Here is a 112,401-nt window from a genome sequence, read left to right on the forward strand (position 1 = left end):
AGGGCAGGTGGCTGGCCTGCAGGCCTTGTTCGCCATGGGTGACGAGTACGGCCAGGCGCGTCTGCTCGATCTGCTGCTGCAGATGATCGAGGTCGGTTTCCTTGAAGCTCGAAGCTGTGTACATGCGGATTGTCCTTGGCGAATGGTTCAATCCTAGGCAGGCTATTGGTCTATGGTAAGAGCCATTTCCAGCTAATTTCATAGGTCCATTGTCATGAGCGAGCGTCCATTCAGCCTACCGTTCGACCCTACGGGCATTGTGCTTGACCGGCGCCAGGGGCTGAGCCGCCAGCTGTACCAGGCGCTGCGCCAGCGTGTGCTGGATGGCCGCCTGAGCAGCGGCACGCGCCTGCCGGCTACGCGTGACATGGCGAGCGCACTGGCGCTTTCGCGCAACAGTGTGGTGCGCGCCTATGACCAGTTGTATGCCGAGGGCTTTATCGAGAGCCGGGTGGGTGATGGGACCTACGTCAGTCAGCTGCCAAAACTATCCACAAAAATATCCACAGGGTTATCCCTGGGTTTTTCCACAGGGTTATCCACAAAAATACCCGAAAGCACTGAGCATTTGTCCAGTAAAGTTATCCACAGCGGGCCTTTGGAGCGGCTGGAAAACAACCATTTACCCGCACCCAAAAGCGGCCCGCCAAGGGCATTCCGCGTCGGTTTACCGGCGCTTGATCTGTTCCCATTCGACGTCTGGGCCAAGCTGCAGGCGGGATTCTGGCGCAATCCGGATCCGGCGGCGCTCGGGTACGGCGATCCGGCGGGGGAGCTGCAACTCCGTGAGCTGATTGCGACCTACCTGCGTCGATCGCGAGGGCTTTCCTGCGTGGCTGAACAAATTGTGATCACCAGTGGTGCGCAGCAAGCCATCAGCCTTTGTGCACAGCTGTTGCTGGAAGCTGGCGATGTGGTAGCTGTGGAAAACCCGGGCTATCGCGCGGCGGGTAATGCCTTTGCCCTGACCGGTGCGCAGGTACGCGGAATCGCAGTGGATAACGAGGGGCTGGATTGCGCAGCGCTGTACGACCTGCCGCACTGTCGCCTCAGCTACGTGACGCCCTCACATCAATACCCTACCGGGGTCACCATGAGCCTGGCCCGGCGCCTGGAACTGCTGGACTGGGCGCAGCGCAAGGACGGCTGGATCATTGAAGACGACTACGACGGCGAGTACCGCTACAGCGGGGCGCCCTTGGCGCCACTGGCAGCCCTGGACCGCAGTGGCCGGGTTTTGTATGTCGGCACGTTCGGCAAGATTGCCTTTCCCGCCTTGCGTCTGGGCTATCTGGTGCTGCCGCAACAGTTGGTACAGGCCTTTTCCCGGTGCCGGGCGCTGGCGGTCAGGCATTCGGAGGTGGGCACGCAGGCGGTGATGGCGCAGTTCATGGCGCAAGGGCACTTCCAACGGCACATTCGCCGTGTACGCCGCGCCGCGTTGAACCGTCGCAATGCCCTGCAAGCCGGATGGCCTGTGGATATTCCCGGCCTCGGGCCGCTGCCCGAAGTCGCTGCGGGGCTGCATGTAAAAATTGATGTGAACAGTTACGCACGTGAGCAGGCGCTGATTGCCCAGGCTGCTGCAGCAGGCGTTGAGCTCAATGCCTTGAGCGACTACTGGCTACCCGACTCGATTATCCCTGTGGATAACCGCGCCGGGCTGGTGCTTGGCTTCGCCGCTGTGGACGAATCGAGGATTGCTGACGCGCTGGCACGCCTGCGGCGTGCCTGGCGCGATTGACGGTCAGGTTCCGGCCTTGATCTTGGTCCAGGCACGGGTGCGTGCACGTTCCGCGTCACGGGCCAAAGGTTGCAGGGTATACAGCTTGGCCATGGCCGCTTCGGTCGGGTAGAGGTTGGGGTTGTTGCGAATGGCCGGCGTTACCAGTTCGGTGGCGTCCTTGTTCGGGTTCGGGTACCCGACAAAGTCACTGATCGGCGCAATCACTTCAGGTTGCAGCAAGTAGTTGATGAAGGTGTAGGCATCTTCCGGGTTGGCGGCACCTTTAGGGATGGCCAGCATATCGAACCAGATCGGCGCGCCTTCCTTGGGCAGACGCATGTCCACGACTACACCGTTTTTAGCCTCAAGCGCACGGTTGGCCGCCTGCGAGAAGCTCCCCGAATAGCCCACTGCCACGCAGATATCGCCATTGGCGATGTCGGCCATGTATTTGGAGGAGTGGAAGTAGGTGATGTAAGGGCGGATCTTGAGCATCAGCGCCTCGGCCTGCTTGTAGTCGGCGGGCTTGTCGCTGTTGGGTGGCAGGCCCAGGTGCTGCAGGGCCAGGGGCAGAATCTCGGACGGGGAGTCGAGCAGCGCCACGCCACATTGCTTGAGCTTGGCGATGTTTTCTTCCTTGAAGATCAGGTCCCAGCTGTCCACCGGCGCATTGTCACCGAGCACGGCCTTGACCTTGGCCGGGTTGAAGCCAATCAATACGGTGCCGTACATGTAGGGCACGGCGTATTTGTTACCGGGGTCATTGGCCTCGATCAGCTTCATCAGCTTGGGGTCGAGGTGTTGCCAGTTCGGCAGCTTGCTGCGGTCCAGGGGCTGGAACACCCCGGCCTCGATCTGCTTGGCCAGGAATACGTTGGATGGCACCACCACGTCGTAGCCGGAATTGCCGGTCAGCAACTTGGCTTCGAGAGCCTCGTTGGTGTCGAAGATGTCGTAGATCAGCTTGACCTGGCTGTCCTTCTGGAAGTCCACCAGCGTCTGCGGGGTAATGTAGTCGAACCAGTTGTAGACCCGCAGCGTGCGCTGCTCGGCGGCCTCGAGGCTGCCGGCGAGCAAGGCGCTGCAGAGCAGGGGCGCGAGCAGGCGCTTGGCGCGGTTCATGGCCGGGCGCCTTGCTGGCTGCGCTCGAAGCCTTCGAGAACGTTGACCGCATTGATACCGATTTCTTCGACGGCATAACCGCCTTCCATGACGAACAGGGTTGGTTTGCCAAGGCGGGCAATGCGTTCGCCCATCTTCAGGTAGTCGGGGCTGTCGAGCTTGAACTGGGAGATCGGGTCGTCCTTGAAGGTATCGACGCCGAGCGACACCACGACGACGTCGGGTGCATAAGCGGCAATCCGCTCGCAGGCCTGGTCCAGGGCGTTGCCCCAGGCCGCCCAGTCGCTGCCGGCTGGTAGTGGGTAGTTGACGTTGTAGCCCAGGCCTTCGCCTTCGCCTTCTTCGTCGGCATAACCAAGGAAGAACGGAAATTCGGCTTGCGGGTCGCCATGAATCGAGGCGAAGAGCACATCGCTGCGCTGGTAGAAAATCTCCTGGGTACCGTTGCCGTGGTGGTAATCCACATCGAGGATGGCCACTTTGTGATGACCCTGGTCGAGAAAGGCCTGCGCGGCAATGGCGGCGTTGTTCAAGTAGCAGTAGCCACCCATCACATCGCTGGCAGCGTGGTGTCCTGGTGGTCGGCACAGGGCAAATGCGCTGTGGGCGCCGGCCTGGATGGCTGCTTGAGCCGTCAGGGCGACCTGGGCTGCGCTGTAGGCGGCCTGCCAGGTGCCGGCGGTGATCGGCGCACCGGCATCGAAGCTGTAATAACCCAGCTCGCCATGCAGGCCCTTGGGTTTGACGCTGCGCAAGGTGCGTGCAGGCCAGGTGAACGGCAGCAGGTCGCCGTCGTGACCCAGTTCGGCCCAGCGTTGCCAGGCACCTTCAAAGAAGTTCAGGTAGTCAGCACTGTGCACGCGCAGCAGCGGGGCACGGCCAAAGTCCGCAGGACCTTGCACCGGGCCCAACTCACGGGTTTTGACGCGGTCCAGCACATGGTCAGCGCGCGAAGGCATTTCGAAGCAGGGCATCAATTGCCCGTCGATCAGCTCGCAGCGGCCGTGGTGAAGGTGATGGTCATCAGAATAGATAGTCAGCATTTGTTGTTCTCCGAAGTCACTGGCGTGGCGCCATTGTTCATGGAGCCGCTTCGGTTCAGAACGACGCAAACGGCCAAAAGGGGATCAATATGGCCAACCTGCGTGTCCGGATTTCGCCCCTCGACGGTGCGACGTGCGCCGATCAGGCGCGGAAATGGCTTGGGGCCACGCCGCTCCAGCGTAAAAACGCATGGCGGAAACTGGCGGTTTCGCTAAAGCCCAGCGCTTCGGCAATCTGGTAGATCGGCAACTGGTCTTCGGCGAGCAACTGTTTGGCCCGCTCGAAGCGTAGCTCATCAAGCAATTGTTGATAGCTGCTGCCCAACTCCTGCAGGTGGCGGCGCAGGGTGCGCGATGAGCAGTTCATCTGCCGCGCCAGGCCTTCGAGCCCGGGTGCGGCGTTCAGTTGTTCGAGCAGCAACTGACGGATGCGCCCCAGCCAGGCCTGACGGCCGGTGAATTCCAGGTTCTGGCGGCGGCAGCGTTCACTCATGGCCCGATGGGTGATCTGGTCGGCCAGTGGTAACGGCTTTTCCAGCCAGCGACGCTCGAAGGCGAAGGCGTTATCACTGGCATCGAAGTGCAGCGGGCAATCAAACGTCTGCGTGTACAGCGCCTGATAATCCGGGGCAGTGTGCACAAAACGGGCGGCCAGCAAGGGCAGCGGCTGCCCGAGCAAGTCATCGCAGATGACCTTCAACGAGGTCAGGCAGAACTCGGCGTTGAACGCGGCCAGGTGCGGTTCTTCCCGATAATTGCTGGCGCTGAACCAGATGCGATCGCCGTCTTCGATCAGGCGCAGCTGGAAAAGTGTTCCCAGAAGCGCCGGGTACTGCATGGCCAGGCGTAACGCGTCACCTAAGGTGGCACTGGAGAGCAAGGCGTAACCGAGCATGCCGTAGCAGGAAACATGCATGCGCCGACCCAGCTCCAGGCCCACTTCGCGGCGCTGGGCCACGGCGTTGGCGCACACCAGCATCTCCTGGCGCGTGGTGATGCGCGAGTCTGCACGACCCAGGTCGGCAGGGCTGATGCCGCTGCCGTCAAGCAGCGCCGCCGGGTCTACGTCGTCGTTCTGGAAGGCCTGGAGCACCAGAGAAACGGCGTTGAGGGTCGTGAGGTGTGAGTGGAGCATGGTTGTTTCCTGCTGAAGGGCTACCGGCATGCGAGCAATATGCGTGCCTTGCCGCCGTTAGCGCAGCTCCCCGCAGAGGTCTTGTTCGATCAGGCGTCTGATCGCTTCGCACGGCAAGCCCGCGCCGAGCAACAGCTGCAACTTGCCGAAGGCGGCTTCCCGGGTCATGCCACCACCGGACAGTACGCCGACCTGACGCAGACGGCTGCCGGCCTCATAGACATCCAGCTCTACACCGCCTTCATGGCACTGGGTGATTGCCACCACCACCACGCCTCTGGTCTGGGCCTGGGCGAGGGCGGCAAGGAAGTCCGGATTATCGGCAGGGCCGGTGCCGCTGCCGAAGCACTCCAGAATCAGACCCTGGGCGCCGCTGTCGAGTACCGCGTGCAGCAGGCGGGCGTTAAATCCCGGCACCAGCGGCAACACCGCAACGTTGGCCAGTTGTTTCGCCTGGCGGTAATCGAGTTGCGTTGGCACAGGAGCAGCAGGCTTCGCACCGCCGAATCGCTTGAGCGTGACGAAGGGATGGCGACCAAAACTGCGTACTTTGGCCGTGCGCAGGGGGTTGAGCAGTTCACCATGAAAGTAAAGCTGTACGCCCGTTGGCAGGCCGCTGGCCAGCGCCTGCATGGCACCGGCAAGGTTTTCTCCGGCATCGCTGTCGGCAACGCCGGCCGGCAGCATGGAGCCGGTGAACAGCACCGGCGCACCAAGCCCGAGCAACTGGAAGCACATGGCCGCAGCACTGTAGGCCAGGGTATCGGTGCCATGCAGGATCAGCACCGCATCGCAGCCCTGGCCATCGACGGCATCAATGATGGCTTCGCGCAGGTGTTGCCAGTAGTGCGGTGTCATGTTGGCGCTGTCGATCAGCGGCTGCATTTCGCGAAATTGCCAAAGCGGGATACCCGCAAGCCCGGCCAGCTGTTCGCGCATCCGCTGCTCGAAGCCCGAGGCCGGAGCAAGCCCGTTGGCGCCTGCCTGCATACCGATGGTCCCGCCGGTATACAGCACCATGATCTTGCGGGCGGGGTGTACGGTTGCCATGGCACGGTCTCCGGGGGCAGCTTGAAATGAGCTGGTTACACTACGCCATCCGTCGTTGTTGCGGGCATAAAAAAAGGGCCCGGGGACTGATCCCAGGGCCCTCAAAAGGTGAGAGGTGTCTAGTCCCTCGACCTGGTGAGCGGTGTTACAGCATCGGTTACGCTTTGAGCGGAACCAGACGCGGAGCAATCATGTTTTCCGGACGCAGGATGTCGGTGAGCATCTCTTCGTCCAGCAGGCCTTCCTCGCGGACCAGTTCCAGCACACCACGGCCACTTTCCAGGGCGATGGCAGCGATACGGGTGGCGTTTTCGTAGCCGATGTACGGGTTCAGGGCGGTGACCAGGCCGATCGAGTGTTCGACCAGTTCACGGCAGCGCTGTTCGTTGGCGGTGATGCCGACGATGCAGTGCTCGCGCAGCATGTCCATGGCGCGCTGCAGCAGGCGGATCGAATCGAAGATCTTGTAGGCGATCAGCGGTTCCATGACGTTCAGCTGCAACTGGCCGCCTTCGGCAGCGACAGTCAGGGCCAGGTCGTTGCCCATGATGGCGAAGGCCACCTGGTTAACGGCTTCCGGGATGACCGGGTTGACCTTGCCTGGCATGATCGAGCTGCCTGGCTGACGCGCTGGCAGGTTGATTTCGTTGATGCCGGTACGTGGGCCGCTAGACAGCAGGCGCAGGTCGTTGCAGATCTTCGACAGTTTGACTGCGGTACGCTTGAGCATGCCGGAGAACAGGACGAAGGCGCCCATGTCCGAGGTGGCTTCGATCAGGTCGGCAGCCGGTACCAGCGGCTGGCCGCTGATGGTTGCCAGGCGCTGTACGGCCAGGGCCTGGTAGCCAGGGTCGGCGTTGATGCCGGTGCCGATGGCGGTACCACCCAGGTTGATTTCAGTCAGCAGTTCCGGAGCCAGCGAGCGCAGGCGCTGCAGGTCTTCGGTCATGGTGGTGGCAAAGGCGCGGAATTCCTGGCCGAGGGTCATCGGCACAGCATCCTGCAACTGGGTACGGCCCATTTTCAGTACGTGGCTGAACTCTTCACCTTTGGCCGCGAAGGCCTGGATCAGGCTGTCGAGGCTGGCCAGCAGGGCGTCGTGACCGAGCAGCAGACCCAGGCGGATCGCGGTCGGGTAGGCGTCGTTGGTCGACTGCGCCATGTTCACATCGTTGTTCGGGTGCAGGTATTTGTACTCGCCTTTCTGGTGACCCATGGCCTCCAGTGCGATGTTGGCGATTACTTCGTTGGCGTTCATGTTGGTAGAGGTACCAGCACCGCCTTGAATCATGTCGACCACGAACTGCTCGTGGTAGTCACCGCGGATCAGACGGGCGCAAGCCTCGCTGATGGCGGCGTGTTTCGCATCGCTCAGGTGACCCAGCTCGCGGTTGGCGTCAGCAGCAGCCTGCTTGACCATGGCCAGTGCCACAACCAGTTTAGGGTAGTGCGACAGTGGAACACCGGAGAGGTGGAAGTTGTTGGCAGCGCGCAGGGTCTGGATGCCGTAGTAGGCATCAGCCGGGACTTCAAGGGTGCCAAGCAGATCTTTTTCGACGCGGAACGATGCAGCAGCGGACATGATAAATATCATCTCGAGTTTGACCCGGCACATGCCGGAATGGCGCTAATGCTAGGCCTGCGCCGATTTTGCGGCCAATGCTGTTGCACGCTAACCTATGCACAAACGGCATAATGGTTGATGTGACGCCAATCGACATTCGAGCGTGTTCCATTTTGGTGCGCGCCTGGAGAGCAGTAATGAACCTCGAAAGCAAATGGCTGGAAGACTTCAGCGCCCTGGCTGCAACCCGCAGTTTCTCTCAGGCGGCCGAGCGCCGATTCGTGACTCAGCCGGCCTTCAGCCGCCGCATTCGCAGCCTGGAGTCGGCCCTGGGCCTGACCCTGGTGAACCGCTCGCGAACGCCTATCGAGCTGACGGCGGCCGGCCAGCTGTTTCTGGTGACCGCGCGTACCGTTGTGGATCAGCTCGGTGAAGTGATGCGTCACTTGCATCATCTGGAAGGCGGGCAGGGTGAAGTGATCCAGGTGGCTGCCGCGCACTCGTTGGCGCTGGGCTTCTTCCCGCGCTGGATTGCCCAGTTGCGCAACGACGGTCTGAACATCGCTACCCGGCTGGTGGCGACCAACGTCGGCGATGCGGTACATGCCCTGCGCGAAGGCGGGTGTGATCTGATGCTGGCCTTCTACGACCCTGATGCGGCGTTGCAGATGGACCCCGAGATATTCCCGTCACTGCATATGGGACACACCGAGATGCTGCCTGTGTGCGCAGCTGACAAAGACGGCAGGCCGTTGTTTGACCTCGAAGGCGAAGGTAGCGTGCCGCTTCTGGCATACAGTGCCGGGGCGTTTCTCGGGCGCTCGGTCAATCTGCTGTTGCGCCAACGTAATCTGCGATTCACTACGGTTTACGAGACGGCGATGGCTGACAGTCTAAAGAGTATGGCCCTGGAGGGTTTGGGGATCGCATGGGTACCGAGGCTATCGGCGCGGGCGGAACTGGAGCGGGGTGAGCTGGTTATCTGTGGCGGCCCCCAATGGCATGTGCCACTGGAGATCCGCCTGTATCGCTGTGCATTGGTGCGTAAAGCCAATGTGCGATTGCTTTGGCGCAAGCTGGAGTCGGCAGCCGGTCAAGAGCCGGTCTGAAGTTCAACTGGAATAGTATTTTATGTAGTCCGCAATATTCTGGCGGTTCTGGTCGCTGTATCGATAGCAATTGGAACGCAGTGAGAGGCGAGTTTCAAAGGTGTAGGTTTCGCAAAACCAGCCATTGAAGTTGACCTCCGCGTCATCATGGGTGGCTGAAAACAAGTGCCCCAGTTCATGGGCTGGCGCTACAAAGGTTTCAAGCGAGGCTATGGCGGTAGTTTGTTTGACATACGCCAGGCCGACCAGTAAGCCCGGTTCACTTTGCTCATAGGGCTCCTTGGTGAGCAGGATGGACTTGTTCAGGTACGAAGGGGAGCGTTCTCTTTGATGATCTCTGTCTGATGATTCATTTGAGAACATTGCAAGGAGCGATGCAGCACTCATGCTTGAGTAATTGATGTCGGTGATGCCGGGCACGTTGCGTTCAAAGATGACTTCTATCGGGTGGTTAGTTATCAAGCGCATCTCGTCGATCCAGTGCTGAAAGTAATCCTTGTTCAGCTGAGCATCGCTGATGTCGGCGAGATCGTCGTGCGTATAGACCCAAACCACCAGGGATCTGGCAGCCGTGGCCGAAGGCAAGTGCAGGGTAAAGAGTAGTGCGAGCAGAATGCCCAAGGGTCTGAATGCAGTCATGGTGGCGTCCTCCATTGACGCTGTAGCGCTGGGAGGTCTAAAGCTAAAGTCGCTATTACAGGAGTGGCAGCAGGAAAAGCTGGCTGGAGTGATCAGGCGATCACCCCCTGTTTTGACTCGAAAGTCAGCCTGGCCCCCGAAAAATAAGGGCGGCAGTTGGTCTGCCAAGTGCATCAACGCTGCGCCTTTGCGATATACTGCGCGGCCTTCGGTCGGCTTCCCCCGGCCCTAATTCGCATAACAAGCCACGCCGGTTGTCCCGCGTGGCTTGTTGTTTTTTGACGCGCCTGCGGGCGCCCAAGAGAAGAGGCTCGACGATGAGTGCACTGGTTGGCGTGATCATGGGCTCCAAGTCCGATTGGTCCACCCTTAGCCACACCGCCGATATGCTGGAAAAACTCGGCATTCCCTACGAGGTCAAGGTGGTTTCTGCCCACCGCACCCCGGACCTGCTGTTCCAGTATGCCGAAGAGGCCGAAGGCCGTGGCATCGAGGTGATCATCGCCGGAGCCGGTGGCGCTGCCCACCTGCCTGGCATGTGTGCGGCCAAGACCCACCTGCCGGTGCTGGGCGTGCCGGTGCAGTCGTCGATGCTCTCCGGCGTCGATTCGCTGCTGTCGATCGTGCAGATGCCCGCCGGTATTCCGGTTGCCACCCTGGCCATCGGCAAGGCCGGTGCCATCAACGCCGCGCTGCTCTCGGCGAGCATCCTCGGTGCCAAGCACCCGCAGTTCCACAGTGTGCTGAAGCAGTTCCGCGCTGAGCAGACAGACAACGTTCTGGATAATCCAGATCCGCGCCAGGCCTGAGGTCAAAAGCATGAAAATCGGTGTAATCGGTGGCGGCCAGCTGGGTCGCATGTTGGCCTTGGCAGGTACGCCGCTGGGCATGAATTTCGCTTTCCTCGATCCGGCGCCAGATGCCTGCGCCGCGCCGCTGGGCGAGCACCTGCGTGCCGATTACGGCGACCAGGACCATCTGCGCCAGCTGGCTGACGAAGTAGACCTGGTCACGTTCGAGTTCGAAAGCGTACCGGCTGAAACCGTCGCATTCCTGTCGCAGTTCGTACCGGTCTACCCGAGTGCCGAATCGCTGCGTATCGCCCGCGATCGCTGGTTCGAAAAGAGCATGTTCAAGGACCTGGGCATTCCCACCCCGTCGTTCGCCGATATCCAGTCGCAAGCCGACCTGGATGCCGCCGTGGCCAGCATCGGCCTGCCGGCCGTGCTCAAGACCCGTACCCTGGGCTATGACGGAAAAGGTCAGAAAGTGCTGCGAACTGCCGAAGATGTTGTCGGTACTTTCGCCGAACTGGGCAGCGTGCCTTGCCTGCTGGAAGGCTTCGTGCCGTTCACCGGCGAAGTGTCGTTGATCGCCGTGCGTGCCCGCGATGGCGAAACCCGTTTCTACCCGTTGGTGCACAACACCCACGAGAACGGCATTCTGCGTCTGTCGGTCGCCAGTGAAGACCACATGCTGCAGGGTCTGGCTGAAGACTACGCCGGTCGCGTGCTCAAGCAGCTCGACTATGTCGGTGTGCTGGCGTTCGAGTTCTTCGAAGTCGACGGCGGCCTGAAGGCCAACGAGATCGCCCCGCGCGTGCACAACTCCGGGCACTGGACCATCGAAGGTGCCGAGTGCAGCCAGTTCGAAAACCACCTGCGCGCCGTTGCCGGCCTGCCGCTGGGTTCGACGGCCAAGGTCGGCGAAAGCGCCATGCTCAACTTCATTGGCGAAGTGCCGGCAGTCGACAAGGTAATCGCCATCGACGAGTGCCACCTGCATCACTACGGCAAGGCCTTCAAGGTCGGGCGCAAAGTGGGTCACGCCACCCTGCGTTGCGACGACATGGCGACCCTGGAACAGAAGATCCAGCAGGTCGAAGCCCTGATCCAGAGCTGAAGGGAACCTTCTCTCTTCGATGTCCCTCTGATGGCGGGATGCCAAAGCGCTGACTAGGCTTTAGCATGCGCCAACTCACTCAGAGGGATTGCCATGGGCATCATCGGAACCATCTTCATCGGCCTGATCGTCGGTTTGCTGGCACGTTTCATCAAGCCCGGCGACGACAGCATGGGCTGGATCATGACCATTCTCCTCGGCATTGCCGGGTCGCTTGCGGCGACCTACGGTGGCCAGGCGCTGGGCATCTACCAGGCCGGAGAAGGCGCGGGCTTCCTCGGCGCGCTGGTGGGTGCGGTCGTGCTGCTGGTGATCTACGGCATGGTCAAAAAGAGCTAGCGGCAGGCTAGAATGCTCGGCAATTTTATTGCCGAGCAATGCCATGCGCCGTGTATTACTGCTTTCACTGTTGCTCATCAGTAGCCTGGCGCGCGCCGAGCTGCCGGAAACCGACTGGCTGGAGCTCATGCCCAAGTCGGACCAGAAAGCGCTCGAGCAGATGCCTGAAATCGACCACGACTCGCCGGAGGCCAATGGCACCTTTACCGAAAAAGGTGGCATGAAACAGGCCAAGGGTCTGCCGGCGGTGATGTATTCGACCAAGACGGTGGCTGCCATGAATGGCAAGCAGATCCGCCTGGGTGGTTATCCGGTGCCACTGGAAACCGATGCCAAGGGCAACAGCACGCTGTTCTTCCTCGTCCCTTATCCAGGCGCCTGCATCCATGTGCCGCCACCGCCGCCGAACCAGCTGGTGCTGGTGCGCTACCTCAAGGGCCTGAAACTCGATGATATCTACACGCCGCTGTGGGTCAGTGGCGCCTTGAAGATCGAGAAGGTCAGCAACGACCTGGCCGATGCCGCCTATGCAATGGATGCGGCCAAGGTACGGGTGGTGGAAGACGCCGATCTGTAGGGTTAGCGTGGCTCGCTAACAAGCGTCAGACTCAGTGAATGACTGGCCCCAGGGGCCAAGGTCACTACGTCATCCCACACATTGGCGGTCTCGATGCACAGCATGCGCTGCCAACCATCATCGGCCATGTCTGGCAGCTCTGCGGCGCGATCAGTCCAGGGGTTCCAGATAACGGCCGAGCGCGAACCGCTGCTGGTCAGGCGAATGCGCCGGTTCCAGCCTGGATCGACAATGCTCAACTGTGCCGGGGCCTGCAGGTAGATGCGATCGGTTTCTCCGGCAAACCCCAGGTCGCCGTGCTGCGTGCGTTGTTCCCAGCCAGCCAGGGTCTCGATATAGCCCAGGCCATCAACCCCTTCAACCTGCACGTTGCGCACATCGCTGACCGCAAAGTAGCTGTGCAGCGCCTGGCTGATGGTGACTGGAACGTTGTCGAGGTTATAGCTGGAGAGGGTGATGCCCAGCTGTTCGCCCATGACGATGCTCAGCGTGAGCTCGACATTGTGTGGCCAGCCTGGGAGATCGCCCTGGGATTCAGGCAAGGTGAACTCGACCCGGACATTGTCGCCACTGCTGTCGATACCCTGCAATTGCCAGTCGCGACCGCGCACCAGGCCATGGGCCGGTCCGTCTTCGTCTCGATACATGGCCTGCACGGCTGCGGGATTGCGCTTGAGGTTGCCAAACCAGGGCCAGCACACCGGTACCCCGGCGCGCACCGATTTGCCCTGCTTGAAGATGGCCTGTTCGCTGAGCCACAGCAACGGCGGCTCGCCGAGCCGCTGATAACTCAAAACCTGAGCGCCTTGCTGGGCAATCAGCAGTTCAGCGCTGTTGCTGGTAATGCGCCAGCAATTGAGCTCGCCGTGCTTTTCGGATTCAACCTTGGGTGTGGACATGCGCGTTATCTCATTGATGTGCCGTACGGTTTTCGACCGCTTGCATACCGTTGAGTTTACCGCGCAGCCGTGTCAGCGACGAGGAGGAACCGAGCGGGTGCGGCCACTGCCATCAATGGCAACGAACACGAACACAGCCTCGGTTACTTTGCGCCATTCGCTGGACAGCGGATCGTCGCTCCACACCTCGACCATCATCTGGATCGAGCTACGGCCAATTTCCAGGGTCTGGGTATAGAAAGAAAGCTGTGCGCCGACTGCGACAGGGACCAGAAAGGCCATGCGGTCGATGGCCACGGTAGCCACGCGGCCACCTGCAACGCGACTGGCCATGGCCGTACCGGCAAGGTCCATCTGTGCGACCAGCCAGCCGCCGAAAATATCGCCAAAACCGTTGGTTTCACGCGGTAAAGCGGTGATCTGCAGGGCAAGGTCGCCTTGCGGGATAGGATCTTCTTGTTCGAGTTCAATCATGCCGGGGGTGCCTCTGACCCGTGACGCTTCGTTGGTTGGCGCTATGACAGACGCCTCGAAAAACGATTCAGCACAACTATTCTACGCTGCTTTCGCTTTGCCAGGCGGCGAAGGGAAACTCTGCGAAACCGACTAAGCCTGTCTAGCAACGTCTTCGCACAACATCCTTCAGAAGATTCCAACAACCTCCTACAGGCGGCCAGTATATAGAGCCGAATGCACAGCGACGACCATGTAGTCATGAATACTTGTATTGAATGTGTACTGCTATGTGCTTTTTCCGGCAATTTGATATCGTCACCGACTTATGTGGCCAAACATGCGCCACAGGCGGCCTGCCGTTCAAACAAGCGCTACCCAATAAGAGATAACTATGACCTCCGTGCCCGGCAGTATCGCGCAGCCTTCGAGGCCGCTGACCCGCAGTGACTACAAAACGCTCTCGCTGTCCGCCCTGGGCGGTGCGCTGGAGTTCTACGATTTCATCATTTTCGTGTTTTTCGCCACCGTGGTCGGCAAGCTGTTCTTCCCCGCCGACATGCCGGAATGGCTGCGCTTGATGCAGACCTTCGGGATCTTCGCGGCGGGATATCTGGCGCGGCCCCTGGGCGGTATCATCATGGCCCACTTCGGCGACCTGCTGGGGCGCAAGAAGATGTTCACCCTGAGCATCTTCATGATGGCTGTGCCGACCCTGATCATGGGCCTGCTGCCCACCTATGCGCAGATCGGCATGTGGGCGCCGATCCTGTTGCTGCTGATGCGCGTGATCCAGGGCGCGGCCATTGGTGGCGAGGTGCCCGGTGCCTGGGTGTTTGTCTCCGAGCATGTCCCTTCGCGCAATATCGGTTATGCCTGCGGCACGCTGACGGCGGGGCTGACCTCGGGGATTCTGCTCGGCTCGCTGGTGGCGACAGTGATCAACAGTATCTACAGCGCCGAAGAGGTGGCGGACTACGCCTGGCGTATCCCGTTCCTGCTGGGTGGCGTGTTCGGCCTGTTCGCGGTGTACCTGCGGCGGTGGTTGCACGAAACGCCAGTATTCGCCGAGATGCAGGCGCGCAAGGCGCTGGCTGAAGAAGTACCGCTCAAAGCGGTGCTGCGTGAACACCGCGGCTCCATCGTCCTGTCGATGCTGCTGACCTGGCTGCTGTCGGCCGGCATTGTCGTGGTCATTCTGATGACCCCGGCGCTGCTGCAGAGCCTGTACAAGGTCAGCCCGACCGACTCGCTGATGGCCAACAGCCTGGCCATCGTCCTGCTCAGCTTTGGCTGCATCGTGGCCGGCTCGCTGGCTGACCGTTTCGGTGCTGGCCGGGTGTTCGTGGTGGGCAGCCTGATGTTGCTGGCCAGTTCCTGGACCTTCTACCACACCTTGCCGACCCACCCTGAGTGGCTGTTCCCGATGTACGCCCTGACCGGCCTGTGCGTGGGTATCGTCGGTGCCGTGCCGTATGTGATGGTGCACGCCTTCCCGCCAGTGGTGCGCTTCAGTGGCCTGTCGTTCTCCTACAACATGGCCTACGCGATTTTCGGTGGCCTGACGCCGATGGTGGTGACCGCACTGCTCAAGTTCAGCCCGATGGCGCCGGCCTACTATGTGGCCGGGATCTGCACCATTGGTCTGCTGGTCGGCCTTTATCTGCTGGCGAAAAAACGCTGAAGCCGCGCTAGTCCTGCCCTCGCAACATTTTGAAAAGGCCATCCCGGTAATCCGGTGATGGCCTTTCATCTAATTGTCACATTGGGTTCATAGAGTAGTCATACGGCCTGCAGATACTTGGGCCCGATCCATCTCACCCCAATTCCTGCTAGGAGCAAGGCATGAAACTGAAGCGTTTGATGGCGGCCCTGACTTTCGTCGCCGCTGGCGTTGCCACCGCCAATGCGGTTGCCGCTGTTGACCCTGCTATTCCGACTTACGTCAAAACCACTGGCGTGTCGGGCAACCTCTCCAGCGTCGGTTCCGATACCCTGGCGAACCTGATGACTCTGTGGGCTGAGGCCTACAAGAAGGAATATCCGAACGTAAACATCCAGATTCAGGCTGCCGGCTCCTCCACTGCGCCACCCGCGCTGACTGAAGGCACCGCCAACCTCGGCCCGATGAGCCGCAAAATGAAGGACGTTGAACTGCAGGCCTTCGAGCAGAAGTACGGCTACAAGCCAACCGCCATCCCGGTAGCGGTCGACGCCCTGGCCGTATTCGTGCACAAGGACAACCCGATCAAGGGTCTGACCATGGCTCAGGTTGACGCGATTTTCTCGTCCACCCGCCTGTGCGGCGGCAAAGCCGACGTGAAAACCTGGGGTGACCTGGGCGTGACCGGCGACCTGGCCAACAAGCCGGTTCAACTGTTCGGCCGCAACTCGGTATCCGGCACCTACGGCTACTTCAAGGAAGAAGCCCTGTGCAAAGGTGACTTCAAGCCTAACGTCAACGAACAACCTGGCTCGGCTTCGGTCGTGCAGTCGATCAGCAGCTCGCTGAACGGCATCGGTTACTCGGGCATCGGCTACAAGACCGCTAGCGTGAAGACCGTGGCCCTGGCCAAGAAAGAAGGCGGGGAGTTCGTTGAAGACAACGAAGCCAACGCCCTGAACGGTACTTACCCGCTGTCGCGTTTCCTCTACGTCTACGTCAACAAAGCGCCGAACAAGCCTCTGGCTCCGCTGGAAGCCGAGTTCGTCAAGCTGGTGCTGTCGCAAGCTGGCCAGCAGGTTGTCGTGAAAGACGGTTACATCCCGCTGCCTGCGAAAGTAGCGGCCAAGGCCCTGGCTGATCTGGGCCTGGACCACGCCAAAGGCGTAGCGAAGAACTAAGTGTGAGCCTGGTGGGGTCTGGAAATGACCAGATCCCACCGCAAATTGCGAGTCCGCCGCCAGGTCCACTGAGCGGTGGGCTTTGTCGCGTCACTGCACTGTCATGTTTTTGTAATACGGGACCGCTAGGGTGTGCGCATGAATGATCTGGCCAACTCCACCATGACCCAAAATTCTCCCCCCGTGCGGATTGATTTCAATACGCCCGAACTGCAACGCAAGCGCCGTATGCGCGCGTTCAAGGATCGCCTGACCCGCTGGTATGTACTGGTGGGCGGGCTTGCCGTGCTGGCAGCGATCACCTTGATCTTTTTCTACCTGGCCTACGTGGTCGTGCCGCTGTTCCAGGGCGCCACCCTGACCAGCAAGAAAGCACTGGAGCCGACCTGGCTGAGCCAGGATGCCGGCAAGCCGCTGATGATTGCCCTGGAAGAGCAGAACCTGGTGGGCATGCGGGTTTCCGACAAGGGCCAGGCACTGTTTTTCGACACCAAGACCGGTGCCGAACTCAAGCGCGTCGACCTGCCCGTACCCGCAGGTACCCAGGTGACGTCCATCGGCAACGACCAGCCGGGTAACCCGCTGGTGGTGCTGGGCCTGTCCAACGGCAAGGCACTGGCGTTCAGCCACAGCTACAAGATCACCTATCCGGACAACAAGAAGACCATCACCCCGGCCGTCGACTACCCGTACGGCCAGGAACCGTTCACCCTGGATGAAGAAGGTCGTGCGCTGGAGCACGTCAGCCTCAACGTCAACGGTGACACGCTGGTGGTTGCCGGTTCCACCGGTGCGCACCTGCAGGTCGTTTCGCTGAGCCGCGAAGAAAACATGATGACCGGTGAGGTCACCAGCGAGCAGAACCGCATCGACCTGCCGCAAATGACCGAGCCGGTCAAAGCGATCTTCATCGACCCGCGCCAGCAGTGGCTGTACGTGATCAACGGTCGGGCCCAGGCGGATGTCTTCAGCCTGCGCGAGAAGAGCCTCAATGGCCGTTACAAGCTGCTCGAAAACGGCGATGCCGAAGTCACTGCCAGCACCCAGCTGGTCGGTGGTATCTCGCTGATCATCGGCGACTCCAAAGGTGGCCTGGCACAGTGGTTCATGGCCCGTGATCCGGATGGCGAGCAGCGCTTCAAGCGCATTCGCGAATTCCAGATGGGCACTGCACCGATCGTGCAGATCGATGCCGAAGAACGTCGCAAGGGCTTCGTAGCCCTGGATGCCAGCGGCAAACTTGGCGTGTTCCACAGCACCGCACACCGTACCCTGCTGGTCGAGCCGGTCGCCGAAGGCGCCGGCATCCTGGCGCTGTCGCCACGGGCCAACCGCATCATCGTCGAAGAAGGCGGCAAGCTGCTGCCGTTGACGCTGAAGAACCCGCACCCGGAAGTGTCCTGGAGCGCGTTGTGGAGCAAGGTCTGGTACGAGAACTATGACGAGCCGAAGTATGTCTGGCAGTCCACCGCCTCGAACACCGACTTCGAACCCAAGCTGAGCCTGTCGCCACTGACCTTCGGTACCCTGAAGGCGGCGTTCTACGCGATGATCCTGGCGGCACCGCTGGCGATTGCCGCCGCGATCTACACCGCCTACTTCATGGCCCCTGGCATGCGCCGCAAGGTCAAGCCGGTGATCGAGCTGATGGAGGCGATGCCGACGGTAATCCTGGGCTTCTTCGCCGGCCTGTTCCTGGCGCCTTACCTGGAAGGCCACTTGCCGGGTGTGTTCAGCCTGTTCCTGCTGATGCCGATCGGCATCCTGGTCGCCGGCTTCACCTGGAGCCGCCTGCCGGAGTCGATTCGCCTGCGGGTTCCGGATGGCTGGGAAGCGGCGATCCTGATCCCGGTGATCCTGCTGACCGGCTGGTTCGCGCTGTACATGAGCCCGTTGCTGGAAACCTGGTTCTTCGGCGGTGACATGCGCCTGTGGATCACCAATGACCTGGGCATCACCTACGACCAGCGCAACGCTCTGGTGGTTGGTATCGCCATGGGTTTCGCGGTGATTCCAAACATCTACTCGATTGCCGAAGACGCCGTGTTCAGCGTACCGCGCAGCCTGACCCTGGGCTCCCTGGCCCTGGGTGCAACGCCGTGGCAGACCCTGACCCGCGTGGTCATCCTGACCGCCAGCCCGGGGATTTTCTCGGCGCTGATGATCGGTATGGGCCGCGCTGTGGGCGAAACCATGATCGTGCTGATGGCCACCGGCAACACCCCGGTCATGGAGCTGAACCTGTTCGAAGGCATGCGTACCCTGGCCGCCAACGTGGCCGTGGAGATGCCTGAATCGGAAGTCGGTGGCAGTCACTACCGCGTCCTGTTCCTCGCCGCGCTGGTGTTGCTGATGTTCACCTTCGTGATGAACACCTTGGCCGAGCTGATTCGCCAGCGTCTGCGCAAGAAATACTCGTCGCTTTGATAGAAAGGTAGAGATCCGTGAAAAAGGATTCCCTCAAAAGCTGGTTCAAGAGCGGCGCCCCCGGCGTCTGGATCAGCGGTGGCGCGGTCGCCATCGCGGTGATCATGACCATCGGTCTGCTCTCTGTGATCGCTGTGCGCGGCCTCGGCCACTTCTGGCCGGCCGACCTGGTCCAGGCCACCTACAAGGTGCCTGGCCAGGCCGACCACGTCGTTGTTGGCGAAGTGGTACAGAAAGAAGAAGTGCCGCTGGCGCGTTTGAAAGGGGCCGGCCTGCCGGTGCCCGAGAACGGTCCGGAGTTCATGACCCGCGAGCTGATCAAGGTCGGTAACCGCGACCTCAACGGCAGCGACTTCACCTGGGTGGTCGGCGACTGGCTGACCGACATGCAGACGCCGGTCGACCTGATCGCCCTGGAGCGCCGCGAGTGGGGCAACTTCTACGGCTACCTGGTCAGCGTCAAGGAAAACGGCAAGGTTGTCGCCGAAGGTCAGGCCGCCTGGACCGAACTGCAGGCGCGCCTGAAGCGTGCCGACCAGTTGGCGGGCGAACTGCAAAAGCTTGAGAAGAAGGATATCGGTGCCATCAACTACGGCCTGGAGCGGCTGCGTCTGCATGCTCGCAAGCTGGAACTGGACGGTAAGCTGGATGCTGCTGCCCAGGCTGACATGGACGCCGAGCGTGCCGAACTGAACAACCGTTACAAGGCTATCGAAGACCGCCTGGGCAACCTGCATCAGGACTTCGGTCGCGACAGCCTGGTAGCCAAGGACGGTAACGGCCGTGAAGTCGAGATCAACCTGAGCAAGGTGGTTCACGCCTACCAGCCGAACGGCATGGGCTTCTTCACCAAGATGGGCGTGTATTTCGCCAAGGTCTGGGAGTTTCTTAGCGACGACCCACGTGAAGCCAACACCGAAGGCGGGATCTTTCCTGCAATCTTCGGCACCGTGATGATGACCCTGATCATGGCCGTGATCGTTACCCCGTTCGGCGTGCTGGCGGCGGTATACCTGCGTGAATATGCGCGCCAGGGCCCGGTGACCCGCCTGATCCGTATCGCGGTAAACAACCTCGCCGGTGTTCCGGCCATCGTTTACGGTGTGTTCGGCCTGGGCTTCTTCGTCTACGTGCTGGGTGGCTCGCTCGACCGCCTGTTCTTCCCTGAAGCGCTGCCGGCGCCAACCCTGGGTACACCGGGCCTGCTATGGGCATCGCTGACCCTGGCGCTGCTGGCGGTGCCGGTGGTGATCGTTGCCACCGAAGAAGGCCTGGCGCGAATTCCGCGTACTGTGCGAGAAGGTTCGCTGGCGCTCGGTGCAACCAAGGCCGAGACCCTGTGGAAGATCGTTTTGCCCATGGCCAGCCCGGCGATGATGACCGGCATGATCCTCGCCGTGGCCCGTGCCGCCGGCGAAGTGGCGCCGTTGATGCTGGTGGGTGTGGTGAAGCTGGCGCCGTCGCTGCCGGTGGACGGCAACTACCCGTACCTGCACCTGGACCAGAAGATCATGCACCTGGGCTTCCACATCTACGACGTCGGCTTCCAGAGCCCGAACGTCGAGGCCGCGCGGCCGCTGGTGTACGCCACGGCGTTGCTGCTGGTGCTGGTGATCGCCACGCTCAACCTGTCGGCAGTGTGGATTCGTAACCACCTGCGCGAGAAGTACAAGGCGCTGGACAGCTGATCGATACACCCTTTTTGCAAGTGCCGCCCGTGTGTTGTACCGGGCGGTTCGATGAAACGAAATTGATAGCGTATGGAGTCTGACCATGCAGCAAGAATCCCACGCCCACGGCATCGACATGTCGGCCCTGGGTCGTACCAAGCAGAGCCTGCAACTGGCTGATGAAACCGTGGCCATCGAAGTGCCTGGCCTGAGCCTGTACTACGGCGAGAAACAAGCCCTGTTCGACGTCAGCATGAACATCCCGAAACAGCGCGTGACCGCCTTCATCGGCCCGTCCGGCTGCGGTAAGTCGACCTTGCTGCGAACCTTCAACCGCATGAACGACCTGGTCGATGGTTGCCGTGTCGACGGTGCGATCAACCTGTACGGCAACAACATCTACCGCAAGGGCGAAGATGTCGCTGAACTGCGTCGCCGGGTCGGCATGGTGTTCCAGAAGCCGAACCCGTTCCCCAAGACCATCTACGAAAACGTGGTCTATGGCTTGCGCATCCAGGGTATCAACAAGAAGCGCGTGCTTGATGAAGCCGTGGAGTGGGCACTCAAGGGTGCCGCCCTGTGGGATGAGGTCAAGGACCGTCTGCACGAGTCGGCGCTGGGCCTGTCCGGTGGCCAGCAGCAGCGTCTGGTGATTGCCCGCACCATTGCCGTGGAGCCTGAGGTACTGCTGCTCGACGAACCGTGCTCGGCACTCGACCCGATCTCGACGCTGAAGGTCGAAGAGCTGATCTACGAGCTGAAGTCCAAGTACACCATCGTCATCGTGACCCACAACATGCAACAGGCGGCACGGGTTTCCGACTACACCGCCTTCATGTACATGGGCAAGCTGGTCGAGTTCGGTGACACTGACACGCTGTTCACCAATCCGGCGAAGAAGCAGACCGAAGACTACATCACCGGTCGGTATGGCTAGGATTCAACGACTGAACGCCGCCTGACAGCACTTACCGGACGCTCCAAGGATTTCTCATGATCAATAAAGACAGCCTTACCCACCACATCTCCCAGCAGTTCAACGCCGAACTCGAGGAGGTTCGCAGCCACCTCCTGGCGATGGGCGGTCTGGTCGAGAAGCAGGTCAATGACGCCGTTACTGCGCTGATCGAGGCCGACTCGGGCCTGGCCCAGCAAGTGCGTGAAGTCGACGAGCAGATCAACCAGATGGAGCGCAACATCGACGAAGAATGCGTGCGCATTCTCGCTCGTCGTCAGCCGGCCGCTTCCGACCTGCGTCTGATCATCAGCATTTCCAAGTCGGTGATCGACCTGGAGCGCATTGGTGACGAGTCGACCAAGATCGCCCGCCGGGCTATCCAGTTGTGTGAAGAGGGTGAGTCGCCGCGGGGTTACGTCGAGGTCCGCCACATCGGTGATCAGGTGCGCAACATGGTCCGTGATGCGCTGGACGCCTTTGCCCGTTTCGACGCCGACCTGGCACTGTCGGTCGCCCAGTACGACAAGACCATCGACCGCGAATACAAGACGGCGCTGCGCGAGCTGGTCACCTACATGATGGAAGACCCGCGCTCGATCTCGCGGGTACTCAGCGTCATCTGGGCCTTGCGTTCGCTGGAGCGTATCGGCGACCACGCGCGCAACATCTCTGAGCTGGTGATCTACCTGGTGCGCGGTACCGACGTGCGTCACCTGGGCCTCAAGCGCATGAAAGAAGAGGTCGAGGGTGGCAGCGAAAAGGCTAATGTTCCGGCTGAAGCTGACGATAAGTAAGACTGCCCCGAGAACGAACGCCCGGCCTTGGCCGGGCGTTTTCGTTTGCGGTCGAACACCTCAAGGCAGCCGCGAACGAATCGACGAGTCCCGGCGTGAGCCAATGTTTGGCAAATGGCCATCAGTCAGCGTTATGCTAGTCGGGATTCAATAGGAGTGGCGATGAGTAAAGTCAGTGTGTTGGTTGTGGATGATGCGCCGTTCATTCGCGACCTGGTGAAGAAGTGCCTGCGCAACCATTTTCCGGGCATCGTCATCGAAGACGCGGTCAATGGTCGCAAGGCCCAGGCACTGCTGGCCCGTGAAGCTTTTGACCTGGTCCTGTGCGACTGGGAAATGCCGGAAATGTCAGGCCTGGAGCTGCTGACCTGGTGCCGCCAGCAGGAATCGATGAAAGCCCTGCCTTTCATCATGGTGACCAGCCGTGGCGACAAGGAAAACGTGGTACAGGCGATTCAGGCCGGTGTCTCCGACTTTGTTGGCAAACCCTTCACCAATGAACAACTGCTGACCAAAGTGAAAAAGGCCCTGACCAAGGTCGGCAAGCTCGACACGCTGCTGGCCAGTGCGCCGACGCGCGCCAACTCAGCCTTTGCCAACGACTCGCTGAGCGCTCTGACCGGCGGGCGTGCCGAAACGGTGAAGCCAAGCGCTGCGCCAGCCGCCGCAGTTGCACCCGCCAAGCCGCTGATCAATGCGCCAAAACCGGCGGCAGCACCTGCTGGCCGTGGTCAGGGTCAACTGCGTCTGCCAAGTGGCGTGCAACCCTGTGTGATCAAGGCCCTGAGCCTCAAGGAGGCGCTGCTGGTCGTACGGCGTGGTGAGTCCCTGCCTCAAGTGCTGGAAGGCGCTGTGCTCGATCTGGAGCAGGGTGAGAGCGCAGAGGTTGCCCGGCTCAACGGTTACCTGCATGCGGTTGCAGCGCTGGAGCCCAAGCCTGACAGTGACTGGTTGCAGCTGACCTTCAAGTTTGTCGACCAGGATGCCCAGAAGCTGGATTATCTGTCGCGGCTGATTGCGCGCGGTACGGCGCAGAAGCATTTCGTGCCTGGGGCCTGATCAATAATTGATCAACAGCCACATACTTCGTGGCTGTAGGAGCGAAGCTTGCTCGCGAAGAGCGCTGCCACAGTGTCACAGATACACCGCGGCGCCTGCTTCGCCGGCAAGCCTGGCTCCTACAGGACCTGGCGGAGCCTGCGATCGAACGCACCGCTCGTCTCCTGGCAGACTGCTGAAACACTCCCCCCGTACCCCCGGCAAAATCTGCTGCTAGTCTTCGACAGATCTCAACTGTCAAAAAGCCATTACTCATGTCCGCTCGCTTGCTGCTGTTCTGCGCCGCGTTGCTGGCCGCTGGCCCGTCAACGGCCATGACCCTGTACAAAAGCACCGATGCTTATGGTGTGGTCTCGTATTCCGACCGGCCAATCCCCGGCGGCGAGCGCTTTGTGTTTCGCGACAGCATGGTCGAGCACTTGCAGGACCAGGTGAAGCTGCACGCGATCACGTCTGCGACCGGGGTGAGCTTCAGTGCCCGTAACGATACCTACGCGCCTGTGGAGGTGGAGCTGCGTCTGGACGGCCTGAGCAATGCCAAGGGCGGGGCGTCGCGGCTGGTTCGCCGCGTGGTGCCTGCGCGCGCTGCTGTGGTGCTGACGATCGTCAATGCGCAGCAACCGGGGCAGCCTGTGCGTTACCAGGAGAAGTTCCAGTACGCGCTGGGCAACCCGGGTCAGCGTTCGCAGGCATTCCGTTATCCGTTGCCATGGCGGGGCGGGCCGTTTCGTGTGACTCAGGGACCGAATGGTGGTTACAGTCATTTTGGCCCCAAAGGGCGCTACGCAATGGACATCGCCATGCCGGAAGGCACACCGATCATTGCTTCAAGGGCGGGCGTAGTGATCAAGGTCGAAAACAACCAGAGCGGGCGCGGCACGCACCCGGCGGGGAACTTCGTGAGGATCCTGCATGACGACGGCACCATGGGCGTCTACCTGCACCTGATGCGCGGTTCGGTGGTGGTTCGCGAAGGGCAGTCGGTGGTGTACGGCACGCCGCTGGCGAAGTCTGGCAACACCGGCAACAGCACTGGTCCGCACTTGCACTTTGTCGTGCAGCGCAACGTCGGGCTGGAGCTGGTCTCGATTCCTTACCAGTTCAACCAGCCCGTAGGCGGATTGCCAAACTTTACTGCCGGCAACCCCTGAGGGTACTCAATCGAGCTTGAGCACCTTGGCCAGGACAATTTTAGGGCCTTTCATCTTCTTGATGATGATGCGCAAGCCTTCGACTTCCAGCACCTCTTCTTCTTCCGGTACGCGCTTGAGGGTTTCGTACACCAGGCCAGCGAGGGTTTCTGCCTCGATGTGGTCCAGGTCTACGCCCAGCAGGCGTTCGACCTTGAACAGTGGTGTATCGCCACGTACCAGCAGTTTTCCAGGCTGGTAGGCGAGGATGCCGCGTTCAGCCTTGCGGTGTTCGTCCTGGATGTCGCCGACCAGTACTTCAAGCACGTCTTCCATGGTCAGGTAGCCAATGACTTTGCCGTCGGCTTCTTCGACCAGGGCAAAGTGCGCACCGCCCTTGCGGAACTGTTCGAGTAGCTGCGACAGCGGCATGTGGCGAGACACGCGCTCCAGCGGCCGGGTCAGCTCGGCGAGGTTGAAGGATTCGGGGAGATGGTCGAGGTCGGCCAGCTCCAGCAACAGGTCCTTGATGTGCAGCAGGCCGATGAACTCACCGCGCGCGGCATCGAGTACCGGGTAACGGCTGAACTTGTGCCGGCGGAACATCGCAAGGATGTCCTTGAGCGGCGCGTGGGCATCGAGGTAGACCATGTCTTCACGGGAGTTGGCCCAGTCGACCACTTCCAGTTCGCCCATTTCCACCGCCGACGCCAGTACCCGCATGCCTTGATCGCTGGGGTCCTGGCCACGGCTGGAGTGCAGGATCAGTTTCAGCTCGTCGCGGCTGTAATGATGCTCGTGGTGCGGGCCGGGCTCACCCTGGCCGGCAATGCGCAAAATGGCATTGGCGCTGGCGTTGAGCAGGTAGATCGCCGGGTACATCAGCCAGTAGAACAGGTACAACGGCACCGCCGTCCACAGCGACAGCAACTCGGGTTTGCGGATGGCCCACGACTTGGGCGCCAGTTCACCGACGACGATGTGCAGGTAGGAAATCACGAAGAAGGCACTGAAGAACGAAACCGCCTTGATGACTTCCGGCGACTCGACGCCGATCGCGGCCAGCAGCGGTTCGAGCAAATGCGCGAAGGCCGGCTCACCCACCCAGCCCAGGCCCAGGGAGGCGAGGGTAATACCCAGTTGGCAGGCTGAAAGGTAGGCATCCAGCTGGTTGTGTACGGTACGCAGGATTTGGCCGCGCCAGCCATTTTGCTCGGCGATTGACTCGACTTTGGTCGAGCGCAATTTCACCATGGCGAACTCGGCGGCAACGAAAAAGCCGTTGAGCAACACCAGCAGCAGAGCAAAAAGAATCATGCCGAAGTCGGCGAACAGTGAGGCGAGGCTAATACCAGGGGAAGGGTCCATGATGGGGTTTTACGGGGTCCGTCATTTGAAAAAAGAGAAAGGCCTGCCAGTACGAACTGGCACAAGTCCGCCAATGTAGCGGGTGGGGGCGCGATTGCCTAGGGGCGGGCCTTCAAGAGGCCACGCGCTGGGCAATCTGCACGGGAGCGAAATGGCAGGTAAAGGTGCTGCCGTGTCCGGGCACGCTGCTGATTTCCAGCCGCGCACGGTGACGCAACAGCACGTGCTTGACGATCGCCAGGCCCAGGCCGGTACCACCGGTGTTGGAGGCGCGGCTGGAGTCGACCCGGTAGAAGCGTTCGGTCAGGCGCGGCAGGTGCTTGGCGTCGATGCCGATCCCCGAGTCCTGAACGCTCAGGTGCGCACCTTGCTCGTCCACCCACCAGCGAATGCGGATCTGGCCTTCGTCCTGGGTGTATTTGACGGCATTGAATATCAGGTTGGAAAACGCACTGCGCAACTCGGCTTCGCTGCCCTTTAGGTATATCCCCGGGGTGGCTTCCAGGTTGATGCGCTGATTGCGCTGGCCAGACAACGCCAGGGCATCGCTCTTGATCGATTGCAGCAAGGCATCAACGGCGACCGGCTGATTGTCCGAGGGGTAGTCGGTCGCTTCCAGCTTGGCCAGCAGGAGCAAGTCATTGAGCAACGTTTGCATGCGCCCGCCCTGTTGCTGCATCTGCTGCAGCGCGCGAACCCAGCGTGGGTTAACGGCTTCGACGTTGTCGAGCAGGGTTTCCAGATAGCCGGCGATTACCGTCAGCGGCGTGCGCAGTTCATGGGACACGTTGGCGACGAAATCCTTGCGCATCTGTTCCAGCTGGTGGATGCGGGTGACGTCGCGCACCAGCATCAGGTGTTCGTTGTTGCCATAGCGGGTGATGTGCAACTGGATGCGCAAGCGGTCGTTGATTGGCGACGGGATCTCCAGCGGCTCGAGGTAGTTCTCCTGTTCGAAGTACTCCTTGAAGCGTGGATGGCGCACCAGGTTGGTGACCGGCTGGCCGCTGTCCTGTGGCGTCTTCAGGCCCAGCAGGGTTTCGGCAGCGCGGTTCCACCATTCCAGGTTGCCGTCGCTGTCGAGCATGATTACCGCGTCCCTGAGAGCGGCGGTGGACTCCTGAACCCGGTCGATCACCGCCTGCAGGCGGCCACGCACGCGCTGGTCGCGGCGTTGCAGGTGGTAAATGCTGTCGAACACCTCACCCCAGAGGCCATAGCCATCGGGGGGGGCTTCGTCGGGTTTGTGCAGGCGCAGCCACTCATGCAGGCGCAGCAACTGCTTGAGGGTCCAGCCCAGGTAAAGCGCCAGGCCCACGGCCAGGCTCCAGCCGTAATAGCCGCTGATCAGGCCGACCAGCAGGCAGGCGGTGATCAGCAGCAGCATGTGGCGAATCAGGGTGCCATGCCAGTTCTGGTTCAATTAACGAAGCGTCCTTTCCAATACCTTGGCCTGATGACCGGTTCAGCTCTTGGTCGAGAAGCGGTAGCCGGTGCCGCGTACGGTTTGTACCAGATTCTCATAGGCATCACCCAATGCCTTGCGCAGGCGGCGGATGTGCACATCGACCGTGCGCTCTTCGACGTAGACGTTGCCGCCCCAGACCTGGTCAAGCAGCTGACCGCGGGTGTAGGCCCGCTCCTGGTGGGTCATGAAGAACTGCAGCAGGCGGTATTCGGTAGGCCCCATCTCGGCCGGTTTGCCGTCAATGGTCACCCGGTGGCTGATGGGGTCGAGCAGCAGGCCGCCGACTTCGATCGGTGCTTCGCCATCGTTGGGCCCGGCCCGGCGCAGTACGGCCTTGAGGCGGGCGACCAGTTCGCGTGGCGAGAAGGGTTTGGTGATGTAGTCGTCAGCACCTACTTCAAGGCCCTGGATCTTGTTGTCTTCCTCGCCCTTGGCGGTGAGCATGATGATCGGAATGTCACCGGTCAGCTCATCGCGCTTCAGGCGTCGGGCCAGTTCGATGCCCGAGGTGCCCGGGAGCATCCAGTCCAGCAGGATCAGGTCCGGCTTGCGGTCAACGATGATGGCATGGGCCTGCTGGGAGTTCTCTGCCTCCAGGCAGTCATAGCCGGCCATTTCCAACGCAACGGCGATCATCTCGCGAATTGGCGCTTCGTCGTCAACGATCAGAATGTTTCTGCCAACCATGCTCAAACCTCTTCCCATTCAGGTGTCTTGGCCCGCATTAGATAACGGAATTATTGCAGTCGTGTGACAAGTCGTGGGGGTTTTAGCAACATTCGGTTACTGGGCTAGGCTTAAATTCCCTATCCCGAGAAACATGGTGGATCCAATGACACGACATACGCTGAACTGGATGGCGCTTTTCACCGCGGTGGCGCTGGCCTTGCCGGGGATTGCCTCGGCGGATCATCACGTCATGATGAAAGACGGTGTGATGGTCGACCATGCAGGGATGACGCTGTACACCTTCGACAAGGACTCAGGTGGCAAGTCCATGTGCAACGATGAGTGTGCCAAAAACTGGCCGCCGCTGATGGCCAAGCCCGGCGAAAAGGCCGAAGAGGGCTGGACCCAGATCAAGCGCGACGACGGTTCCATGCAGTGGGCGTACAAAGGCAAGCCGGTGTACACCTTCATCAAGGACAAGAAGGCCGGTGACATGACCGGTGACGGCATGAAAGACGTCTGGCACGTGATCAAGTAGCGTCCCGCCACTGCGCTGACTGCCTTGGCGGCGTCAGCGTAGTGCGTAGTCCAGCACAATGCTGATGAAAATCAGCAGCCCCGCCCAATGGTTGTGCAAAAAGGCTTTGAAGCACGACTCGCGGTCCAGCTTGCGGGTCGTCCAGAACTCCCAGACAAAGCACAGCAATGCCGCCACCAGCCCCAGGTGGAACCAGCCGCCCAGCCCGAAACGGTTACCGGCCATCAACAGGCAACCCAGCGACAGCACCTGCAAGGTCAGGATGATGACCCGGTCGGCTTCGCCGAACAGAATGGCAGTGGACTTGACCCCGATCTTCAGGTCATCGTCGCGGTCGACCATGGCGTAGTAGGTGTCGTAGCCCACCGTCCACAACAGGTTGGCGATGTACAGCAGCCAGGCAATCGCCGGCAACTCGCCAGTGGCGGCGGTGAAGGCCATGGGAATGCCCCAGGAATACGCCGCGCCCAGCACTACCTGCGGATAGTAGGTGTAGCGCTTCATGAAGGGGTAGCAAGCCGCCAGGGCTACGGCACCGAATGACAGCCATACCGTCTGCGCGTTGGTGCACAGCACCAGCAGAAAGCTCATGCCCACCAGCATGGCAAACAGCACCAGCGCCTCACGGGCATTGATCCGGCCAGCGGCCAGGGGGCGGTCGGCGGTGCGTTTGACGTGGCCGTCGACCTTGCGATCGGCGAAGTCGTTGATGGCACATCCGGCCGCGCGCATCAGCACCACGCCGAGGGTGAAGATCAACACATTGGCCAGGGTTGGCGTGCCTTTGGCTGCGATCCACACCGCCGACAGGGTGGGCCACAGCAGCAGGTAGATGCCGATGGGGCGGTCCATGCGGCTTAGCTGAATGAAGTCCCAGGCCCGTGGGTGCAGGCGATTGAGCGACTTGAGCAGCTGCAGGTACATCAGCGGATCTCCCCGGGAATCTCGGCGACTTGCCACAGTGATGGCAGGAAAACTTCGGCAACCAATATGCTCAATGCACCACGGTCAAAGCGCGAGCGGCGGCCCCAAAGCGCATCGCTGGCATTCAGGGTAGGCAACCAGGCCTGCGGATAATGGCAGACTTCGATCGCCCGGCGGGTAAAGGCCTGGTCGCAAAACAACAGTTCGCCCAGGGAGCGGCTGCCCAGTGCTTCCATGTCCAGCCCGCCGCTTTCCAGGGCACTTCGCGCAGCAACGCTGCGGGCGAACACCCAGGGTTGGCCGTGACCACGCAAATACACCTCGCGTACCCAGCCTTCGCTGCCTGCGGGCAGGTCCAGGGCCTGGCATTCGTCGTCACGCAACGGCTGCCAGCCTTCGCAAAGGGGTGTTACAGAAAAATGATCGGCGGATAATCGAGTCAGGCGACGGGTAAGCGAACCTTCATCGAACAACCAGTCAAGGAGGGCCGGTGCGGTGCTGTCTGCTACCTGTGTGTGCTGCAACCATTCTGCAGCAGGCGCTTGCGATGTTTCGTACGGCACGATGGTATGGATTAACAGGCCAAAGAGACCGCGAGCTTAGCATGATTGCCCAATCCGGCTTGCATGCTGGCACCTGGCTCCAGTACAAAGCCCCTCCCTGATGGCCGCCACTGTAACGATTCTGAGAGCGGCCACTCCAAAGCCTGTGTGAGTTGAGGACACGTGTAATGAAAAAGTGGCAGTGCATTGTTTGCGGCCTGATCTACGACGAAGCCGAAGGCTGGCCGGATGACGGCATCGCCCCAGGCACCCGTTGGGAAGATGTGCCGGAAGACTGGCTGTGCCCCGACTGTGGCGTGGGCAAGATCGATTTCGAAATGATCGCCATCGGCTGATCAATTTTTAACCTGATGGAAGGAAGGCGCGGCATGACGGCACCCGTAGTAATTGTCGGTACAGGATTGGCGGGCTACAACCTGGCCCGTGAATTTCGCAAACTGGACGGCGATACGCCGCTGTTGCTGATCACTGCCGACGATGGCCGCTCGTATTCCAAGCCGATGCTTTCCACAGGTTTTGCCAAGAACAAGGATGCCGATGGCCTGAGCATGGCCGAGCCTGGCGCCATGGCCGAGCAGCTGAAGGCCGAAGTGCGCACGCACACCCGTATCAGTGGCATCGACCCAGGCCACAAGCGCCTGTGGATTGGCGAGGAGCAGGTGGCTTACCGCGACCTGATCCTGGCCTGGGGTGCGCAAACGGTGCAGGTGCCGGTGGAAGGGGATGCCGAGGCGTCCATCTTCCCGATCAACGATCTGGAAGATTACGCCCGGTTTCGCGCGGCCGCGGTCGGCAAACAGCGGGTGCTGATCCTGGGGGCCGGGCTGATTGGCTGCGAGTTCGCCAACGACATGAGCCTGGGCGGTTACCAGGTCGACATGGTGGCGCCTTGTGAGCAGGTCATGCCGACCTTGCTGCACCCCGCCGCGGCGGGCGCCGTGCAGGCCGGCCTGGAAGGGCTCGGGGTGCGTTTTCATCTGGGGCCGGTGCTGACACGTCTGCAACGGGTTACCGAGGGCCTGGAGGCGCATCTGTCTGACGGCACGCTGATTCAATGCGACCTGGTAGTGTCAGCGGTGGGGTTGCGTCCGCGTACCGACCTGGCGGCCGCCGCCGGTTTGCAGACCAATCGCGGCGTTGTGGTCGACCGGCAGCTGCGCACCTCCCACGCCAACATCTACGCACTGGGCGATTGCGCCGAGGTCGATGGGCTCAACCTGCTCTACGTCATGCCGCTGATGAGCTGCGCGCGCGCATTGGCGCAAACCCTGGCGGGCACGCCGACGGCTGTCGCCTATGGGCCGATGCCGGTAACCGTCAAAACGCCGGCTTGTCCGCTGGTGGTTTCACCGCCGCCCCATGGCTGCGAAGGCAAATGGCAGGTCGAAGGCCAGGGCAGTGACCTCAAAGTGCTGTGCCATGATGCCGATGGCAACCTGCTGGGCTACGCCCTGACGGGCACCGCCGTCATGGAGAAGCTGGCTCTAAATCGGCAACTTCCGGCCCTCATGGCGTAAATAACCGGCGTTCTGTCCGATCTGCCATGTGATTGCCCCAACAATGGCCGCCCATAGACTGGCGCGGCCCCTGACGGCATGCCATCCTCACTCCCGTCTGCCGCAGTTTAGAGCCTGCGGTGCCTTGGGCGCTGTTCTCGAAGAGCAGCACGGCATAACAACAAAAATCCCGTCAAAGAGGCTTCACTATGCGCAAACCAGAACTCGCCGCAGCCATCGCTGAAAAAACCGACCTCACCAAAGAGCAAGCCAACCGCGTACTCAATGCCGTGCTCGAGTCGATCACCTCGGCGCTGCACAAAAAAGACAGCGTGACCCTGGTCGGTTTCGGTACCTTCGAACAACGTCACCGTGGCGCACGCACTGGCAAGAACCCGCAGACCGGTGAGCCAGTAAAAATCAAGGCGAGCAATACCGTTGCGTTCAAACCGGGCAAGGCCCTGAAGGAAAGCGTCAACTGAGTGATGCCGCGCCGCGATCAAACGCATTGAAAAAAACGGGCACCTGATACGGTGCCCGTTTTTTTTGCGCCTCTCGCTGCGATTGGGCACCGAATAACCTGGTAACAGAGCAAACGGTACTGATCTTCGCGAAAAGAGCGGTTAAGTATGGTGTTTTTGTAGCGAGACTATAAACTGCTCCGCCAGTCACTTTTTAGCCGAGGCGTGCACATGAAGTTTCGCTTTCTCCTTTGGGCCATGGGGTTGTTGATGGCCAAAGCCAGCCGCAACAACCCGGCGTTCCAGCAGCAACTGACCGACAAGGACCTGGTGTTTCAGTTGCAAACCCTGGATGGCAAGGTGGCGCGCCACTTCGTGGTCAAGGACCTGCGCATCAGCAGCCACTCAGGCACTCATGCGCAACCGGCGTTTGCCATCGCGTTCAAGGATGCAGCCTTCGGCTTTGCCACCCTGCAAGCAAAGAACAAGCAGTTGGCATTCATGCAGGGGATTCAGGACAAAAGCATCCAGATCAAGGGCAACCCGGCGCTGGTGATCTGGTTCCAGGGCTTGATGAAGTACCTCAAGCCCAAGAAAAAGGCCTGACCCGACGGGGCAGGCCGCTTGCTCAATGCTGGCCGAACTGAGAGGCCAGCTCGCGCAGCAGCGCTTCTGCCTCCAGCACTTTGCTCACGACATCTTCTGCTTTTTCGCGGGAGATGCTCAGGCGGTCCAGCAGCTCATCGGGAATCGGCTCGTCAGGCCCGGAGCCGATACCGCGGGCGCGCAGCAGGCGTACCGCCAGGCAGGCCAGGTTCGGGAAGGGAGCATGGTCGCCGTCGTAGTAAGGATCGTGCTGAAAGCGCAGTGCGGTCGCCAGCTCATCCGGCATGTCCCAGAAACGCATCAACCAGGCGCCGATCTGCTCGCGGCTGATACCCAGCAGGTGCTGCTCGACGTAACTGTGGCACAGGTGCGGGTTGACCTCCAGATGGCGGCAGATCAGCGAGAAGTGTGGCGGGAAGACATGCGCCAGCAGCAGGTAGCCAAAGTTGTGCAGCAGCCCGGCCAGGTAGGTCAGGCCTGCTTCAGGGCGCTCTGCACGCGGCATGGCACGGGTCAGGCCTTCGATCACGGCGGCGGTGTAGATCGACTGCTGCCAGTAGGGTGTGGCTTGCTGCGGGTGGTCCTTGGGCAGGCTCAGGGTCTTGCCCAACGCCAGGCCCAGGGCCAGATTGATCACCAGGTCGAAGCCCAGCACGCGCACGATGGCATCTTCCACCGAGCGGATTTTGCCCGGTGAGGCGTAGTAGGGCGAGGCCGCCCCGCGGACAACCGGGGCGGCCAGGGCCGGATCGGTTTCGACGACGCCGGTGATGTCATCGATGGTTGCGTTGGGATCGACGCGCAGCTTGATGATTTTTTGCGCGGTCTCGGCCAGCGGCGGGATCTCGATGGTGTTTTCCAGGCGCTGCTGGATACGCCGCGCCGTGAAAGCCTGGACGGCCTGGGAGATCTCTTCGCGGTCGTCGGTTGGCCGGTCGAGGTTCGGGCGAATGCGGCTCAACGGCTCGCCAAAGTTGCCAGCGCTGGCCTTGTTCAGCATTTTCTTGAAATCGTCGCGTTCTATTTCCAGCAGCAAGCCCGCCTCGCCGGAGTGAATCAACAGCTTTTCAGGCTTGAGCAGGCTCTCTTCATACAGGCAGGGCGAACTGGTCAGCGCCGGGATGCCTGGCAGCTGCTTGAGGCCATGCTTGTCGAGCATCTGCTTGAGACGCTCCAGTGGTACGGCGGCAAGCTTGCGCCCGGTCAGTTCGGTCAGGCGGTTAAGGTCGAGCAGTTGATTCTGCGGGAACAGCACCAACAGTGCGCCGACTTCATCATCGAGCAGCACCACCTGGGCTTTGCGTTCGGGCAACAGGTGGGGGTGGTCCAGCACTTCGCGATATGCGATGCCAAGCTTTTCCAGCAGCAGCCGGATTACAGACGGAGCGTGGGGGGTTGCGGTGTCCAGAGCAACTTCAGTCATGGTCTGTATCCAGAAATTTTATAATCGCAAGAGTATAACCAGCTTCAGCGACAAGCTGGATCCATTCTGGGACGGGCGTCACACCTGTCCATATTGCTGACCATGGCGCAGCCACCGGTCGAGCAACGGGCTGACATGATCCGGCCAGCGTGCCAGCAGGGCCTGGGCGGCATCGCGCACTGCTGGCAGCAGGTCGGCGTCGCGCATCAGGTCGGCAACCTTGAACTGCAACAGGCCGGTCTGGCGGGTGCCGAGCATTTCGCCGGGGCCTCGAAGTTCCAGGTCTTTTTCGGCGATGATGAAACCATCGTTGGTTTCGCGCATGATCCCCAGGCGTTCACGGCCGATCTGTGACAGCGGCGGGTGGTACAGCAGCACACAGTGGCTCGCTGCGCTGCCGCGACCGACCCGGCCGCGCAACTGGTGCAGCTGGGCCAGGCCCAGGCGTTCGGGGTTCTCGATGATCATCAGGCTGGCGTTGGGCACATCGACGCCAACCTCGATCACCGTGGTGGCCACCAGCAGTTGCAGCTCGCCTTGCTTGAACTGCGCCATGACGGCGGCCTTTTCAGCGGGCTTCATGCGCCCGTGGATCAGGCCGACACGCAGCTCGCCCAAGGCGCTGCCCAGTTCTTCGAAGGTGGTTTCTGCCGCTTGGCAGGTCAGCTCTTCGGACTCTTCGATCAGGGTGCACACCCAATAGGCCTGGCGGCCTTCGGCGCACGCGGCGCGAACCCGCTCGACCACTTCAAAGCGTCGGCTGTCAGCCACCAGCACAGTATTGACCGGCGTCCGTCCGGGCGGCAGTTCATCGAGGATCGAAGTGTCCAGGTCGGCGTAGGCGCTCATCGCCAGCGTGCGAGGAATGGGGGTCGCGGTCATGATCAGCTGGTGCGGGCAGAGTTGCCCGCCGACACCTTTCTGGCGCAGCGCCAGGCGCTGCTGCACACCGAAGCGGTGTTGCTCGTCGATGATCGCCAGGGCCAGGTTCTTGAACTTCACCTCGTCCTGGAACAACGCATGGGTACCCACCACCATTGGCGCACCCTGGGCGATTTGCTCCAGGGCGCTGGCCCGGGCCTTGCCTTTGAGCTTGCCGGCCAGCCACGCGACTTCGATACCCAGCGGCTCCAGCCAGCGCTTGAAGGTCGCAAAGTGCTGTTCGGCAAGAATCTCGGTAGGCGCCATCAGCGCGACCTGATAACCGGCCTCCAGTGCCTGCAGCGCGGCCAGTGCGGCGACCACTGTCTTGCCGGCGCCGACATCCCCCTGCACCAGGCGCAGCATCGGCTCCGACTGGCTGAGGTCATAGGCAATTTCGTTGCCTACCCGCTGCTGTGCGCCCGTCGGGGCAAAGCCCAGGTTGGCCAGGTACTGTTGCGGCAGGCGGTTCGCCTTGGGCAATGCTGGCGCCCGTTGTGCTCGCAGGCTTTCACGCAGGCGTTGCTGCGACAGCTGATGCGTCAGCAACTCTTCGAACGCCAGGCGGTGCTGGGCCCAATGCTGGCCTTCGGCAAGCTCGTCGACGTCGGCATCGGCGGGCGGGTGATGCAGGTAGCGGATGGCATCATCCAGCGGCGCCAGCTGGTAATCCCGGGCCAGCTCCAGCGGCAGCCAGTCGGGCAGGCTGCGTGGGCCAAGCATCGCCAGGCTCTGCTGGCTCAGCTGGCGCAGGCGCTGCTGGGTCAGGCCCTCGGTGGTCGGGTAGATCGGCGTCAGGGTCTGCTCCACCGGCGCAGGTTCATCGCCGGTGAGGGCGCGGTATTCCGGGTGGTAGATTTCCAGGCCCGAGGCACCGGGGCGAGCTTCGCCATAGCAGCGCAGGTGGGTGCCGCGCTTGAGGCCGTCCTTTTGCGCATTGCTGAAGTGGTAAAAACGCAGGCTCAACACACCGGTGCCGTCACCCAGGCGCACCAGCAGGCTGCGGCGCTTGCCCATGACCACGTCGGTACCGCTGACGACGCCCTCGATCACTGCATCCTGCCCGGGGCGCAGGGCCCCGATCGGGACCACACGGGTGCGGTCCTGGTAACGCAGGGGCAGGTGGAAGAGCACGTCCTGAAGGTTTTCCAGGCCGACCTTGGCGAGCTTCTCGGCCATGGCCTCGCCCACGCCCTTCAATGCAGTCACCGATACCTGGGACAACTCCGGCATGACAGTTCCTTACGCGCTCGCCGGTGGCTTGGCCACCGAGCACAGCCGGATGGAATCGGCGAGGATCTCGATTGCCTTGGGCCGCGGGAAGCTGGCGCGCCAGGCGATGGCCACGGTACGGAACGGCGCCGGTGGGCTCAACGGGCGAACTTCGATGACGCCGGGCGCATAGTGGTGGCTATGCACAGCGGACAGCGGCAGGATCGAAACGCCAAGGCCGGAGGCGACCATGTGGCGGATGGTTTCCAGCGAGCTGGACTCGACCGTGGTGTGCTTGGCGCCGTCGCTGCCCTTGGTCAGGGTCGGGCACGCTTCCAGCACCTGGTCACGGAAGCAGTGGCCCTCACCGAGCAGCAGCAGGCTCTTGTCGTTGAGCAGGCTGGCGTCGATGGTTTCCTTCTTGGTCCAGGGATGTTCGCTGGGCATCAATACATAGAAGGGCTCATCGTACAGCGGCAGGGTCAGGACATCGGCTTCATTGAACGGCAGGGCAATGATCACTGCGTCCAGTTCACCATTGCGCAGCTTGTCGCGCAGGATGTGTGTGAAGTTTTCTTCGATGTACAACGGCATCTGCGGTGCGACCCGGTGCAGTTGCGGAATCAGGTGCGGGAACAGGTAGGGGCCGACCGTGTAGATCGCACCGACTTTCAGCGGTGCAGTCAGCTGGTTTTTACCGGCCTGGGCCAGTTCGCGAATGCCTTGGGCCTGCTCAAGTACCTTCTGGGCCTGAGCGACAATGCCTTCACCCACCGGGGTCAGGCGTACGGCGCTTTTGCTGCGCTCGAAGATCAGTACACCCAGCTCGTCCTCAAGCTTTTTCACGCCCACCGACAGGGTCGGCTGGCTGACATGGCAGCGCTCGGCGGCATGGCCGAAGTGTTGCTCTTGGGCGAGGGTGACGATGTAGCGCAATTCTGTGAGTGTCATAACGTGCGTCCATGAAGTTGCGGCCCCAGCATAGCGGCTGCAATCGATAGACGCACGTTATCAGAGTTGCTTGTTTGTGACAGAAACAAAGCGTCAGCGCTTGTCCAGCGAGTAGACGAATGGTGCGATCACTTCGATGCTGCCGTTGTTAAGCAATTCCTTGGGCGGTGGTGGTACCGGCTGGGCACGACGGATCATCTCCAGGGTCGCCCGATCCAGTGCTGCACTGCCCGAACCGCCGGCCAGTGCGTACGAGAGAATCTTGCCTTCGCCATCCACCACGAAACGCAGCCGGTTGATGCCTTCCATGCGCATGCGCCGGGCGTTTTCCGGGTAGCGCTTGTACTTGGCCAGGTGGCGCAGCAGGTCGCTCTGCCAGGTCGGCAGGGCGTTGCTGTTGCTGGCAATGCTCGGTGCCGGTGCCGCGGACTTCTGCGCAGGCGCATTGCTCGGCGGTGTATCGACCACGTCTTCGTCAGCAGGCTTTTCCTGCGGCGGCTCAGGCTTTTTCTCTGGCTTGGGCGGCTGCGGTTTGGCTTTTGGCTTTACCGGTTTGGCAATGGCGATTTTCGGCTTCGGCGCCTCGACCAGTTTCGGCAGCGGCGGTTCTTCGACCGGTGCTGGCGGCTGTGGCGGGGTCACTACCTTGGGCGGTGGTGGAGGTGCCGGTTCCGGTATCGGCGCCATCTGGATCATCATCGCCGCGGGCGGCAACTCGATCGCCTGGGGCACCGACCAATTGAGCGTCAACAGGACGGCGATGGCATGGATACCCAGCACAATCGCCAGACTACCGCTGTAACGCGCCAGCTTATGCCGCGTCTTGATCATTTCTTGGCTGCCGTCTCAAGCCCGACCAGACCGACTTTCAGGTAACCGGCCGCGCGCAGCGTGTTCATCACTTCCATCAGATCGCCGTAATCCACGCCTTTATCGGCCTGGAAGAAGATCGTGGTGTCCTTGTCGCCCTTGGTCTTGGCGTCGAGCACGGCACCGAGCTGGTCGCGTTGAACCTGATCTTCGCCGACGTAAACGTTCTGGGCGGCTTTGACGCGGAGGAAGATCGGCTTTTCCGGCCTCGGTGCCGGTTTGGCAGTCGAGGCCGGCAGGTCGACTTTGATATCGACGGTTGCCAGGGGGGCTGCCACCATGAAGATGATCAGCAGGACCAACATCACGTCGATGAACGGCGTGACGTTGATTTCGTGGTTCTCGGCGAGGTCGTCGCCACCTTCGTTAAGATGCAGGCCCATGGATTACCCCACTTTCACCATGTGAGGTGCAGTGGCGCGGTCACCTGGCTGGTGGTCCAGGTCACGGCTGACCAGCAGCAGGACTTCGGCCGAGGCGTCGGACACCTGAGCCTTGTAACCGGCGATGGAGCGGGCGAAGACGTTGTAGATGACGACGGCCGGAATCGCTGCAACCAGGCCCAGGGCGGTGGCCAGCAGGGCCTCGGCGATGCCTGGGGCAACCACCGCAAGGTTGGTGGTCTGGGTTTTGGCGATGCCGATGAAGCTGTTCATGATGCCCCATACGGTACCGAACAGACCGACGAAGGGCGCGGTGGAGCCGATGGTGGCCAGCACGCCGGTGCCGCTGCTCATGTTACGACCGCTGGCCGCTACCAGGCGCTCGAGGCGGAAACTGACGCGCTCCTTGATGCCTTCTTTCTCGCGGGCATTGGTGGACAGGCGCATTTCGTCCAGGGCGTCGTGAACCAGGAGGTGGGCCAGGGTGCCTTCCTTGCTGGCGCCATCGCTGGCTTCCTTGAGGGTGGTGGCCTTTTTCAGTGCGGCGATTTCACCACGCAGGCGGCGTTTGGCGCCCAGCAGCTCGAAACCCTTGGCGATCCAGATGGTCCAGGTGATGATCGAAGCGATCGCCAGGCCGATCATGACGATCTTGACCACGATGTCGGCGTTTTTGTACATGCCCCATGGCGACAGGTCGTGGGCCATGCCCAGGCTGGTTTCTTCAACCAGGCCTTCTTCACCGGTATCTGGCACCTGGCCTTCTACTACGGGCGCAGGGGTGGCAGCCGGGTCAGCCGGGGTAGCGGCAGCTTCGGTGCCCGGTGCCGCAGGGGCAACGGCAGCAGCAGGGGCGGCGACGGGCGCTGTCGGCTCATCAGCCATCGCAGCCGGGGCCAGCACCAGGCTGAACATCAGCGCGGCAATGGCGCGCCATGCGCGCGGCGTGGTTGGCGAAGCGGAAGGTTGGATACGTGTCATGCTGGCCGGACCTGATGAAGAAGAAAGAGGGGTTGTCCTTCCAGGCCTCGATACAGGCCGAGAACAAAAATTCGGCCGCCATTATTGCAAGTAATTCTTGTTAGCAGAAGTAATAAAGTTACTTTTTTTCCATCATAGCTAGCCGCCTATCGATTTATTTGGATAGGCTGGGCCTTTGATTTGCGGAGTTTCGGGATGTCTGCGCCTTCTGTTTTGATTGTCGGATGTGGTGATGTCGGTAGTCGCCTCGCCAAGCAAATGCTGGCTTGCAACTGGCATGTGAGTGGCCTGCGTCGCAGCGTCGACCAGCTGCCGGCAGGGGTTACGGGTGTGGCCGCCGACCTGTTCGACGCGCAGTGCCCGGACACCTGGCCCGCCGTGTCGCCGGACTACCTGGTGTACTGCGCGGCGGCCAGCCAGCATGACGAGGCTGGCTATCGGGCGGCCTATGTCGATGGCCTGAAGCATGTTCTGAGCTGGCTGGCAGAGCGCGGCCAGGCACCAAAGCGCCTGCTGTTCGTCTCCAGCAGTGGTGTATATGCCCAGCAAGACGGCGAGTGGATCGACGAGGCATCGGTAACCGCGCCGAAGAACTACTCGGGCACTGTGATGCTCGAGGCAGAGCAGTTGGCGCTGGCCAGCGGCATACCCTGTACGGTGGTGCGCCTGACCGGTATTTATGGCCCGGGGCGCGAGTGGCTGTTGAGCCAGGTCCGTCAGGGTTATCGGGTTACCGAGGAACCGCCGCTGTATGCCAACCGGATCCATGCCGAGGACGCAGCCGGTCTGCTCGCCTTCCTGGTCAAAGCCGATGACCAAGGCCAGGCCTTGGACGACTGTTACATCGGTGTGGATGACGCGCCGGCGCCGTTGGCCGAAGTGGTGGCCTGGCTGCGACAGTACATGGGCGTCACCCAGTGGTCCGAGCAGGAGCGGGTGCGTCGTACCGGTAGCAAGCGCTGCAGCAACGCCCGGGCGCGGGCACTGGGCTGGGCGCCACAGTACCCGAGCTACCAGGAAGGCTATGCGGCCATCCTGGAGGGGCGTACCTGATACTGCGGTAGATCAGTCGCGCTCGAGCAACCATTGGCGAGCGCCAGGCTGTAGCTGCGGCTTTTCATCCGGTTGCGCGCTGTTGGTGGCACGCAGGATTTCCAGCTGGTCGCCGTCACGCTTGAAAATCCACGGCGCACCTTGCTTGTTGCGCTCCAGCCAGAGGCTGTCGTTGCCGCTGCTCATGTCGGCGCAGTCACCCGCCAGGCACAGCGCGTAGCGATCCAGGTTGGGCAGGCCATCAACGCTGCCGTTGTCACGAAAATGCACCTGGCCACCCTGGCCCGGGCCTTCGATGATCTTCCACTCGCCGCCGAGATAAGCGCTGTAGAGCGCCTGCTCAAACGTGGTGCCGGTGCGTGCGCCCATGGGTGCAGGGGTGCGGGCCTTCTCGAACTGCTGTTGTGGTGCCCACTCACTGGTGTTCTGCACCAGCTCGTCGCCATCCAGGGTCAGGGTTTCGACGTGGTTATCGCCGAATTCCACCTGATATTGCTTTTCACCGGCCTTGAGCTGGCCTTCGGCGATTTCGAAGCCGTTGTCGAAGCTGGCCTGTCCGGCAGCGACGTTGACCTTCCATTCGAAATTGGGACCGTTGTCCTGCAGGGCCTGGCGCAGGCTGACGCCTTTGGCGGCAGTATCGATGGCTTTCTGGTTGATCCAGATGCCGTTGTAGTCTTCAGGTTTGTGGCTGGCGCATCCGCTCAGCAGTGCGGCAGCCAGGGTCAGGGCGAGCGCGTGGCGCATGGCGGGGTCCTTTCCGGGGCAAAGCAGGGCGAGCCGGTCGGCTCGCCGCGCGGGGGTATTACTCGAGGACCAGGATCGCGTCCATTTCAACTTGCGAGCCACGTGGCAGGGCGGCGACGCCGATAGCGGCGCGCGCCGGGTACGGCTGCTCGAAGTACTTGCCCATGATCTCGTTGACCTTGGCGAAGTGGCTCAGGTCAGTCAGGAAGATGTTCAGCTTGACGATGTCTTTGAACGAGCCACCGGCGGCTTCAGCGACGGCCTTGAGGTTTTCGAACACCTGAACGGTCTGGGCTTCGAAACCTTCGACCAGTTCCATGGTTTTCGGGTCCAGCGGGATCTGGCCGGACATGTACACCGTGTTACCGGCCTTGATCGCCTGGGAGTAGGTACCGATGGCGGCTGGGGCCTTGTCACTGGTGATGACGGTCTTGGACATGATGACTCCTTGCTGTTTTAGGGCTACGTGCGCATGCGGGTGATGCGGATCACGCCTGTCAGTGCACGCAGTTTCTTGATCACGCGGGCCAGGTGCACGCGGTCGTGCACGCTGACCACCAGTTGGACCACGCTGATGCGACCATCGCGCTCGTCCATGCTGATTTTCTCGATGTTGCCGTCGGCGGCATTGACGCTGCTGGCCAGCAAGGCGATCAGGCCGCGTTGGTGTTCCAGTTCGACGCGCAGTTCGACGTTGAATTCGCCGGTGACATCCTTGGCCCAGGACAGCTGTACGCATTTTTCCGGGTTGTGGCGGATTTCACTGATGTTGCGGCAGTTCTCCAGGTGCACGACCATGCCTTTGCCGGCCGACAGGTGACCGACAATCGGGTCGCCCGGGATCGGCGTACAGCATTTGGCATAACTGAGCACCAGGCCTTCGGTGCCGCGAATCGCCAGCGGGCCTTCCGGTGTTGGCAGCTGTTCGCCCTCGCTGGACAGCAAGCGACGGGCGACGACATAGGCCATGCGGTTGCCCAGGCCAATGTCTTCGAGCATGTCCTCGATCTGCTCCAGGCGGTACTCGCTGAGCATGGCCTGGATGCGCTCCTGGGGAATCTTGTCCAGGGCGCTGTCGAAGCCGTTGAGGACCTTGTTCAGCAGGCGTTCGCCGAGGCTGATGGACTCGGAGCGGCGTTGCAGCTTGAGGGCATGGCGGATGTGCGTGCGGGCCTTGCCAGTGACCACGAAGTTGAGCCAGGCCGGATTCGGCCGGGCGCCCGGCGCGCTGACGATTTCGACCGTCGAACCGCTTTGCAGGGGCTCGGACAGCGGTGCCAGGCGACGGTTGATCCGGCAGGCGATGCAGCTGTTGCCAACGTCGGTGTGCACCGCGTAGGCAAAGTCGACCGCGGTGGAGCCTTTGGGCAGCTCCATGATGCGGCCCTTGGGCGTGAATACGTAGACCTCGTCCGGGAACAGGTCGATCTTCACGCTTTCGATGAATTCCAGCGAGTTGCCGGCACGCTGCTGCATTTCCAGCACGCCTTTGACCCATTGGCGGGCGCGGGCGTGGGTGCCTTTGGGTTGCTCGTCGTCACTGGACTTGTACAGCCAGTGCGCAGCGATGCCGTTGTTGGCCATTTCTTCCATTTCGCGGGTGCGAATCTGGATCTCGATGGGCACCCCGTGCATACCGAACAAGGTGGTGTGCAGCGACTGGTAGCCGTTGGCCTTGGGGATCGCGATGTAATCCTTGAAGCGGCCAGGCAGCGGCTTGTACAGGTTGTGCACGGCGCCGAGCACGCGGTAGCAGGTGTCTACCTTGTCGACGATGATGCGGAACGCGTAGACATCCATGATCTCGTTGAAGGCCCGGCGTTTGCCGCGCATCTTCTTGTAGATGCCATAGAGGTGCTTCTGGCGGCCGCTGACTTCGCCTTCGATACCGTCGACCGCCAGGCAGTGGGCCAGCGACTCTTCGATCTTGTTGACGATTTCCTTGCGGTTGCCGCGAGCGCGTTTGACGGCCTGGTAGATGCGCGCCGAGCGCATCGGGTGCATGGCCTTGAAACCCAGGTCTTCGAATTCCACGCGCACACTGTGCATCCCCAGGCGATTGGCGATGGGGGCGTAGATTTCCAGGGTTTCCTTGGCGATGCGTCGACGTTTTTCGCCGGACAGCACCTCGAGGGTGCGCATGTTGTGCAGGCGGTCCGCCAGCTTGACCAGGATCACGCGGATGTCCCGGGCCATGGCCATGGCCATTTTCTGGAAGTTTTCCGCCTGGGCTTCGGCCTTGGTTTCGAAGTTCATCTGGGTCAGCTTGCTGACCCCGTCGACCAGTTCGGCGACGGTTTCGCCAAATTGCGAGCAGAGGGCTTCTTTGGCGATGCCGGTGTCTTCGATCACGTCATGGAGCATGGCAGCCATCAGGCTCTGATGGTCCATGTGCATGTCGGCAAGGATGCTCGCCACTGCCAGCGGATGCGTGACGTAGGCTTCGCCGCTGCGACGGCGTTGGCCATCGTGGGCTTGTTCGGCGTAGAAGTACGCCCGGCGCACCAGGTTGACCTGGTCAGCGCCGAGGTAGGTCGACAGGCGATCGGCGAGGGCGTCTATGCTCGGCACAGGATTACCTCCTGCCGAGGAAAGGGGACCTGCGCCGTACTGCGTCGACCAGGCATAGGCTTAGACGGCCTCGTTGGCCTCTTCCTCGCTACCGAATGCAAAGGCAGGCTCGACTTCGACGATGGATTCGGCAGCGATGAATTCAGGGGTGCAGATGCCTTCAGCGATTTCACGCAGGGCAACGACGGTAGGTTTGTCGTTTTCCCATGCCACTTTTGGCTCTTTGCCGCCGGTGGCCAGCTGACGGGCACGCTTGGTAGAGAGCATGACCAGCTCAAAACGGTTATCCACGTGTTCTAGGCAGTCTTCAACGGTTACGCGGGCCATGGTCTTCCTCAAGTAGCAAATGCGGTGTTCAGCCCGAATGGGCGAGCGGACTCGATAGTTTAAAAAATCACCAGCCTTTAGGGAAGCGCTGATTTCATTTCGAGCCCGTAATACCGCTGACGATAACCACTTCCGGGGCTCTGGCACAACTGTTTGTGCAGTTGTCGGAATGCCAGTAACGGTTTCACTGGCGACCGAGGGCATCGCGCAGGCGCGGGGTCAACTCGTCAAACAGGGTCTGCACCGAGCGCAGGGCGCGGCAATCCGGGCGTGTCAGCAGCCACAGCTCGGTGTCGCAGCCGGGCAGCGCATCGCTCAAGGCCTCTACGTCCGGCAGCGTATGCGCCATGTAGTCGGGCAGGGCAGCTACGCCAAGACCGGCGGTCACCAACTGGGCGATGGAGGAAATGCTGCTGCAGCGGTAGCGTGGCATCACGCCCGGGAGGTGTTCGCTGCGCCAGACCACTGTGGAGTGGTCCTGCATGGTGTCGTCCGGTGCGATCCAGGGCAGGCTGGCAGGTGCCTCCTTGAGCTTGGCCCGGTACTCCTCGCGGCCACAGACCACATAAGAGGCCGAACCCAGGCAGCGACCCACCAGGTGTTCAGGCGGCGAGTTGGTCAGGCGCAAGGCGAGGTCGGCGTCGCGACGGCTCAGGTTGGCGAAGGTGTTGGAGGTGGCCAGTTCGAGCGACAAGGCCGGGTAGGCCGGCATGAACTCGGCCAGTGCCGGCAGCAACAAACTGTGCAGCACGGCGTCGGTGCAGGTCAGGCGCACCGTGCCGCTGACCACCTGTTCGCCGTGCTCGAGTGCCACCCGGGCGGCATCCAGCGCCTGCTCGGCGCGTTCGGCCTGCTCGGCCAGGGCCTGGGCGGTGCCCGTCGGGATGTAGCCTTTGCGACTTTTTACGAATAACGCGGTACCGAGGGCGGCTTCCATGCGCCGAATCGAGCGAAACACCGTCGAAACATCCACTTTCAGCAGCTCGGCGGCCTTGGCCAGCGAGCGTCCGCGTACCAGGGCGAGTACGAGGGAGAGGTCGGCGTGACTGATCTGATATTGCATGGGTGCACTCTTTACTTGCCTAAATGCCAATGTCTGTTGCGCTGGGGCCATTCTATAGTGAGGCAGCAGTCGTGAATCAACTCGCGACGTTGTCAAAATGTGGAACGAAAGTCCTATATGACAACGTTCTGCAGTTCCCCACGATGGGACTACTTAAAAGAACAAACGTAGCCATCGCCGCTCTTCGCAGCGCCGCAGTGCCTCCTCCATAGTCGTACGATAAAAAATCAAAGGTGCCAAGCCATGACGTCGGTCTCCCCGCGCGCCATCCCTCTCGATGAGATGGGTGAATTTCTCAAGGCCTACCCCGAGGTGCAATTTGTCGATCTGCTGATTGCAGACATGAACGGCGTGGTGCGTGGCAAGCGCATCGAACGGGCGAGCCTGGTCAAGGTCTACGAAAAAGGCATCAACCTGCCGGCTTCGCTGTTTGCCCTGGACATCAACGGATCGACCGTCGAAAGCACCGGCCTGGGCCTGGACATCGGCGATGCCGACCGTATCTGCTTCCCGATTCCCGGCACCCTGAGCTACGAGCCGTGGCAGAAACGCCCCACCGCTCAGTTGCTGATGACCATGCACGAACTGGACGGTGCGCCATTCTTCGCCGACCCGCGTGAAGTGCTGCGCAGTGTCGTGGAAAAATTCGACGCGTTGGGCCTGGATATCTGCGCGGCCTTCGAACTCGAGTTCTACCTGATCGATCAGGACAACCTCAACGGTCGCCCACAGCCGCCGCGTTCGCCGATTTCCGGCAAGCGTCCGCAGTCGACCCAGGTGTACCTGATCGATGACCTGGACGAGTACGTCGACTGCTTGCAGGACATGCTCGAAGCCGCCAAAGAGCAGGGCATCCCGGCAGACGCCATCGTCAAGGAAAGCGCCCCGGCGCAGTTCGAAGTCAACCTGCATCACGTTGCCGATGCGATCAAGGCCTGCGACTACGCGGTGTTGCTCAAACGCCTGATCAAGAACATTGCCTACGACCATGAGATGGATTCCACCTTCATGGCCAAGCCTTATCCGGGCCAGGCGGGTAACGGCCTGCACGTGCATATCTCGTTGCTCGACAAGAAAACCGGCAAGAACATCTTTACCAGTGACGACCCCGAGCAGAGCGAGACGCTGCGTCACGCCATCGGTGGCGTACTGGAAACCATGCCGGCGTCGATGGCGTTCCTCTGCCCGAACATCAACTCGTATCGCCGCTTCGGTGCCCAGTTCTACGTCCCGAACGCGCCAAGCTGGGGCCTGGACAACCGCACGGTGGCCGTTCGCGTGCCGACCGGCAGCAGCGATGCCGTGCGTATCGAGCACCGTGTGGCCGGTGCCGATGCCAACCCGTACCTGATGATGGCGGCGATCCTCGCCGGTATCCATCACGGCCTGACCAACCAGATCGAGCCGGGAGCGCCCATTGAAGGCAACTCCTACGAGCAGCTGGAACAGAGCCTGCCGAACAACCTGCGCGACGCGCTGCGTGAACTCGATGACAGCGAAGTACTGAACAAGTACATCAGCCCGGACTACATCGACATTTTTGTTGCCTGCAAGGAAAGCGAAATGGCCGAGTTCGAGGTGTCGATTTCCGACCTCGAATACAACTGGTACCTGCATACCGTGTGATGCCCGGAGTAAATAACAATGACAATTGCACCACGTGAACACTGGGAACAGCTGTTCCAGACCCTGACGATCGAAGGCCGCGCCTTTGTCGACGGGCAGTACTGCGCCAGTGTCTCTGGTGCAACGTTCGACTGTTCCAGCCCGGTCGATGGCCGTGCACTGGCGCAGATCGCCAGTTGCGACGACGCCGACGCCGACCGCGCCGTGGCTGCAGCCCGGCGCAGTTTTGACAGTGGTGTCTGGGCGGCGCAGGCGCCGGCCGAGCGCAAGCGCGTACTGATTGCCTTCGCCGACCTGCTGCTGGCCAATGCCCCGGAGCTGGCGCTGCTGGAAACGCTGGACATGGGCAAGCCCATTGCCGATTCGCTGAGCATCGATATCCCGGCGGCGGCCAATGCCATCCGCTGGCACGCCGAAGCCATCGACAAGATTTATGACGAAGTTGCTGCGACCCCGTCCGACCAGCTGGGTTTGGTCACCCGCTCGCCGGTCGGCGTGGTCGCGGCCATTGTTCCGTGGAACTTTCCACTGATGATGGCCTGCTGGAAACTTGGCCCGGCCCTGGCTACCGGTAACTCGGTAATCCTCAAGCCGTCCGAAAAATCACCACTGACCGCGATCCGCATCGCCCAGCTCGCCATTGAAGCCGGGATTCCGGCTGGCGTCCTGAACGTACTGCCGGGTTACGGTCACACCGTTGGCAAGGCCCTGGCCCTGCACATGGATGTCGATACCCTGGTGTTCACCGGTTCAACCCGCATTGCCAAGCAATTGATGGTCTATGCCGGTGAGTCGAACATGAAGCGTGTCTGGCTGGAAGCCGGTGGCAAAAGCCCGAACATCGTCTTCGCCGACGCCCCGGACCTGCAGGCGGCTGCCGATGCCGCCGCAGCGGCTATCGCTTTCAACCAGGGCGAAGTGTGCATTGCCGGTTCGCGGCTGCTGGTCGAGCGCAGCATCAAGGCGCGCTTCCTGCCGATGGTGGTAGAGGCCCTCAAAGCCTGGAAACCAGGCCACGCACTGGACCCGCAAACCCGCGTCGGCGCCCTGGTGGACAGTACCCAGCTCGATACCGTGCTGGGCTACGTCGCCGCCGGCAAGGCTGATGGCGCGACTCTGCTGACCGGTGGTGAGCGCGTTCTGGAAGACACCTGCGGCGTGTATGTGCAGCCGGCGATCTTCGATGGCGTGACCAACGCCATGCGCATTGCGCGCGAAGAAATTTTTGGGCCGGTGCTGTCGGTGATTACCTTCGACAGCGCTGAAGAGGCGGTGGCCATCGCCAACGACTCGCCCTTCGGTCTGGCCGCAGCGGTCTGGACCAGCGACATTTCCCGTGCCCACAACACCGCGCGCGCGCTGCGTGCCGGCAGCGTCTGGATCAACCAGTACGACGGCGGCGACATGACCGCACCGTTTGGCGGGTTCAAGCAGTCGGGCAATGGCCGCGACAAGTCGCTGCATGCTTTTGACAAGTACACCGAACTCAAGGCGACCTGGATCAAGCTGTAAGGGAGGGTGAACCCATGCAAACTACCAATGACCTGCCGCCTTTGATTGGCATCTCGGCGTGTCGCCAGCAGTTGGGGCACAACTCGTCGCACACCGTGGGCGACAAGTATGTCGAGGCGGCAGGCTTTGCCGGCATTCCGCTGATCCTTCCGGCGCGTGACGAGCCGGTCGACCCGCAGCGCGTGCTAGAGCGCCTCGACGGCATTCTTTTTACCGGTTCGCCTTCTAATATCGAGCCGCATCATTACAATGGCGCCCCCAGTGTGGAAGGCACGAAGCACGACGTGTTTCGTGACCGGCTGACCCTGCCTTTGTTGCAGGCCGCCATTGCCACCGGCGTGCCGGTGTTCTGCATTTGCCGCGGCTTTCAGGAGTTGAACGTTGCCTTGGGCGGCACGCTGCACCAGCGCGTGCACGAGCTGTCGGGTTTCCTCGATCACCGTGAGCCGCAGGATGCCCCGGTGGAAGTGCAATACGGCCCTCGCCACAGCGTGACCGTACAGCCCGGCGGGTTGTTCGAGCGCCTTGGCCTGGCGTCGAGCTTCATGGTCAATTCGCTGCACGGCCAGGGCATCGATCGCCTGGCTGACAGCCTGCGTGCCGAGGCACTGGCGCCGGATGGCTTGGTCGAGGCGGTGTCGTTGAAGACAGGCCCGGGCTTTGTTGTCGGTGTGCAGTGGCACCCGGAGTACCGCCTGGCGGACAACCCGGTATCGCTGCGCCTGTTCCAGGCGTTCCGTGAAGCCTGCCTGGCCCGTGCCAGGGGCGTGCGCCAGCAGGAGAGCGGCCTATGAGGTCATCCGGCTGAGCCGGAACAGACGTAGCAGGCAACAGGTTTCATTGAGTGCAAGCGGACGCGCTGCGGGGCGTCCTGAAAAACAATAGTAAAAGCGGCGACAATTACTCATGAGCGAATTCAAAGCAGGCCTTTCCCCGGGTTCGGGACAGGCTCGCACCCAGGCAACTGGTGCATCGGGAGCATCCAAAGGGCTGGCCAAGGGCCGGCTCGGACTGCTGGCGAGCATCGTGCTGGGTATCTCCACCATTGCACCGGTCTACACCCTCACTGGTGCGCTTGGTCCTACCGTACGCGAAGTCGGCGCCCATTTGCCGGCGGTGTTCATCGTGGGCTTCCTGCCGATGCTGTTGGTCGCACTGGGTTACCGTGAACTGAATGCGGCGGAACCGGACAGCGGCACCTCCTTTACCTGGTCGGCGCGGGCGTTTGGCCCGATGATCGGCTGGATCGGCGGCTGGGGCCTGGTGACAGCCACCACCATCGTGTTGTCAAACCTCGCCGGTGTGGCGGTGGACTTCTTCTACCTGTTCATCGGGCAGATACTCGGCAGCCACGAGGTGGCGGCGCTGGCCGATAACCTGTTGATCAACGTCGTCACCTGCTGCGTGTTCATCGCCATGGCGGTGTGGATTTGCTGTCGCGGCATCGCCACTACCATGACCGTGCAGTACGGCCTGGTGGCGTTGCAGGTGTTGGTGCTGGTGGGCTTTGCCATGGCAGCCTTCGGTGGCTCGGCCGAGACGCCGCCACTGGAGTTCGACCTGGACTGGTTCAACCCCTTTGGCGTCGAGTCGTTTTCAGCCTTTACCGCCGGCCTGTCGCTGTCGATCTTCATTTTCTGGGGCTGGGACGTGTGCCTGAGCATCAGCGAAGAGTCGGTAGGCAGCGGTGATACCCCTGGCCGTGCAGCGACCCTGACCGTGCTGCTGATTCTCGGCCTGTACCTGGTGACGGCGATTGCCACCCTGCAATTTGCCGGCATTGGCGATATCGGCCTGGGCCTGAACAACCCGCGCATCCAGGAAAACGTCTTTGCCCACCTGGCAGGCCCGGTGATGGGGCCGCTGGCAATCCTGATGTCGATTGCAGTGCTGGCCAGTACCGCAGCGTCCCTGCAGTCCACCTTCGTGTCGCCAGCGCGCACGTTGCTGGCCATGGGTTACTACGGTGCCGTGCCGGAACGCTTCGCCAACATCTGCCCGCGCTCGAAGACCCCGCGTTACGCGACGATCTGCGCCGGTGTGGCAGCCGCCGTGTTCTACGTCACCATGCGTACTCTGAGCGAAAACGTACTGGCCGATACCATCACTGCCCTGGGCATGATGATCTGCTTCTATTATTCGCTAACTGCATTTGCCTGCGTCTGGTACTTCCGCCACAGCCTGACCGACAGCCTGCGTCATTTCCTGATGCGTGGCGTTTGCCCGCTGCTGGGCGGCGGCATTCTCTCGGTGATTTTCGTGCAGACAGCCATCGACAGCGCTTCGCCGTCATTCGGCAGCGGGTCGCACGTGGGTGGGCTGGGCCTGGTGTTCGTGATCGCAATGATCATCACATTGCTGGGACTTGGGCTGATGCTGCTGTCGCGCTTGCGGGCGCCAGCGTTCTTCCTGGGCATGACCCTGCAACGCCACGCGACGGTCTCCAGCCGCCGTTAAGCGGCTGGAGCTAGTGGCTGCTCAGGCAAGCAATTGCTTGAGCAGCTGACCGTGACGCTGCTGCTGGTTGGCCTGCAGCAAGCGGTTGGCGCGGAACACCGCCTTGAGGTCTTCCAGGGCCGTGGCGAAGTCATCGTTGATGATGACGAACTCATACTCGTTGTAGTGGCTCATCTCGCTGACGGCTTCACGCATCCGCCCTTCGATAATCTCGTCACTGTCCTGGCCACGGTTGTTCAGGCGGTGGCGCAGTGCTTCCTGGGTCGGCGGCAGGATGAAGATCGAACGCGCTTCAGGCATCAGCTTGCGTACCTGCTGCGCACCCTGCCAGTCGATTTCCAGAATCAGGTCGTGACCCTGGTCCAGAGCCTGCTGCAGTGCGCTGCGCGAGGTTCCGTAGAAGTTGCCGAACACCTCTGCCTGCTCGAGGAAATCGCCTTGCTCGATCATCGATTTGAATTCGGTGTGCGCGACAAAGTGGTAGTTCACCCCGTGCACTTCGCCCGGGCGCATGGCCCGGGTGGTGTGCGAGACCGACACCTGAATGCTGTTGTCGGCGTCGATCAGGGCTTTGACCAGGCTGGTCTTGCCGGCGCCGGACGGGGCGGAAACGATATAAAGGGTGCCGCTGCTTTGATTCATGGTGGGTGTGGCCTTACTCAATGTTCTGTACTTGTTCACGCATCTGCTCGATCAGTACCTTGAGGTTGACCGCGGACTGGGTGCTGCGTGGGTCGAAGGCTTTGGAGCCCAGGGTGTTGGCTTCGCGATTGAGCTCCTGCATCAGGAAGTCCAGGCGCCGACCAGCGGCGCCGCCGGACTTGAGCACCCGGCGTACTTCGTTGATGTGGGTGCTCAGGCGGTCGAGCTCTTCAGCGACGTCGCTTTTTTGCGCGAGCAGGACCATTTCCTGCTCCAGGCGCTGCGGGTCGAGCTCGGCCTGCATGTCGGCAAAGCGGTCGAGAATCTTCTGGCGCTGGGCGGCGAGCATCTGCGGCACCAGGGCGCGCAGGGTGGTGACCTCGCTGGTCATGTTGTCCAGGCGCTCGTTGATCAGGCGGGCCAGCTCGGCACCTTCGCGGTTGCGGCCGTTCTTGAGTTCCTTGAGGGCGTCTTCGAACAGGCGCATCGCTTCGTTGTTCAGTGCCTGCGGGTCGCTGGCGTCAGCGACCAGCACGCCTGGCCAGGCCAGTACCTCAAGCGGGTTCAGCGGTGCTGGCTGCTTGATCAGGCTGGCCACGGTCTCGGCGGCGGCGACCAGTTGCGCGGCGCGCTCGCGGTCGACCTGCAAGGGCTTGCCGGCATTTTCTTCGTTGAAGCGCAGCGTGCATTCGACCTTGCCACGCGACAGCCCCTGGCGCAGGGCTTCACGCACGGCCCCTTCGAGGTCGCGCAGGGCTTCAGGCAGGCGCAGGTGCGGCTCCAGGTAGCGATGATTGACCGAGCGTAGTTCCCAGATCAGGGTGCCCTGGCTACCGGCGCGCTCGACACGAGCAAAAGCGGTCATGCTGTGCACCATGGGAAGTACCTCGCAAAAAAGGATCAAGGAAAAGCCAAGCGGCTGCAAAGGCGCAAGATTGTAGCGCAGTGCGGCGCTGGCTCCCAATCCACTGATGTTACAAACACCCGGACGGCGTCCGGAAAAACCCGACCAACGCCTCTGTGCCCTCTGTTCCGGGGGCTGCGACAATAGACGTGTCCTCAAGCCCCGGCGCGCTCTATAATGCTGGGCAGATTCAAACCCAGTACAGGTATCCCAAATGAAACGTCCAAGTGGTCGCGCTGCCGATCAGCTCCGCTCGATCCGCATCACCCGCAACTACACCAAACACGCCGAGGGATCAGTACTGGTCGAATTCGGTGACACCAAAGTCGTCTGCACCGTCAGCGTCGAGAACGGTGTACCCCGGTTCCTCAAAGGTCAGGGCCAAGGCTGGCTGACCGCAGAGTACGGCATGCTGCCGCGCTCCACCGGCGAGCGTAACCAGCGCGAAGCCGCCCGTGGCAAGCAGGGTGGCCGCACCCTGGAAATCCAGCGCCTGATCGGCCGCTCGCTGCGTGCCGCGCTGGACATGAGCAAGCTCGGCGACATCACCCTGTACGTCGACTGCGACGTGATCCAGGCCGATGGTGGTACCCGTACCGCGTCGATCACCGGTGCCATGGTTGCCCTGGTTGATGCCCTGCGCGTGGTCAAGAAGCGTGGCGGCCTGAAAGGCGGCGACCCGCTCAAGCACATGATTGCCGCAGTGTCGGTTGGCATGTACCAGGGCGAAGCGGTGCTTGACCTGGACTACCTGGAAGACTCGGCAGCCGAGACCGACCTGAACGTGGTCATGACCAGCCAGGGTGGTTTCATCGAAGTTCAGGGCACTGCCGAAGGCGCGCCGTTCCAGCCTGAAGAGCTCAATGCCATGCTGGCCTTGGCGCAGAAGGGCATGGTCGACCTGTTCGAGCTGCAGCAAGCCTCGCTGGCTGACTGATTTCGACAAGGCAAGGAGCAGAGCATGGACCAGCAGCCGTTACCGTTGCCCACCCCCAATGCCGAGATTCGGCAGTGGGCCATGTTCTGCCACCTGGCGGCCCTGGCGGGGTTGCTGTTCCCGCTTGGCAACCTGCTGGGGCCGTTGGTGATGTGGATCTGGAAGAAAGACCTCGATCCCTTCATCGACGCCCAGGGCAAGGAAGCGCTGAACTTTCAGATCACCGTATTCCTCGCCTCGATCATCTGCTTTGCGCTGATGTTCGTGCTGATCGGCCTGGTGCTGTTCGCCGGGCTCATGGTGGCGGTGCTGGTGCTGACCATCATCGCGGGGGTCAAGGCCAACGAAGGCCAGCCCTATCGCTACCCGCTGACCTGGCGGCCGATCAAATAATGATCAGCTGAAAGTGCCCAGAAAAAGGCGAGCCTGAGGCTCGCCTTTTTTATGCCTGCTGTTTAGCTGTCAGCCAATGGCCATTGGCATTCGTTGCCGCTGGAAGGCTTCAGGTCTGACTGCGAAGTCTGAGAGTGGCGTAGGACGTTTCTCTATCATCTTCGGCGGCGTTTTTGCCTGAAAAGGCCGTGCTAGGTTCCGGGCTCCACTTGCTCAGGGAATCAGTGCATGGTCTTTCGCATCAACATCAATGGTCGCGGCGCCGGGCAGCATGGCGACTCGACCACCACCGGCGCTGTGTGCCTCAGCAGTCAGACCTTTCACCGGCAGAACGATGTCCCCAGCCTGCGCCTGGGGGATTCCACCACGCCTTGTCCTGAGTGCGGTGAGGAGGGGCCATGGCGCGTTTCCAGGGCGAGATCGCCGGGTTGCTCAGTGGTGCCAGCCAGTCGATGGGGGTGGGCAGGACATGCTGAGCCAGGGGCTGAAGAATGTCGAAGGCAGTCTGCGTGCGCTTGAACAGCTGTACCAACGGACCTTCACCACCCATGGGCACCTAAAAAGTCCGGAGTTTTTCGCCTCACGCCAACAGCTATACCGCCAGCTGGATGGGCAATTAAAGGTGCAGGAGGCGTGTCGTGCCGGAGAAACAAAGGCGTGTAGAAAGGTCCGGTTTACTGAAGCAGGAAGCTTTTCAGGTGGCATAGGAGGTGGAATGGCCGGAGCCGCTTTGGGGGGATACGCGGCATATTTAACGTGTGGCGTTGCGGCAGCTTTTACCGGAGGGCTTGGTGGGGCTGTTTGTGGAATCGTCCTTGTCGGCGGAGGCTCGGTCGTCGGAGGAGTGGGTGGCAGCTCCAGCGGGGAGTTCATAGGGGAGGAACTCTACAACTGGACAGGACAATGAGTGCTGACTTCTATTCTTCCTGGCATCCGGGTCTACGGTTTGCCTTTTTGTTTGCGCCTTTCGTGATTTCGATGTCTGGGGTGGCAACTGCCTGTTTCATCGCTTGCAGTCGTGACTTCACCTCAATGCTTGTTGCCTTACCCAGGTGCCCATGGCTGCAACAGCAGATCCTCATCTGGGGAACGACTAGCTTTAAATCGCGTTACTACTTGGTCAATACAATGTGTGTTGCGATGCTTTGCCCGAGCATCGGAATTCGAGAGGGCTATTGGATGCTGACGAGTTACGTAATTTCCCGTTATCGCTTAAGCGTCGCATGATAGTTGCCGCCTGGTTGGTGATTATTGGCTCGGCGTGGCTCATCGTAGGCCTTGCATTGATCAAACTCTCCCCAACCCGCTGAAACGCCAGGCACAAAAAAACCGACATCACGTCGGTTTTTTTGTAGCTGAACGAATCAGATCGTCAGCGTCCAGTCGTAGTCCACGATCAGTGGCGCGTGCTGGGAGAAGCGTGGCTGACGCGGCAGGCGCGCGCTACGCACGAAGCGTCGCAGGCCCGGAGTCAGCAGCTGGTAGTCGAAACGCCAGCCCAGGTTGAGCATCTCGGCCTGCTCGTTGTCCGGCCACCAGCTGTACTGGTCGCCTTCACGGCTGACTTCACGCAGGGCGTCGACATACCCCATGTCTCCGACGACGGTGTCCATCCACGCACGTTCCGGCGCGAGGAAACCCGGCGACTGCTGGCCATCGCGCCAGTTCTTGACGTCGAGCTTCTGCTGCGCCACGTACAACGAGCCGCAATAGATGTACTCGCGACGCTTGCGACGCTGTTTGTCCAGGTACTTGGCGAAGTCGTCCATCAACTTGAATTTCTGGTTCAAGTCTTCGTCGCCGTTCATTCCCGAAGGCAGCAGCAATGTTGCGATGCTGACCTTGTCGAAATCGGCCTGCAGGTAACGTCCGTAGCGGTCGGCTGTCTCGAAGCCCAGGCCGCTGATGACTGCCTTGGGCTGCAACCGCGAATAAAGCGCCACGCCGCCTTGGGCGGGAACTTCTGCGTCGCAGGCATAAAGGAAGTAGCCATCAAGCTGGAAAGCTGGGTCGTCGAGTTCAAAGGCCGAGGCGCGGGTATCCTGTAGGCAGATGACGTCGGCATTCTGGGCTTGCAGCCAGCTGAGCAAACCACGCTCGACTGCAGCCTGAATGCCATTTACGTTCACACTGATGATCCGCATAAATGGCCCCAAAAATCTCGTGCGTGTATGATACCCGAGCTGTACTCATTTAGCTAAATCCGTGGTATCCGGGACTCTTCATGCAGCCGTATCAGCGCGACTTCATTCGTTTTGCCATCGACCGCGGGGTTCTGCGCTTCGGTGAATTCACCCTCAAATCCGGGCGCACCAGCCCGTATTTCTTCAATGCCGGCCTGTTCAACAGTGGTTCGGCCCTGGCTCAGCTCGGACGTTTCTATGCGGCGGCGATTGTCGACAGCAAGATTCCGTTCGACGTGCTGTTTGGCCCGGCCTACAAGGGTATCCCCCTGGCGGCGGCCACTGCAGTAGCCCTGGCCGAGCACCATGACCTCGACCTGCCCTGGTGCTTCAACCGCAAGGAAGCCAAGGCCCACGGCGAAGGTGGAAGCCTTGTTGGCGCGCCGCTGACCGGCGATGTACTGATCATCGACGACGTGATCACCGCAGGCACCGCGATCCGTGAAGTCATGCAGATCATTCAGGGTCAGCAGGCCAAGGCCGCTGGCGTACTGATCGCGCTGAACCGTCAGGAGCGTGGCAACGGTGAGCTGTCGGCGATCCAGGAAGTGGAGCGCGACTTCGGCATTCCGGTGGTCAGCATCGTTTCGCTGACCCAGGTGCTGGAGTTCCTCGCCGACGACCCGGCGCTCAAGCAGCATTTGCCGGCCGTCGAGGCTTATCGGGCCCAGTACGGGATCTGAAGCCGAAAAAAAGGCGACCTTCGGGTCGCCTTTTTTGTGTCTTAGCGCTGCTTGCTGTTGGTGATCAGGGTGCCGACACCGCTGTCGGTGAAGATCTCCAGCAGCACCGCGTTCGGGACGCGACCGTCGATGATGTGCGAGCTGTTGACGCCGCCTTGCACCGCTTCCAGCGCGCAGCGAATCTTCGGCAGCATGCCGCCGTAGATGGTGCCATCAGCAATCAGCTCGTTGACCTGCTCGGTGGTCAGGCCGGTGAGTACGGTGCCTTGCTTGTCCATCAGGCCGGCGATGTTGGTCAGCAGCATCAGCTTTTCAGCTTTCAGGGCTTCGGCCACCTTGCCCGCCACCAGGTCGGCGTTGATGTTGTACGACTCGCCATTGGCGCCCACGCCGATGGGCGCGATAACCGGGATGAAATCACCTTTGACCAGCATGTTCAGCAGGTCGGTGTTGACGCTGGTGACTTCGCCGACATGGCCGATGTCGATGATTTCCGGGGTGGTCATCTCTGGCGTCTGACGGGTAACGGTCAGTTTTTTCGCACGGATCAGCTGGGCGTCTTTACCGGTCAGGCCAATGGCGCTGCCGCCATGGCTGTTGATCAGGTTGACGATGTCCTTGTTCACCTGGCCGCCGAGGACCATCTCGACCACGTCCATGGTCTGCGCGTCGGTAACGCGCATGCCATCGATAAAGTGGCTTTCGATCGACAGGCGCTTGAGCAGATCACCGATCTGCGGGCCGCCACCGTGTACCACCACCGGGTTGATGCCGACGGCTTTCATCAGGACGATGTCGCGGGCAAAACCGGTTTTGAGCTCTTCGCTCTCCATCGCGTTGCCGCCGTACTTGATCACCAGGGTTTTGCCGACAAAGCGGCGAATGTAAGGCAGCGCTTCGGACAAAACCTGGGCGACATGGGTGGCGGCATCGCGATCGAGGGTCATGCAGGGCTCCAGTTGGAACAGTTAGTCGGTCAGAACTTGGGTTGCAGATCAGGAGCAACGCGCTTTAGCTGAGCGCGGAAGACTTCCTGGATACGCTGCAGTTCGGCGTCATTGTCGGCCTCGAAGCGCAGCACCAGCACCGGTGTGGTGTTGGAGGCGCGAACCAGGCCCCAGCCGTGGGGGTAGTCCACCCGCACACCATCGATGGTGGTCAGATTGGCATCGTTGCCCCAGTCGGCTTCGCGTTGCAGTGCATCAATGATGCTGAATTTACCTTCGTCGGTCACATCAATGTTGATTTCCGGCGTGCAAATATCGTTCGGGAACGCGGCAAACAGCTGTTCAGCATCGGTTTCTGCTTTGCTGAGGATCTCCAGCAGGCGCGCGGCACTGTAAATGCCGTCGTCAAAACCATACCAACGTTCCTTGATGAAGATGTGTCCGCTCATCTCGCCGGCCAGCAAGGCGCCGGTTTGCTTCATCTTCTTCTTGATCAACGAGTGACCGGTCTTCCACATTAGCGCGCGACCACCGTATTGCTCGATCAGCGGGGTCAGGCGGCGGGTACATTTGACGTCGAAGATGATCTCGGCGCCCGGGTTGCGCTCCAGTACATCCTGGGCGAACAGCATCAGCAAGCGATCCGGGTAGACGATGCTGCCGGTGTTGGTCACTACGCCCACGCGGTCGCCATCGCCGTCGAAGGCCAGGCCCAGGTCGGCACCGGTTTCCTTGACCTTGGCAATCAGGTCGACGAGGTTTTCAGGTTTGCCTGGATCCGGGTGGTGATTGGGGAAGTTACCGTCAACTTCGCAGAACAACGGGATCATTTCGCAGCCAAGGGCTTCGATCAGCTGGGGCGCAATCACGCCGGCAGCGCCGTTGCCGCAGTCGACCACGACCTTGAGTTTTTTCGCCAGCTTGATGTCGCCGATGATCTGCGTGAAGTAGCGGTCGAGGATTTCGACTTTCTCCACACGGCCTTCACCACGGCTCAGGTCGCTGGTTTTCAGGCGGGTCAACAGGGCCTGGATCTGCTCATTGGCCAGGGTGTCGCCGGCGATGACAATCTTGAAGCCGTTGTAGTTGGGCGGGTTGTGGCTGCCGGTGAGCATGACACCGGATTTGCCGGCCAGGACGTTGGCCGCGTAGTACAGGGCGGGCGTCGGTACCAGGCCGACATCACTGACCCGGCAACCGGCTTCGACCAGGCCTTTGATCAGTTGCTCGACCAGCATCGGGCCGGACAGGCGGCCGTCACGGCCGACGGAAATGTTCGGTTCGCCCTGGGCCAGGGTTTGTGCGCCGATGGCGCGACCGATCCAGTAGGCGGTTTCGGCCGTCAGGGTGTCACCGACCACGCCACGGATGTCGTAAGCGCGGAAAATACTTTCTGGAAGTACAGGTACCAGGTGTGCCATGTCGTTCATCTCTGGGGGAGCTCCATTTTCGAGGGCGTGCAGGGCAGGCTCAAACTGAACGCTTTGACGGTCTTTTCGCCAGAGAGTTCGCCATCCTTGGCGTACAGCAGGCAGTCGGGGGATCAATTGGTGCCGGAATGACCAAAGCCGCCAGCGCCACGCTGGCTCTCGTCGAAGGCTTCGACAACGTCGAAATGCGCCTGCACCACCGGGACCAGCACCAGTTGCGCGATACGCTCGCCGATGGCGATGGTGAACGGCGTCTGGCCGCGGTTCCAGCAGGAAACCATCAGCTCGCCCTGGTAGTCGGAGTCGATCAGGCCGACCAGGTTACCCAGGACAATACCGTGCTTGTGGCCCAGGCCCGAACGCGGAAGGATTAGCGCCGCCAGGCCCGGGTCGCCGATGTACACGGAAAGACCGGTAGGAATCAGCAGGGTCTGGCCTGGCTCCAGCACGGTGTCTTCCTTGAGCATGGCGCGCAGGTCGAGACCGGCCGAACCCGGTGTGGCGTACTGTGGCAGCGGGAATTCGCTGCCGATGCGTGGATCGAGAATCTTGGCTTGTAGAGCGTGCATGCAGAATTAAACCTGGTTGAGACGTTCAGCGATGAAGGCGACCAACTGGCGGGCGATCTTGCCCTTGCTGGTCTGTGCGAAGAGTGTTTCGTGAAGCTGGCGATCGATCACGCTGCAGGCGTTTTCCTCGCTGTTGAAGCCGATGCTGGGGTTGGCCACATCGTTGGCGACAATCAGGTCGAGGTTCTTGTCCTTGAGCTTGCGCGCAGCGTAATCGAGCAGGTGTTCGGTCTCGGCGGCAAAGCCGACGCTGAACGGGCGGTCAGGGCGCGTGGCGATGCTGGCGAGAATGTCCGGGTTGCGGACCATCTGCAGCAGCAGGCCGTCACCTGTCGTAGGGTCTTTCTTGAGTTTCTGTGTCGCGACCACCTCAGGGCGGTAGTCTGCAACCGCCGCCGAAGCGATGAAAATGTCGCAGGGCATCGCGGCTTCACAGGCGGCGAGCATGTCGCGGGCGCTGACCACGTCGATACGGTTGACCCGGTCAGGCGTTGGCAGGTGCACCGGGCCACTGATGAGCGTGACCTTGGCGCCCGCTTCCACGGCGGCTTCAGCCAGGGCAAAGCCCATTTTTCCGGAGCTGTGGTTGGTGATGTAGCGCACCGGGTCGATGTTTTCCTGGGTGGGGCCGGCGGTGATCACGACGTGTTTGCCGGTCAGCGATTCGCGCGTGAAGCTTTCGGCGGCACACCAGGCCAGATCAGTGGCCTCGAGCATGCGGCCGAGGCCGACGTCGCCACAGGCCTGGCTGCCGGACGCCGGGCCGAAGACCTTGATGTTGCGGCTTTGCAGCAGGTCGAGGTTGGCCTGGGTTGCAGGATCCCGCCACATCGCCTGGTTCATGGCGGGGGCGACGGCCACGGTGGCGTCGGTGGCCAGCACCAGGGTGGTCAGCAGGTCGTCGGCGACACCCTGGGCCATGCGCGCCAACAGGTCGGCGGTGGCCGGGGCGATCAACACCAGGTCAGCCCACTTGGCCAGTTCGATATGGCCCATCGCCGCTTCGGCAGCAGGGTCCAATAGGTCCATGTGCACCGGGTGGCCGGACAGTGCCTGCAGGGTCAGCGGGGTGATGAACTCAGCACCGCCGCGGGTCATCACGACACGCACTTGCGCACCGTGTTCCAGGAGTCGGCGAACCAGTTCGGCACTCTTGTAGGCGGCGATGCCGCCGCCGACGCCGAGAACGATGCGCTTACGATACAGCCGCTGCATAGGCTTGCCTTTTGCTCAGTGATTGCACGCGGCGACGACGCCTCCCCAGGCCGAATCGTCGCGTAAAAAAGTGCGGCTAATGTAGCACAGGGCTGAAACACAGGAGCAGTACCGATGGACAGGGAGGTGAGGATGAGTATTCGGGAATGGCCAGTGGCGGAGCGGCCACGGGAGAAATTGCTGGCGCGAGGAGCGGGCAGCCTGTCGGACGCCGAGTTGCTCGCGGTGTTTTTACGCACGGGTGTCGCGGGTATGAGCGCCGTTGACCTGGCCCGGCACTTGTTGAAGAAATTTGGTGGCCTGCGTCACTTGCTGGAGGCCGATCAAGCCACGTTTCAGCTGGAAATCGGGCTGGGGCCGGCGAAATACACCCAGCTGCAGGCGGTGATGGAGATCGGTCGGCGGCACCTGGAGCAAACCATGCAGCGCGACCCGGTACTGCAAAGCCCGAGCGCTGTACGTCGCTACCTGAAGGCCATGCTGCGCCATGAGCAGAGCGAAGTGTTCGGCTGTCTGTTTCTCGACACCAAGCACCGTCCGTTAGGGTTTGAAGTGCTGTTTCGCGGCTCGATCGACAGTGCCAGCGTCTATCCCCGGGAGGTCGTCAAGCGTGCTCTGGCCAACAACGCAGCGGCCTTGATCCTTTGCCATAACCATCCGTCGGGCGTGAGCGAGCCCAGTCACGCCGACCTGGTGCTGACCCAGCGCTTGAAAACCGCGTTGGGGCTGGTTGATGTCAGGGTGCTCGACCACCTCATTGTCGGCGATGGCGAGCCCCTGTCGATGGTCGAGGCCGGCTGGTTCAGCGCGTCGAACTGACCTTGGCGAAGTCCTGGCGGCCGAACGGGCTGACCCGATAGCCGTCGACCGTCTGGCGCACCAGTGCGGCGGCCGTCGGGTGTGCCAGTGGCAGCCACAACGCCTGCTGCTGAATCAACGCCTGGGCCTGCTGGTACAGGCGGCTGCGCACGCTCTGGTCGGTGGTGGTTTTGCCGGCGCTGATCAGCTGGTCCAGGCGTTGGTCGCAATAACGCGCAAAGTTGGTACCGGACTTCACTGCAGCGCAGGAAAACTGCGGGCTGAGGAAGTTGTCCGGGTCGCCGTTGTCGCCCGCCCAGCCCATGAACAGCAGGTCGTGCTCGCCGGCTTTGGCACGACGAATCAGCTCGCCCCACTCAATCACGCGGATCTCGGCCTTGATGCCGACCTTGGCCAGGTCTGCCTGCAGCAACTGCGCGCCCAGGCTCGGGTTGGGGTTGAGCAGGCTGCCCTGCGGGCGGGTCCAGATGGTGGTGCTGAAACCGTCCGCAAGGCCCGCCTTGGCAAGCAGCGCGCGGGCTTTGTCGGGGTCGCTGGTGTAGCCCGGCAGGTCCTTGGCAAAGCTCCAGGTATTGGGCGGGTAGGGGCCGTTTGCCGCCACTGCAGTGTCCTCGAACACCGCCTTGAGGTAGCTGGCCTTGTCGAACGCCAGGTTAATGGCCTGACGGACTTCAGGCTTGTCCAGCGGGGCATGCTGGCTGTTGATCGCGACGAACGCGGTCATGAAGGCTTCAGTCTTTTCCACCTTCAGCGCCGGGTCCTCGCTGGCGGCAGCAATATCCAGCGGCTTGGGCGACAGGGCGATCTGGCACTCATTGCGCTTGAGTTTTTGCAGGCGCACGTTGGCGTCCGGGGTGATGGCGAAGATCAGCGGGTCGACGTTCGGCTTGCCGTCAAAGTAGTCCGGGTTGGCCCGGTAACGGATCACGGCGTCCTTCTGGAAGCGGTTGAAGACGAAAGGTCCGGTGCCGATCGGCTGGCTGTTGAGTTTTTCCGGTGTGCCCGCCTTGAGCAACTGGTCGGCATATTCGGCGGAATAGATCGAAGCAAAGCCCATACTCAGGGTCGCCAGGAAGGTGGCGTCCGGGTGGTCGAGGGTAAAGCGCACAGTGAGGGGCTCGGGCGCCTCGATCTGCTTGATCAGGCTCGGCAGCTGTAGCGACTGGGCGTGCGGGTAGCCACTCTGGGCGATCTTGTGCCAGGAGTGGGCGGGGTAGAGCATCCGCTGGAAGCTGAACAATATGTCGTCGGCGTTCATCGTGCGGGACGGCTTGAAGTAGCCGGTGCTGTGGAACTTCACCTCGGGGCGCAGCTTGAATTCGTAGACCAGGCCATCAGGCGAAACCGTCCAGCTCTCGGCCAGGCTGGGCACTACCTTGCCGTTGGCGGCATCGAATTCGACCAGGCGGTTCATCAGCACGTCGGCCGAGGCATTGGTGGTGGTCAGCGAGTTGTACTGAACCACATCGAAGCCTTCGGGACTGGCTTCGGTGCAGACACTCAACGCGGCCGCCTGCGCGAGGGCAGGGCCAAGCAAGGTGGCGAACAACAGGGGTAGAGCGGCGGCACGCATGAGGAATCCTTGGCTGATCGATGGCCCATCTGCCAGTGCAGTCTGGAAAAGTCTTACCCTAGTGCGCCGGGCCGGAAATGACCATCACCTTTTTTGCCAATCGTGCGACGAGCGGTCGACAGCGCGCCGAACCAGTCGTTATGCTGCTCCGGCGTGTCGCTCAGCAATTCAAAGTGCATCTTCTGTTGTTGTGCTTTGGTCTTTCTGGTATAAAGCAGCGCTCTTTTCTAGGGGCTCGGCTTGTCGCATCTGCTGATCGAGTCGATAAGACCCTGAAGAAACACGGCGCCTAGCGCCAAAGACTGAGAGATTAAGCGGCCAACCCATGCCGGGTTGGGCATGTGGTTTTAGAGGGCTGAGGCATGTCGAGAGTCTGTCAAGTTACCGGTAAGGGTCCGGTAACCGGGAATAACATTTCCCACGCAAACAACAAAACCCGTCGTCGTTTCCTGCCGAACCTGCAGCATCATCGCTTCTGGGTCGAGTCCGAGAAGCGTTTCGTGCGTCTGCGCGTATCTGCCAAAGGCATGCGCATCATCGACAAGCGCGGCATCGATGCCGTTCTGGTCGACATTCGCCGTAACGGCGCTAAGGTCTAAGGGAGAGAATCATGCGTGAATTGATCCGTCTGGTGTCGACCGCTAATACCGGCCACTTCTACACCACCGACAAGAACAAGCGCACCACTCCGGACAAAATCGAAATCAAAAAATTCGATCCGGTTGTTCGCAAGCACGTGATCTACAAGGAAGCCAAGATCAAGTAATTGATCCGGCTGACGAAAAAAGGGCCCGTATCTCACGATACGGGCCCTTTTTTTATGCCGCTTTGTAATCAGCTGAAATGAAACGACTGGATGATGCCTTCGTCGCTAGCGATGACGTGGATACGGCTCGGGTCGTATTCGCGGGTGGAAAATTCCCCCGCACCGACCACGCGAGCGCGGCCGGTCAGCTCGCTGATGTAGGCCTTGGCGCCAGGTACATAGCGGGTGCCGATAAGGTGATTGATGTGTTGCAGGACTTCTTCGTTGGTCATGGCGCTGCTTCCTTCCATTGAGTGAATACCCGGTTGGGCAGCGCTATGCTCCGTCGGACAGATCCAGCCCGAGTGGTAGTTATTTATTTCTGCTCGAACATCACGTAGATCTTACGGCACGGCTCCAGCACTTCCCAGGTACCCTTGAAGCCCGCCGGGATCACGAAACGATCGCCCGCGCGCAGGGTTTTCGCGCCACCCTCTGCATCGCGCAGCACCGAAACGCCCTGGACGATTTCGCAGTACTCGTGTTCAGTGTAATTGACGGTCCACTGGCCGACTTCGCCTTCCCAGACGCCGGCTGCGAACTGCCCGCAAGGGCTGGAATAGTGGTTGTAAACGGCCTGATCCGGCTCACCCTTGAGGATCTTTTCCGCAGCGGGGCGGTAGCGTTCAGCTTCGGTCAGCACCTGGGCGAAGTCGATTATCTGATCAATGCGCATGGCGTTCTCTCTTGTTTGTTTAATAAAATGAACATCAGTAGGCTTTTGGCCTGATTATGTCAAATATATTGATAATTGGGTCCCCTGTGGTTTAGGGTGGCAGGTGCCTGTGCGCGTAGCTCGCCCAGCCAGAATTTTTGACAGTGCCCTGACCCCTCGTACGGCACTGCACCTTAACAAGAGGAGGAGTTTCGTATGACCACCCTGACTCGTGCGGATTGGGAACAGCGTGCCCAACAATTGAAGATCGAAGGCCGCGCTTTCATCAACGGTGAATACACCGCCGCCGTTTCCGGCGCGACCTTCGAATGCCTCAGCCCGGTCGACGGCCGCCTGCTGGCACAGATCGCCAGCTGCGATGACGCCGATGCCCAGCGTGCCGTAGACAATGCCCGCACCACCTTCGCCTCCGGCGTCTGGTCGCGTCTGGCCCCGGCCAAGCGCAAAGCCACCATGATCCGCTTTGCTGCGCTGCTCAAGCAGAACGTCGAGGAGCTGGCGCTGCTGGAAACCCTGGACATGGGCAAGCCGATCAATGACTCGCTGAACATCGACGTGCCGGGTGCCGCCCAGGCCCTGAGCTGGAACGGTGAAGCGATCGACAAGATCTACGACGAAGTCGCAGCGACCCCGCACGATCAGCTGGGTCTGGTGACCCGCGAGCCTGTGGGCGTAGTGGCCGCTATCGTACCGTGGAACTTCCCGCTGCTGATGGCTTGCTGGAAACTCGGCCCGGCCCTGGCTACCGGTAACTCGGTGGTACTCAAGCCGTCGGAAAAGTCGCCGCTGACCGCGATCCGTATTGCCCAACTGGCCATCGAAGCCGGTATTCCTGCAGGCGTTCTCAACGTGCTGCCAGGTTACGGCCACACCGTCGGCAAGGCCCTGGCCCTGCACATGGACGTCGACACCCTGGTGTTCACCGGTTCGACCAAGATCGCCAAGCAGTTGATGATCTACGCGGGCGAGTCGAACATGAAGCGTGTCTGGCTGGAAGCCGGTGGCAAGAGCCCGAACATCGTCTTCGCCGACGCTCCGGACTTGAACGCAGCTGCTGAAGCGGCCGCCAGCGCCATCGCTTTCAACCAGGGTGAAGTCTGCACCGCCGGCTCGCGCCTGCTGGTCGAGCGCTCGATCAAGGACAAGTTCCTGCCATTGGTTCTCGAGGCCCTCAAGGCCTGGAAGCCAGGCAACCCGCTGGACCCGGCCACCACCGTCGGTGCACTGGTCGATACCCAGCAGATGAACACCGTACTGTCGTACATCGAGGCCGGCCACAGTGACGGCGCCAAGTTGCTGGTGGGCGGCAAGCGTATCCTCGAAGAAACCGGTGGCACCTACGTCGAGCCGACCATTTTCGACGGCGTCAGCAATGCCATGCGCATCGCCCAGGAAGAAATCTTCGGCCCGGTGCTGTCGGTGATTACCTTCGACACCGTCGAAGAAGCGATCAACATCGCCAACGACACCCCGTACGGCCTGGCTGCCGGTGTGTGGACTGCGGACATTTCCAAAGCCCACCTGACCGCCAAAGCCCTGCGCGCCGGTAGCGTCTGGGTCAACCAGTACGACGGCGGCGACATGACCGCACCGTTTGGTGGCTTCAAGCAGTCGGGCAACGGCCGTGACAAGTCCCTGCACGCGCTGGACAAGTACACCGAGCTGAAGGCGACCTGGATCAAGCTGTAAGCAGTTAGCCACCGCCCAACCCGGGCATCCTCTGTGGGAGCCGGCGTTGCCGGCGATGCGGCCTGAGTGGTGCGCATCGCTGGCAACGCCAGCTCCCACAGTGGTTTGTGAACCCCGCAAAGGAGTGTGCGATGCGTTGGGGTACCTATTTCGCCGTGCTGAGCGCGGTGCTCAGTGTCGGCCTGGCGCTGGGTGTGAGCATGCCGCTGGTGTCCCTGCGCCTGGAAAGCTGGGGCTACGGCAGCTTCGCCATCGGGGTAATGGCGGCGATGCCGGCCATCGGCGTCTTGCTCGGGGCCAGCCTGTCCAGCCGGCTCGCCGCCCGCTTTGGCACGCCGGGGCTGATGCGTTTATGCCTGTGGGCCGGCGCACTGTCCATCGGGCTGCTGGCGTTGTTGCCCAGTTACCCGCTGTGGTTGGTGCTGCGCCTGCTGATTGGCATGATCCTGACCATTGTGTTCATCCTCGGCGAAAGCTGGATCAACCAGCTGGTAGTCGAGCAATGGCGTGGTCGGCTGGTGGCGTTGTACGGCAGCAGTTATGCCTTGAGCCAGCTGGCCGGGCCGTTGCTGCTGGGGGTGCTGGGCTCGGAAGATGACTTCGGCTTCTGGGTGGGCGCGGGCTTGTTGCTGCTGGCACCGCTGGTGCTGCTGGGGCGTGACGGCGCGCCCAGTGCAGAATCGTGCAGCGTTACTCTGTTCGACCTGATCGGCTTTTGCCGGCGCTTGCCGGTCATTGCCTGGGCGATTGCCCTGTTCGCCGCCTTCGAAGCGATGATTCTGACCCTGCTGCCGGTGTACTGCCTGCAGCAAGGGTTCACCACCGAGATTGCCTTGTTCATGGTCAGCACCGTGGTGGTGGGCGATGCGCTGTTGCAGCTGCCTATCGGTGCGTTGGCCGACCGCATGTCTCGGCGCACGTTGTTCACCGGTTGTGCGCTGACCTTGCTGGTGTCGAGCCTGGCGATTCCGCTGATGCTGCACACCTGGGCGATCTGGCCGTTGTGGGTGCTGTTCGGAGCCAGTGCCGGTGGGCTGTTCACCTTGTCGCTGGTACTGATCGGTGAGCGCTACCGGGATGACGCGCTGGTGCGTGCCAACGCCCACGTCGCTCAGCTCTGGGGCATAGGCTGCCTGATCGGGCCGCTGGTGGCGGGGGCTGGCAGCCAATGGATCAGCGGGCATGCCTTGCCGTTGCTGATGGCGGCCGGCGCTGCCGGGCTGGTGCTGTTGGCCCGACGACCCAACGCTTTCGAGCCAGCCGCCGCCTAGAGCATCCGCTCGAGGCCAACGGCCTTGCTGATCCAGGCATTGAAGCGGCGCCAGAGCCCGCCTGGCTCGGTGGTCAGGGTGTGCAGCTGGTGGTTGTCCTCGGTTACCCACACCAGCTTGCCGTCACTCAGCTGGGGCTGATAGCTCAGCGCCGGGGCCATGCCCTGGGCGGCCAGGTAGCGGGTGTATTCGGCCAGCTCCGGGCTGTCGACCAGCACGCCCACTTCGGTATTCCACAGTACCGAGCGCGGGTCGAAGTTGAACGAGCCGATAAACGTCTTGCGTCGATCGAGGATGATCGCCTTGCTGTGCAGGCTGGAATCGGAGCTGCCATGCAGGCTCAGCGTCCGCGGGCGGGGCGCGCCGGGCTGGCGGCGCAATTCGTAAAGCTGCACGCCGTGCTCCAGCAGCGCCTTGCGGTACGGCGCATAGCCACCATGCACGGCAGGTACGTCTGTGGCCTCCAGCGAGTTGGTCAGCAGCTTGACCGAGACACCGGCATCGGCCTGACTGGTCAGGTAGACCAGCCCGGTTTCACCGGGGACGAAATACGCCGATATCAGGATCAGCTCGTGCTGTACCGCATTCAGGTCCGGGAGCAGCTGGCGGGTCAGCAGCAGTTGCGGGTCGGGTTCGTCTCGGGCCAGGACCTTGCTCGGCGCATCCCAGACGGCCTGGTTGTGCGCCCAGATCAGCTCGTTGCGCCAGACGCCCAGGCGTGGGTTGGTCTGGTACGCCATCAGGCGGTCATACAGATCCTTGTGCTTGATCCGCGCCTCGACCAGCGACGCCTCCAGGCGCTGGCGGCTGGCCTGCAGGTCGTCGGCATCGGGTTTGCGCCAGAGGAAGTCTTCGATCGGTTGGCTCAGGGCGCTGTTCCAGTACTGGTCAAAGCTGTGGCCCAGCTGTTCGGCAACCGGGCCGACACCGAGCAGGTCGATGTCGGTGAAGTTCAGGTTGGGCTTGGCGTCAAAGTATTCGTCACCCAGGTTGCGACCGCCGACGATGGCCATGCTGTTATCCACCAGCCACAGCTTGTTGTGCATGCGCCGGTGCTGCAGCCTCAGGTTGAACAGCCGGCCGACCGCCCGGGTGACGCCGGTGCTGCGGCCCAGCTGCAGCGGGTTGAACACGCGGATGTGGATGTTGGGGTGGGCGTTGAGCGCGCCCATCTTGTCTTCAAGGTCATCGCTGTTGGTGTCGTCGAGCAGGATACGGATGCGTACGCCTCGGTCGGCTGCCTGCAACAGCTCATGAACCAGCGCACGGGTGCTCAGGCCGTCATGGACGATGTAGTACTGCAGGTCGATGCTCGACTGGGCATTGCGGATCAGCTCGGCGCGGGCGCGAAACGCTTCATTGCTGTTGGGCAGCAAGCGAAAGCCGGAGCGCCCCTCGTAGCTGGCGGCCTGGCGTTGCACCGAGCGGCCAAAGGCCGAGTCGCTGGCAGGCAAGGCCTGGGTGACTTCCCGAGGCTGGCTGATACTGGCGCATCCGCTGAGCACGAACAGCAGCGACAGTAGCAGGGGCAGCGTGCACGGGCTTCTCAAGGTGCAGGGTCCTTTACGACAGAGGTGGAGGGGCATCAACCGCGAGCGGCGGCGGCACGTTACGCGTCAGTGGCGGCCTCGGCCAGTAGACGAATGGCGGTCTCACCCACCTTGCGCACGGCAGCTTCGATTGCCTGTGTCGGGCGCGCGGCAAAATTCATCCGCAAGCAGTTACGGTACTTGCCCGAGGCGGAAAAAATGCTGCCCACGGCGATCTGCACACCCTGCCCAAGTAAAGCCCGGTTCAGGCGAAGGGTATCGAAACTTTCCGGCAATTCCACCCACAGCATGAAGCCACCCTGGGGGCGGCTGGCGCGGGTGCCGGGTGGAAAGTAGCGGGTCACCCAGTCACTCATCTGGTCGCGGCCACGCTGGTACTGGCTACGCATGCGCCGCAAGTGCGGCTGGTAGTGACCGCCTTCGATGAAGTCGGCAATTGCCAGTTGCGGCTGGGTGGCAGTGCAGCCGGTGCTGATGTACTTCATATGCAGCACCCGCTCCAGGTAGCGCCCCGGCGCGACCCAGCCGATGCGCAGGCCGGGGGCGAGGGTCTTGGAGAACGAACTGCAGAGCAGCACGCGGCCGTCTTCGTCGAACGACTTGATGGTGCGCGGGCGAGGGTAGGTGTAGGCCAGGTCGCCATACACGTCATCTTCGAGGATGGCCACGTCGAAGCGCTGGGCCAGGGTCAGCAGGGCCTTCTTGCGTGCCTCGGGCATGATGTAGCCAAGCGGGTTGTTGCAATTCGGGGTGATCTGGATGAGTTTGATCGGCCACTGTTCCAGCGCCAGCTCGAGGGCTTCCAGGCTGATGCCGGTGAGCGGGTCGGTGGGAATCTCCAGGGCCTTCATGCCCAGCCCCTTGAGGGTTTGCATGGCGCCATGAAAGCTCGGCGAGTCGACCGCAACGATATCGCCGGGTTGGCACACGGCGCGGATGCTCGCAGACAGGGCTTCGTGGCAGCCGGTGGTCACCACCAGGTCGGCCGGGTCGATACTGCAGCCGGAGTCGAGCATCAGCCGGGCGATTTGTTCGCGCAGTGCCAGGGTGCCGGAAATGGTGTCGTAATACAGCCCCGGCATGTCCTGGCGCCGGCTCAATTGCGCCAGGCTGCGCAACAGCGGCTTGAGTGTCGGGCTGTCGACATCCGGCATGCCGCGGCCCAGTTGCACGACGTCCTTGTTCGGTACGCTGCGTACCAGCTCGATGACCTGCTCCCACTGCGAGATCTCTACCGGGCGCTGTGCGGGCCGGCTGATGGCGGGCAGGGCGGGGAGGCTGCGATCGATCGGCACAAAGTAACCGGATTTCGGGCGCGGTGCGGCCAGGCCATTGTCTTCGAGCAGGCGATAGGCCTGTTGCACGGTGCTCAGGCTCACCCCGTGCTCCACGCTCAGGGCGCGCACCGAGGGCAAGCGATCGCCCGGCCGGTACAGGCCCTGTTCGATGCGGGCACCCAGCAGCTCGGCAAGGTTGACGTAAAGGCTCATGGCATACTCCAGCGCAGTCTTTCAGTCGCAAACCAGTACAGATACTGAAAATTTAGCGCATTCAGTCAGAAAATCAGCAATTCTGTATGGAAATAATACACCGCTTTTGAATCTGTAATGGTTTCTCTCTTTCGCGCATGCTTTTCCTACGGTTAGCCCACCCCGGAGGAATCAAGCAATGAGCGGTATGAGCGATGTGCGCCTTAAATTGCACGCGGAAGAACTGAGCCGGGAACGGCGTGTTCAGTTGGTTGATGTACCGGCCGGGCTGGGCCGCTGGGGGCTGATGGCGCACCGTTGGCACAGCCGTCGCGCGCTGCTGGAGCTGACGCCCGAGCAGTTGCGCGATATCGGCCTGACGCCCGCGCAGGCGCGTGAAGAGGGGCTCAAGCCTTTCTGGCGTTCCTAGACCAGTTCCTTGAGGCGATGCCAGAGCATGCCCAGGGCCAGCAGCGGCGAGCGCAGGTGCTTGCCGCCAGGGAAGGTCATGTGCGGAACCTGGGCAAACAGGTCGAAACGACCGGCCTGTTGGCCGCTGATCGCCTCGCCCAGCAGCCGGCCGGCCAGGTGCGTGGCGTTCAGGCCGTGGCCGGCGTAGGCCTGGGCATAGTAGACATTGGGCTGCTCGCGCAGGCGGCCGATCTGCGGCAGGCGGTTGGCGCCGATGCCGATCATGCCGCCCCACTGGTAGTCGATGCGCGTATCCGCCAGCTGCGGGAATACCTTGAGCATCTTCGGTCGCATGTACCCGGCGATGTCTTGTGGATCACGCCCGGAGTAGTGACAAGCGCCGCCGAACAGCAACCGGCGGTCGGCCGACAGGCGGAAGTAATCAACCGTTACCCGTTGGTCGCACACCGCCATGTTTTGCGGTAGCAGTTGCCGGGCCTGGGCTTCGCTCAAGGGCTCGGTGGCGATGATGTAGCTGCCGGCGGGCAGGATCTTGCCGCCCAGTTGTGGGTTGAGGTTGTTCAGGTAGGCATTGCAGGCCAGCACCAGTGTTTTGGCGCGTACCGAGCCTTGGGCGGTGTGGACCCGCACCTGCGGACCGTAGTCGATGCGGGTGACCGGCGACTGCTCATGCAGCGTTACCCCGAGCCGCGCCGCCACCGCCGCTTCGCCGATGGCGAGGTTCAGCGGGTGCAGGTGGCCCGAGCCCATGTCGATCATGCCGCCGACGTAACGCTCGGAGCCAATCACCGAGTGCATCTGCCCCGGCTCTACCAGGCGTAATTCGTGGCGGTAGCCCAGGCTGTGCAGTTCTTCGGCATCATCGATGAAGCCCTGGTAGTCCCGCGGCTTGTTGGCCAGGTCGCAGTAGCCCCAGGTCAGGTCGCAGTCGATGGCGTGACGCTCGATGCGCTCACGGACAATCTCTACCGCCTCCAGGCCCATCAGCTTCAGCGCCCGTACACCGCTCTCACCCAGCTGCGGGCGGAACTGCTCAAGGCCATGACCGACCCCGCGAATCAACTGACCGCCATTACGGCCGCTGGCGCCCCAGCCGATGCGCCGGGCTTCCAGCAGCACCACGCTGAGGCCGCGCTCGGCCAGCTCGATGGCGGTGTTCAGCCCGGAGTAGCCGCCACCGACCACGCAGACGTCGCACTGCTGCTCGCCGGCCAAGGGTGCGTAGTCCGGCTGCGGAGCACTGCTGGCGGCATAGTAGGAGGCGGTGTGCGAAGCAGGCAGCGGGGCACCGGCGGTCATGGGGTCATCCTGATTCGGGTGTTTGGAAAAATTGACGCAGGATAAGCCGTGCTTTCACGGTGGGGCAACCATGAGGCAAAATTGGCCTTTCCCTGTTTCAGCCAAGGCCGCCATGAGTTGCAACCAGCACAAGATCCGCTTCCTGCGTGAGCAGATCCCGTCCTTCGAATGCGTGCCCGGCTGTCACGATTGCTGCGGGCCGGTGACCACCTCGTCGCAAGAGATGGCGCGCCTGCCGCGCAAGAGCGCTGCCGAGCAAGAGGCGGCCCTGGCCGAGCTCAACTGCGTGCACCTGGGGCCCAACGGCTGCACCGTGTATGAGGAGCGGCCGCTGATCTGCCGGTTGTTCGGCACCACGCCGCGCCTGCCATGCCCCAATGGTCGCGGCCCGGCCGAGATGATCGACCCGCAGGCCGAAAAGCTGGTGCACGCGTACATCGCCAGCACCCGCCAGGTGCTGGTCTGAAGCTCAGTCCGGAATCGGCAGGTTAAGGCTTTCCTTGACCTCTTCCATGACGATGTAACTCTTCGATTCGCGCACGTGCGGCAGCTTGAGCAGGATGTCGCCCAGCAGCTTGCGGTAGGAGGCCATCTCCGAAATCCGCGCCTTCACCAGGTAGTCGAAGTCGCCCGACACCAGGTGGCATTCCAGTACGTGGGGCAGTTTCAGCACCGCGCGGCGAAACTCCTCGAAAGTATCCCCCGACTTGTAGTCCAGGCTGATCTCGACGAACACCAGCAGGCTGCCCTTGAGGTGCTGCGGGTTGAGCCGGGCGTTGTAGCCCATGATGATGCCCTCGCGCTCCAGGCGCCGCACCCGCTCGGTGCAGGGTGTGGTCGACAACCCGACTTTCTCGCCCAGCTCGGTAAACGAGATACGCCCATCTGCCTGCAGGATCCGCAGGATATTGCGGTCGATCTTGTCCAGTTCGCGTTTGCTTTGATGCTGGGTTCTCATAGTGGATGCCCCTCCGTAAAAGCCTGCTTTGCCGAGAATTGTCGCCAAATATAGGCTTTTATATAGTGAAATGCACTGGTCATACATTCCTATACTGCGCGCATCTATGCCATTAACAACAAATGTCAGCGGTACGCTGCGTCGAGGGTAATCAACATGCGAGTTCTGGTACTTGGTAGCGGTGTGATCGGAACCGCCAGTGCCTACTATCTGGCACGGCAGGGTTTTGAAGTCGTCGTGGTCGACCGTCAACCGGCCGTTGCCATGGAAACCAGTTTTGCCAACGCCGGCCAGGTCTCGCCGGGTTACGCCTCGCCATGGGCTGCCCCCGGCGTGCCGCTCAAGGCCATCAAGTGGCTGCTCGAGCGCCACGCCCCGTTGGCCATTAAAGCCACCGCCGACATCGATCAGTACCTGTGGATGGCGCAAATGCTGCGCAACTGCACCGCCAACCGTTACGCGGTGAACAAGGAGCGCATGGTCCGTCTGTCCGAGTACAGCCGTGACTGCCTCGACGAGCTGCGCGCCGAAACCGGTATCGCCTACGAAGGCCGGACCCTGGGGACCACCCAGCTGTTCCGGACCCAGGCGCAACTGGACAGCGCGGCCAAAGACATCGCGGTACTGGAGCAATCCGGCGTGCCGTACGAAGTGCTCGATCGCGCCGGCATCGCCCGCGTCGAACCGGCCCTGGCCAATGTCACCGACATCCTGGCCGGTGCCCTGCGCCTGCCCAACGACCAGACCGGCGACTGCCAGATGTTCACCACGCGTCTGGCGGAAATGGCGATCAAGCTCGGCGTCGAGTTCCGCTTCGGTCAGGACATTCAGCGCCTGGACTACGCCGGTGACCGCATCAACGGCGTATGGATCGACGGCAAGCTGGAAACCGCCGACCGTTACGTGCTGGCCCTGGGCAGCTATTCGCCACAACTGCTCAAGCCGCTGGGCATCAAGGCCCCGGTTTATCCGCTCAAAGGTTACTCGCTGACCGTGCCGATCACCGACCCGGCCATGGCCCCGACGTCGACCATTCTGGATGAGACCTACAAGGTCGCGATCACCCGTTTCGACAACCGTATCCGGGTTGGTGGCATGGCTGAAATCGCCGGTTTTGACCTGTCGCTCAATCCGCGTCGGCGCGAAACGCTGGAGATGATCGTCAACGATCTTTATCCTCGCGGCGGTGACCTGAGCCAAGCCAGTTTCTGGACCGGCCTGCGTCCGACCACCCCGGACGGTACGCCGATCGTAGGCGCAACGCCGTTCCGCAACCTGTTCCTCAATACCGGTCACGGTACCTTGGGCTGGACCATGGCTTGCGGCTCCGGACGCTTGCTGGCCGATCTGATCGCGCGCAAAAAGCCGCAGATCAGCGCCGAAGGTCTCGATATCTCTCGTTACGGAAAACACCAGGAGCCTGCAAAACATGTCAGTCCAGCGCCAGCTCACCAATGAGCGCATGAGCCAGATCGTTACCCACAATGGCACCGTCTACCTGGCGGGCCAGGTGGGCGACGACATGAATGCCGGCATTGAGCAGCAAACCCGCGAAACGCTGGCCAACATCGAGCGTCTACTGGACCTGGCGGGCACCGACAAGAGCCGTTTGCTCTCGGTGACCATCTACCTCAAGGACATCGATGCGCACTTCCAGGGCATGAACAGTGTCTGGGACCAGTGGCTGCCCAAGGGCGTCGCGCCGGCCCGTGCCACCGTTGAAGCCAAACTGTGCGAGCCGGAAATCCTCGTCGAGCTGTCGGTGGTGGCTGCACTGCCGTAACCCGCAATCCCTCACCCGGTGCCGCTTGCGGCCTACATGCCGCATTCGGGGGCCGGGTTTTTTACTCTAACCAGACTGCCCAGAAGGCTGCCGTCATGCGTCCTGCCCGTGCCCTCATCGATCTGCAAGCACTGCGTCACAACTATCAACTGGCCCGCGAACTGTCCGGTGCCAAGGCTCTCGCGGTGATCAAGGCGGATGCCTATGGTCATGGCGCTGTACGCTGCGCACTGGCGCTCGAACAACAGGCCGATGGTTTTGCCGTGGCCTGCATCGAGGAAGCCCTGGAGTTGCGCGCAGCCGGGATCAAGGCCCCGGTGTTGTTGCTCGAAGGCTTTTTCGAAGCCGGCGAGCTGGCGCTGATCGTCGAGCACGACCTGTGGTGTGTGGTGCATTCGCTGTGGCAACTGGAAGCGATCGAACAGACGGCGATGGCCAAGCCGATCAACGTCTGGCTCAAGCTCGACTCGGGCATGCACCGGGTCGGCCTGCACCCCAAGGATTACCAGAACGCCTACCAGCGCCTGCTGGCCACCGGCAAGGTGTCGAAAATTGTGCTCATGAGCCATTTCGCCCGTGCCGACGAGCTCGACAGCAGCGCCAGCAACGAGCAGGTCGCAGTGTTCCAGGCTGCACGGCAGGGCCTTAGCGCCGAGGTCAGTCTGCGCAATTCGCCTGCCGTACTGGGCTGGCCGCAGGTGCCCAGTGACTGGGTACGCCCCGGCATCATGCTGTACGGTGCTACCCCGTTTGAGGTGCCGCAGGCCGAAGCAGCACGCCTGCAGCCGGTGATGACCCTGCAATCGCGGGTGATCAGCGTGCGCGAGCTGCCTTCCGGAGAGCCGGTAGGTTATGGCGCCAAGTTCATCAGCCCGCGTCCGACCCGGGTCGGTGTGGTTGCCATGGGCTATGCCGACGGTTACCCGCGCCAGGCGCCGACCGGAACGCCGGTGATGGTGGCTGGCAAACGCAGCCAGATCATCGGCCGGGTATCGATGGACATGCTTTGCATCGACCTCACCGATGTACCCGAGGCTGGCGTTGGCAGCCCGGTCGAATTGTGGGGCAAGCAGGTGCTGGCAAGCGATGTGGCGATGCAGGCGGGGATGATCCCGTACCAGATTTTCTGCAACCTCAAGCGCGTGCCGCTGGACTACAGCGGCGATTGAGGCGCCAAAGCGGACAGGCTGCGGGTCGAAGTGTTGTAAATACTGAACGCTGTTGCGATGATAACGTTCAATTTCGACCCCACTCGTTCGTTTTAGGAGGGCTCCAGCATTGGACGTCGGTGAACGACTGCAAGCCATACGCAAGCTCAAGGGCCTGTCCCAGCGTGAACTCGCCAAACGTGCGGGCGTCACCAACAGCACCATCTCGATGATCGAGAAGAACAGCGTCAGCCCTTCAATCAGCTCGCTGCGTAAAGTGCTGGGCGGTATTCCGATGTCCATGGTCGAGTTCTTTTCCGAAGAACTGCAACCGGAAAACCCCACGCAGATCGTCTACAAAGCCAACGAGCTGATCGACATTTCCGATGGTGCGGTGACCATGAAGCTGGTCGGCAAGGCGCACCCGAGCCGGGCCATTGCCTTTCTCAACGAGGTCTACCCACCGGGCGCCGATACCGGTGAAGAAATGCTCACCCACGACGGCGAGGAGACCGGCATCCTCCTCGAAGGTCGCCTGGAACTGGTGGTAGGGCTCGAAACTTTTATCCTCGAAGCGGGCGACAGCTACTATTTTGAAAGTACCAAGCCGCACCGTTTCCGCAATCCGTACGATGAGCCAGCTCGGCTGATCAGCGCGGCAACCCCGGCAAACTTCTAAAGAGCCTGGCGCGCGGCGGATTGTCGCGGCTAAGACCCTTTAGACTCTAGGGTTGTTTCGGTACGACAGGGTTCCCGTTATACTTGCGCCGCCTGCGAAACCGTGGCCGCAGGCGTGACTAGCCACCATGAGGGTGTACGCGTGAATCTAATCAAGAAAATGCTGGCCGTACCAGCAGCCGTATTGGCCCTTTGGGCAGTCAACGCACAAGCAGCAACCAATGACGACATCGCCAAGCGGCTGGAGCCGGTGGGTCAGGTGTGTGTCCAAGGTCAGGAATGCAAGGGCATGGAAGTCGCAGCCTCCGCAGGTGGCGGCGGCGCCAAGACCCCGGATGAAATCATCGCCAAGCACTGTAACGCCTGCCACGGCAGCGGTTTGCTCGGCGCACCAAAAATCGGCGATGCTGCCGCCTGGAAAGAACGTGCCGACCACCAGGGTGGCCTGGACGGTATCCTGGCCAAAGCCATCACCGGCATCAACGCCATGCCACCGAAAGGCACCTGTGCCGACTGCTCGGATGACGACCTCAAGGGCGCCATCAAGAAAATGTCCGGCCTGTAAGCCTGCCCGCTTCCAGCAAAGCCCGCCTTGTGCGGGCTTTGTCGTTTTTGGCGCTGGCCAGGGGAGCAAACCCGGGCCATGCTCGGTCGAACCTGCAAGGATGACCAGGAGACGCCCATGACGCAGCATTGCTCGATCGAGACGGCCGTAGATGAAGTGCTGGCACGCTTGCCGGCCCATATCCACCTGGGCCTGCCACTGGGGCTGGGCAAGCCCAATGCCTTCGTCAATGCGCTGTACGAGCGGGTCAGGGCGTTACCGGAGCGGCAACTGACGATCTACACCGCGCTCAGCCTTGGCCGGCCGGAGCTGGGCAGCGGCTTGCAGCGGCGTTTCCTGGCGCCGTTTATCGAGCGCGTGTTTGCCGATTACGAAGAGCTGCAGTACCTCAGTGACCTGCGCCAGGATCGTTTGCCGGCCAACATCCGTGTGCAGCAGTTCTTCATGCAGCCGGGCAGCCTGTTGCACAGTGCCATGGCCCAGCAAGACTACGTCAGCAGCAACTACAGCCACGCCGCGCGGGACATCAACGCCAAAGGCCTGAACCTGGTGGCGCAGTTGGTGGCGCAAGATCCGCAGCACCCGGATCAGCTGAGCCTCAGTTGCAACCCGGACATCACCCTCGACCTGCTGCCGATGATCGAGCGGCGGCGCGCAGCCGGCGAAACCATCCTGCTGTTGGGCCAGGTGCACGCCGAATTGCCCTACATGCCTGGTGCGTCCGAATTGCCCCGGCAAGAATTCGATCTGTTGATTGATAGCGTCGAGCAGCGGCGCCTGTTCTCGACGCCAAACATGCCGGTCACCACCCAGGACCACTTCATTGGCCTGCACGCCAGCACCTTGGTGCGCGATGGCGGCACCTTGCAGATCGGCATTGGCGCCATGGGCGATGCCCTGACCGCTGCGCTACTGGCCCGAGAAACTGAAAGCGAGGCGTACCAGGCGTTGCTGGCCGACATGGATCTGCAGCCATGGGAGCAGCTGATTGCCCGTGAAGGCGGCATCACTCCCTTCACCAAGGGGTTGTATGGCTGCAGCGAAATGTTCGTCAACGGCCTGCTGACGCTGCTTGAGGCCGGCATCATCCGGCGCCCGGTCGAGGGCGGTGTGCTGGTGCACGGTGGCTTCTTCCTGGGCCCGCAAGCGTTTTACCAGCGCTTGCGCGACATGCCGCTGACAACCCGCCAATGCATAGACATGCGCGCGATCAGCTACATCAACGAACTGTATGGCGATGAGTCGCTCAAACGCCGACAGCGTGTGGATGCACGCTTTATCAACACGGTGTTCACCATGACCCTGATGGGCGCCGGTGTCGCTGATCAGCTGGAAGACGGCCGCGTGCTCAGTGGTGTCGGCGGGCAATACAACTTTGTTGCCCAGGGCCATGCACTGGAGGGTGCGCGTTCGATTCTGCTGCTGCGCAGCTGGCGCGAGTCGGGTGGTGAGGTCAGCTCCAACCTGGTGTGGGACTACGGTCACTGCACCATTCCCCGGCACCTGCGTGATGTAGTGGTGACCGAATACGGCATTGCCGACTTGCGGGGGCAGACAGACGCCGAATGCATTCGGCGCCTGCTGGCGATCAGCGATTCACGCTTTCAGCCGGAACTGATCGAGCGGGCCCGGCAAGCCGGCAAGCTGCCAGCTGGATTTGCGCTTGAGCCTCGCTTCAGCGAGAACACCCCCCAACGCTTGCAAGGTCTGCGCAGCCGGCACGCAGGGTTGTTTCCGGAGTATCCGCTGGGCAGTGACTTTACCGACGATGAGCGTGATTTGTTGCGGGCGTTGAACTGGCTCAAGAGCAAGTTCAAGTTGAGCGAGGTGCTGGAGCTGGGCAAGGCGACGCTGGACGCACCGGCGCCTGAGGCTTATCCACAGCAGTTGGCGCGCATGGGCCTGGCGCAGCCGCAGGGGTTCAAGGAGGAGCTGTATCAGCGGCTGTTGCTGGCGGGGTTGCAGGCTACAGCGGTCGCTTGAGGGCCAACCACCAGCAAGCCGGCGTCTACAGGGGCTGTAGGCGCCGGCTTGCTGGCGATGCGGTTTACTCGATGAAAGTAACCACGCCATCCTTCAGCGACTTCACCCGAGCCAGCGACTCGACGCGGTAGCCCTGGCTGTCCAGTTCGGCACGGCCGCCCTGGAACGATTTCTCGATGACGATACCCAGGCCGGCAACGGTAGCACCGGCCTGCTTGATGATCGAGATCAGTGCCTGGGAGGCTTTGCCGTTGGCCAGGAAGTCGTCGATTACCAGCACGCGGTCGCTGCTGTTGAGGTGACGCGGCGAGATCGCCACGGTGTTCTCGGTCTGTTTGGTGAAGGAGTACACCGAGGCGGTCAGCAGGTTCTCAGTCAGGGTCAGCGACTGGTGCTTGCGCGCGAAAATCACCGGGACACCTAGCTTCAGGCCAGTCATCACGGCCGGGGCAATGCCCGAGGCTTCGATGGTGACGATCTTGGTGATGCCGGAGTCGGCGAACCGACGGGCGAACTCGTCGCCAATCAGTTGCATCAGCGCAGGGTCGATCTGATGGTTAAGAAACGCATCGACTTTGAGAACCTGATCGGAAAGCACGATGCCTTCTTCGCGAATCTTCTGGTGCAGTGCTTCCACTGTGGTATTTCCTCGATGTAGCAAGAGTGGCCACGGCAGTACGCCGCAGCAAAGGTTGATTATCTAACGTTTAAGCATGGCGCGGATATCGGCCAGTGCATTATTGCCGCGAGCGGCCTTCACTTCGGTTGGTGCATCATCCAGGCCTTCCCAGGCCAGGTCTTCGTCGGGCAGCTCGTCGAGGAAGCGGCTCGGCGCACAGTCGATGATCTCACCGTACTGCTTGCGCTTGGCGGCATAGGTGAACGCCAGGGTCTGGCGCGCACGGGTGATGCCTACATAAGCCAGGCGCCGTTCTTCCTCGATGGTGTCGGCCTCGATGCTGGAACGGTGCGGAAGAATCTCTTCTTCCATGCCGATGATGAACACATACGGGAATTCCAGGCCCTTGGAGGCGTGCAGGGTCATCATCTGCACGCCCTCGGCACCGTCCTCTTCCTCCTGCTGGCGCTCGAGCATGTCGCGCAATACCAGCTTGCCGATGGCGTCCTCGATGGTCATGTCGCCGTCCTCGTCCTTCTCCAGCGTGTTTTTCAACGCATCGATCAGGAACCAGACGTTGCCCATGCGGAAATCCGCGGCCTTGTCGCTGGAGCTGTTGGTGCGGATCCAGGTCTCGTAGTCGATGTCCATGATCATGCTGCGCAGCGCAGCGATCGGGTCTTCGGTGGCCACCTGCTCGCGGACCTTGTCCATCCAGCGCTTGAAGCGCTCCAGGCGGTCGGTGAAGCGGCTGTCGAGGTGCTCGCGAAGGCCCATTTCCTCGCTGGCCGCGTACATCGAGACCTTACGTTCGGTGGCGTAGTTGCCCAGCTTCTCGAGGGTGGTGGAGCCGATTTCCCGGCGTGGCACGTTGATCACCCGCAGGTAGGCGTTATCGTCGTCCGGGTTTACCAGCAGGCGGAAGTAGGCCATCAGGTCTTTGACTTCCTGCCGGCCGAAGAAGCTGTTGCCGCCGTTCATGCGGTACGGCACCTGATGGTGCTGGAGCTTGAGCTCCATCAGCTTGGCCTGGTAGTTGCCCCGGTAGAGGATCGCGAAGTCGCTGTACGGGCGGTCGGTGCGCAGGTGCAGGCTGAGGATCTCCATGGCCACCCGCTCGCACTCGGCGTCCTCGTTCTTGCAGCGGATCACGCGGATCTCGTCGCCGTGGCCCATCTCGCTCCACAGCTGTTTCTCGAACGCGTGCGGGTTATTGGCGATCAGTACGTTGGCGCAGCGCAGGATGCGGCTGGTGGAGCGGTAGTTCTGCTCCAGCATCACCACTTTCAACGACGGGTAGTCGTCCTTGAGCAGCATCAGGTTTTCCGGACGCGCGCCACGCCAGGCATAGATCGACTGGTCGTCGTCGCCCACCACGGTGAACTGGTTGCGTGTGCCGATCAGCATCTTCACCAGCAGGTACTGGCTGGCGTTGGTGTCCTGATATTCGTCCACCAGCAGGTAGCGCACGCGGTTCTGCCATTTTTCGAGGATGTCCGCGTGTTCTTCGAACAGCTTAACCGGCTGCAGGATCAGGTCGTCGAAGTCCACCGCATTGAACGCCTTGAGCGTGCGCTGATAGTGCGAGTAGACGATCGCGGCGGTCTGTTCCTTGGGGTTGCGCGCCTTTTCCAGAGCCTCGGGCGGCAGCACCAGGTCGTTTTTCCAGGCGCCGATCATGTTCTTGATCTCGTCGACCCCGTCGTCGCCCGAGTATTCCTTCTGCATGATGTCGGTCATCAGGGCTTTGACGTCGGTCTCGTCAAAGATCGAGAACCCTGGCTTGTAGCCCAGCCGCTCATGCTCCTTGCGGATGATGTTCAGGCCCAGGTTGTGGAAGGTCGACACGGTCAGGCCGCGGCCCTCGCCTTTGCGCAACAGAGTGCCGACCCGCTCTTTCATCTCCCGCGCGGCCTTGTTGGTAAAGGTCATGGCCACGATGTACTGCGCACGAATGCCGCAGTTCTGCACCAAGTGTGCGATTTTACGGGTGATTACGCTGGTTTTGCCGGAACCTGCACCGGCGAGCACCAAAAGAGGGCCGCCGACGTAGTTCACGGCTTCTTGTTGCCGGGGGTTGAGTCGGGACATGACAGAAACCGGGGGTCGCTAGAAAATAGCCGCGCATTTTAACAGGGGGGAACGATTTCTGCTGCGACCGTCTGACAGTGTGACGTATCACGCGATCTATATTTGCCGGTTTTGTTACTTTCCCGCAGGATGCGTGGCGAAAACTGCGGGATGTCGGCAAATGGAATGGCATGACTTTAAGTGAAAATCATTTTCACCCTGGTTTAGGATGAACCTCTCCGCTGCCTAATACCATTTGACGTATGTCCACGTACTAAGGAGCCAGCTTGTTTACGCCTGTCGAACCCTTGCGTTTGCTGTTGCTGGCCGATGAGCCTGAATGGGCCGCAGCATTGCGCGATTGCCTGGTACCGCTGGCGGGCAGCGTGGTGCTGTTGACCGCGCCAAGCTGGGAAGCTGTCGACAGCCTGTTTGCCAATGATCGCAACGCATTGGTGTTGTCGACGCCTGCGCTGCAGCCTGCGCCCGGGCGCTGCATTCTGCCGATGGTGCTGCTGCTCGAGCACGAGCCCCAGGTGCCGCCGCCGGGTGTCAGTGACTGGCTGGTACGTGACCATCTGAATGTCGATACCTTGCGCCGCAGCCTGCGCCATGTGCGTGAGCGTGGGGTGCTGGAAGCCACCCTGCAGCGTCTGGCCGAACAGGACCCGTTGACTGGCATTGCCAACCGCCAGGGCTTTCAGACCCTGCTGGCCGCACGCCTGGCCGACAATGAGGGCCGGGGTGTGGCGCTTGGGCATCTGGACCTGGACAACTTTCGTCACGCCAACGACGCCCTCGGCCATCAGGCCGGCGACCGGTTGATCCTGCAGGTGGTCGGGCGGCTGAAAAGCCAGCTGGAGGCCGGCGACCAGGTTGCCCGCCTGGGCAGCGATGAATTTGCCTTGCTGATCGACACCCGCCGCGAGCCGCAACGTGCCGAGTGGATGGCCGAACGCATTACCGAAGCCCTGGCCGAACCCTACTGGGTAGACGGCGAGAGCCTGCTGATCGGCTGCAGCCTGGGTATTGCCCATGCCCGCGCCCAGGGCGGGGCAGACCCGTTGATGTGGCATGCGCACATTGCCATGCAACAGGCCAAGGGCACCCAAGGCTGTACCTTTCACATCTTCAACGAGCGGATCAACCGCAACGCGCGCAGCCTGGCCGACCTGGAAAGCGAACTGCGCCGGGCACTGCGCCGCGACGAGCTGGAACTGCATTACCAGCCGCGGTTGAACATGGCCGATGGACGCATCGTCGGCCTGGAGGCACTGGTGCGCTGGCGCCACGCCGAGCGAGGTTTGTTGCCGCCCAGCGAGTTCGTGCCCCTGGCCGAGCAGAGCGGGCTGATCGTGCCCTTGGGCTACTGGGTGATTTCGCGCGCATTGCGGGACATGCAGGCACTGCGCGAGCAGGGCCTGGCGCCGTTGCACATGGCGGTGAACCTGTCGTTTCGCCAGTTTCAGGACAGCCAGCTGCTCGCTACCCTGAGCCGGCTGATCATCGAGCACGGGGTCGATGCCCGCTGGCTGGAGTTTGAGCTGACGGAAACGGCGGTGATGCGCCGCAACGACCTGGTACAGCAGACCATGGACGCCCTCGGGCGCCTGGGCGTACGGTTTTCCCTCGACGACTTTGGCACCGGCTTTTCGTCGTTCGTCCACCTCAACAGCCTGCCGATCACCTTGCTCAAAGTGGATCGCAGCTTTGTCGGCGGTATGGAACAGCGCGAAGAAAACCGCAAGCTGGTGCATGCCATGATCAACCTGGCGCACAACCTCAACCTTGAGGTGGTCGCCGAAGGCGTCGAGTCGCTGGAGCAGATGGACCTGTTGCGCAGTTTCAACTGTGATCAGGTACAGGGCTTTCTGATCAGCCGGCCATTGCCGATTGATGAGTTGATGGCATTTTTGCTGACCGGTTCGGCGCCGCAGTCGGTAGCGATGTAAGACATGTGGGCGCGGACAAACCCGCGCCCACGCATTGCTCAGGCCATTGTCGCGGCGGCCTTCTTCGCACCGTTGGCCCGCCCCAGCATCCGCTTCATCCGCCACTCGAACGCCAGCGTCAGGCTCACCGCCGCACAGGCCAGGCCCAACGCCAGGCCCCACCACACGCCCACCGCGCCCAAGCCCAGGGTGAACGCCAGCAACCAGGCGGCCGGTGCACCGATCACCCAATAGCAGAACAGGCCTACCAGGAACGTGGTCTTGGCATCCTTGAGGCCGCGGATCGAGCCCATGGCGATGGTTTGCACACCGTCGAACAGCTCGAACCAGGCCGCGACCATCAACAGGCTCACGGCCAGCTGGATAATGTCGGCAAAGGCCGGATCACCATGGTCAAGGAACAGCCCTACCAGCGGGTCTGGCAGCAGCCAGAACAGGATGGCGAACATCAGCATCATCGCTGCGCCGAAGCCGATTCCGACCCGCCCGGCATGCCGCGCGCCCAGCAGGTTTCCGGCGCCATAGTAGAGGCCGACACGCATGGTCACCGCATAGGACAACCCGGCAGGGATCATGAAGGCGGTGGAGACAATCTGCAGGGCGATCTGGTGCGCTGCCAGTTCAGTGCTGCCGAGTACACCCATGCACAGGGCGGCAAAGGCGAACAGGCCGACCTCCACGGTGTAGGTCCCGCCAATCGGCAGGCCCAGGCGCCAGAGTTCACGCAGGGCCGGCCACGACGGCCGGCTCAGGCCTGTGCGGATCGGGTAGGGCGCATAGGCCGGGTGCCAGCGGATGTACAGGGCCATGGCCACCGCCATGCAGTTGGCCACCACGGCAGTGACCAGACCGATACCGACCAGACCCAGCTTCGGCAGGCCGAACATGCCTTCGATCAGCGCGTAGTTGAGCAGGAAGTTGGCCACGGTGCCGACCAGGCTGATGACCATCACCGGTGTTGAACGACCGATGGCGCTGGTAAAGCCGCGCAGGGCCATGAAACTCAGGTAGCCGGGCAGGGCGAAGGGCAGCAACAACAGGAACTGGGCGGCCGCCGTGACGTTTTCAGGGCTTTGGCCAAGCAGCAACAGCACCGGCTCCAGGTTCCACAGCGCCAGCGCCGCCACCAGGGCCATGGCCCAGGCCAGCCACAGCCCGGCCTGGGTCAGGCGCGTGGCACCGACGGTGTCGCCAGCGCCCTTTCGAATGGCCACCAGCGTGCCGACTGCGGCAATCACCCCCAGGCAGAAAATCGACACGAACGAATAGCTTGCCGCCCCCAGGCCGCCACCGGCCAGGGCTTGAGGGCTGATACGGGCCATCATCAGGGTGTCGGTCAGCACCATCAGCATGTGCGCCAGCTGCGAGGCGATCAGAGGACCGGCCAGGCGCAACAGGGCCTTGAGTTCATGAGTGGGTGCGGCCTGCATTGGATCGTCCTTTTCTGGCACTGCTTTGAGGAAAGCGTGAAATTCTCATCCTTTATGCGGTTATTCGCAAAAGGATAATAACGATCAGTGGCATGATTAAAACTCATGTCAGTATGATGCCGTGGATTGCTCTTGAGTCCGTCTGGAGGATTCGTCCATGTCCCGCCGTTTGCCGCCGTTGTATGCATTGCGCGCCTTTGAGGCTGCTGCACGGCACAGCTCCTTCACGCGCGCCGGGGATGAGTTATCGATTACCCAGAGTGCTGTCAGCCGTCATATCCGTACGCTGGAAGAGCATTTCGCCTGCCGTTTGTTCGTGCGCAACGGCCGCAGCCTGCAACTGAGCGAAGCCGCCCGGCTGTTGCTGCCGGGCGTGCGCGAAGGTTTTGCGGCACTGGAGCGTGCCTGCAATACGCTGCGCAGCGAGGATGACATCCTGCGCATGAAAGCCCCCTCGACCCTGACCATGCGCTGGCTGCTGGCGCGGCTCAGCCGTTTTCGTCACCTGCAGCCAGGCAATGAGGTGCAGTTGACCAGCGCCTGGATGGATGTCGACCATGTCGATTTCAATCATGAGCCTTTCGATTGCGCGGTACTGCTGGGTGATGGGCACTTTCCGCCGGACTGGGAAGTGTCGCGGCTGTTTTCCGAACTGCTGATCCCGGTCGGCGCGCCCGAACTGCTGGCCGAAGGGCCCTGGGACGCCAAGCGTCTGGCCGGGATCGAGCTGCTGCACCCGACACCGGACAAACGCGACTGGCGCAGCTGGCTGGCGCGCATGGGCCTGACTGACAAGGTTTCGCTCCGGGGCGGGCAGGTGTTCGACACCCTGGAGCTGGGGATGATCGCGGCGGCGCGGGGTTACGGGGTGTCCATGGGCGACTTGCTGATGGTGGCCGAAGATGTGGCCCAGGGCCGCTTGAGCCTGCCGTGGCCGACTGCGGTGGCCAGCGGCCTGGACTATTACCTGGTGTGGCCGAAAACCCGGCCCGGTGGCGAGCGCTTGCGGCGGTTGAGTGATTTTTTGCAGGGCGAGGCCGATGCGATGGACCTGCCCAAGGTAGAAATACTGGGGGCTGCTGCCAGCCCCCATAAACCTCTGTAGGAGCCAGGCTTGCCGGCGAAGAACAATGGCGCGATGCAACAGGCAAACCGTAGCGCCCCCTTCGCGGGCAAGCCTCGCTCCTACAGGCCAGGCAGCTCAAGGGCCTTGGCACATGCCTGCAACGAACGCTGCTGGCTCTGCGCATACAGCGCGAGCTCATCCTGCACCGACTTGCCCAATGCCTGTTCAAAGGCATCACGGTTGGCATTGCTGCCATAGTTGCTCTGGGCTTCATCACCGAGGTTGGACTGGAAGATCCCCGCCGCGCTGACCGGCAGGAAGTCCTCATACACCAGCGCTTCGAAATGCACGTGACCGGCGTCGATAAGGCCCTCCAGCGAGGTTGGCCGCCCTGAATCGCTGCGTGCTGCCAGACCGCGCTCGGTCGGGAAGTAGCGGAAGTAGGCCAGGCCTTGTTCACGCATCTGCGCGAGGTCATCCGGAAACGCCTGGAAGCTATCCTTGAGCAGCGCCATGTAACGCTCGGCATTGGCGTCTGCCTGCACCCCGCCCAGCGCCTCGCGGGCGGCATCCAGCAGTTGGTCGTAGAGCTGGCGCCCTTTGGGCGTCAGTGCAGCGCCTCGTTGTTCGATCTCGCCGAAGCGTGCCGTGTGGCTGCCACCTGCAGCGCCTTGCTGGTCACTGAAGGCGACTTTTTCCTGCAAGGCCTTGAAGCTGGTCTGACGCAGCAGGATCGGGCAGCGGCGCGGTGGCGGGCCTTCGATCACGGCCTTGGGTGGAATGCCCTTGGCCGGCATGCCTACCTGGATCGCATCGATGTCCAGGGTGCGCGGGGTCAGGTGGTTGATGTGCGGGCCTTTGAACGCCACCACATCGGCGATCAGACGGTGTTGGTCATGCAATTGCTGATACTGCTCGGCCGTCACCGTGGCGTCGTGGTGCCAGCGGAAAGTGTGGAGGGCCTCGGCAACAAAGCTGTCGGCGTCGTCGGCGCTCAGGCCGCCTTCACGCTCGAACTGTTGAATCAGCTCCAGTGCGCGCGGGGTGAAGATCTGCCGCTTGGCGAGGATCTGCCGGGACAACTCGCGCAAGGCCGGGTTGTCGATCAGTTCCAGGCGCAACAGCGAGGTGAACACCCGGAACGGGCTGATGTGCAGTGATTGTTCGTGAACGGCGCGGAAGGCGGTGGAGTGTACCGGTACACCGGCCGAGCTGAGGTCGTAATAGCCCACCGGCTGCATGCCCATGACCGCGAACAGCCGGGCGATGGTAGCCAGCTCTTCGGCAGTACCTACGCGGATGGCGCCGTGGCGTTCCTGGTCGAGGCGCTCGATTTCACCGGTCCAGCGCAGCGCCTGGGCGACCTCCGGTTGCCGGGTCATGACCTGCTGGTTGATTTCGCTCACCAGTGACAGCAGCGTGCCGTACAGCGGCACCTCTTGCTTGTACATGAGCGACATGGCGGCCGAGAACTGCGCGCGAATGCTGTCCGGGCTGACGAAATCTTGAGCGGGCATCGAAAGCTTCCTGGTGAAGTGGGCACCCCTACATGAAAGCGAGGAATGCAGTACTCCCGCAAGCGAAAAAAAGTCGATCAGTCATTCCATGAATTCGCAACGTCAGCGGGCTAGCTCGTCGCTGATCCAGTCGACCAGTGCGCGCACCTTGGGCACTTCTGCGGCGTGCTCGGCAAAGGCCAGAAAGTGTGCACCCGTGCTGCGCATGCTGTGCTGCCAAGGCACCACCAGTTTGCCTTCGGCCAGCTCCTGGGCCACCAGATAACGCGGCACCAGGGCCACCCCGCAACCTGACTGGGCGGCGCTCAGGCTCATATAGAAGGTGTCGAAGCGTGGGCCGTGGTAGCTGTGAGCCGAATGCAAACCCTGTTCGAGGAACCACTCGTGCCAGGCTTCCGGGCGCGAGGTGCTTTGCAGCAATACCAGCTCGGACAGTTCACTGGCGTCTTTCAAGGTGCGGTCCTGGAGCAGTTCGGGGGCGCAGACCGGCACCACCTCCTCACCGAACAACTCGACGCAGGTTGCACCGGGCCAGGTGCCCTGACCGTAAAAGAACACCACATCGGCGTTACCTTGCAGCAAGGCAAAGGGCTCCATCTCGTTGCGGATATCCAGGTGGATATTGGGGTAACGCTTGCCGAAGCCCTTGAGGTGCGGGATCAACCAGCGCACACCAAAACTTGGCTGAGTGGCTACCTTCAATACTTCGGTCTGCTCGCCGTAGGAGAGGATGTAACGGCTGGACATGTCGACCTGGGTGAGAATCTTGTTGACCTCGGCCAGGTAAAGGGCGCCAGCAGGTGTCAGCTGCAGGCGCCGGCGAATACGCAGGAACAGGTGATGGCGGAGCATTTCTTCCAGTTGCGCGACCTGTTTGCTCACCGCACTCTGGGTCAGGTGCAGTTCTTCGGCAGCGCGGGTGAAGCTCAGGTGTCGGGCGGCTGCCTCGAAACACTGCAGGGCGGCCATCGATGGCACCAGACGTTTGGACATAGTGGTCTCTGAGCGGGTAGATCATTACCTGGCGGAATGATATGCAGAATAAAGGTCGTTTGTTGCGCCAGAGTGATCGGATTAATACTGATCCGGATCACTAATTCAACCACTCATCGCATGCAGGAGAAGAAAATGGTTGATGGACTGCTTGACCGCCTTGGTGTCCCGGCCAGTGCCTACACCCACGGCAACCATCCCGTTCACACCCCTATCGATGGCAGCGCGATTGCCTCGGTGCACCTGGAAAGCAAAGCCCAGGTCGTGGCCAAGATCGATAAGGCCGAGCAAGCCTTCCAGGCCTGGCGCAACGTGCCGGCGCCACGTCGCGGTGAGCTGATTCGTCTGTTTGGTGAAGTGCTGCGTGAGTACAAGGCCGACCTCGGCCAGCTGGTGTCCATCGAAGCCGGCAAGATCACCCAGGAAGGCCTGGGTGAAGTGCAGGAAATGATCGACATCTGCGACTTCGCCGTGGGCCTGTCGCGCCAGCTGTACGGCCTGACCATCGCCTCCGAGCGCCCAGGCCACCACATGCGTGAAACCTGGCACCCGCTGGGTGTGGTCGGGGTCATCAGCGCGTTCAACTTCCCGGTCGCGGTCTGGGCCTGGAACACCTCGCTGGCGCTGGTGTGCGGCAACGCCGTGGTCTGGAAGCCTTCCGAGAAAACGCCACTCACTGCCCTGGCGTGCCAGGCACTGTTCGAAAAAGCCCTGAAAGCCTTTGGCGATGCGCCTGAAGGCCTGAGCCAGCTGATCATCGGCGATCGTGACGCCGGTGAAGCCCTGGTGGATGACCCGCGCGTGCCGCTGGTCAGCGCCACCGGTAGCACCCGCATGGGGCGCGAAGTCGGCCCGCGGGTTGCTGCACGCTTTGGCCGCAGCATCCTCGAACTGGGTGGCAACAACGCCATGATCCTCGCCCCAAGTGCAGACCTGGACCTGGCCGTGCGCGGCATCCTGTTCAGCGCTGTCGGCACTGCCGGTCAACGTTGCACCACGCTACGTCGCCTGATCGTCCACCGCTCGATCAAGGATGAGGTGGTGGCACGGGTCAAGGCGGCTTACGCCAAGGTGCGTATCGGCGATCCACGCAAGGACAACCTGGTCGGTCCGCTGATCGACAAGCCGTCGTTCGACGCCATGCAAGGCGCCCTGGCCAAGGCCCGCGACGAAGGCGGCCAGGTATTCGGTGGCGAGCGTCAGCTGGCCGACCAGTACCCGAACGCTTACTACGTGTCGCCTGCCATTGCCGAAATGCCGGCCCAGAGCGCTGTCGTGCGTCACGAGACCTTCGCGCCGATTCTGTACGTGCTGGCCTACGACGACTTCGAAGAGGCCCTGCGCCTGAACAACGACGTACCGCAAGGTCTGTCCTCGTGCATCTTCACCACCGACCTGCGTGAAGCCGAGCGCTTCCAGAGTGCGTCGGGCAGCGACTGCGGTATCGCCAACGTCAACATCGGCACCAGCGGTGCGGAAATCGGCGGCGCGTTCGGTGGCGAGAAAGAGACCGGTGGCGGCCGCGAGTCGGGCTCCGACTCCTGGAAAGCCTACATGCGTCGGCAGACCAACACGGTGAACTACTCGCGTGAGTTGCCGCTGGCGCAAGGGATCGTGTTCGACTGATGGGTTGATGCAGCATGGCCGGGGGCAGCGCCCCGGGTTCGCGGGTAAGCCCGCTCCTACAGGATCTTCACTGCCCGCGGCTCCTGTGGGAGCGGGCTTGCCCGCGAATGGGCTGAAAAGCAGCCCCAAACAAGAACAAATTGCTGGAGCCGGTCATGTCCGAACTGCGTCAACAATGCTTGTGGGAACACGTCAGCCAACCGACCGTCGCCGCCCAGGCTCTGGCCGGTGAGCACAAGGCCGATGTGTGTGTCATCGGTGGTGGCATCACTGGCCTGTCGGCGGCTATCCACCTGCTGGAACAGGGCAAGTCGGTGATTCTGCTGGAGGCCTGGAAGATCGGCCACGGCGGCTCCGGGCGCAATGTCGGCCTGGTAAACGCCGGCACCTGGATCCGCCCCGACGATGTCGAGGCGACCCTGGGCCAGAAACAGGGCAGCCGCCTGAACAAGGTGCTGGGCGACGCCCCGGGCGAGGTCTTCGCCATGATCGAACGCCTGGGCATCGACTGCCAGGCCCAACACAAAGGCACCCTGCACATGGCGCACAACGCCACCGGCATTGCCGACCTCGAGGCCCGTCACGAACAGTGGCGCCGCCGGGGGGCTGACGTCGAGCTGCTGACCGGCGTCCAGTGCCAGGAGTACTGCGGTACTGACAAAATTTCCGCGGCATTGCTTGACCACCGCGCCGGCACCATCAACCCCATGGGCTACACCCAGGGCCTGGCGGCCGCCGTATCGCGCCTGGGCGGCAAGCTGTTCCAGCAATCCTGCGTCGAAGGCCTTGAGCGCGACGGCGACGCCTGGCGGGTGAAGACCGCACGCGGTTCGGTGCGCGCCGACAAGGTGGTGATCTCCACTGGCGCCTACACCGAAGGCGACTGGAGCAACCTGCAGAAGCAGTTCTTCCGTGGCTACTACTACCAGGTGGCTTCAAAGCCGCTGCATGGCGCGGCCGCCGACAAGGTGCTGCCGCACGGCCAGGGCTCGTGGGATACCCGCACGGTGCTCAGCAGCATCCGTCGCGACGACCAGGGCCGCCTGCTGCTGGGCAGCCTCGGCCGGGTCGACAACAAACCGGCGTGGTTCGTGCGCAGCTGGGCCGATCGCATCCAGAGCCACTACTACCCGGAGCTGGGCAAGATCGAATGGGAAATGCACTGGACCGGCTGTATCGACTTCACCCCGGACCACCTGATGCGCCTGTTCGAACCGGCACCGGGACTGGTGGCCGTGACCGGCTACAACGGCCGTGGCAATACCACCGGCACGGTGATCGGCAAAGCCTTTGCCCAGTTCTTGCTGGAGGACAACCCCGATGCCCTGCCGATTCCGTTCTCGGCCATGAAACCGGTCGCGGCACCGGCGCTGCGCACCAGTTTCTACGAAACCGGCTTCTCGCTGTATCACGCCGGGCAATGCTTGCGGGTGGTGCTGTAAACGACTGTTGTAACGGCTACTTGTGCAGCCAGCTGAGAAAGCCGCCTTTCTTGATGGCTGCCGGTTTCTGTTCCAACAGTGACTGGCTCGATTGCTGACGGGTGCGCTGCAGCTTGGTCAGCGCCGTTTTTACCTCCTGGCGCTCCTCCAGGCAGCTGCGCACTTCTTCCTTGTTGATGCGAAACAGTAAACAGCTGGTCAGGCTGCGGAACTCGGCGCTGGAGTTGTCGCCATCGAGCAAGCCTTCGACGCCGAGCACTTCACCGGGACCCATGCGTCCGGCCTCGATCAGCTTGTCGCCGTCACGAATGGCGGCCGATACGACGCCCGTGCCGATCACCAGGAGGAAGTCCGAGTTGTCGCCCACGCCGAGAATCACCTGGTCCGCCAGGTACTCCACCGAGGTCATGCGCTGGCTGAGGCTGTCCTTCTCGTCGCTGCTCAGCGAGCGGAAGATCCGTACATCTTCGAGCAGGGCACGTTGGCGGTTCCAGGCCTGTGTGGGCTGGGTATCGGCGTTCCAGACCACACCGCTGGCCTCGAGGTGGCGGTGGGCAAGATCGAACATGTGATTACGCACTTCGACCTTCTGGTTCATGCTGGCCACGAAGCCGCTGGCCTCGTACTCGACTGATTCCAGACTGGCAGTTTTGATCGTCACTTTCGGCGCGGGGGTGCTCAACAGGCTGCGGGTGCCCTGCAGAGTTTTTTCCAGCGCATCGATGACGCGCCGTGGTCGCACCTTGGCGGGCACCACGACGCTGATCGACACACCGTGCACATCGTTGGGCTGGCTGAAATTGAGCAGCTTGGCCTTGGCCGCCACCGAGTTGGGAATCACCGCCAGGCTGCCGCTGCTGGTCAGCAGGCGGGTCGCACGCCAGTCGATGTCGATGACCTTGCCTTCCGTGCCGTCGATACTGATCGAGTCGCCAATCTGATAGGGGCGTGTGGTGTTGAGCACGATCCCGGAGAACACGTCGCTGAGGGTACTCTGGAGCGCCAGGCCGATGACAATCGCCATCACACCGGAGGTCGCCAGCAGGCCCTTGACCGGCAAGCCCAGCACATAGGCGGCTGCGGCGACGATGGCAACCAGGAAAATCACTGCTCCCAGCACATCCTGAAGCAGCCGGCCGGTATGGCTGCTGCGCGCCACCAGGAACACGCCTGTCACGACGGTGACCGCGCGTGCGGCGAACAACCACCAGGCGATGCCCAGTACGGTCGCCAGCAGGTTGCGTGACACATCCTCGGGCCAGGGCGCCGGTTGCAGTGGGCTGACGCCGGCACTGATCAGCACCCAGGTGAACAGCAGGAACATGCCAACCCTAAGGCCGATACGCCAGGCGCGTCGCTCGACCGGGATCAGGTGCCAGAGCAGCACGTCGAGTGCGATCAAGGCAATGCCGATCAGCAAGGGGTAATGCTGGAGGAATGCGAACATGCGGGTCTCGGCGCAGTGGGCTGTTGCTAGTAAAGAGCAGGTTGGCTGCAATTACTACTGGCATGCCCGGCGAGATCCATGGGGTGAGGCGGGGAAAGCGGCTCGCTGTGGAGGCAGGAGCCGCAATGTCATCAGAACATGAAGTAAACGCTGGCGCTGGTCTGGTCCAGATCGATGTCACCGACTTTCAGCACTTCCTGTTCCAGGCGCACACCGAGGTTGCGCAGCACGTCCACCTCGACACCCAGGCCGTAGGTCATGTCCAGGTCATTGCTGTCGCCAGCGATGTCGTGGTCTGCATCCCAGGCATGCACGCCGACACTGCCGAACAGGCGAATACGTTGGCCGATCGGCATGCCGAGGTGGGCGGCGGCCTGTACCGAGTGGCCCTCGAAGTTGCCGTCGTCGCCGTCGAACTGGCCGAGGTCGACCCAGGCGCCTTCAAACGCCAGGTAAGGGTTCAGGCGGTAGCCGACGAAGGCTTTATAGGCATTGTCGTCGTCGCTGATCTGGTGCTCATCGATTTCTACCCGGGTCAGGCCGCCGCCGACGTAAAGGCCGCGGTCATCGGCCAGGGCGTTGAAGGTACTGAACATGAACAGGGCAGCTACAAGCGGTTTTGCGAATTTCATCAGTCGTCCAATGTACTTGAGTAGTGGGGGAGGATGGCCGGATCAGGCCGGTTTCTTCGGCTGGAACTCGCGGTCCAGACGTTCCCGGATCTGTTGCGCAGCACTATCGAGCGCGGGATAGATGTCTTCCACGACCGGGGCCGCAGACTGGTCGATGTTCCTGCCGCTGACGCGGTCCAGGGCCCGGCCAAGCATCTCGCCGGTGAGGCTGTCGCTGACTTCACTCTGGAAGAACAGATACAGGGTTTCATCGCGCACCCCGGTGGCATGCAGGGAAAGGCCGACCAGCATGCCGATAGGGATGTATTCGGTGACATTGGGATCACGTGGTGCGCGTTCGATATTGGCAATCGACACGTTAAGCGAGAGTGCCTTTGGCGCAGGCTTGTCTACCAGGCGATAACCGGCGCCGGTCAGTTGCTGTTCCAGCTGACGGCGGAAGTGCTGACGTAGTGTGTTTGCATCACCGGCAAACTTGGCAAACCGGGGATCATCGCCTTCAAGCGCAAAGGTTTTCGGCAAGTTGAGGTACACAACTTTTTCATGTTGTGCAGAGAACGGTGCCGCGGAGCGCTTCCAGGCTACCGTTTTGTCATCGTGTTCGATGACCTGTAATGATGAGTTGCCGGCTTGTTCCGTAGCGGTTAGTTCGGTGTCGATGCTGGGTGCCATCGAGCAGCCGAACAAGGTTAGCGAGAGCAAAAATACAGAGAGTTGTTTGAGCGGCATGTTGATTCCTGTTGACGTCACATCGAGGTGACTGGCCTCTCCCCAATCTGGGCCGTTGGTGAAGAAAACAGGAATCAAAAATTGTCATTTGTGGCCTGCGGGTGCCGCAGATCATCAGTCGTTCATGCAGCGCAGGCGGTCCAGCTCAAGGATGTAGTAGCACAGCGCGTCACCGCGGGTAGGGATGACGGCCAGGTTCAAAATGGAGCCCAGGCGGAAATACTGGCGGGAAAAAAGCAGCTCCGAATTGCGACTGACGTCGAACAGCTGTTCCTCGCTGCTGGCCTGGATATCCTCGACCTTGATCTTTATTCGCCAGCGCGAGGCCTCTACCAGTGAGGCGCCCACGGCAGTGTGCCGTTCTTTGTCGCCCAGGCGTTCAAGCATGCTGATGACGGCGCTGGGTTCACTGATCGTCAGCCGTTCCTTGAAGTCCAGAACGTCGCGGCCCATGAAGTGATGCCCTTCGGATCGATAAGGCTGGCTGTTTTCGTAGGGCACGGAGCGGGTCATGAACAACGCGGCCAGGCAGGCCGAGAAGATCACCGTGATAATCAGCGCATGTCGCCATGCCGCGCGATGATTGTTCATCATCAACTCCCTAAACACTTTTCAAACATGCTGATAAGTCGCTCTTCGCGGAAGGAGAACTCCAGGTTGTAGGCATCTCCGGTTTTCTGAATGCAGGAAAGGTTGGTGCGTGAACCGGTACGGCTGATAAACACTTCGCCGCGCAAATGATCTGTGGCAATACCTGAACTTAGAACATCAGCCTTGAGTGCATCTACTTCTTGTTTGCTTTTGCCGACAGCGGTAATTGATAATGCGCCTTGTTTGATCTCTGCAACTTGCAGGTCATGCGGTAGTTCGTACCCGGTGTACAGTTGCCACAGGGTGAACAGCGCAAATACTGTCACCGCCAGATAGCCAAGCCGCACCGCGATGCCCAGGCGTTGTTTCTCAATTGGCGGTGTGAGGTGAACGCGGGTAATGGAAGGGGGCTCGATTATCGACTGCCCGACGGGTTGCTCTGCGTCGACGACAGGAGACACCAGGTGGTCGCTGTTGAAGCGGTAGCCGCGTCGCGGCACGGTGATCAGCAGGTCGTGATCCTTGCTGTCGCCGAGGATGTTCCTGAGCATGAAGATGGACTGGTTGAGGCTGCCTGCCGAGACGACACGATCATCCCAGGCGAACGCCATGATGGCCTCGCGCGAGCAAATGGCCCCGGGTTCAAGCAGTAGCAGCTCGAGAATCCGCGCATCTGCGCGGGCCAGGGTTATTTCCTCTGGCGGGCTTTGTAATGTGTTGATTAATAGCGTGTAGCGATCAGGATCAAACTCCACAAGGGCGCTATTTTTTAATCGAAAATAGTAGCTCATGAAACACATCGCGCGTTGTGAAAAGTGCGGGCCATTATAGGGATCATAATTAACGGCGCAAGTCGACAAGGCGCGCTTGTATTTACCGCGATGAATTAATAAACTATTGGCGTGTAATTATTTCAATGTTGAAATAATTACAGTGTTGAAATAATTCTGTGCAGGCCTCAGGGGGTTGCCGGACGATACTGAAGTGCCTCCGCCAAGTGCTCGCGACGGATGTGCGAAGCCTGTCCGAGGTCTGCCAGCGTGCGGGCAACCTTCAGCAGGCGGTGGGCCGCACGCAACGACAGGGTGAGGCGTTCACAAGCACTCTCCAGCCAATGCTGGTCGGCTGTGGATAACTCGCAATGCTGGCGCAGGCCTGGCAGGTCGAGAAAGGCATTAGCGCAGCCCTGGCGCTGTTGCTGGATCGCCCGAGCGTCGGCGACCAAGGCGGCGATGGCAGCGCTGCTTTCGCCATTGTTGCCGACGGGGCACAGGGCAGTGGCTTCGCGGGCGACGGTCAGGTGCAAGTCGATCCTGTCAAGCAAGGGGCCGGAGAGCTTGTTGCGATAACGCTGGATCTGATCGCTGCCGCAGCGGCAGCGTCCGGTGGGGTCACCGAGATATCCACAGGGGCAGGGATTCATCGCCGCGACCAGTTGAAAGCGCGCCGGGAAGCGGATTTTGTCCTTGGCCCGGGCGATGACGATTTCCCCGGACTCCAGCGGCTCGCGCAATACTTCCAGCACCCTTCGTTCAAATTCCGGCAACTCATCCAGGAACAGCACACCGTGATGGGCGAGGGTGATCTCCCCGGGTTGCGGACGGCTGCCGCCCCCCACCAGCGCCGCCCCGGAAGCCGAGTGGTGCGGGTGCCTGAACGGGCGTTGCGGCCAGTTGCTCAATGGCACATGGCTGGCCACCGACTGAATCGCCGCCACCTCCAGTGCTTCGCGTTCATCCAGCGGTGGCAACAGGCCGGGCAGGCGGCTGGCGAGCAGGGTCTTGCCGGTACCGGGCGGACCACTGAACAACAGATTGTGAGCGCCCGCGGCGGCCACCAGCAGTGCGCGCTTGGCCGCCACCTGGCCTTGCACTTCATTGAGGTCGGGGTAGGGGCGCACCTGTAGCAGCAGGCCGTTGGCGGCATAGGGTGTGATCGGCGCCTGGCCGTTGAAGTGCCCGATCAGCTCCAGCAGATGGCTGACGGCGAACACTACCAACCCAGTGGCCAGGCACGCTTCTTCAGCGTTTTCCCGTGGCACCACCAGGGCCCGGCCGGCATCCCGTGCGGCGAGGGCCGCCGGCAGCACACCCTGCACCGGCCGGATCGCCCCGGACAACGCCAGCTCTCCCAGGCACTCCACGTCGTCCAGCAACTGAAGGGGAAACTGCGCGTTGGCCGCCAGAATGCCCAAGGCAATCGCCAGGTCGAAGCGACTTACCACCGGCTTGTAAGCAGGGTATGGACATCTTCTGTAAGCCTTCACTTCTCTAGGTTTGAAGGCATTAAGGGTATGTCCATACCTGCGCAGATTTTTTTTCTTCAAATGATGAATTTTGTCTGCACTACGTTGCTGTGGAGCAGCATTCCACTTACTCGCCCGATCACAACGGATTTGACCTGCAGTCTTAGTAATCATTGAGCGAAGGCAAGCTACCAACACTCGGAAGCGCTCCGGAATTACCAGCGGTACGCTGGCCGAAGATCCATACCGATTAGCGCTTATGCTGTCGCGTTTCACCTAGCGACACAGACGAAAGCAGCTACTGATCCATTGCAGCACCCAGAAGCAAGGCCAATTTTCGAATTCGTAGACTCTAACTCTATGCCAGTCCACAATGATTAGGATCTACATAATTTCGAGACTTTAGGTCTGGTATGTGAGCCCCCCATCCGTGCTATTCACAAAGCCTGCGACCTCACTTTCGAACAAAGTCTAGGCTCACGGCAAAGTAATAATCCGGCAAATGGCACTTACCCCCCTCATCACTCAAGACCGAATCCCTGGCGACCTACAGGATGCGGTCGTTGAGGTCATGCGGCTCGACGCAGCGCTTCGCATGAACGTCCTCCCATCGCTAAGGCTCCCCCTGATGGAGCAGCTTTACAAAGTGAATTCGTATTACAGCAACAAAATTGAGGGCAACTCCGCGCTACCCGCAGACGTGTTACGCCCCCATGAGGTGTTAACCGGCGTCAAAGCCTCAAAAGATTTAGAGGAGATTAAATGCCATATTGAAGCGCAGAAGCGCCTGGCAGATGACTCGATCGCTGATTCGCTAATCTGCACCAAGGACGCAGTTGCGCGTATGCACCGGGAACTTTACAAAGGCATCTCCGACGTGCATCTGGACATTAAAGTCAACGATGAGGGCGAGAGCATCCGTATGGTCCCGGGACAGTTCAGGGATCGGGGTGTCAGGGTCGGCAAGCACATCCCGCCTACTGCCGAGAAACTTCTGTCCTACATGAATTGGTTCGAAATCGCGTACCGGGTAGACCGGCACCACGGCATCTCACCAATTCTGGCTGCTGCCGCTGCGCATCACAGGTTGATGTGGATTCACCCGTTCATGGATGGTAATGGCCGCGCAGGTCGCCTATTCACCGACCAATATCTCAAGTCCGGTGGTCTGGTTGGCTCAGACCTGTGGTCAATGTCTCGTGGCTTCGGCCGCAACGCCGAAGCGTACTATGCAGCGCTCAATGCTGCTGACCATGTACGTAAAGGCGATCTCGACGGACGTGGCGAACTCTCCGATTCCGGGTTGCTGAAATTCACCCGCTACTTCGTCGAGACCGCTCTTGATCAGGTGAATTATTTCAATTCCATACTAGAAGCCCGGCTGCTGAATCAGCGAATCGACACCTACTTCCAACAGCGCCATCAGGAAGCGTTCTACGCCATAAAAAGTGAGGTGGTGCCGGAGTTCAGGATCAAAGCTTGCGAAATCTACAAGGATTTGCTGCACCACGGTGATCAGTCGTTCGGCGCTATCCAAACCAAATTAGGCTTAAATGAAAGTACAACCCAAACCCTTCTTTCGCAGATGGCCGACGAGGGGTTGATCAAATGGGGGGGACTCAAGTTGGTTTCTCTAAGCCTCTCCCGACATTCAATCGAGTTCCTGTTCCCCGCCCTCTGGTAATCAGGTGGCCTTGAACGTCATACGCTCAGGTTTAATCGCCGCTACCTCTGAGCTCAAGCCTGATTCTTTTGAGCTCCACTTTCTGAGTCGAGGGCGGTAAGTCATGAGCGACTGCTTTCGCCAAAAGCGGACATTTGACAGGCACTCCTAGCGTTACTCATGAACAGGTTCCGTGGGCAACCTTAGGCTGCTACACAACGCCACACCTACCATCATCGCCATCAGCACAAGCATCATTGATGCACCTCGACCACTCAATACGAATGCCGCAGCAAATGGTCCGGCAGCCTGCGCTAGAAGCATCGGCCGCGCTAGAGCCCCCATCCGAGCCCCATACCCCTCCGCACCAAAAAGCGCCAGAGGTAGTGTTCCTCTGGCGATGGTGAGAATCCCATTACCCGCGCCGTAAAGCGCTGCAGCGACGAATGCCAGCCACGGCACGCCCGGGATGAACAGGCAAATGCCAAGGAGGCTCACAAGAACGCCGACGCGAGCCGACCAGGTCGGATGAAGGTGCCGCGCGATAGAAAACTCCAGCACCCTGGCAACCACCTGGGCGGGTCCAATGACCATTCCGACCGCCAACACCGTGACGATAGGAAGCCCCAGTTGCTGGAGGGAGGTCAGCAGGTGGACAGATAGGCTGGCCATCACGAAGGCAATGACTGTTAGCAGCCCTGCTAGAAGCCAAAATAGTCGGCGGCTACCATGATCCAGCGTAAGGGCTACCTGAGCTTCCGGCGCTGATCCTCTTCCTGCATCGAGCGGCTTCGGTACTGCCAGCCAATGAATCGGCAGGCCGACCAGTACATGCACCAAAACCAACACCAAGCAGGTTTCTCTCCAGCCGATCCAAGACTCCAACGCGGCCATTACGGGCCAGCCGATGGTGCTGGCAAACCCACCAATCAACGTCAACCCCGTGATCGCTCCCCGGGCCCGTTCTCCCAAAAGCGTCCCCAGCGTGGCAAATGCCGCATCGTACAAGCCGGTGGCCATGGCCAGGCCAAGTAACGACCAAGCCAGGTAGTAGAGACACAAATTGCTTGCCACAGACATTACCAAGAGCCCTGCACTCAGCATCAGTGAGCTGAAGACAAGTACAGAACGCCCTCCACGCCGATCAATCAAACGGCCGGCAATAGGTGAGCAGAGGCCCGCAACTAGCATGCCCCAGGACAGGCCACCTACGACAGACGACAGAGACCAGCCCATGTCCCGAGCAATCGGGCCAGCCAGGACTGCCGGTAGGTAGAAGGTGGACCCCCACGCAAAGATTTGGGTGATGCCCAACGCGAGCACCAGCCGTATGCGGTTCACGCTGACAGGCAGGTACGATTCATGTCGAGTCACGGCAGTCCATTTTTAATAGTTGTTAGTGACAACCAAGATAGTCCATTGGGCGTGGAGAGGTCAATCTGATGGGCGAAGAGTTGACGAAATCAATCGGCGCCCATATTGTTGCAAGTGACAACCAATTGGAAAAGACATGCCCAGCAAGCTTAATGACGACCTGAGCCAAGATGCGGAAGCCCTGTATGAAGCGGTGAACCAGTTGGTGCGGGTCTACCAATTCAGGGATCGCGACCGCATCTGCTGCTACGACGTTTCCGTCACCCAGTGCTACGCCGTTGAAACGTTGGTGAAGCAGGGAGCGCTGCGCCTCCAGGCGCTGGCCGAAGAGATGTTCCTGGACAAGAGCACTGCCAGCCGTGTCGTCGATACGCTGGAGCGAAAAGGTTACGTCTCTCGCGTGGAAGATCCGGAAGATCGTCGGGCTGTCCGCGTCCAGGCCACTGAAGCCGGCGCCGACCTGTATGAGCGTATTCGCGCTGACCTGATCGCCGAAGAGAAGGCAATGATCAGCAGCATGGCACCGGAGGTACGCCAGGGAGCACTGACGCTCTTGCGTCAGTTGACCCGTGCCGCCGAGGTCCGTTGTGGCTTGGCTAACGAATGTTGCCCAGCCCAGCCGCACGAGAAATGAAGGGGGAAACCCCTTTTTTTACCAATATTGTTGTTACTGCCAACTTAAAAGGAAGCCAGATGCATATCCGCCTCGCTCAGCTCGGTGATGTTCAGGCCATTGCCGACATTTACAACCAGGGAATCGAAGACCGTAGCTCCACCTTTGAGACTCAACCGCGCACCGCCAAGGATGTACTGCCCTGGGTTGCCGATATGTCTCGCCATCCGGTGCTGGTCGTGGAGCTCGACGGTGCAGTGGTGGCCTGGGCGAACCTGAGCAGCTATCGCGCGCGGTCCTGCTATGACGGGATTGCCGACTTCTCAATCTACCTGCGACGCGATGCCCGCGGGCGCGGCATAGGCAAGGCGTTACTGAACGCATTACTGCGCGAAGCAGAGGCACGCGGCTTCTGGAAAGTCCTCTCTCGCATTTTCACGTTCAACGAAGCGAGCTTGGCCCTCTGCCAATCCTGTGGATTCAGGAAGGTTGGTATCTACGAGAAACACGCCTGCCTTGAAGGACGCTGGCTGGACTGCGCCATCGTTGAACGAGTTTTTCCCTCAAATCAACCTGACACAGGAGAACGAGCATGAGCCAATCTGACCTTCCCATCGTAATTATCGGCGCTGGCCCCGTGGGCCTGGCCGCTGCTGCGCACCTGCTGGCACGTGACATGAATCCTCTGATTTTTGAAGCGGGCAACCAAGCCGGAGAAAGCATCAGCCAATGGGGACACGTCAGCATGTTCTCGCCCTGGGAGTACAACGTGGACAAGGAGGCAGCAAAGCTTCTGGCCACTAGCGGCTGGCAAGCTCCCGACGCCGGTACATACCCCACTGGTCGTGAGTTACTGGACCGTTACCTCCTTCCGCTGGCCGAGCTACCTGTAATTAGGGATCGCCTCCACCTGAACACTCGCGTACATGCAGTAACCAAGGCCGGCGCGGATGTACAGAAGACTAAAGGTCGCGATGCCGCCCCCTTCCTGGTGCGCGTCAAAGGACCAAACGGCGAGCGAGACATCCAGGCTCGCGCAGTGATTGATGCCTCGGGTACGTATGAAACCCCAAACTGGATGGGAGCCTCTGGCATTCCAGCACTGGGCGAACTGAACGCGAAAGCACACATTGCCTATGGCCTTCCCGATGTGAGCGGCAGCGCGCGGGCGCGCTATCAAGGTCGCCGGGTTTTGGTCGTAGGCGGTGGGCACTCAGCCTTCAATGCTCTACAGGATCTGGCTCAACTGCCGGACACCAAGGTGTACTGGGCAATCCGCGGGCATTCCCTGGAAAAAATTCTGGGCGGAGGTGCCAACGACAAGCTGGCAGAGCGAGGTAACCTGGGCCTGCGAATCCGTGCACTGCTCGAACAAGGGAAGATCACGCTCTACCAAGACGTTTCGATCAGCCAGATTGAGTCGACTGACGAGGGAGTCGTTGTGCATAGCAATGGCCAGCCGCTGCCAGCAGCGGACGAGATCATCGTCGCCACAGGCTTCCGCCCCAATCTGCAGCTCCTGAGCGAACTGCGGCTGGCAATCGACCCAGCTACTCAAAGCCCGGCTCAGTTGGCACCGTTGATCGATCCAAACGAACACAGCTGCGGCACCGTTCGCCCGCATGGCATCGACGAGTTGTCCCATCCTGACGAAGGCATTTTTATCGTAGGGATGAAGAGCTACGGTCGTGCCCCAACATTCCTGATGCTCACGGGGTATGAACAAGTTCGCTCTGTAGCCGCGGGGCTTGCTGGAGACTGGGATGCTGCGAGACGGGTCGAGCTGGAACTGCCCGAAACCGGCGTCTGCAGCCTCCAATTTGAAGCGCAGGAAGAAACCTCCAGCTATTGCGCACCTGTAACACCTACACATACCAGCTGCTGTGGATCGCAAGAACCACTGCCAGAGGCTCCGGTTCAGAAGGCGAGCTGTTGCACGCCGGCGAACCGCGCATAGGGATTCTTGCAACGCGTCAGGCCGTCACCCTGCCAGAGGTCAGATCTGGCAGGGTGGAACTGAACAGATGCGAATTTTCACTCCGCTCGACCACCCGTTTGCATTCGACCTGATCACCTACTGTATTGGATTTGGCTAGTGCGCTTTGTCACTGTGTTCTTAGACCGGCCAACCTCACGAGCGCCTCAAGTTGTGAAAAAACTCAATATCTTAGACGTTAACCATTTTTTTAACTTTTTGTGCATTTTGAGCACATCAAGACCGAAAAACCAACTAGCCACGCCCCAGATAGCCGTCACGAGCAATACTATTCTAGGAAATGCAGTGGGTATGAAACTCAGCTTCCACTCTTCCGGAATGGTTGTCGGCGGCAATCCTTGTATGGTAGCAATAACAAAACAGCAGGCCACGAATAAACAGAAAGTACCTGATATTAGATTAGATACATAACCGGCAAACTTAGAAACATTCCTTTCGAGTGCGGCATTTCGGTCAGAAAGAAGCCTGTTTGTTGAACGCTCGGCCTCTAGTATTTGCTGCGATTGTTCTCTCTCTTTTTGAAGTGCAAGCTCAGAAGCTGTCTGTATCTCAGAAATCAGCGCCTTAGACTCTTCTTCATTTTTAGCTTTTATCGCTTCAACTATTTCAAATACGTCATCTTCGGAAAAATCCTCACCCACATCGACTGATACATCGTGTACAAGCCTCAGCAAATCGGAATCCCAACGCACCACCACAAAATCTTCTTCCGACAAAAGCCCTCTCTTCTGGATGGCCTCCATTCGTGAAATGAATGAGTCCCAGAATTTGTCATCTGTATATAAGAGGCTATAAGCTGTGGCGACGATCTGATCCGTTGGTAGCCTCCCTGCAATGTCAGGTCTTTTAAGCCAGAACATAATTGTCATCCACTGCTCGGATACCACAACAGGAATTGACGATCGATATTCAATCTTACTGAAATAACCATTAGCAAATTTTGCTAGGCCAGTGTTACCGGTTACGAATACTGAATAGCTTTCGCTTAGACTCTTGATGAATCGCCCTTCCCGCGAGTTATGCACTCGTGAAATACAAATGGTGTCGTGCTCTAAATTCTTGTTTTTTTTGAAATTTTTGGCAATTGCAGCTTCCAGTTCTTTCTCGTTACACTGATATCTTTCTTTTGCGGAGAAGCCATACTTAATTATAATCCCTAAACCTTCAATGGTTCGCGATAATTTTTTTATCTCCGTATCCAAGCGAGCTTCATCAAACCCCTGAGACCTAAGAAGTTCCAAAGTCTTAGTATTGAATCGACCATAAAATTTCCGGCCGATATCTGATTTCCAGGCAGATAACAGTCGTTCTATTTCGTCAAGCGTCCGATCAAAAATATATACTTGAATCTGAAGTGATTTCAGTAGATCAATGAATTCTTGATTGGCTTGCTTGTTTTGTGCTCCGTTAAACCCCATCAAGCCGATTACAAGAGGCGAGTCCAGGTAAACCGACATCTTTTCAAAAGTCTTTTTGCTGTTAATTTTATCAGCAAAAAACAAATAATTAGCAAGCAGCATGCCTTTTACACAGCGACCAAAATGGTCTAGGAGCACTGGCTCTTTTCGATGTATGTGACTGATAAAAGAAGCAATTATGTGGTCAGTGTTTTTTATGCTTTCATTTAGCTCGGCCCTATTGTACGCACGCTTGCTAATTACGGCAGAAACATTTTCCTCTATGAACCTAAATATTAGTTGCTCCGCCTCGGAGAGGTGTAGCGCTTTTTTGAATCTATCCAATGTGAATTGTACAAGCGCACCCTTTAGGCTATCTAGGGATATATTTAAATCTTCTTTTTTCCCCTCGTAACCATTAGACCATTCTCGTACTTTTTCGTGTATTGGAATAAAGGCGGAGTTTTCTCTAACTAGAAGGCCGCGCCGTTTAGCCCTGCTCATCAAAACTTTAATTGCAGAGATAGGTGGACGAAATCCAAACAATTCGGATAGCTTTACTTGGACGTCGACGCTTTCAATTATAGGCTTGTCTATTTCACGAATTGTTACAGCGATGAAAGGCAAAAAAAGATCTATCTCGTCTTGAATTTTATCTGACTTTAATGTCTCAAGTAAGGCGAGATTTACCAGCGGGCTTCCTAGTTTCATGGCGATGGCATTGTCAATGACCAATTTTTGCTCCAAGCATAATCTAAAATAAGCGAACAATCGTTTTGGCACGCTTCCTAAATTGACGATTAATCAACCTTGGCTCTAAATGGCAATTATCCGATGCCACAAAGCCATAACTGGAGCCTCCGCAGTGATTGTTAATGATAATGATGCAAAAGGCCATTACATAGAGGCAGCCTTGCTTTTCTTTATCGCTGGTTAGGCGGGCAATCTCTACTCAAGTGATGACGGAGTAGAGGCATTATGTGACCCGCGTCAGAACCGACGCCCCTGAGCGTTGCCGAGGCGAAATTCCGTTGTTTAGGCAAGCCCACGAAATACAGGCCGGCCACCTGGCTGGCCACACCATTGTGCTGCGCCACACGCCCACTCCGGTTTGCAACCGGGAGGCCTGTCAGGAAATCGAGGTTTGGCTGGAAGCCTGTCGCAAAAATCAGCGCATCGATCTTAGTGGTGCTTCCGTCTGGCCAGACCACACCGTCTGGCAGCACCTGCTGAAACATGCCCCTGCGCTGGAATCGGCCGGTGTCTAGGGCGTTCCGGTATTTGCCGGTGTCGAGTACGGGCGTGCTCTGGTCACTCAACCATCGCGTTTGCTCCAACTTGGTGAATTTCAGCCAGGCATGAAAGTCGAGCCCGAGGATTCGCTGCGGGAAGAAACGGATTTTCTCGCGAGTAGCCAGCACTACCTCTGCGACGCCTGCAAGCTCATAGGCGATCTGAACAGCTGAGTTCGCAGCTCCAACCACTACAACGCGCTGGCCAGCAAAGGGCTCTGGCGTTCGATAAGCCGAGCTGTGCAGGCAAGTCCCTGAAAAGCTCTCCAGCCCTAGAATACTGGGCGTAAACGGACGGCTAAATCCTCCCGATGCTACGACCACAGAACGCGCGCAGAAGGTCGCTCCGGTGTCGCAGCGAACCTCAAATACCTTTTCCTTCTGCGCTACGCCCATCACTCGGGTTCCGCCCTGAAAAGGCAGTCGAAACTCGCCAGCATAGGCCTCAAGGTACTTCACCACCTCGTCCCGTAGCGGATAGCTTTTGGGATCACCAGGAAACGGCAGTCCTGGCAGCGCTGAGTATTCAGCCGGGGAGAACAACTGCAAGCTGTCGTAGTAGTTACGCCAGTTTCCGCCTGGGCGTGTCTGCTCATCGATGATGAGAAAATCCAAGCCGTGTTGCTGTAAGTGCCAACCAAACGCCAAACCTGCTTGGCCTCCCCCAATGACAACCACATCCAAAGTACGACTCAATTCATTCATATGTGCACACTCATGCATATATCAAGAGAAAAAAAGCCTAGCTACGGGCAGCACAGCGAAACCAGACCCTTGGTTCGCTGGAGGAGGCCCTCCAAACGCTCGACGATCGCCCCCCCATTCACTTCGTAGAAAACCTGTCTGCCCACTTTGGTGGCTTTCACGATGTGAGCGTCGTGCAGCACCTGCAAGTGCCTTGAAATCACAGAGCGCTCCTGCGGCAAGGCTTTGGCGATTTCGCCGACATCCGCCCTCCCTAACTGAATCACGCGCTTGAACACCGCGACCCTAGAGGGTTCGCAGAGAGCTTTGAAGAAGGCTTCATCCAGCGACTCGATGGCAGCATCGATAGCTTGGGCGCGGAGATTATCGGTAGTCGTCATGAGAGCAATATATGTGCATGAAGACGCACATGTAAAGCCACCCATCATCACAAGCTTGCGATACATTCGGAAAAGCGTATATTCGGAAAACCATATACGCGCAGAGTACCTAGTGATGACTGGCAAGATCCGCGTCCTGTTTGTTTGCACCGCAAACGCTGCTCGCTCCCAGCTCGCCGAAGCATTGCTCCGACACACAGACCCTGTGCGCTTCGAGGCTTTCAGCGCAGGTACTCAGCCTGGCGAAGTCGACCCGCGAACCTATGCCGCCCTTGAGCACCTCGCCATCAACTCCAGCGCCCTGCGTAGCAAATCCATCGACGAGTTCGCCGGTGAATACTTCGACTACGTCATTACCCTATGTGACAAGGCCGCCCAGGAATGCCAAGCGCTTCCGGCTTTTGGCGAGCAGCTGGTATGGAGCTTCGAAGACCCTGTCACCAGCGACAAACACGACGCCTTCCGCCACACGCTCCACGAGATTCATGAGCGCATCAAGATGTTCGTCCTCGTGAAAACCAAACACTGAGAACCGCTATGACTGACTCGCTGACCCCTACCAAGGTTTTCAAATGCCTCGCCGACGAGACCCGCATTCGGATGATGTTGCTGATCGCTCGCGAGGAGGAGCTCTGCGTCTGTGAGCTGACCTGTGCGCTGGAAGAAAGCCAGCCCAAGGTTTCCCGCCACCTAGCGCAATTGCGCACGTGTGACCTGCTGGAAGACCGCCGGCAGGGTCAGTGGGTTTACTACCGGCTACATCCCCAGCTGCCCGCCTGGGTACGCGAGGTCCTGACAACGACGCTGGAGGCCAATCGCGAATGGCTGAGCACCAGCTCCAAACGACTGGACACCATGGGTGACCGCCCACAGCGCGTGGCCTCCTGCTGCTGATCACTGCCGAGAAAAGCCGATGAAAGTTCTGTTCCTCTGCACCGCCAATAGCTGCCGCAGCATCCTGTCCGAAGCCGTGTTCAATCACTTGGCCCCGACCGGTATGAAGGCCTTCAGCGCCGGAAGCCAGCCCAAGGGCGAGGTGCATCCGTTGTCCATCGCTGCGTTGCAGCGCGCCGGTATTTCCACCGATGGTCTCAGCAGCAAGTCCAGTGACTCACACGCCGAGCTTGCCCCGGACTTTGTCATCACCGTCTGCGACAAGGCCGCTGGCGAAGCATGCCCCGTGTTCTTCGGGCCGGCAGTAAAAGCTCATTGGGGGCTTTCCGATCCGTCGGACCTGCAAGGTAGCGCCGCCGAACTGGATGAGGCTTTCGACGCCACGCTTGAACACATCAAGCGCCGCATTACGGCATTTCTCGCATTGCCTTTCGAACAACTGGATGCCGCCCAGCTCAAGGCCGAGCTGGCACGCATCGGAACGCTCTGACGTTAAGGGAGATTCACCATGAGCAAGAGCCGCCTTTCATTCCTCGATCGCTACCTAACGGTCTGGATCTTTTTGGCCATGGGCCTTGGCATTGGCCTCGGCAGTCTCTTCCAGGGACTGCCTACATGGCTGAACAGCCTGTCGGTTGGCTCGACAAACATCCCCATTGCCATTGGCCTGATCGTCATGATGTACCCGCCATTGGCGAAGGTGAAATATGAGGAACTGCCACAGGTCTTCAAAGACAAGCGCATCCTCGCTTTGTCGCTGATTCAGAACTGGGTGATTGGCCCGGTGCTGATGTTCGGGCTGGCTGTCGTTTTCCTCTCCGACAAGCCCGAGTACATGACCGGCCTGATCCTCATCGGCTTGGCACGCTGCATCGCCATGGTGCTGGTGTGGAACCAGATCGCGGGCGGCAACAACCAGTACGTTGCGGGCTTAGTCGCCTTCAACAGCATCTTCCAAATTCTGTTCTTCAGCGTGTATGCCTGGATCTTCCTGGGCCTTCTGCCGCCGCTGTTCGGCCTCGAAGGTAGCATCATCGAAACCAGCTTCATCGAAATTGCCCAATCGGTACTGATCTATCTGGGTATCCCATTCCTGGCTGGCTTCCTGACCCGCAAGATCCTGATCAGCCGTAAGGGCTCCGCGTGGTACGAGGAGCGCTTCATTCCGAAGATCAGCCCGCTGACGCTCGTAGCGTTGCTGCTGACCATCGTCGCTATGTTCAGCCTGAAAGGCGACATGGTGCTGCAACTGCCTCTGGATGTGCTGCGCATCGCCATCCCATTGACCATCTACTTCGTGGTGATGTTCTTCATCAGCTTCTGGATGGGCAAGCTGCTGGAGGCCGACTACCCACGCACCACCGCGCTGGCATTTACCGCTGCCAGTAACAACTTCGAACTGGCCATTGCCGTGGCCATTGCCACTTTTGGCCTTGCCTCGCCGGTAGCATTTGCCACCGTCATCGGGCCTTTGGTGGAAGTACCGGTACTGATCTCCCTGGTCGGCGTTGCCTTGTGGCTCAAGCGTCGCTGGTTCGATCAGCCATCTGGTGCCTTGTCCCAGGAGTGAAATCATGACCGAACACCATATCCCCAACATCGACAGTGATCTGATCGATCTGCCGTCTTCCGAAAAGCTGGCTATCGAGCAGCAGTCCACCCACAAACCGCGCATCCTGCTACTGTATGGGTCGACCCGAGAACGCTCTTTCAGCCGCCTTCTGACCGAGGAAGCAGCCCGCCTGCTGGAGCACTTCGGTGCCGAGACGCGGATCTTCAATCCGTCGGGCCTGCCGCTGCCGGATGACGTACCCGACGACCACCCCATGGTCAAAGAGCTGCGCGACCTGGTGCTCTGGTCGGAAGGCATGGTCTGGTGTTCGCCAGAACGCCACGGTGCGATGACCGGCGTGTTCAAGTCGCAGATCGACTGGATTCCGCTGAGCATGGGTGCCGTGCGCCCCACTCAAGGCAAAACCCTCGCTGTGATGCAGGTCTGCGGGGGCTCGCAGTCGTTCAACGTGGTCAATCAGCTGCGCGTGCTTGGCCGCTGGATGCGCATGTTCACCATCCCTAACCAATCGTCAGTGCCGAAGGCCTATCTGGAGTTCGACGAGGCGGGCCGCATGAAGCCTTCTTCCTACTACGACCGTGTCGTCGACGTGATGGAGGAACTGGTGAAATTCACCCTGCTGCTGCGTGATCGCGCCGACTATATGGTCGATCGCTACTCCGAACGCAAAGAGTCGGCTGAAGAACTATCGAAGCGCGTCAATCAACGCTCCATCTGAGGCTTTTGAGCATGCAACTGCACCCGTATTCCGTGCTGACTACTCCCCAGTTGATCGGCCAACTGATCTTCACCCCGTGCCCTGGTACCAAGGACACGTCGGTCTCCCAGGCTCTGGCGACACTGCGCGATGCCGGTGCGAGCGCACTGGTAACCCTGATGCCGGATGAAGAGCTGCTGCAGAACGAGGTCGATCTACTGCCTGAAGAATGCCAGCTGTTGGGCCTCGAATGGTTCCACCTGCCGGTGGAGGATGATCAGGCTCCCGGCGAGCCCTTTGCTGCCGCCTGGGAAACCCATCGGGAGCGCCTAAAAGAGCTGGTGATGGCTGGCAAATCGATCGCTATTCACTGCAAGGGTGGCTCGGGCCGTACCGGCTTGTTCGCAGCCCGCCTGATGATCGAGTGCGGCATTCCTGTGCACGAGGCCATCGCTCAGGTTCAGGCCCTGCGCCCGCGAGCGATTCAAAACCCTGCACACGTCAGCTACATCAATCAGTTCACCAATACCCTCTGACCGCTCGCGAACCGCGACTCGAGAACAAGAACATGGCAATCAAAGTAGGCATCAATGGGTTTGGACGTATCGGTCGCTTGGCGCTGCGCGCGTCCTGGGACTGGCCGGAATTCGAATTCGTACAGATCAATGACCCGGCCGGGGACGCTGAGACCCACGCCCACCTGATCAACTTCGACTCGATCCACGGACGCTGGCACCGCGAAGCAGGTGCAGAAGGCGACTCGGTGGTGATCGATGGCAAACGCATCAAGGTCACAGCGAACAAGACCATCGCCGACACCGACTGGTCGGGCTGCGACCTGGTCATCGAGGCCAGCGGCAAGATGAAGTCGGTAGCCGTGCTCCAGGCCTACCTGGATCAGGGCGTCAAACGCGTGGTGGTCTGTGCCCCGGTGAAGGAAAAAGGCGCGCTGAACGTGGTGATGGGCGTAAACCAGCACCTGTTCGACCCGGCCCAGCACCGCATTGTCACCGCCGCTTCCTGCACCACCAACTGCCTGGCCCCGGTGGTCAAAGTGATTCACGAGAACCTGGGCATCCGCCACGGCTCGATCACCACCATCCATGACCTGACCAATACCCAGAGCATCCTTGATACCCCGCACAAGGACCTGCGCCGCGCCCGTGCCTCGGGCATGAGCCTGATCCCGACCACCACCGGTTCGGCTACAGCGATCGCCGAGATCTTCCCCGAACTGCGCGGCAAGCTGAATGGTCACGCCGTGCGCGTACCGCTGGCCAACGCCTCGCTGACCGACTGCGTGTTCGAGGTGGCCCGTGAAACCACGGCTGAAGAGGTCAACTCGCTGCTGAAGGCGGCTGCCGAAGGCCCGTTGAAGGACATCCTGGGCTACGAAGAACGCCCACTGGTGTCCATCGACTACCGCACCGATCCGCGGTCTTCGATCATCGATGCGCTGTCGACCCTGGTGGTCAACGGCACTCAGGTGAAGATCTACGCCTGGTACGACAACGAGTGGGGCTACGCCAATCGTGCAGCGGAGCTGGCCCGACTGGTCGGCACGGCGGAGTAAACGGCGATCATGAAGGCGTTGTCAGCCCTGTCTACGGAAGTGCGTCAGTACCTGCTGGTTACCGGCAATTACTGGGCCTTCACCCTCACCGACGGCGCGTTGCGCATGTTGGTGGTTTTGCACTTCCATACACTTGGCTACACACCGCTGCAGATCGCCGCGCTGTTCCTGTTCTACGAAATTTTCGGCGTGATCACCAACCTGGTGGGCGGCTACCTCGGCGCCCGCCTGGGTCTCAATCGCACCATGAACATCGGCCTGGGCATGCAGGTCCTGGCCTTGCTGATGCTCACGGTGCCAGCGGCCTGGCTGACGGTGCCTTGGGTGATGGCAGCCCAAGCCTTGTCCGGCGTCGCCAAGGACCTCAACAAGATGAGTGCCAAGAGTTCTATCAAGCTCTTGGTGCCAGATAGCCAGCAAGGCACCCTCTACAAGTGGGTAGCCATCCTCACCGGTTCGAAGAACGCGCTCAAAGGCGTGGGCTTCTTCCTCGGCGGTGCACTGCTCGCGCTGCTCGGCTTCTCCATGGCGGTGCTGGCCATGGCGGCGGTGCTGGCATTGATCTGGATAGGCAGCTTGCTGCTGCTGAAAAAAGACCTGGGCAAGGCCAAGGCCAAACCAAAATTCCGCGACATGCTGTCCAAAAGCCGGGCG

Annotated in this window: 108 protein-coding genes and 2 pseudogenes (2 of these 110 running past the window's edge); 56 read left to right on the forward strand and 54 right to left on the reverse strand. The window is 60.8% G+C overall.

The window, feature by feature from the left end; translation table 11 throughout:
• Positions 1–124, reverse strand: partial view of an FMN-binding negative transcriptional regulator gene (locus I5S59_RS03300; RefSeq protein WP_197875384.1) — the beginning only. Its footprint begins 506 nt before the window's first position; the window shows 124 of its 630 coding nt (coding positions 1–124); its start codon is at positions 122–124; its stop codon lies off the left edge, out of view.
• Positions 125–214: 90 nt separating this feature from the next.
• On the opposite strand from I5S59_RS03300, the gene I5S59_RS03305 reads away from it, so the two are divergent.
• Positions 215–1,744, forward strand: coding sequence for a PLP-dependent aminotransferase family protein (locus I5S59_RS03305; RefSeq protein WP_197875385.1), 1,530 nt, complete (start codon positions 215–217; stop codon positions 1,742–1,744).
• 3 nt (positions 1,745–1,747) lie between these two features.
• Here I5S59_RS03305 and I5S59_RS03310 read toward each other — a convergent pair whose 3' ends face one another.
• From I5S59_RS03310 to aspA, 5 genes are all read right to left on the reverse strand, one after another.
• The gene (locus I5S59_RS03310) at positions 1,748–2,848 is read right to left on the reverse strand and encodes a polyamine ABC transporter substrate-binding protein (protein WP_197875386.1); all 1,101 of its coding nucleotides are present in this window, start codon (positions 2,846–2,848) and stop codon (positions 1,748–1,750) included.
• Positions 2,845–3,891, reverse strand: a complete 1,047-nt coding sequence (locus I5S59_RS03315) for a histone deacetylase family protein (RefSeq protein ID WP_197875387.1) — start codon at positions 3,889–3,891, stop codon at positions 2,845–2,847. Before I5S59_RS03315 ends, I5S59_RS03310 begins: the two co-directional genes overlap by 4 nt.
• Positions 3,892–4,033: 142 nt before the next feature.
• Positions 4,034–5,026: an AraC family transcriptional regulator gene (locus tag I5S59_RS03320; protein WP_197875388.1), complete on the reverse strand. Its 993-nt coding sequence runs from the start codon at positions 5,024–5,026 to the stop codon at positions 4,034–4,036.
• Between the two features lie 57 nt (positions 5,027–5,083).
• Entirely contained in the window at positions 5,084–6,076 is a 993-nt protein-coding gene (locus I5S59_RS03325; protein ID WP_197875389.1) for an asparaginase, read from the reverse strand.
• Between the two features lie 157 nt (positions 6,077–6,233).
• The gene (gene aspA / locus I5S59_RS03330) at positions 6,234–7,658 is read right to left on the reverse strand and encodes an aspartate ammonia-lyase (protein WP_128321955.1); all 1,425 of its coding nucleotides are present in this window, start codon (positions 7,656–7,658) and stop codon (positions 6,234–6,236) included.
• A 179-nt stretch (positions 7,659–7,837) separates the two neighbouring features.
• Here aspA and I5S59_RS03335 point away from each other — a divergent pair, with 179 nt between their 5' ends.
• Positions 7,838–8,749, forward strand: coding sequence for a LysR substrate-binding domain-containing protein (locus tag I5S59_RS03335; protein WP_197875390.1), 912 nt, complete (start codon positions 7,838–7,840; stop codon positions 8,747–8,749).
• 3 nt (positions 8,750–8,752) lie between these two features.
• Here I5S59_RS03335 and I5S59_RS03340 read toward each other — a convergent pair whose 3' ends face one another.
• On the reverse strand, positions 8,753–9,388 hold the full coding sequence (locus tag I5S59_RS03340) for a hypothetical protein (protein WP_197875391.1): 636 nt from the start codon (positions 9,386–9,388) through the stop codon (positions 8,753–8,755).
• 317 nt (positions 9,389–9,705) lie between these two features.
• On the opposite strand from I5S59_RS03340, the gene purE reads away from it, so the two are divergent.
• The 4 genes from purE (at position 9,706) to I5S59_RS03360 (ending at position 12,206) form a co-directional block, all read left to right on the forward strand.
• Positions 9,706–10,197: a 5-(carboxyamino)imidazole ribonucleotide mutase gene (gene purE / locus I5S59_RS03345; RefSeq protein WP_028942499.1), complete on the forward strand. Its 492-nt coding sequence runs from the start codon at positions 9,706–9,708 to the stop codon at positions 10,195–10,197.
• Between the two features lie 10 nt (positions 10,198–10,207).
• Positions 10,208–11,290: a 5-(carboxyamino)imidazole ribonucleotide synthase gene (locus I5S59_RS03350; RefSeq protein ID WP_197875392.1), complete on the forward strand. Its 1,083-nt coding sequence runs from the start codon at positions 10,208–10,210 to the stop codon at positions 11,288–11,290.
• A gap of 93 nt (positions 11,291–11,383) precedes the next feature.
• The gene (locus tag I5S59_RS03355) at positions 11,384–11,629 is read left to right on the forward strand and encodes a GlsB/YeaQ/YmgE family stress response membrane protein (protein ID WP_197875393.1); all 246 of its coding nucleotides are present in this window, start codon (positions 11,384–11,386) and stop codon (positions 11,627–11,629) included.
• Positions 11,630–11,672: 43 nt separating this feature from the next.
• Positions 11,673–12,206, forward strand: a complete 534-nt coding sequence (locus I5S59_RS03360) for a DUF3299 domain-containing protein (RefSeq protein ID WP_197875394.1) — start codon at positions 11,673–11,675, stop codon at positions 12,204–12,206.
• A gap of 2 nt (positions 12,207–12,208) precedes the next feature.
• Here the strand turns inward: I5S59_RS03360 and I5S59_RS03365 are convergent, their stop codons facing one another.
• Complete coding sequence (locus I5S59_RS03365; RefSeq protein ID WP_197875395.1) at positions 12,209–13,105, reverse strand: D-hexose-6-phosphate mutarotase; 897 nt, start codon at positions 13,103–13,105, stop codon at positions 12,209–12,211.
• Between the two features lie 72 nt (positions 13,106–13,177).
• Positions 13,178–13,579, reverse strand: coding sequence for an acyl-CoA thioesterase (locus I5S59_RS03370; protein ID WP_009402429.1), 402 nt, complete (start codon positions 13,577–13,579; stop codon positions 13,178–13,180).
• Positions 13,580–13,952: 373 nt separating this feature from the next.
• Between I5S59_RS03370 and I5S59_RS03375 the strand changes: the two genes are divergently transcribed.
• The 8 genes from I5S59_RS03375 (at position 13,953) to I5S59_RS03410 (ending at position 24,461) form a co-directional block, all read left to right on the forward strand.
• On the forward strand, positions 13,953–15,242 hold the full coding sequence (locus I5S59_RS03375; RefSeq protein WP_128321949.1) for an MFS transporter: 1,290 nt from the start codon (positions 13,953–13,955) through the stop codon (positions 15,240–15,242).
• A 161-nt stretch (positions 15,243–15,403) separates the two neighbouring features.
• On the forward strand, positions 15,404–16,402 hold the full coding sequence (locus I5S59_RS03380) for a phosphate ABC transporter substrate-binding protein PstS (RefSeq protein WP_128321948.1): 999 nt from the start codon (positions 15,404–15,406) through the stop codon (positions 16,400–16,402).
• 138 nt (positions 16,403–16,540) lie between these two features.
• Entirely contained in the window at positions 16,541–18,829 is a 2,289-nt protein-coding gene (locus tag I5S59_RS03385) for an ABC transporter permease subunit (RefSeq protein ID WP_197875396.1), read from the forward strand.
• 17 nt (positions 18,830–18,846) lie between these two features.
• Positions 18,847–20,517, forward strand: coding sequence for a phosphate ABC transporter permease PstA (gene pstA, locus I5S59_RS03390; protein ID WP_197875397.1), 1,671 nt, complete (start codon positions 18,847–18,849; stop codon positions 20,515–20,517).
• Between the two features lie 85 nt (positions 20,518–20,602).
• Positions 20,603–21,436, forward strand: a complete 834-nt coding sequence (gene pstB, locus I5S59_RS03395) for a phosphate ABC transporter ATP-binding protein PstB (RefSeq protein ID WP_128321945.1) — start codon at positions 20,603–20,605, stop codon at positions 21,434–21,436.
• Positions 21,437–21,492: 56 nt separating this feature from the next.
• Positions 21,493–22,251: a phosphate signaling complex protein PhoU gene (gene phoU, locus I5S59_RS03400; protein ID WP_128321944.1), complete on the forward strand. Its 759-nt coding sequence runs from the start codon at positions 21,493–21,495 to the stop codon at positions 22,249–22,251.
• 162 nt (positions 22,252–22,413) lie between these two features.
• Positions 22,414–23,310, forward strand: coding sequence for a response regulator (locus I5S59_RS03405; protein ID WP_197875398.1), 897 nt, complete (start codon positions 22,414–22,416; stop codon positions 23,308–23,310).
• 254 nt (positions 23,311–23,564) lie between these two features.
• Positions 23,565–24,461: a peptidoglycan DD-metalloendopeptidase family protein gene (locus I5S59_RS03410; protein ID WP_197875399.1), complete on the forward strand. Its 897-nt coding sequence runs from the start codon at positions 23,565–23,567 to the stop codon at positions 24,459–24,461.
• Between the two features lie 6 nt (positions 24,462–24,467).
• Here the strand turns inward: I5S59_RS03410 and I5S59_RS03415 are convergent, their stop codons facing one another.
• From I5S59_RS03415 to phoB, 3 genes are all read right to left on the reverse strand, one after another.
• Positions 24,468–25,808: a hemolysin family protein gene (locus I5S59_RS03415; RefSeq protein WP_197875400.1), complete on the reverse strand. Its 1,341-nt coding sequence runs from the start codon at positions 25,806–25,808 to the stop codon at positions 24,468–24,470.
• A gap of 112 nt (positions 25,809–25,920) precedes the next feature.
• Positions 25,921–27,195 (reverse strand): phosphate regulon sensor histidine kinase PhoR, encoded by a 1,275-nt coding sequence (phoR, locus tag I5S59_RS03420; protein ID WP_232239578.1) that lies wholly within the window; start codon positions 27,193–27,195, stop codon positions 25,921–25,923.
• 78 nt (positions 27,196–27,273) lie between these two features.
• Positions 27,274–27,963 (reverse strand): phosphate regulon transcriptional regulator PhoB, encoded by a 690-nt coding sequence (phoB, locus tag I5S59_RS03425; RefSeq protein WP_128321939.1) that lies wholly within the window; start codon positions 27,961–27,963, stop codon positions 27,274–27,276.
• A gap of 145 nt (positions 27,964–28,108) precedes the next feature.
• On the opposite strand from phoB, the gene I5S59_RS03430 reads away from it, so the two are divergent.
• Complete coding sequence (locus I5S59_RS03430) at positions 28,109–28,483, forward strand: hypothetical protein (protein WP_197875402.1); 375 nt, start codon at positions 28,109–28,111, stop codon at positions 28,481–28,483.
• Between the two features lie 33 nt (positions 28,484–28,516).
• Here I5S59_RS03430 and ubiA read toward each other — a convergent pair whose 3' ends face one another.
• Both ubiA and I5S59_RS03440 read right to left on the reverse strand, forming a co-directional pair.
• Positions 28,517–29,407, reverse strand: a complete 891-nt coding sequence (gene ubiA, locus I5S59_RS03435) for a 4-hydroxybenzoate octaprenyltransferase (protein ID WP_197875403.1) — start codon at positions 29,405–29,407, stop codon at positions 28,517–28,519.
• Positions 29,407–29,931, reverse strand: a complete 525-nt coding sequence (locus tag I5S59_RS03440) for a chorismate lyase (protein WP_232239579.1) — start codon at positions 29,929–29,931, stop codon at positions 29,407–29,409. The genes ubiA and I5S59_RS03440 overlap by 1 nt, the downstream gene beginning before the upstream one ends.
• Positions 29,932–30,137: 206 nt before the next feature.
• Here I5S59_RS03440 and I5S59_RS03445 point away from each other — a divergent pair, with 206 nt between their 5' ends.
• From I5S59_RS03445 to I5S59_RS03460, 4 genes are all read left to right on the forward strand, one after another.
• A complete protein-coding gene (locus I5S59_RS03445) occupies positions 30,138–30,305 on the forward strand; it encodes a rubredoxin (protein ID WP_128321935.1) in 168 nt (55 codons plus the stop codon).
• Between the two features lie 33 nt (positions 30,306–30,338).
• Positions 30,339–31,487, forward strand: a complete 1,149-nt coding sequence (locus tag I5S59_RS03450) for an NAD(P)/FAD-dependent oxidoreductase (protein WP_197875405.1) — start codon at positions 30,339–30,341, stop codon at positions 31,485–31,487.
• Between the two features lie 188 nt (positions 31,488–31,675).
• Positions 31,676–31,948 (forward strand): HU family DNA-binding protein, encoded by a 273-nt coding sequence (locus I5S59_RS03455; protein WP_197875406.1) that lies wholly within the window; start codon positions 31,676–31,678, stop codon positions 31,946–31,948.
• A gap of 210 nt (positions 31,949–32,158) precedes the next feature.
• Complete coding sequence (locus I5S59_RS03460) at positions 32,159–32,533, forward strand: SCP2 sterol-binding domain-containing protein (protein WP_128321932.1); 375 nt, start codon at positions 32,159–32,161, stop codon at positions 32,531–32,533.
• Between the two features lie 22 nt (positions 32,534–32,555).
• Here I5S59_RS03460 and I5S59_RS03465 read toward each other — a convergent pair whose 3' ends face one another.
• The 6 genes from I5S59_RS03465 to exbB form a co-directional block, all read right to left on the reverse strand.
• Positions 32,556–33,956, reverse strand: a complete 1,401-nt coding sequence (locus I5S59_RS03465; RefSeq protein WP_197875407.1) for an aminoacyl-tRNA deacylase and HDOD domain-containing protein — start codon at positions 33,954–33,956, stop codon at positions 32,556–32,558.
• A 78-nt stretch (positions 33,957–34,034) separates the two neighbouring features.
• The gene (gene recG, locus I5S59_RS03470; protein ID WP_197875408.1) at positions 34,035–36,110 is read right to left on the reverse strand and encodes an ATP-dependent DNA helicase RecG; all 2,076 of its coding nucleotides are present in this window, start codon (positions 36,108–36,110) and stop codon (positions 34,035–34,037) included.
• 9 nt (positions 36,111–36,119) lie between these two features.
• Positions 36,120–37,040 carry a hydrogen peroxide-inducible genes activator gene (locus I5S59_RS03475; RefSeq protein ID WP_197875409.1) on the reverse strand — a complete coding sequence of 307 codons (921 nt, stop codon included), beginning with the start codon at positions 37,038–37,040 and terminating at the stop codon, positions 36,120–36,122.
• Between the two features lie 93 nt (positions 37,041–37,133).
• Positions 37,134–37,871, reverse strand: coding sequence for an energy transducer TonB (locus I5S59_RS03480; RefSeq protein WP_128321928.1), 738 nt, complete (start codon positions 37,869–37,871; stop codon positions 37,134–37,136).
• A complete protein-coding gene (exbD, locus tag I5S59_RS03485) occupies positions 37,868–38,293 on the reverse strand; it encodes a TonB system transport protein ExbD (protein WP_197875410.1) in 426 nt (141 codons plus the stop codon). The genes I5S59_RS03480 and exbD overlap by 4 nt, the downstream gene beginning before the upstream one ends.
• Positions 38,294–38,296: 3 nt before the next feature.
• Positions 38,297–39,274: a tonB-system energizer ExbB gene (exbB, locus tag I5S59_RS03490; RefSeq protein WP_197875411.1), complete on the reverse strand. Its 978-nt coding sequence runs from the start codon at positions 39,272–39,274 to the stop codon at positions 38,297–38,299.
• Positions 39,275–39,469: 195 nt separating this feature from the next.
• Between exbB and I5S59_RS03495 the strand changes: the two genes are divergently transcribed.
• Positions 39,470–40,327: an SDR family oxidoreductase gene (locus I5S59_RS03495; RefSeq protein ID WP_197875412.1), complete on the forward strand. Its 858-nt coding sequence runs from the start codon at positions 39,470–39,472 to the stop codon at positions 40,325–40,327.
• 12 nt (positions 40,328–40,339) lie between these two features.
• Here I5S59_RS03495 and I5S59_RS03500 read toward each other — a convergent pair whose 3' ends face one another.
• The 5 genes from I5S59_RS03500 to I5S59_RS03520 all read right to left on the reverse strand — a co-directional run bounded on the left by I5S59_RS03500 (position 40,340) and on the right by I5S59_RS03520 (position 45,035).
• The gene (locus I5S59_RS03500) at positions 40,340–41,074 is read right to left on the reverse strand and encodes a hypothetical protein (RefSeq protein WP_197875413.1); all 735 of its coding nucleotides are present in this window, start codon (positions 41,072–41,074) and stop codon (positions 40,340–40,342) included.
• Between the two features lie 58 nt (positions 41,075–41,132).
• A complete protein-coding gene (locus tag I5S59_RS03505) occupies positions 41,133–41,513 on the reverse strand; it encodes a RidA family protein (protein ID WP_045186183.1) in 381 nt (126 codons plus the stop codon).
• 23 nt (positions 41,514–41,536) lie between these two features.
• Positions 41,537–43,645, reverse strand: coding sequence for a bifunctional GTP diphosphokinase/guanosine-3',5'-bis pyrophosphate 3'-pyrophosphohydrolase (gene spoT / locus I5S59_RS03510; protein WP_197875414.1), 2,109 nt, complete (start codon positions 43,643–43,645; stop codon positions 41,537–41,539).
• Between the two features lie 60 nt (positions 43,646–43,705).
• Positions 43,706–43,972 (reverse strand): DNA-directed RNA polymerase subunit omega, encoded by a 267-nt coding sequence (gene rpoZ / locus I5S59_RS03515; protein WP_028942466.1) that lies wholly within the window; start codon positions 43,970–43,972, stop codon positions 43,706–43,708.
• A gap of 184 nt (positions 43,973–44,156) precedes the next feature.
• Positions 44,157–45,035, reverse strand: a complete 879-nt coding sequence (locus tag I5S59_RS03520; RefSeq protein WP_197875415.1) for a LysR family transcriptional regulator — start codon at positions 45,033–45,035, stop codon at positions 44,157–44,159.
• Between the two features lie 243 nt (positions 45,036–45,278).
• On the opposite strand from I5S59_RS03520, the gene I5S59_RS03525 reads away from it, so the two are divergent.
• The 4 genes from I5S59_RS03525 to I5S59_RS03540 all read left to right on the forward strand — a co-directional run bounded on the left by I5S59_RS03525 (position 45,279) and on the right by I5S59_RS03540 (position 50,630).
• Positions 45,279–46,661 (forward strand): glutamine synthetase family protein, encoded by a 1,383-nt coding sequence (locus I5S59_RS03525; RefSeq protein ID WP_128321921.1) that lies wholly within the window; start codon positions 45,279–45,281, stop codon positions 46,659–46,661.
• Positions 46,662–46,679: 18 nt separating this feature from the next.
• A complete protein-coding gene (locus I5S59_RS03530) occupies positions 46,680–48,173 on the forward strand; it encodes an aldehyde dehydrogenase (protein WP_197875416.1) in 1,494 nt (497 codons plus the stop codon).
• A 14-nt stretch (positions 48,174–48,187) separates the two neighbouring features.
• Complete coding sequence (locus I5S59_RS03535) at positions 48,188–48,967, forward strand: gamma-glutamyl-gamma-aminobutyrate hydrolase family protein (RefSeq protein WP_197875417.1); 780 nt, start codon at positions 48,188–48,190, stop codon at positions 48,965–48,967.
• A gap of 112 nt (positions 48,968–49,079) precedes the next feature.
• On the forward strand, positions 49,080–50,630 hold the full coding sequence (locus I5S59_RS03540) for an APC family permease (protein ID WP_197875418.1): 1,551 nt from the start codon (positions 49,080–49,082) through the stop codon (positions 50,628–50,630).
• A 21-nt stretch (positions 50,631–50,651) separates the two neighbouring features.
• On the opposite strand, the gene gmk is transcribed toward I5S59_RS03540, so the two are convergent.
• On the reverse strand, positions 50,652–51,272 hold the full coding sequence (gene gmk, locus I5S59_RS03545) for a guanylate kinase (protein WP_197875419.1): 621 nt from the start codon (positions 51,270–51,272) through the stop codon (positions 50,652–50,654).
• A 13-nt stretch (positions 51,273–51,285) separates the two neighbouring features.
• Positions 51,286–52,149 (reverse strand): YicC/YloC family endoribonuclease, encoded by an 864-nt coding sequence (locus tag I5S59_RS03550; protein ID WP_197875420.1) that lies wholly within the window; start codon positions 52,147–52,149, stop codon positions 51,286–51,288.
• A 241-nt stretch (positions 52,150–52,390) separates the two neighbouring features.
• Between I5S59_RS03550 and rph the strand changes: the two genes are divergently transcribed.
• Together rph and I5S59_RS03560 are read left to right on the forward strand one after the other, a co-directional pair.
• Entirely contained in the window at positions 52,391–53,113 is a 723-nt protein-coding gene (rph, locus tag I5S59_RS03555; protein ID WP_045186166.1) for a ribonuclease PH, read from the forward strand.
• Between the two features lie 24 nt (positions 53,114–53,137).
• Positions 53,138–53,506, forward strand: coding sequence for a DUF4870 domain-containing protein (locus tag I5S59_RS03560; protein ID WP_197875421.1), 369 nt, complete (start codon positions 53,138–53,140; stop codon positions 53,504–53,506).
• A 1,364-nt stretch (positions 53,507–54,870) separates the two neighbouring features.
• Here I5S59_RS03560 and I5S59_RS03565 read toward each other — a convergent pair.
• A complete protein-coding gene (locus I5S59_RS03565; protein ID WP_028942456.1) occupies positions 54,871–55,650 on the reverse strand; it encodes an exodeoxyribonuclease III in 780 nt (259 codons plus the stop codon).
• 80 nt (positions 55,651–55,730) lie between these two features.
• Between I5S59_RS03565 and pyrE the strand changes: the two genes are divergently transcribed.
• On the forward strand, positions 55,731–56,372 hold the full coding sequence (gene pyrE / locus I5S59_RS03570; protein ID WP_010225878.1) for an orotate phosphoribosyltransferase: 642 nt from the start codon (positions 55,731–55,733) through the stop codon (positions 56,370–56,372).
• A gap of 41 nt (positions 56,373–56,413) precedes the next feature.
• Here pyrE and argB read toward each other — a convergent pair whose 3' ends face one another.
• From argB to coaBC, 4 genes and pseudogenes are all read right to left on the reverse strand, one after another.
• A complete protein-coding gene (argB, locus tag I5S59_RS03575; protein WP_197875422.1) occupies positions 56,414–57,319 on the reverse strand; it encodes an acetylglutamate kinase in 906 nt (301 codons plus the stop codon).
• Between the two features lie 29 nt (positions 57,320–57,348).
• Positions 57,349–58,725, reverse strand: a pseudogene (locus I5S59_RS03580) (phosphomannomutase/phosphoglucomutase); the annotation flags it as partial.
• Positions 58,726–58,862: 137 nt separating this feature from the next.
• On the reverse strand, positions 58,863–59,318 hold the full coding sequence (gene dut, locus I5S59_RS03585; RefSeq protein ID WP_197875424.1) for a dUTP diphosphatase: 456 nt from the start codon (positions 59,316–59,318) through the stop codon (positions 58,863–58,865).
• A 6-nt stretch (positions 59,319–59,324) separates the two neighbouring features.
• A complete protein-coding gene (gene coaBC / locus I5S59_RS03590) occupies positions 59,325–60,533 on the reverse strand; it encodes a bifunctional phosphopantothenoylcysteine decarboxylase/phosphopantothenate--cysteine ligase CoaBC (RefSeq protein ID WP_197875425.1) in 1,209 nt (402 codons plus the stop codon).
• 132 nt (positions 60,534–60,665) lie between these two features.
• On the opposite strand from coaBC, the gene radC reads away from it, so the two are divergent.
• Positions 60,666–61,352 (forward strand): RadC family protein, encoded by a 687-nt coding sequence (radC, locus tag I5S59_RS03595; RefSeq protein WP_197875426.1) that lies wholly within the window; start codon positions 60,666–60,668, stop codon positions 61,350–61,352.
• Here radC and I5S59_RS03600 read toward each other — a convergent pair.
• On the reverse strand, positions 61,336–62,925 hold the full coding sequence (locus tag I5S59_RS03600; RefSeq protein WP_197875427.1) for an ABC transporter substrate-binding protein: 1,590 nt from the start codon (positions 62,923–62,925) through the stop codon (positions 61,336–61,338). The two genes, radC and I5S59_RS03600, sit on opposite strands and share 17 nt — an antisense overlap.
• Positions 62,926–63,287: 362 nt before the next feature.
• Between I5S59_RS03600 and rpmB the strand changes: the two genes are divergently transcribed.
• Together rpmB and rpmG are read left to right on the forward strand one after the other, a co-directional pair.
• Positions 63,288–63,524: a 50S ribosomal protein L28 gene (rpmB, locus tag I5S59_RS03605; RefSeq protein WP_010225868.1), complete on the forward strand. Its 237-nt coding sequence runs from the start codon at positions 63,288–63,290 to the stop codon at positions 63,522–63,524.
• Between the two features lie 11 nt (positions 63,525–63,535).
• The gene (gene rpmG, locus I5S59_RS03610; protein ID WP_010225867.1) at positions 63,536–63,691 is read left to right on the forward strand and encodes a 50S ribosomal protein L33; all 156 of its coding nucleotides are present in this window, start codon (positions 63,536–63,538) and stop codon (positions 63,689–63,691) included.
• Between the two features lie 68 nt (positions 63,692–63,759).
• Here the strand turns inward: rpmG and I5S59_RS03615 are convergent, their stop codons facing one another.
• Both I5S59_RS03615 and I5S59_RS03620 read right to left on the reverse strand, forming a co-directional pair.
• Positions 63,760–63,963 (reverse strand): hypothetical protein, encoded by a 204-nt coding sequence (locus tag I5S59_RS03615; RefSeq protein WP_197875428.1) that lies wholly within the window; start codon positions 63,961–63,963, stop codon positions 63,760–63,762.
• 83 nt (positions 63,964–64,046) lie between these two features.
• Entirely contained in the window at positions 64,047–64,406 is a 360-nt protein-coding gene (locus tag I5S59_RS03620) for a cupin domain-containing protein (RefSeq protein WP_197875429.1), read from the reverse strand.
• A gap of 195 nt (positions 64,407–64,601) precedes the next feature.
• On the opposite strand from I5S59_RS03620, the gene I5S59_RS03625 reads away from it, so the two are divergent.
• Complete coding sequence (locus I5S59_RS03625) at positions 64,602–66,095, forward strand: aldehyde dehydrogenase (RefSeq protein ID WP_197875430.1); 1,494 nt, start codon at positions 64,602–64,604, stop codon at positions 66,093–66,095.
• Positions 66,096–66,226: 131 nt separating this feature from the next.
• The gene (locus I5S59_RS03630) at positions 66,227–67,366 is read left to right on the forward strand and encodes an MFS transporter (protein ID WP_197875431.1); all 1,140 of its coding nucleotides are present in this window, start codon (positions 66,227–66,229) and stop codon (positions 67,364–67,366) included.
• Here the strand turns inward: I5S59_RS03630 and I5S59_RS03635 are convergent.
• Both I5S59_RS03635 and I5S59_RS03640 read right to left on the reverse strand, forming a co-directional pair.
• The gene (locus I5S59_RS03635; protein WP_232239554.1) at positions 67,363–68,916 is read right to left on the reverse strand and encodes a phospholipase D family protein; all 1,554 of its coding nucleotides are present in this window, start codon (positions 68,914–68,916) and stop codon (positions 67,363–67,365) included. The genes I5S59_RS03630 and I5S59_RS03635 overlap by 4 nt on opposite strands.
• A gap of 59 nt (positions 68,917–68,975) precedes the next feature.
• Complete coding sequence (locus I5S59_RS03640; RefSeq protein WP_197875433.1) at positions 68,976–70,406, reverse strand: PLP-dependent aminotransferase family protein; 1,431 nt, start codon at positions 70,404–70,406, stop codon at positions 68,976–68,978.
• Positions 70,407–70,584: 178 nt separating this feature from the next.
• On the opposite strand from I5S59_RS03640, the gene I5S59_RS03645 reads away from it, so the two are divergent.
• Positions 70,585–70,815, forward strand: a complete 231-nt coding sequence (locus I5S59_RS03645; RefSeq protein WP_128321903.1) for a DUF1127 domain-containing protein — start codon at positions 70,585–70,587, stop codon at positions 70,813–70,815.
• Here I5S59_RS03645 and I5S59_RS03650 read toward each other — a convergent pair.
• Positions 70,812–72,116, reverse strand: coding sequence for an NAD(P)/FAD-dependent oxidoreductase (locus tag I5S59_RS03650; protein WP_197875434.1), 1,305 nt, complete (start codon positions 72,114–72,116; stop codon positions 70,812–70,814). The two genes, I5S59_RS03645 and I5S59_RS03650, sit on opposite strands and share 4 nt — an antisense overlap.
• Before the next feature lie 112 nt (positions 72,117–72,228).
• Here I5S59_RS03650 and I5S59_RS03655 point away from each other — a divergent pair, with 112 nt between their 5' ends.
• Complete coding sequence (locus tag I5S59_RS03655; RefSeq protein WP_197875435.1) at positions 72,229–72,582, forward strand: YkgJ family cysteine cluster protein; 354 nt, start codon at positions 72,229–72,231, stop codon at positions 72,580–72,582.
• Between the two features lie 3 nt (positions 72,583–72,585).
• Here the strand turns inward: I5S59_RS03655 and dadR are convergent, their stop codons facing one another.
• Positions 72,586–73,074: a transcriptional regulator DadR gene (dadR, locus tag I5S59_RS03660; protein ID WP_008366790.1), complete on the reverse strand. Its 489-nt coding sequence runs from the start codon at positions 73,072–73,074 to the stop codon at positions 72,586–72,588.
• A 156-nt stretch (positions 73,075–73,230) separates the two neighbouring features.
• Here dadR and dadA point away from each other — a divergent pair, with 156 nt between their 5' ends.
• From dadA to I5S59_RS03690, 6 genes are all read left to right on the forward strand, one after another.
• Positions 73,231–74,532 (forward strand): D-amino acid dehydrogenase, encoded by a 1,302-nt coding sequence (gene dadA, locus I5S59_RS03665; RefSeq protein ID WP_197875436.1) that lies wholly within the window; start codon positions 73,231–73,233, stop codon positions 74,530–74,532.
• On the forward strand, positions 74,504–74,857 hold the full coding sequence (locus tag I5S59_RS03670) for a RidA family protein (protein WP_128321900.1): 354 nt from the start codon (positions 74,504–74,506) through the stop codon (positions 74,855–74,857). The genes dadA and I5S59_RS03670 overlap by 29 nt, the downstream gene beginning before the upstream one ends.
• A 95-nt stretch (positions 74,858–74,952) precedes the next feature.
• Positions 74,953–76,026: an alanine racemase gene (gene alr / locus I5S59_RS03675; protein WP_197875437.1), complete on the forward strand. Its 1,074-nt coding sequence runs from the start codon at positions 74,953–74,955 to the stop codon at positions 76,024–76,026.
• Positions 76,027–76,135: 109 nt separating this feature from the next.
• Positions 76,136–76,684 carry a cupin domain-containing protein gene (locus I5S59_RS03680; RefSeq protein WP_128321898.1) on the forward strand — a complete coding sequence of 183 codons (549 nt, stop codon included), beginning with the start codon at positions 76,136–76,138 and terminating at the stop codon, positions 76,682–76,684.
• 141 nt (positions 76,685–76,825) lie between these two features.
• Positions 76,826–77,248 (forward strand): c-type cytochrome, encoded by a 423-nt coding sequence (locus tag I5S59_RS03685; RefSeq protein WP_197875438.1) that lies wholly within the window; start codon positions 76,826–76,828, stop codon positions 77,246–77,248.
• Between the two features lie 117 nt (positions 77,249–77,365).
• Positions 77,366–79,231: an acetyl-CoA hydrolase/transferase family protein gene (locus I5S59_RS03690; protein WP_197875439.1), complete on the forward strand. Its 1,866-nt coding sequence runs from the start codon at positions 77,366–77,368 to the stop codon at positions 79,229–79,231.
• Positions 79,232–79,295: 64 nt separating this feature from the next.
• On the opposite strand, the gene I5S59_RS03695 is transcribed toward I5S59_RS03690, so the two are convergent.
• Positions 79,296–79,868, reverse strand: coding sequence for a xanthine phosphoribosyltransferase (locus tag I5S59_RS03695; protein ID WP_136478722.1), 573 nt, complete (start codon positions 79,866–79,868; stop codon positions 79,296–79,298).
• 63 nt (positions 79,869–79,931) lie between these two features.
• Complete coding sequence (gene rep / locus I5S59_RS03700) at positions 79,932–81,941, reverse strand: DNA helicase Rep (RefSeq protein ID WP_197875440.1); 2,010 nt, start codon at positions 81,939–81,941, stop codon at positions 79,932–79,934.
• Between the two features lie 266 nt (positions 81,942–82,207).
• On the opposite strand from rep, the gene I5S59_RS03705 reads away from it, so the two are divergent.
• Entirely contained in the window at positions 82,208–83,872 is a 1,665-nt protein-coding gene (locus I5S59_RS03705) for a putative bifunctional diguanylate cyclase/phosphodiesterase (protein WP_197875441.1), read from the forward strand.
• A 38-nt stretch (positions 83,873–83,910) separates the two neighbouring features.
• Here I5S59_RS03705 and I5S59_RS03710 read toward each other — a convergent pair whose 3' ends face one another.
• Positions 83,911–85,302 (reverse strand): NorM family multidrug efflux MATE transporter, encoded by a 1,392-nt coding sequence (locus I5S59_RS03710; protein ID WP_197875442.1) that lies wholly within the window; start codon positions 85,300–85,302, stop codon positions 83,911–83,913.
• A gap of 157 nt (positions 85,303–85,459) precedes the next feature.
• Here I5S59_RS03710 and I5S59_RS03715 point away from each other — a divergent pair, with 157 nt between their 5' ends.
• Entirely contained in the window at positions 85,460–86,407 is a 948-nt protein-coding gene (locus I5S59_RS03715; protein WP_197875443.1) for a LysR substrate-binding domain-containing protein, read from the forward strand.
• An 80-nt stretch (positions 86,408–86,487) separates the two neighbouring features.
• Here the strand turns inward: I5S59_RS03715 and I5S59_RS03720 are convergent, their stop codons facing one another.
• Positions 86,488–87,885 (reverse strand): VOC family protein, encoded by a 1,398-nt coding sequence (locus I5S59_RS03720; RefSeq protein ID WP_197875444.1) that lies wholly within the window; start codon positions 87,883–87,885, stop codon positions 86,488–86,490.
• 102 nt (positions 87,886–87,987) lie between these two features.
• Positions 87,988–88,878, reverse strand: coding sequence for a LysR family transcriptional regulator (locus tag I5S59_RS03725; protein ID WP_197875445.1), 891 nt, complete (start codon positions 88,876–88,878; stop codon positions 87,988–87,990).
• 135 nt (positions 88,879–89,013) lie between these two features.
• On the opposite strand from I5S59_RS03725, the gene I5S59_RS03730 reads away from it, so the two are divergent.
• Together I5S59_RS03730 and I5S59_RS03735 are read left to right on the forward strand one after the other, a co-directional pair.
• Positions 89,014–90,504, forward strand: coding sequence for an aldehyde dehydrogenase family protein (locus tag I5S59_RS03730; protein WP_197875446.1), 1,491 nt, complete (start codon positions 89,014–89,016; stop codon positions 90,502–90,504).
• Between the two features lie 155 nt (positions 90,505–90,659).
• A complete protein-coding gene (locus tag I5S59_RS03735) occupies positions 90,660–91,946 on the forward strand; it encodes an NAD(P)/FAD-dependent oxidoreductase (protein ID WP_197875447.1) in 1,287 nt (428 codons plus the stop codon).
• A gap of 16 nt (positions 91,947–91,962) precedes the next feature.
• Here the strand turns inward: I5S59_RS03735 and I5S59_RS03740 are convergent, their stop codons facing one another.
• From I5S59_RS03740 to I5S59_RS03765, 6 genes and pseudogenes are all read right to left on the reverse strand, one after another.
• On the reverse strand, positions 91,963–93,393 hold the full coding sequence (locus I5S59_RS03740; RefSeq protein ID WP_197875448.1) for a mechanosensitive ion channel family protein: 1,431 nt from the start codon (positions 93,391–93,393) through the stop codon (positions 91,963–91,965).
• 131 nt (positions 93,394–93,524) lie between these two features.
• Positions 93,525–94,025, reverse strand: a complete 501-nt coding sequence (locus I5S59_RS03745) for an outer membrane beta-barrel protein (protein ID WP_197875449.1) — start codon at positions 94,023–94,025, stop codon at positions 93,525–93,527.
• Positions 94,026–94,067: 42 nt separating this feature from the next.
• The gene (locus I5S59_RS03750) at positions 94,068–94,832 is read right to left on the reverse strand and encodes a DUF3313 domain-containing protein (RefSeq protein WP_232239555.1); all 765 of its coding nucleotides are present in this window, start codon (positions 94,830–94,832) and stop codon (positions 94,068–94,070) included.
• Between the two features lie 36 nt (positions 94,833–94,868).
• Entirely contained in the window at positions 94,869–95,345 is a 477-nt protein-coding gene (locus I5S59_RS03755) for a hypothetical protein (protein ID WP_232239556.1), read from the reverse strand.
• 2 nt (positions 95,346–95,347) lie between these two features.
• A complete protein-coding gene (locus I5S59_RS03760) occupies positions 95,348–96,136 on the reverse strand; it encodes a winged helix-turn-helix domain-containing protein (protein WP_197875450.1) in 789 nt (262 codons plus the stop codon).
• A gap of 167 nt (positions 96,137–96,303) precedes the next feature.
• A pseudogene (locus tag I5S59_RS03765) lies at positions 96,304–97,560 on the reverse strand (YifB family Mg chelatase-like AAA ATPase); the annotation flags it as partial.
• A 658-nt stretch (positions 97,561–98,218) separates the two neighbouring features.
• Between I5S59_RS03765 and I5S59_RS03770 the strand changes: the two are divergent.
• On the forward strand, positions 98,219–99,274 hold the full coding sequence (locus I5S59_RS03770; RefSeq protein WP_232239557.1) for a Fic family protein: 1,056 nt from the start codon (positions 98,219–98,221) through the stop codon (positions 99,272–99,274).
• Positions 99,275–99,427: 153 nt separating this feature from the next.
• Here the strand turns inward: I5S59_RS03770 and I5S59_RS03775 are convergent, their stop codons facing one another.
• Positions 99,428–100,627 carry an MFS transporter gene (locus tag I5S59_RS03775; protein ID WP_197875452.1) on the reverse strand — a complete coding sequence of 400 codons (1,200 nt, stop codon included), beginning with the start codon at positions 100,625–100,627 and terminating at the stop codon, positions 99,428–99,430.
• Positions 100,628–100,763: 136 nt separating this feature from the next.
• Between I5S59_RS03775 and I5S59_RS03780 the strand changes: the two genes are divergently transcribed.
• From I5S59_RS03780 to I5S59_RS03790, 3 genes are read left to right on the forward strand one after another with little or no spacing between them, the layout of a single operon-like run.
• On the forward strand, positions 100,764–101,261 hold the full coding sequence (locus I5S59_RS03780; RefSeq protein ID WP_197875453.1) for a MarR family winged helix-turn-helix transcriptional regulator: 498 nt from the start codon (positions 100,764–100,766) through the stop codon (positions 101,259–101,261).
• Between the two features lie 59 nt (positions 101,262–101,320).
• A complete protein-coding gene (locus I5S59_RS03785; RefSeq protein ID WP_197875454.1) occupies positions 101,321–101,836 on the forward strand; it encodes an arsinothricin resistance N-acetyltransferase ArsN1 family A in 516 nt (171 codons plus the stop codon).
• Positions 101,833–103,197 carry an NAD(P)-binding domain-containing protein gene (locus tag I5S59_RS03790; protein WP_197875455.1) on the forward strand — a complete coding sequence of 455 codons (1,365 nt, stop codon included), beginning with the start codon at positions 101,833–101,835 and terminating at the stop codon, positions 103,195–103,197. Before I5S59_RS03785 ends, I5S59_RS03790 begins: the two co-directional genes overlap by 4 nt.
• Positions 103,198–103,382: 185 nt before the next feature.
• On the opposite strand, the gene I5S59_RS03795 is transcribed toward I5S59_RS03790, so the two are convergent.
• The 3 genes from I5S59_RS03795 to I5S59_RS03805 form a co-directional block, all read right to left on the reverse strand.
• Positions 103,383–105,368 (reverse strand): hypothetical protein, encoded by a 1,986-nt coding sequence (locus I5S59_RS03795; protein ID WP_197875456.1) that lies wholly within the window; start codon positions 105,366–105,368, stop codon positions 103,383–103,385.
• Positions 105,369–105,556: 188 nt separating this feature from the next.
• Positions 105,557–106,630, reverse strand: a complete 1,074-nt coding sequence (locus I5S59_RS03800; protein ID WP_197875457.1) for a flavin-containing monooxygenase — start codon at positions 106,628–106,630, stop codon at positions 105,557–105,559.
• 41 nt (positions 106,631–106,671) lie between these two features.
• Positions 106,672–107,010 (reverse strand): ArsR/SmtB family transcription factor, encoded by a 339-nt coding sequence (locus I5S59_RS03805; protein WP_197875458.1) that lies wholly within the window; start codon positions 107,008–107,010, stop codon positions 106,672–106,674.
• Between the two features lie 115 nt (positions 107,011–107,125).
• Here I5S59_RS03805 and I5S59_RS03810 point away from each other — a divergent pair, with 115 nt between their 5' ends.
• The 8 genes in view from I5S59_RS03810 to arsJ are tightly spaced (at most 32 nt apart) and all read left to right on the forward strand, a layout consistent with a single transcriptional unit that may run on beyond the window.
• Positions 107,126–107,539, forward strand: coding sequence for an arsenate reductase ArsC (locus I5S59_RS03810; protein ID WP_197875459.1), 414 nt, complete (start codon positions 107,126–107,128; stop codon positions 107,537–107,539).
• An 8-nt stretch (positions 107,540–107,547) separates the two neighbouring features.
• Positions 107,548–107,904, forward strand: a complete 357-nt coding sequence (locus tag I5S59_RS03815) for a metalloregulator ArsR/SmtB family transcription factor (RefSeq protein WP_075046327.1) — start codon at positions 107,548–107,550, stop codon at positions 107,902–107,904.
• A 19-nt stretch (positions 107,905–107,923) separates the two neighbouring features.
• The gene (locus I5S59_RS03820) at positions 107,924–108,394 is read left to right on the forward strand and encodes an arsenate reductase ArsC (protein ID WP_197875460.1); all 471 of its coding nucleotides are present in this window, start codon (positions 107,924–107,926) and stop codon (positions 108,392–108,394) included.
• Between the two features lie 18 nt (positions 108,395–108,412).
• Entirely contained in the window at positions 108,413–109,474 is a 1,062-nt protein-coding gene (gene arsB, locus I5S59_RS03825) for an ACR3 family arsenite efflux transporter (protein ID WP_197875461.1), read from the forward strand.
• A 4-nt stretch (positions 109,475–109,478) separates the two neighbouring features.
• A complete protein-coding gene (arsH, locus tag I5S59_RS03830) occupies positions 109,479–110,195 on the forward strand; it encodes an arsenical resistance protein ArsH (RefSeq protein WP_197875462.1) in 717 nt (238 codons plus the stop codon).
• Between the two features lie 11 nt (positions 110,196–110,206).
• Positions 110,207–110,710 carry a cyclin-dependent kinase inhibitor 3 family protein gene (locus tag I5S59_RS03835; protein ID WP_197875463.1) on the forward strand — a complete coding sequence of 168 codons (504 nt, stop codon included), beginning with the start codon at positions 110,207–110,209 and terminating at the stop codon, positions 110,708–110,710.
• A 32-nt stretch (positions 110,711–110,742) separates the two neighbouring features.
• On the forward strand, positions 110,743–111,747 hold the full coding sequence (locus tag I5S59_RS03840) for an ArsJ-associated glyceraldehyde-3-phosphate dehydrogenase (RefSeq protein ID WP_197875464.1): 1,005 nt from the start codon (positions 110,743–110,745) through the stop codon (positions 111,745–111,747).
• Positions 111,748–111,756: 9 nt separating this feature from the next.
• Positions 111,757–112,401, forward strand: the 5' portion of a protein-coding gene (gene arsJ / locus I5S59_RS03845) for an organoarsenical effux MFS transporter ArsJ (RefSeq protein ID WP_197875465.1). It continues 588 nt past the right edge of the window; only the first 645 of its 1,233 coding nucleotides appear in the window; its start codon is at positions 111,757–111,759; its stop codon lies beyond the right edge, outside the window.

Origin of the sequence: Pseudomonas alkylphenolica (genome assembly GCF_016009175.1) — a bacterium.
Classification (GTDB): domain Bacteria; phylum Pseudomonadota; class Gammaproteobacteria; order Pseudomonadales; family Pseudomonadaceae; genus Aquipseudomonas; species Aquipseudomonas alkylphenolica_B.

Bases quoted from the DNA above. Each gene is read 5' to 3' on its own strand.
- I5S59_RS03505 (WP_045186183.1), bottom strand. From the start codon at position 41,513: ATGTCCAAGACCGTCATCACCAGTGACAAGGCCCCAGCCGCCATCGGT.
- I5S59_RS03790 (WP_197875455.1), top strand. From the start codon at position 101,833: ATGAGCCAATCTGACCTTCCCATCGTAATTATCGGCGCTGGCCCCGTG.
- I5S59_RS03310 (WP_197875386.1), bottom strand. From the start codon at position 2,848: ATGAACCGCGCCAAGCGCCTGCTCGCGCCCCTGCTCTGCAGCGCCTTG.
- I5S59_RS03500 (WP_197875413.1), bottom strand. From the start codon at position 41,074: ATGCGCCACGCGCTCGCCCTGACCCTGGCTGCCGCACTGCTGAGCGGA.
- I5S59_RS03450 (WP_197875405.1), top strand. From the start codon at position 30,339: ATGACGGCACCCGTAGTAATTGTCGGTACAGGATTGGCGGGCTACAAC.
- pyrE (WP_010225878.1), top strand. From the start codon at position 55,731: ATGCAGCCGTATCAGCGCGACTTCATTCGTTTTGCCATCGACCGCGGG.
- rpmB (WP_010225868.1), top strand. From the start codon at position 63,288: ATGTCGAGAGTCTGTCAAGTTACCGGTAAGGGTCCGGTAACCGGGAAT.
- I5S59_RS03620 (WP_197875429.1), bottom strand. From the start codon at position 64,406: ATGCGCATTGATCAGATAATCGACTTCGCCCAGGTGCTGACCGAAGCT.
- dadA (WP_197875436.1), top strand. From the start codon at position 73,231: ATGCGAGTTCTGGTACTTGGTAGCGGTGTGATCGGAACCGCCAGTGCC.
- I5S59_RS03405 (WP_197875398.1), top strand. From the start codon at position 22,414: ATGAGTAAAGTCAGTGTGTTGGTTGTGGATGATGCGCCGTTCATTCGC.
- I5S59_RS03355 (WP_197875393.1), top strand. From the start codon at position 11,384: ATGGGCATCATCGGAACCATCTTCATCGGCCTGATCGTCGGTTTGCTG.
- I5S59_RS03480 (WP_128321928.1), bottom strand. From the start codon at position 37,871: ATGATCAAGACGCGGCATAAGCTGGCGCGTTACAGCGGTAGTCTGGCG.
- I5S59_RS03340 (WP_197875391.1), bottom strand. From the start codon at position 9,388: ATGACTGCATTCAGACCCTTGGGCATTCTGCTCGCACTACTCTTTACC.
- I5S59_RS03430 (WP_197875402.1), top strand. From the start codon at position 28,109: ATGACACGACATACGCTGAACTGGATGGCGCTTTTCACCGCGGTGGCG.
- phoB (WP_128321939.1), bottom strand. From the start codon at position 27,963: ATGGTTGGCAGAAACATTCTGATCGTTGACGACGAAGCGCCAATTCGC.
- rep (WP_197875440.1), bottom strand. From the start codon at position 81,941: ATGTCCCGACTCAACCCCCGGCAACAAGAAGCCGTGAACTACGTCGGC.
- exbD (WP_197875410.1), bottom strand. From the start codon at position 38,293: ATGGGCCTGCATCTTAACGAAGGTGGCGACGACCTCGCCGAGAACCAC.
- I5S59_RS03325 (WP_197875389.1), bottom strand. From the start codon at position 6,076: ATGGCAACCGTACACCCCGCCCGCAAGATCATGGTGCTGTATACCGGC.
- I5S59_RS03725 (WP_197875445.1), bottom strand. From the start codon at position 88,878: ATGTCCAAACGTCTGGTGCCATCGATGGCCGCCCTGCAGTGTTTCGAG.
- I5S59_RS03360 (WP_197875394.1), top strand. From the start codon at position 11,673: ATGCGCCGTGTATTACTGCTTTCACTGTTGCTCATCAGTAGCCTGGCG.
- I5S59_RS03840 (WP_197875464.1), top strand. From the start codon at position 110,743: ATGGCAATCAAAGTAGGCATCAATGGGTTTGGACGTATCGGTCGCTTG.
- dut (WP_197875424.1), bottom strand. From the start codon at position 59,318: ATGCACGCTCTACAAGCCAAGATTCTCGATCCACGCATCGGCAGCGAA.
- I5S59_RS03520 (WP_197875415.1), bottom strand. From the start codon at position 45,035: ATGCAATATCAGATCAGTCACGCCGACCTCTCCCTCGTACTCGCCCTG.
- I5S59_RS03475 (WP_197875409.1), bottom strand. From the start codon at position 37,040: ATGACACTCACAGAATTGCGCTACATCGTCACCCTCGCCCAAGAGCAA.
- I5S59_RS03735 (WP_197875447.1), top strand. From the start codon at position 90,660: ATGTCCGAACTGCGTCAACAATGCTTGTGGGAACACGTCAGCCAACCG.
- gmk (WP_197875419.1), bottom strand. From the start codon at position 51,272: ATGAATCAAAGCAGCGGCACCCTTTATATCGTTTCCGCCCCGTCCGGC.
- I5S59_RS03800 (WP_197875457.1), bottom strand. From the start codon at position 106,630: ATGAATGAATTGAGTCGTACTTTGGATGTGGTTGTCATTGGGGGAGGC.
- I5S59_RS03640 (WP_197875433.1), bottom strand. From the start codon at position 70,406: ATGAGCCTTTACGTCAACCTTGCCGAGCTGCTGGGTGCCCGCATCGAA.
- I5S59_RS03810 (WP_197875459.1), top strand. From the start codon at position 107,126: ATGACTGGCAAGATCCGCGTCCTGTTTGTTTGCACCGCAAACGCTGCT.
- phoU (WP_128321944.1), top strand. From the start codon at position 21,493: ATGATCAATAAAGACAGCCTTACCCACCACATCTCCCAGCAGTTCAAC.
- I5S59_RS03815 (WP_075046327.1), top strand. From the start codon at position 107,548: ATGACTGACTCGCTGACCCCTACCAAGGTTTTCAAATGCCTCGCCGAC.
- I5S59_RS03650 (WP_197875434.1), bottom strand. From the start codon at position 72,116: ATGACCGCCGGTGCCCCGCTGCCTGCTTCGCACACCGCCTCCTACTAT.
- alr (WP_197875437.1), top strand. From the start codon at position 74,953: ATGCGTCCTGCCCGTGCCCTCATCGATCTGCAAGCACTGCGTCACAAC.
- I5S59_RS03460 (WP_128321932.1), top strand. From the start codon at position 32,159: ATGAAGTTTCGCTTTCTCCTTTGGGCCATGGGGTTGTTGATGGCCAAA.
- arsB (WP_197875461.1), top strand. From the start codon at position 108,413: ATGAGCAAGAGCCGCCTTTCATTCCTCGATCGCTACCTAACGGTCTGG.
- I5S59_RS03755 (WP_232239556.1), bottom strand. From the start codon at position 95,345: ATGAACAATCATCGCGCGGCATGGCGACATGCGCTGATTATCACGGTG.
- rph (WP_045186166.1), top strand. From the start codon at position 52,391: ATGAAACGTCCAAGTGGTCGCGCTGCCGATCAGCTCCGCTCGATCCGC.
- purE (WP_028942499.1), top strand. From the start codon at position 9,706: ATGAGTGCACTGGTTGGCGTGATCATGGGCTCCAAGTCCGATTGGTCC.
- coaBC (WP_197875425.1), bottom strand. From the start codon at position 60,533: ATGCAGCGGCTGTATCGTAAGCGCATCGTTCTCGGCGTCGGCGGCGGC.
- I5S59_RS03540 (WP_197875418.1), top strand. From the start codon at position 49,080: ATGAGCGAATTCAAAGCAGGCCTTTCCCCGGGTTCGGGACAGGCTCGC.
- phoR (WP_232239578.1), bottom strand. From the start codon at position 27,195: ATGCTGCTGCTGATCACCGCCTGCCTGCTGGTCGGCCTGATCAGCGGC.
- I5S59_RS03630 (WP_197875431.1), top strand. From the start codon at position 66,227: ATGCGTTGGGGTACCTATTTCGCCGTGCTGAGCGCGGTGCTCAGTGTC.
- I5S59_RS03320 (WP_197875388.1), bottom strand. From the start codon at position 5,026: ATGCTCCACTCACACCTCACGACCCTCAACGCCGTTTCTCTGGTGCTC.
- I5S59_RS03740 (WP_197875448.1), bottom strand. From the start codon at position 93,393: ATGTTCGCATTCCTCCAGCATTACCCCTTGCTGATCGGCATTGCCTTG.
- I5S59_RS03415 (WP_197875400.1), bottom strand. From the start codon at position 25,808: ATGGACCCTTCCCCTGGTATTAGCCTCGCCTCACTGTTCGCCGACTTC.
- I5S59_RS03820 (WP_197875460.1), top strand. From the start codon at position 107,924: ATGAAAGTTCTGTTCCTCTGCACCGCCAATAGCTGCCGCAGCATCCTG.
- rpoZ (WP_028942466.1), bottom strand. From the start codon at position 43,972: ATGGCCCGCGTAACCGTTGAAGACTGCCTAGAACACGTGGATAACCGT.
- I5S59_RS03350 (WP_197875392.1), top strand. From the start codon at position 10,208: ATGAAAATCGGTGTAATCGGTGGCGGCCAGCTGGGTCGCATGTTGGCC.
- I5S59_RS03560 (WP_197875421.1), top strand. From the start codon at position 53,138: ATGGACCAGCAGCCGTTACCGTTGCCCACCCCCAATGCCGAGATTCGG.
- arsH (WP_197875462.1), top strand. From the start codon at position 109,479: ATGACCGAACACCATATCCCCAACATCGACAGTGATCTGATCGATCTG.
- dadR (WP_008366790.1), bottom strand. From the start codon at position 73,074: ATGAGAACCCAGCATCAAAGCAAACGCGAACTGGACAAGATCGACCGC.
- I5S59_RS03715 (WP_197875443.1), top strand. From the start codon at position 85,460: ATGTCCCGCCGTTTGCCGCCGTTGTATGCATTGCGCGCCTTTGAGGCT.
- I5S59_RS03720 (WP_197875444.1), bottom strand. From the start codon at position 87,885: ATGCCCGCTCAAGATTTCGTCAGCCCGGACAGCATTCGCGCGCAGTTC.
- I5S59_RS03565 (WP_028942456.1), bottom strand. From the start codon at position 55,650: ATGCGGATCATCAGTGTGAACGTAAATGGCATTCAGGCTGCAGTCGAG.
- I5S59_RS03525 (WP_128321921.1), top strand. From the start codon at position 45,279: ATGACGTCGGTCTCCCCGCGCGCCATCCCTCTCGATGAGATGGGTGAA.
- I5S59_RS03550 (WP_197875420.1), bottom strand. From the start codon at position 52,149: ATGGTGCACAGCATGACCGCTTTTGCTCGTGTCGAGCGCGCCGGTAGC.
- aspA (WP_128321955.1), bottom strand. From the start codon at position 7,658: ATGTCCGCTGCTGCATCGTTCCGCGTCGAAAAAGATCTGCTTGGCACC.
- I5S59_RS03770 (WP_232239557.1), top strand. From the start codon at position 98,219: ATGGAGCAGCTTTACAAAGTGAATTCGTATTACAGCAACAAAATTGAG.
- I5S59_RS03655 (WP_197875435.1), top strand. From the start codon at position 72,229: ATGAGTTGCAACCAGCACAAGATCCGCTTCCTGCGTGAGCAGATCCCG.
- I5S59_RS03760 (WP_197875450.1), bottom strand. From the start codon at position 96,136: ATGAGCTACTATTTTCGATTAAAAAATAGCGCCCTTGTGGAGTTTGAT.
- I5S59_RS03805 (WP_197875458.1), bottom strand. From the start codon at position 107,010: ATGACGACTACCGATAATCTCCGCGCCCAAGCTATCGATGCTGCCATC.
- I5S59_RS03530 (WP_197875416.1), top strand. From the start codon at position 46,680: ATGACAATTGCACCACGTGAACACTGGGAACAGCTGTTCCAGACCCTG.
- I5S59_RS03375 (WP_128321949.1), top strand. From the start codon at position 13,953: ATGACCTCCGTGCCCGGCAGTATCGCGCAGCCTTCGAGGCCGCTGACC.
- I5S59_RS03785 (WP_197875454.1), top strand. From the start codon at position 101,321: ATGCATATCCGCCTCGCTCAGCTCGGTGATGTTCAGGCCATTGCCGAC.
- rpmG (WP_010225867.1), top strand. From the start codon at position 63,536: ATGCGTGAATTGATCCGTCTGGTGTCGACCGCTAATACCGGCCACTTC.
- I5S59_RS03335 (WP_197875390.1), top strand. From the start codon at position 7,838: ATGAACCTCGAAAGCAAATGGCTGGAAGACTTCAGCGCCCTGGCTGCA.
- I5S59_RS03465 (WP_197875407.1), bottom strand. From the start codon at position 33,956: ATGACTGAAGTTGCTCTGGACACCGCAACCCCCCACGCTCCGTCTGTA.
- I5S59_RS03365 (WP_197875395.1), bottom strand. From the start codon at position 13,105: ATGTCCACACCCAAGGTTGAATCCGAAAAGCACGGCGAGCTCAATTGC.
- I5S59_RS03690 (WP_197875439.1), top strand. From the start codon at position 77,366: ATGACGCAGCATTGCTCGATCGAGACGGCCGTAGATGAAGTGCTGGCA.
- I5S59_RS03745 (WP_197875449.1), bottom strand. From the start codon at position 94,025: ATGAAATTCGCAAAACCGCTTGTAGCTGCCCTGTTCATGTTCAGTACC.
- I5S59_RS03305 (WP_197875385.1), top strand. From the start codon at position 215: ATGAGCGAGCGTCCATTCAGCCTACCGTTCGACCCTACGGGCATTGTG.
- I5S59_RS03670 (WP_128321900.1), top strand. From the start codon at position 74,504: ATGTCAGTCCAGCGCCAGCTCACCAATGAGCGCATGAGCCAGATCGTT.
- exbB (WP_197875411.1), bottom strand. From the start codon at position 39,274: ATGACACGTATCCAACCTTCCGCTTCGCCAACCACGCCGCGCGCATGG.
- radC (WP_197875426.1), top strand. From the start codon at position 60,666: ATGAGTATTCGGGAATGGCCAGTGGCGGAGCGGCCACGGGAGAAATTG.
- I5S59_RS03730 (WP_197875446.1), top strand. From the start codon at position 89,014: ATGGTTGATGGACTGCTTGACCGCCTTGGTGTCCCGGCCAGTGCCTAC.
- I5S59_RS03780 (WP_197875453.1), top strand. From the start codon at position 100,764: ATGCCCAGCAAGCTTAATGACGACCTGAGCCAAGATGCGGAAGCCCTG.
- I5S59_RS03315 (WP_197875387.1), bottom strand. From the start codon at position 3,891: ATGCTGACTATCTATTCTGATGACCATCACCTTCACCACGGCCGCTGC.
- I5S59_RS03625 (WP_197875430.1), top strand. From the start codon at position 64,602: ATGACCACCCTGACTCGTGCGGATTGGGAACAGCGTGCCCAACAATTG.
- I5S59_RS03445 (WP_128321935.1), top strand. From the start codon at position 30,138: ATGAAAAAGTGGCAGTGCATTGTTTGCGGCCTGATCTACGACGAAGCC.
- I5S59_RS03535 (WP_197875417.1), top strand. From the start codon at position 48,188: ATGCAAACTACCAATGACCTGCCGCCTTTGATTGGCATCTCGGCGTGT.
- I5S59_RS03410 (WP_197875399.1), top strand. From the start codon at position 23,565: ATGTCCGCTCGCTTGCTGCTGTTCTGCGCCGCGTTGCTGGCCGCTGGC.
- I5S59_RS03455 (WP_197875406.1), top strand. From the start codon at position 31,676: ATGCGCAAACCAGAACTCGCCGCAGCCATCGCTGAAAAAACCGACCTC.
- I5S59_RS03370 (WP_009402429.1), bottom strand. From the start codon at position 13,579: ATGATTGAACTCGAACAAGAAGATCCTATCCCGCAAGGCGACCTTGCC.
- recG (WP_197875408.1), bottom strand. From the start codon at position 36,110: ATGCCGGAGTTGTCCCAGGTATCGGTGACTGCATTGAAGGGCGTGGGC.
- ubiA (WP_197875403.1), bottom strand. From the start codon at position 29,407: ATGTACCTGCAGCTGCTCAAGTCGCTCAATCGCCTGCACCCACGGGCC.
- I5S59_RS03645 (WP_128321903.1), top strand. From the start codon at position 70,585: ATGAGCGGTATGAGCGATGTGCGCCTTAAATTGCACGCGGAAGAACTG.
- pstB (WP_128321945.1), top strand. From the start codon at position 20,603: ATGCAGCAAGAATCCCACGCCCACGGCATCGACATGTCGGCCCTGGGT.
- I5S59_RS03380 (WP_128321948.1), top strand. From the start codon at position 15,404: ATGAAACTGAAGCGTTTGATGGCGGCCCTGACTTTCGTCGCCGCTGGC.
- I5S59_RS03710 (WP_197875442.1), bottom strand. From the start codon at position 85,302: ATGCAGGCCGCACCCACTCATGAACTCAAGGCCCTGTTGCGCCTGGCC.
- I5S59_RS03835 (WP_197875463.1), top strand. From the start codon at position 110,207: ATGCAACTGCACCCGTATTCCGTGCTGACTACTCCCCAGTTGATCGGC.
- I5S59_RS03385 (WP_197875396.1), top strand. From the start codon at position 16,541: ATGAATGATCTGGCCAACTCCACCATGACCCAAAATTCTCCCCCCGTG.
- I5S59_RS03600 (WP_197875427.1), bottom strand. From the start codon at position 62,925: ATGCGTGCCGCCGCTCTACCCCTGTTGTTCGCCACCTTGCTTGGCCCT.
- argB (WP_197875422.1), bottom strand. From the start codon at position 57,319: ATGACCCTCGATCGCGATGCCGCCACCCATGTCGCCCAGGTTTTGTCC.
- I5S59_RS03615 (WP_197875428.1), bottom strand. From the start codon at position 63,963: ATGACCAACGAAGAAGTCCTGCAACACATCAATCACCTTATCGGCACC.
- I5S59_RS03495 (WP_197875412.1), top strand. From the start codon at position 39,470: ATGTCTGCGCCTTCTGTTTTGATTGTCGGATGTGGTGATGTCGGTAGT.